General features: G+C 68.1%; 106 protein-coding genes and 1 riboswitch (1 of these 107 running past the window's edge). Of the genes, 51 read left to right on the forward strand and 55 right to left on the reverse strand.

Features of this window, described 5'->3' with window-relative positions:
- Both EV649_RS12385 and EV649_RS12390 read left to right on the forward strand, forming a co-directional pair.
- A protein-coding gene (locus EV649_RS12385; RefSeq protein WP_130383347.1) for an ATP-binding protein crosses the window boundary here: on the forward strand, positions 1-921 show its 3' portion. Its footprint begins 336 nt before the window's first position; 921 of the gene's 1,257 nt are visible here — the last part of the coding sequence; the start codon falls outside the window, past its left edge; its stop codon occupies positions 919-921.
- The gene (locus EV649_RS12390) at positions 914-1,591 is read left to right on the forward strand and encodes a response regulator (protein WP_130383348.1); all 678 of its coding nucleotides are present in this window, start codon (positions 914-916) and stop codon (positions 1,589-1,591) included. Before EV649_RS12385 ends, EV649_RS12390 begins: the two co-directional genes overlap by 8 nt.
- On the opposite strand, the gene EV649_RS12395 is transcribed toward EV649_RS12390, so the two are convergent.
- Entirely contained in the window at positions 1,588-2,082 is a 495-nt protein-coding gene (locus EV649_RS12395) for an FABP family protein (protein WP_130383349.1), read from the reverse strand. The two genes, EV649_RS12390 and EV649_RS12395, sit on opposite strands and share 4 nt — an antisense overlap.
- Before the next feature lie 165 nt (positions 2,083-2,247).
- On the opposite strand from EV649_RS12395, the gene EV649_RS12400 reads away from it, so the two are divergent.
- Positions 2,248-2,610: a DsrE family protein gene (locus EV649_RS12400; protein ID WP_130383350.1), complete on the forward strand. Its 363-nt coding sequence runs from the start codon at positions 2,248-2,250 to the stop codon at positions 2,608-2,610.
- 83 nt (positions 2,611-2,693) lie between these two features.
- Here EV649_RS12400 and EV649_RS12405 read toward each other — a convergent pair whose 3' ends face one another.
- Together EV649_RS12405 and EV649_RS12410 are read right to left on the reverse strand one after the other, a co-directional pair.
- Positions 2,694-4,511, reverse strand: coding sequence for a hypothetical protein (locus EV649_RS12405; protein ID WP_130383351.1), 1,818 nt, complete (start codon positions 4,509-4,511; stop codon positions 2,694-2,696).
- Complete coding sequence (locus EV649_RS12410) at positions 4,511-5,068, reverse strand: hypothetical protein (protein WP_241998018.1); 558 nt, start codon at positions 5,066-5,068, stop codon at positions 4,511-4,513. Before EV649_RS12410 ends, EV649_RS12405 begins: the two co-directional genes overlap by 1 nt.
- A gap of 164 nt (positions 5,069-5,232) precedes the next feature.
- On the opposite strand from EV649_RS12410, the gene EV649_RS12415 reads away from it, so the two are divergent.
- Positions 5,233-6,384, forward strand: a complete 1,152-nt coding sequence (locus EV649_RS12415) for a molybdopterin-dependent oxidoreductase (protein ID WP_130383352.1) — start codon at positions 5,233-5,235, stop codon at positions 6,382-6,384.
- Entirely contained in the window at positions 6,381-6,821 is a 441-nt protein-coding gene (locus tag EV649_RS12420) for a hypothetical protein (protein WP_130383353.1), read from the forward strand. The genes EV649_RS12415 and EV649_RS12420 overlap by 4 nt, the downstream gene beginning before the upstream one ends.
- Here EV649_RS12420 and EV649_RS12425 read toward each other — a convergent pair.
- Positions 6,764-7,588 (reverse strand): 3-keto-5-aminohexanoate cleavage protein, encoded by an 825-nt coding sequence (locus tag EV649_RS12425; RefSeq protein WP_130383354.1) that lies wholly within the window; start codon positions 7,586-7,588, stop codon positions 6,764-6,766. The genes EV649_RS12420 and EV649_RS12425 overlap by 58 nt on opposite strands.
- Before the next feature lie 93 nt (positions 7,589-7,681).
- Here EV649_RS12425 and dtd point away from each other — a divergent pair, with 93 nt between their 5' ends.
- Positions 7,682-8,107, forward strand: coding sequence for a D-aminoacyl-tRNA deacylase (gene dtd / locus EV649_RS12430; protein ID WP_130383355.1), 426 nt, complete (start codon positions 7,682-7,684; stop codon positions 8,105-8,107).
- A 165-nt stretch (positions 8,108-8,272) separates the two neighbouring features.
- On the opposite strand, the gene EV649_RS12435 is transcribed toward dtd, so the two are convergent.
- The 7 genes from EV649_RS12435 to EV649_RS12465 all read right to left on the reverse strand — a co-directional run bounded on the left by EV649_RS12435 (position 8,273) and on the right by EV649_RS12465 (position 13,501).
- Complete coding sequence (locus EV649_RS12435; RefSeq protein WP_130383356.1) at positions 8,273-9,499, reverse strand: choice-of-anchor P family protein; 1,227 nt, start codon at positions 9,497-9,499, stop codon at positions 8,273-8,275.
- A gap of 314 nt (positions 9,500-9,813) precedes the next feature.
- On the reverse strand, positions 9,814-10,110 hold the full coding sequence (locus tag EV649_RS12440) for a DUF1416 domain-containing protein (protein ID WP_130383357.1): 297 nt from the start codon (positions 10,108-10,110) through the stop codon (positions 9,814-9,816).
- Positions 10,111-10,113: 3 nt separating this feature from the next.
- Positions 10,114-10,962 (reverse strand): sulfurtransferase, encoded by an 849-nt coding sequence (locus tag EV649_RS12445; protein ID WP_130383358.1) that lies wholly within the window; start codon positions 10,960-10,962, stop codon positions 10,114-10,116.
- Positions 10,963-10,974: 12 nt separating this feature from the next.
- The gene (locus EV649_RS12450; protein WP_130383359.1) at positions 10,975-11,421 is read right to left on the reverse strand and encodes a DUF4395 domain-containing protein; all 447 of its coding nucleotides are present in this window, start codon (positions 11,419-11,421) and stop codon (positions 10,975-10,977) included.
- 280 nt (positions 11,422-11,701) lie between these two features.
- Complete coding sequence (locus EV649_RS12455; protein ID WP_198682414.1) at positions 11,702-12,550, reverse strand: RDD family protein; 849 nt, start codon at positions 12,548-12,550, stop codon at positions 11,702-11,704.
- A 60-nt stretch (positions 12,551-12,610) separates the two neighbouring features.
- A complete protein-coding gene (locus tag EV649_RS12460) occupies positions 12,611-13,042 on the reverse strand; it encodes a thioredoxin family protein (RefSeq protein WP_130383361.1) in 432 nt (143 codons plus the stop codon).
- A gap of 45 nt (positions 13,043-13,087) precedes the next feature.
- Positions 13,088-13,501: an HIT family protein gene (locus tag EV649_RS12465; protein ID WP_130383362.1), complete on the reverse strand. Its 414-nt coding sequence runs from the start codon at positions 13,499-13,501 to the stop codon at positions 13,088-13,090.
- Positions 13,502-13,504: 3 nt separating this feature from the next.
- Here EV649_RS12465 and arfB point away from each other — a divergent pair, with 3 nt between their 5' ends.
- From arfB to EV649_RS12485, 4 genes are all read left to right on the forward strand, one after another.
- A complete protein-coding gene (gene arfB, locus EV649_RS12470; RefSeq protein ID WP_347233126.1) occupies positions 13,505-13,957 on the forward strand; it encodes an alternative ribosome rescue aminoacyl-tRNA hydrolase ArfB in 453 nt (150 codons plus the stop codon).
- Between the two features lie 31 nt (positions 13,958-13,988).
- Positions 13,989-14,615, forward strand: coding sequence for a hypothetical protein (locus EV649_RS12475; RefSeq protein WP_130383364.1), 627 nt, complete (start codon positions 13,989-13,991; stop codon positions 14,613-14,615).
- Between the two features lie 97 nt (positions 14,616-14,712).
- On the forward strand, positions 14,713-15,279 hold the full coding sequence (locus EV649_RS12480; RefSeq protein ID WP_130383365.1) for a hypothetical protein: 567 nt from the start codon (positions 14,713-14,715) through the stop codon (positions 15,277-15,279).
- Positions 15,276-15,884 carry a hypothetical protein gene (locus tag EV649_RS12485; RefSeq protein ID WP_130383366.1) on the forward strand — a complete coding sequence of 203 codons (609 nt, stop codon included), beginning with the start codon at positions 15,276-15,278 and terminating at the stop codon, positions 15,882-15,884. The genes EV649_RS12480 and EV649_RS12485 overlap by 4 nt, the downstream gene beginning before the upstream one ends.
- On the opposite strand, the gene EV649_RS12490 is transcribed toward EV649_RS12485, so the two are convergent.
- The gene (locus EV649_RS12490; RefSeq protein WP_241998119.1) at positions 15,847-17,211 is read right to left on the reverse strand and encodes a hypothetical protein; all 1,365 of its coding nucleotides are present in this window, start codon (positions 17,209-17,211) and stop codon (positions 15,847-15,849) included. The two genes, EV649_RS12485 and EV649_RS12490, sit on opposite strands and share 38 nt — an antisense overlap.
- Positions 17,212-17,248: 37 nt before the next feature.
- A complete protein-coding gene (locus tag EV649_RS12495) occupies positions 17,249-17,488 on the reverse strand; it encodes a MoaD/ThiS family protein (RefSeq protein ID WP_130383367.1) in 240 nt (79 codons plus the stop codon).
- A 160-nt stretch (positions 17,489-17,648) separates the two neighbouring features.
- Between EV649_RS12495 and EV649_RS12500 the strand changes: the two genes are divergently transcribed.
- Positions 17,649-18,362 carry a response regulator transcription factor gene (locus tag EV649_RS12500; protein ID WP_130383368.1) on the forward strand — a complete coding sequence of 238 codons (714 nt, stop codon included), beginning with the start codon at positions 17,649-17,651 and terminating at the stop codon, positions 18,360-18,362.
- A 5-nt stretch (positions 18,363-18,367) separates the two neighbouring features.
- On the opposite strand, the gene EV649_RS12505 is transcribed toward EV649_RS12500, so the two are convergent.
- Positions 18,368-18,598 carry a hypothetical protein gene (locus tag EV649_RS12505; protein ID WP_241998019.1) on the reverse strand — a complete coding sequence of 77 codons (231 nt, stop codon included), beginning with the start codon at positions 18,596-18,598 and terminating at the stop codon, positions 18,368-18,370.
- 195 nt (positions 18,599-18,793) lie between these two features.
- Entirely contained in the window at positions 18,794-20,602 is a 1,809-nt protein-coding gene (locus EV649_RS12510; RefSeq protein WP_130383370.1) for a bifunctional metallophosphatase/5'-nucleotidase, read from the reverse strand.
- 133 nt (positions 20,603-20,735) lie between these two features.
- Here EV649_RS12510 and mshD point away from each other — a divergent pair, with 133 nt between their 5' ends.
- From mshD to EV649_RS41595, 4 genes are all read left to right on the forward strand, one after another.
- Positions 20,736-21,644 (forward strand): mycothiol synthase, encoded by a 909-nt coding sequence (mshD, locus tag EV649_RS12515; protein ID WP_198682415.1) that lies wholly within the window; start codon positions 20,736-20,738, stop codon positions 21,642-21,644.
- Between the two features lie 336 nt (positions 21,645-21,980).
- The gene (locus EV649_RS12520; RefSeq protein ID WP_130383372.1) at positions 21,981-22,499 is read left to right on the forward strand and encodes a DUF6318 family protein; all 519 of its coding nucleotides are present in this window, start codon (positions 21,981-21,983) and stop codon (positions 22,497-22,499) included.
- 491 nt (positions 22,500-22,990) lie between these two features.
- Entirely contained in the window at positions 22,991-23,422 is a 432-nt protein-coding gene (locus EV649_RS12525; RefSeq protein WP_130383373.1) for a PKD domain-containing protein, read from the forward strand.
- Between the two features lie 118 nt (positions 23,423-23,540).
- A complete protein-coding gene (locus EV649_RS41595) occupies positions 23,541-24,146 on the forward strand; it encodes a DUF6318 family protein (RefSeq protein ID WP_241998021.1) in 606 nt (201 codons plus the stop codon).
- A gap of 354 nt (positions 24,147-24,500) precedes the next feature.
- On the opposite strand, the gene EV649_RS12535 is transcribed toward EV649_RS41595, so the two are convergent.
- A complete protein-coding gene (locus tag EV649_RS12535) occupies positions 24,501-25,559 on the reverse strand; it encodes an alpha/beta hydrolase (protein WP_241998023.1) in 1,059 nt (352 codons plus the stop codon).
- Positions 25,560-25,676: 117 nt separating this feature from the next.
- Here EV649_RS12535 and EV649_RS12540 point away from each other — a divergent pair, with 117 nt between their 5' ends.
- The 9 genes from EV649_RS12540 (at position 25,677) to EV649_RS12580 (ending at position 35,392) form a co-directional block, all read left to right on the forward strand.
- Positions 25,677-27,836 carry an RNA degradosome polyphosphate kinase gene (locus EV649_RS12540; RefSeq protein ID WP_130383375.1) on the forward strand — a complete coding sequence of 720 codons (2,160 nt, stop codon included), beginning with the start codon at positions 25,677-25,679 and terminating at the stop codon, positions 27,834-27,836.
- A gap of 20 nt (positions 27,837-27,856) precedes the next feature.
- Entirely contained in the window at positions 27,857-28,735 is an 879-nt protein-coding gene (locus EV649_RS12545; protein ID WP_130383376.1) for an NUDIX domain-containing protein, read from the forward strand.
- Between the two features lie 147 nt (positions 28,736-28,882).
- Positions 28,883-29,347: a bifunctional nuclease family protein gene (locus EV649_RS12550; RefSeq protein ID WP_198682416.1), complete on the forward strand. Its 465-nt coding sequence runs from the start codon at positions 28,883-28,885 to the stop codon at positions 29,345-29,347.
- Between the two features lie 276 nt (positions 29,348-29,623).
- Positions 29,624-30,736: a phosphate ABC transporter substrate-binding protein PstS gene (gene pstS, locus EV649_RS12555; protein ID WP_130383378.1), complete on the forward strand. Its 1,113-nt coding sequence runs from the start codon at positions 29,624-29,626 to the stop codon at positions 30,734-30,736.
- Between the two features lie 290 nt (positions 30,737-31,026).
- Complete coding sequence (pstC, locus tag EV649_RS12560) at positions 31,027-32,076, forward strand: phosphate ABC transporter permease subunit PstC (protein WP_130383678.1); 1,050 nt, start codon at positions 31,027-31,029, stop codon at positions 32,074-32,076.
- The gene (gene pstA / locus EV649_RS12565; protein ID WP_130383379.1) at positions 32,073-32,993 is read left to right on the forward strand and encodes a phosphate ABC transporter permease PstA; all 921 of its coding nucleotides are present in this window, start codon (positions 32,073-32,075) and stop codon (positions 32,991-32,993) included. The genes pstC and pstA overlap by 4 nt, the downstream gene beginning before the upstream one ends.
- Before the next feature lie 20 nt (positions 32,994-33,013).
- Entirely contained in the window at positions 33,014-33,790 is a 777-nt protein-coding gene (gene pstB / locus EV649_RS12570; RefSeq protein ID WP_130383380.1) for a phosphate ABC transporter ATP-binding protein PstB, read from the forward strand.
- Positions 33,791-33,973: 183 nt separating this feature from the next.
- Positions 33,974-34,879, forward strand: coding sequence for an RDD family protein (locus EV649_RS12575; protein WP_130383381.1), 906 nt, complete (start codon positions 33,974-33,976; stop codon positions 34,877-34,879).
- Between the two features lie 333 nt (positions 34,880-35,212).
- Complete coding sequence (locus EV649_RS12580) at positions 35,213-35,392, forward strand: hypothetical protein (protein ID WP_130383382.1); 180 nt, start codon at positions 35,213-35,215, stop codon at positions 35,390-35,392.
- Between the two features lie 6 nt (positions 35,393-35,398).
- Here EV649_RS12580 and EV649_RS12585 read toward each other — a convergent pair whose 3' ends face one another.
- The gene (locus EV649_RS12585) at positions 35,399-35,788 is read right to left on the reverse strand and encodes a DUF2752 domain-containing protein (protein WP_241998025.1); all 390 of its coding nucleotides are present in this window, start codon (positions 35,786-35,788) and stop codon (positions 35,399-35,401) included.
- 91 nt (positions 35,789-35,879) lie between these two features.
- Between EV649_RS12585 and EV649_RS12590 the strand changes: the two genes are divergently transcribed.
- Complete coding sequence (locus EV649_RS12590) at positions 35,880-36,545, forward strand: RDD family protein (RefSeq protein WP_157996231.1); 666 nt, start codon at positions 35,880-35,882, stop codon at positions 36,543-36,545.
- A gap of 2 nt (positions 36,546-36,547) precedes the next feature.
- Here EV649_RS12590 and EV649_RS12595 read toward each other — a convergent pair whose 3' ends face one another.
- From EV649_RS12595 to thiC, 3 genes are all read right to left on the reverse strand, one after another.
- Positions 36,548-37,105, reverse strand: a complete 558-nt coding sequence (locus tag EV649_RS12595) for a hypothetical protein (protein WP_130383385.1) — start codon at positions 37,103-37,105, stop codon at positions 36,548-36,550.
- Positions 37,102-37,701, reverse strand: coding sequence for a transposase (locus tag EV649_RS12600; RefSeq protein ID WP_130383386.1), 600 nt, complete (start codon positions 37,699-37,701; stop codon positions 37,102-37,104). The genes EV649_RS12595 and EV649_RS12600 overlap by 4 nt, the downstream gene beginning before the upstream one ends.
- Positions 37,702-37,841: 140 nt before the next feature.
- Positions 37,842-39,464 carry a phosphomethylpyrimidine synthase ThiC gene (gene thiC / locus EV649_RS12605; protein WP_130383387.1) on the reverse strand — a complete coding sequence of 541 codons (1,623 nt, stop codon included), beginning with the start codon at positions 39,462-39,464 and terminating at the stop codon, positions 37,842-37,844.
- A riboswitch (TPP riboswitch) is annotated at positions 39,456-39,577 on the reverse strand. It overlaps the preceding gene by 9 nt.
- A gap of 39 nt (positions 39,578-39,616) precedes the next feature.
- On the opposite strand from thiC, the gene EV649_RS12610 reads away from it, so the two are divergent.
- Positions 39,617-40,363 carry a lysophospholipid acyltransferase family protein gene (locus EV649_RS12610; protein WP_130383388.1) on the forward strand — a complete coding sequence of 249 codons (747 nt, stop codon included), beginning with the start codon at positions 39,617-39,619 and terminating at the stop codon, positions 40,361-40,363.
- 124 nt (positions 40,364-40,487) lie between these two features.
- Positions 40,488-41,018 carry a hypothetical protein gene (locus EV649_RS12615; RefSeq protein ID WP_241998044.1) on the forward strand — a complete coding sequence of 177 codons (531 nt, stop codon included), beginning with the start codon at positions 40,488-40,490 and terminating at the stop codon, positions 41,016-41,018.
- Positions 41,019-41,063: 45 nt separating this feature from the next.
- Here the strand turns inward: EV649_RS12615 and EV649_RS12620 are convergent, their stop codons facing one another.
- The 9 genes from EV649_RS12620 to EV649_RS12660 form a co-directional block, all read right to left on the reverse strand.
- Entirely contained in the window at positions 41,064-41,297 is a 234-nt protein-coding gene (locus EV649_RS12620) for a hypothetical protein (protein ID WP_130383390.1), read from the reverse strand.
- Positions 41,298-41,310: 13 nt separating this feature from the next.
- The gene (locus EV649_RS12625) at positions 41,311-42,450 is read right to left on the reverse strand and encodes an inorganic phosphate transporter (RefSeq protein WP_130383391.1); all 1,140 of its coding nucleotides are present in this window, start codon (positions 42,448-42,450) and stop codon (positions 41,311-41,313) included.
- A gap of 86 nt (positions 42,451-42,536) precedes the next feature.
- A complete protein-coding gene (locus EV649_RS12630) occupies positions 42,537-43,535 on the reverse strand; it encodes an inorganic phosphate transporter (RefSeq protein ID WP_130383392.1) in 999 nt (332 codons plus the stop codon).
- A gap of 2 nt (positions 43,536-43,537) precedes the next feature.
- Positions 43,538-44,170, reverse strand: coding sequence for a DUF47 family protein (locus EV649_RS12635; RefSeq protein WP_130383393.1), 633 nt, complete (start codon positions 44,168-44,170; stop codon positions 43,538-43,540).
- Between the two features lie 139 nt (positions 44,171-44,309).
- On the reverse strand, positions 44,310-44,618 hold the full coding sequence (locus EV649_RS12640) for a DUF202 domain-containing protein (protein WP_130383394.1): 309 nt from the start codon (positions 44,616-44,618) through the stop codon (positions 44,310-44,312).
- Positions 44,619-44,626: 8 nt separating this feature from the next.
- The gene (locus EV649_RS12645; protein WP_130383395.1) at positions 44,627-44,959 is read right to left on the reverse strand and encodes a DUF202 domain-containing protein; all 333 of its coding nucleotides are present in this window, start codon (positions 44,957-44,959) and stop codon (positions 44,627-44,629) included.
- Positions 44,956-46,209 (reverse strand): glycoside hydrolase family 3 N-terminal domain-containing protein, encoded by a 1,254-nt coding sequence (locus tag EV649_RS12650; RefSeq protein WP_130383396.1) that lies wholly within the window; start codon positions 46,207-46,209, stop codon positions 44,956-44,958. The genes EV649_RS12645 and EV649_RS12650 overlap by 4 nt, the downstream gene beginning before the upstream one ends.
- Before the next feature lies 1 nt (position 46,210).
- The gene (locus EV649_RS41110) at positions 46,211-46,624 is read right to left on the reverse strand and encodes a MarR family transcriptional regulator (protein WP_241998047.1); all 414 of its coding nucleotides are present in this window, start codon (positions 46,622-46,624) and stop codon (positions 46,211-46,213) included.
- A complete protein-coding gene (locus tag EV649_RS12660; RefSeq protein ID WP_198682417.1) occupies positions 46,512-47,576 on the reverse strand; it encodes a DMT family transporter in 1,065 nt (354 codons plus the stop codon). Before EV649_RS12660 ends, EV649_RS41110 begins: the two co-directional genes overlap by 113 nt.
- Positions 47,577-47,613: 37 nt before the next feature.
- Between EV649_RS12660 and EV649_RS12665 the strand changes: the two genes are divergently transcribed.
- Entirely contained in the window at positions 47,614-48,234 is a 621-nt protein-coding gene (locus EV649_RS12665) for a TetR/AcrR family transcriptional regulator (protein WP_130383399.1), read from the forward strand.
- Here the strand turns inward: EV649_RS12665 and EV649_RS12670 are convergent.
- Both EV649_RS12670 and EV649_RS12675 read right to left on the reverse strand, forming a co-directional pair.
- Positions 48,231-48,893 carry a potassium channel family protein gene (locus tag EV649_RS12670; RefSeq protein WP_130383400.1) on the reverse strand — a complete coding sequence of 221 codons (663 nt, stop codon included), beginning with the start codon at positions 48,891-48,893 and terminating at the stop codon, positions 48,231-48,233. The two genes, EV649_RS12665 and EV649_RS12670, sit on opposite strands and share 4 nt — an antisense overlap.
- A complete protein-coding gene (locus tag EV649_RS12675; RefSeq protein ID WP_130383401.1) occupies positions 48,890-49,399 on the reverse strand; it encodes an acyl-CoA thioesterase in 510 nt (169 codons plus the stop codon). Before EV649_RS12675 ends, EV649_RS12670 begins: the two co-directional genes overlap by 4 nt.
- Before the next feature lie 127 nt (positions 49,400-49,526).
- Here EV649_RS12675 and EV649_RS12680 point away from each other — a divergent pair, with 127 nt between their 5' ends.
- Positions 49,527-50,477 carry a hypothetical protein gene (locus tag EV649_RS12680; protein ID WP_130383402.1) on the forward strand — a complete coding sequence of 317 codons (951 nt, stop codon included), beginning with the start codon at positions 49,527-49,529 and terminating at the stop codon, positions 50,475-50,477.
- A gap of 42 nt (positions 50,478-50,519) precedes the next feature.
- On the opposite strand, the gene EV649_RS12685 is transcribed toward EV649_RS12680, so the two are convergent.
- Entirely contained in the window at positions 50,520-51,143 is a 624-nt protein-coding gene (locus EV649_RS12685) for a flavin reductase family protein (RefSeq protein WP_130383403.1), read from the reverse strand.
- A gap of 87 nt (positions 51,144-51,230) precedes the next feature.
- Here EV649_RS12685 and EV649_RS12690 point away from each other — a divergent pair, with 87 nt between their 5' ends.
- Positions 51,231-52,127 carry an aminoglycoside phosphotransferase family protein gene (locus tag EV649_RS12690; protein WP_157996232.1) on the forward strand — a complete coding sequence of 299 codons (897 nt, stop codon included), beginning with the start codon at positions 51,231-51,233 and terminating at the stop codon, positions 52,125-52,127.
- A gap of 41 nt (positions 52,128-52,168) precedes the next feature.
- Here the strand turns inward: EV649_RS12690 and EV649_RS12695 are convergent, their stop codons facing one another.
- Positions 52,169-52,966, reverse strand: a complete 798-nt coding sequence (locus EV649_RS12695; RefSeq protein WP_241998049.1) for a VOC family protein — start codon at positions 52,964-52,966, stop codon at positions 52,169-52,171.
- Between the two features lie 18 nt (positions 52,967-52,984).
- Between EV649_RS12695 and mgrA the strand changes: the two genes are divergently transcribed.
- Positions 52,985-54,019, forward strand: a complete 1,035-nt coding sequence (gene mgrA, locus EV649_RS12700) for an L-glyceraldehyde 3-phosphate reductase (protein WP_130383404.1) — start codon at positions 52,985-52,987, stop codon at positions 54,017-54,019.
- On the opposite strand, the gene EV649_RS12705 is transcribed toward mgrA, so the two are convergent.
- Positions 53,988-56,093, reverse strand: coding sequence for a hypothetical protein (locus EV649_RS12705; protein ID WP_198682418.1), 2,106 nt, complete (start codon positions 56,091-56,093; stop codon positions 53,988-53,990). The genes mgrA and EV649_RS12705 overlap by 32 nt on opposite strands.
- 156 nt (positions 56,094-56,249) lie before the next feature.
- On the opposite strand from EV649_RS12705, the gene EV649_RS12710 reads away from it, so the two are divergent.
- Positions 56,250-56,903, forward strand: a complete 654-nt coding sequence (locus EV649_RS12710; protein ID WP_130383405.1) for a hypothetical protein — start codon at positions 56,250-56,252, stop codon at positions 56,901-56,903.
- Between the two features lie 222 nt (positions 56,904-57,125).
- Here the strand turns inward: EV649_RS12710 and EV649_RS12715 are convergent, their stop codons facing one another.
- Positions 57,126-58,094 (reverse strand): TAXI family TRAP transporter solute-binding subunit, encoded by a 969-nt coding sequence (locus EV649_RS12715; RefSeq protein WP_130383406.1) that lies wholly within the window; start codon positions 58,092-58,094, stop codon positions 57,126-57,128.
- Positions 58,091-60,112, reverse strand: a complete 2,022-nt coding sequence (locus EV649_RS12720; protein ID WP_130383407.1) for a TRAP transporter fused permease subunit — start codon at positions 60,110-60,112, stop codon at positions 58,091-58,093. Before EV649_RS12720 ends, EV649_RS12715 begins: the two co-directional genes overlap by 4 nt.
- Before the next feature lie 118 nt (positions 60,113-60,230).
- Between EV649_RS12720 and EV649_RS12725 the strand changes: the two genes are divergently transcribed.
- Together EV649_RS12725 and EV649_RS12730 are read left to right on the forward strand one after the other, a co-directional pair.
- On the forward strand, positions 60,231-60,896 hold the full coding sequence (locus EV649_RS12725; protein WP_012918592.1) for a response regulator transcription factor: 666 nt from the start codon (positions 60,231-60,233) through the stop codon (positions 60,894-60,896).
- A 3-nt stretch (positions 60,897-60,899) separates the two neighbouring features.
- Complete coding sequence (locus EV649_RS12730) at positions 60,900-62,273, forward strand: HAMP domain-containing sensor histidine kinase (RefSeq protein WP_241998051.1); 1,374 nt, start codon at positions 60,900-60,902, stop codon at positions 62,271-62,273.
- An 18-nt stretch (positions 62,274-62,291) separates the two neighbouring features.
- Here the strand turns inward: EV649_RS12730 and EV649_RS12735 are convergent, their stop codons facing one another.
- Entirely contained in the window at positions 62,292-63,389 is a 1,098-nt protein-coding gene (locus EV649_RS12735) for a TAXI family TRAP transporter solute-binding subunit (protein WP_241998052.1), read from the reverse strand.
- 190 nt (positions 63,390-63,579) lie between these two features.
- Here EV649_RS12735 and EV649_RS12740 point away from each other — a divergent pair, with 190 nt between their 5' ends.
- Entirely contained in the window at positions 63,580-66,594 is a 3,015-nt protein-coding gene (locus EV649_RS12740; RefSeq protein WP_130383408.1) for a glycoside hydrolase family 38 C-terminal domain-containing protein, read from the forward strand.
- Between the two features lie 276 nt (positions 66,595-66,870).
- Complete coding sequence (locus tag EV649_RS12745; RefSeq protein ID WP_130383409.1) at positions 66,871-68,196, forward strand: cytochrome P450; 1,326 nt, start codon at positions 66,871-66,873, stop codon at positions 68,194-68,196.
- A gap of 1 nt (position 68,197) precedes the next feature.
- Here EV649_RS12745 and EV649_RS12750 read toward each other — a convergent pair whose 3' ends face one another.
- On the reverse strand, positions 68,198-68,698 hold the full coding sequence (locus EV649_RS12750) for a DUF5709 domain-containing protein (RefSeq protein ID WP_130383410.1): 501 nt from the start codon (positions 68,696-68,698) through the stop codon (positions 68,198-68,200).
- Between the two features lie 58 nt (positions 68,699-68,756).
- Between EV649_RS12750 and EV649_RS12755 the strand changes: the two genes are divergently transcribed.
- Positions 68,757-69,920, forward strand: a complete 1,164-nt coding sequence (locus tag EV649_RS12755; protein WP_130383411.1) for an FUSC family protein — start codon at positions 68,757-68,759, stop codon at positions 69,918-69,920.
- Between the two features lie 70 nt (positions 69,921-69,990).
- Complete coding sequence (locus tag EV649_RS42005; RefSeq protein WP_277875649.1) at positions 69,991-70,113, forward strand: hypothetical protein; 123 nt, start codon at positions 69,991-69,993, stop codon at positions 70,111-70,113.
- Between the two features lie 218 nt (positions 70,114-70,331).
- On the opposite strand, the gene EV649_RS12760 is transcribed toward EV649_RS42005, so the two are convergent.
- Together EV649_RS12760 and EV649_RS12765 are read right to left on the reverse strand one after the other, a co-directional pair.
- Positions 70,332-70,781, reverse strand: a complete 450-nt coding sequence (locus tag EV649_RS12760; protein WP_130383412.1) for an OsmC family protein — start codon at positions 70,779-70,781, stop codon at positions 70,332-70,334.
- A gap of 7 nt (positions 70,782-70,788) precedes the next feature.
- A complete protein-coding gene (locus EV649_RS12765; protein WP_130383413.1) occupies positions 70,789-71,949 on the reverse strand; it encodes a phosphatidylinositol-specific phospholipase C1-like protein in 1,161 nt (386 codons plus the stop codon).
- Between the two features lie 87 nt (positions 71,950-72,036).
- Between EV649_RS12765 and EV649_RS12770 the strand changes: the two genes are divergently transcribed.
- Positions 72,037-72,654 carry a TetR/AcrR family transcriptional regulator gene (locus EV649_RS12770; protein ID WP_130383414.1) on the forward strand — a complete coding sequence of 206 codons (618 nt, stop codon included), beginning with the start codon at positions 72,037-72,039 and terminating at the stop codon, positions 72,652-72,654.
- Between the two features lie 30 nt (positions 72,655-72,684).
- On the opposite strand, the gene EV649_RS12775 is transcribed toward EV649_RS12770, so the two are convergent.
- Positions 72,685-73,077 carry a DUF3592 domain-containing protein gene (locus EV649_RS12775; RefSeq protein WP_238151433.1) on the reverse strand — a complete coding sequence of 131 codons (393 nt, stop codon included), beginning with the start codon at positions 73,075-73,077 and terminating at the stop codon, positions 72,685-72,687.
- Between the two features lie 195 nt (positions 73,078-73,272).
- Positions 73,273-75,129 (reverse strand): DUF5107 domain-containing protein, encoded by a 1,857-nt coding sequence (locus tag EV649_RS12780; protein ID WP_130383415.1) that lies wholly within the window; start codon positions 75,127-75,129, stop codon positions 73,273-73,275.
- 36 nt (positions 75,130-75,165) lie between these two features.
- Between EV649_RS12780 and EV649_RS12785 the strand changes: the two genes are divergently transcribed.
- Together EV649_RS12785 and EV649_RS12790 are read left to right on the forward strand one after the other, a co-directional pair.
- Positions 75,166-76,821, forward strand: a complete 1,656-nt coding sequence (locus EV649_RS12785; RefSeq protein ID WP_198682419.1) for an FAD-binding dehydrogenase — start codon at positions 75,166-75,168, stop codon at positions 76,819-76,821.
- A gap of 89 nt (positions 76,822-76,910) precedes the next feature.
- Positions 76,911-78,077, forward strand: coding sequence for a prolyl oligopeptidase family serine peptidase (locus EV649_RS12790; protein WP_130383417.1), 1,167 nt, complete (start codon positions 76,911-76,913; stop codon positions 78,075-78,077).
- On the opposite strand, the gene EV649_RS12795 is transcribed toward EV649_RS12790, so the two are convergent.
- Both EV649_RS12795 and EV649_RS12800 read right to left on the reverse strand, forming a co-directional pair.
- The gene (locus EV649_RS12795; protein WP_241998054.1) at positions 78,061-78,993 is read right to left on the reverse strand and encodes an RIO1 family regulatory kinase/ATPase; all 933 of its coding nucleotides are present in this window, start codon (positions 78,991-78,993) and stop codon (positions 78,061-78,063) included. The genes EV649_RS12790 and EV649_RS12795 overlap by 17 nt on opposite strands.
- Before the next feature lie 148 nt (positions 78,994-79,141).
- On the reverse strand, positions 79,142-79,855 hold the full coding sequence (locus EV649_RS12800) for an NIPSNAP family protein (RefSeq protein ID WP_130383419.1): 714 nt from the start codon (positions 79,853-79,855) through the stop codon (positions 79,142-79,144).
- Between the two features lie 167 nt (positions 79,856-80,022).
- Between EV649_RS12800 and EV649_RS12805 the strand changes: the two genes are divergently transcribed.
- The 3 genes from EV649_RS12805 to EV649_RS12815 are packed head-to-tail and all read left to right on the forward strand — an operon-like array spanning position 80,023 to position 82,598.
- On the forward strand, positions 80,023-80,817 hold the full coding sequence (locus tag EV649_RS12805; protein WP_241998055.1) for a sigma-70 family RNA polymerase sigma factor: 795 nt from the start codon (positions 80,023-80,025) through the stop codon (positions 80,815-80,817).
- Between the two features lie 19 nt (positions 80,818-80,836).
- The gene (locus EV649_RS12810; RefSeq protein WP_130383420.1) at positions 80,837-81,700 is read left to right on the forward strand and encodes a hypothetical protein; all 864 of its coding nucleotides are present in this window, start codon (positions 80,837-80,839) and stop codon (positions 81,698-81,700) included.
- Between the two features lie 37 nt (positions 81,701-81,737).
- The gene (locus EV649_RS12815) at positions 81,738-82,598 is read left to right on the forward strand and encodes a Ku protein (protein WP_130383421.1); all 861 of its coding nucleotides are present in this window, start codon (positions 81,738-81,740) and stop codon (positions 82,596-82,598) included.
- Here the strand turns inward: EV649_RS12815 and EV649_RS12820 are convergent.
- On the reverse strand, positions 82,595-83,245 hold the full coding sequence (locus EV649_RS12820) for a hypothetical protein (RefSeq protein WP_130383422.1): 651 nt from the start codon (positions 83,243-83,245) through the stop codon (positions 82,595-82,597). The two genes, EV649_RS12815 and EV649_RS12820, sit on opposite strands and share 4 nt — an antisense overlap.
- Before the next feature lie 154 nt (positions 83,246-83,399).
- On the opposite strand from EV649_RS12820, the gene EV649_RS12825 reads away from it, so the two are divergent.
- Positions 83,400-85,490 (forward strand): thiamine pyrophosphate-dependent enzyme, encoded by a 2,091-nt coding sequence (locus tag EV649_RS12825; RefSeq protein ID WP_241998057.1) that lies wholly within the window; start codon positions 83,400-83,402, stop codon positions 85,488-85,490.
- Here EV649_RS12825 and EV649_RS12830 read toward each other — a convergent pair.
- The gene (locus EV649_RS12830; RefSeq protein ID WP_241998058.1) at positions 85,483-85,935 is read right to left on the reverse strand and encodes a DUF1992 domain-containing protein; all 453 of its coding nucleotides are present in this window, start codon (positions 85,933-85,935) and stop codon (positions 85,483-85,485) included. The two genes, EV649_RS12825 and EV649_RS12830, sit on opposite strands and share 8 nt — an antisense overlap.
- A 109-nt stretch (positions 85,936-86,044) precedes the next feature.
- On the opposite strand from EV649_RS12830, the gene EV649_RS12835 reads away from it, so the two are divergent.
- Both EV649_RS12835 and EV649_RS12840 read left to right on the forward strand, forming a co-directional pair.
- Positions 86,045-86,626 carry a hypothetical protein gene (locus tag EV649_RS12835; protein ID WP_198682420.1) on the forward strand — a complete coding sequence of 194 codons (582 nt, stop codon included), beginning with the start codon at positions 86,045-86,047 and terminating at the stop codon, positions 86,624-86,626.
- Between the two features lie 20 nt (positions 86,627-86,646).
- A complete protein-coding gene (locus EV649_RS12840; protein ID WP_130383425.1) occupies positions 86,647-86,958 on the forward strand; it encodes a protease inhibitor I42 family protein in 312 nt (103 codons plus the stop codon).
- A 60-nt stretch (positions 86,959-87,018) separates the two neighbouring features.
- Here EV649_RS12840 and EV649_RS12845 read toward each other — a convergent pair whose 3' ends face one another.
- Both EV649_RS12845 and EV649_RS12850 read right to left on the reverse strand, forming a co-directional pair.
- On the reverse strand, positions 87,019-87,435 hold the full coding sequence (locus EV649_RS12845; protein WP_130383426.1) for a hypothetical protein: 417 nt from the start codon (positions 87,433-87,435) through the stop codon (positions 87,019-87,021).
- Between the two features lie 10 nt (positions 87,436-87,445).
- A complete protein-coding gene (locus EV649_RS12850) occupies positions 87,446-88,552 on the reverse strand; it encodes a C1 family peptidase (protein WP_130383427.1) in 1,107 nt (368 codons plus the stop codon).
- Between the two features lie 403 nt (positions 88,553-88,955).
- On the opposite strand from EV649_RS12850, the gene EV649_RS12855 reads away from it, so the two are divergent.
- The 3 genes from EV649_RS12855 to EV649_RS12865 are packed head-to-tail and all read left to right on the forward strand — an operon-like array spanning position 88,956 to position 92,577.
- Positions 88,956-90,500: an aldehyde dehydrogenase family protein gene (locus EV649_RS12855; RefSeq protein WP_130383428.1), complete on the forward strand. Its 1,545-nt coding sequence runs from the start codon at positions 88,956-88,958 to the stop codon at positions 90,498-90,500.
- On the forward strand, positions 90,500-91,651 hold the full coding sequence (locus EV649_RS12860; RefSeq protein WP_198682422.1) for an FAD-binding oxidoreductase: 1,152 nt from the start codon (positions 90,500-90,502) through the stop codon (positions 91,649-91,651). Before EV649_RS12855 ends, EV649_RS12860 begins: the two co-directional genes overlap by 1 nt.
- Positions 91,651-92,577: an NAD(P)-binding domain-containing protein gene (locus EV649_RS12865; RefSeq protein WP_130383429.1), complete on the forward strand. Its 927-nt coding sequence runs from the start codon at positions 91,651-91,653 to the stop codon at positions 92,575-92,577. Before EV649_RS12860 ends, EV649_RS12865 begins: the two co-directional genes overlap by 1 nt.
- Here the strand turns inward: EV649_RS12865 and EV649_RS12870 are convergent.
- Genes EV649_RS12870 through EV649_RS12885 form a run of 4 tightly spaced genes read right to left on the reverse strand, consistent with a single transcriptional unit; the run spans position 92,574 to position 94,820 of the window.
- Positions 92,574-93,317, reverse strand: coding sequence for an SDR family oxidoreductase (locus EV649_RS12870; RefSeq protein ID WP_130383430.1), 744 nt, complete (start codon positions 93,315-93,317; stop codon positions 92,574-92,576). The genes EV649_RS12865 and EV649_RS12870 overlap by 4 nt on opposite strands.
- Positions 93,317-93,793: an SRPBCC domain-containing protein gene (locus EV649_RS12875; RefSeq protein WP_157996233.1), complete on the reverse strand. Its 477-nt coding sequence runs from the start codon at positions 93,791-93,793 to the stop codon at positions 93,317-93,319. Before EV649_RS12875 ends, EV649_RS12870 begins: the two co-directional genes overlap by 1 nt.
- A complete protein-coding gene (locus EV649_RS12880; protein ID WP_130383432.1) occupies positions 93,790-94,137 on the reverse strand; it encodes a metalloregulator ArsR/SmtB family transcription factor in 348 nt (115 codons plus the stop codon). Before EV649_RS12880 ends, EV649_RS12875 begins: the two co-directional genes overlap by 4 nt.
- A 44-nt stretch (positions 94,138-94,181) precedes the next feature.
- On the reverse strand, positions 94,182-94,820 hold the full coding sequence (locus tag EV649_RS12885) for a hypothetical protein (RefSeq protein ID WP_130383433.1): 639 nt from the start codon (positions 94,818-94,820) through the stop codon (positions 94,182-94,184).
- Between the two features lie 520 nt (positions 94,821-95,340).
- Between EV649_RS12885 and EV649_RS41115 the strand changes: the two genes are divergently transcribed.
- Positions 95,341-95,670, forward strand: coding sequence for a hypothetical protein (locus tag EV649_RS41115; protein ID WP_198682423.1), 330 nt, complete (start codon positions 95,341-95,343; stop codon positions 95,668-95,670).
- Between the two features lie 379 nt (positions 95,671-96,049).
- Here EV649_RS41115 and EV649_RS12895 read toward each other — a convergent pair whose 3' ends face one another.
- Genes EV649_RS12895 through EV649_RS41600 form a run of 3 tightly spaced genes read right to left on the reverse strand, consistent with a single transcriptional unit; the run spans position 96,050 to position 98,399 of the window.
- Complete coding sequence (locus tag EV649_RS12895) at positions 96,050-97,387, reverse strand: aromatic amino acid lyase (RefSeq protein ID WP_130383434.1); 1,338 nt, start codon at positions 97,385-97,387, stop codon at positions 96,050-96,052.
- Positions 97,387-98,172: an ornithine cyclodeaminase family protein gene (locus EV649_RS12900; RefSeq protein WP_241998060.1), complete on the reverse strand. Its 786-nt coding sequence runs from the start codon at positions 98,170-98,172 to the stop codon at positions 97,387-97,389. The genes EV649_RS12895 and EV649_RS12900 overlap by 1 nt, the downstream gene beginning before the upstream one ends.
- Positions 98,169-98,399, reverse strand: a complete 231-nt coding sequence (locus tag EV649_RS41600) for a hypothetical protein (RefSeq protein ID WP_241998062.1) — start codon at positions 98,397-98,399, stop codon at positions 98,169-98,171. The genes EV649_RS12900 and EV649_RS41600 overlap by 4 nt, the downstream gene beginning before the upstream one ends.
- Positions 98,400-98,555 lie beyond the last annotated feature (156 nt).

Genomic DNA, 98,555 nt, shown 5'->3' on the forward strand with positions numbered 1-98,555 from the left:
CGCGAAGGGCTGATCCTGCTGGATCTCGACGGCCGGGTGCAGCTCGCGAACGACGAGGCGCTGGCCCTGCTCGGGTTGCACTCCGTTGTTCCCGGGACGCCGCTGGAGGAGCTCAGCCTCGGCGCTCCCCTGGCCGAGTTGCTCGCGACCGGGCGGACAGCGTACGACGAGCTGCACCTCGGAGCGCGCGGCGTCGTGGTCGTGAACCAGCAGCCGTCCGGGCGCGGGCGGATCGTCACGCTGCGGGACCACACGCAGTTGCAACGGTTACTCGGCGAGCTGGACGCCGTACGGAGTTTGGCGGAATCGCTGCAGGCACAGAATCATGAGGCGTCGAATCGGCTGCACACCGTGGTCAGTCTGATCGAGATCGGGAAACCGGAACGGGCGCGGGAGTTCGCGGTGTCGGAGCTGCAGTTCGCACAGGCGATGACGGATCGGGTCGTCGGCACGGTCGGCGATCCGGTGCTGGCGTCGCTGTTGCTGGCGAAGTTGTCGCAGGCGCAGGAGCGTGGCGTCGTACTGACCCTCGATCTCGGGCACGAGGCGCTGAACACGCGGCTGCCGGCGCAGGACGTGGTGACCGTGGTCGGGAACCTGCTGGACAACGCGATCGAGGCCGCGCGTGGTGGTCCGGCGCCGAGGAAGGTCGAGTTCCGGGCTGCAACGACTGCGGACGCAGTGGATCTGATCGTGACGAACACGGGTGCCGAGTTGGGGTCGGTGGAGTTGGCGCACATGTTCGAGCGCGGGTGGACGACGAAGGCGGAGCCGGGGCACGGGCTGGGGCTCGTGCTGGTGCGGAGCACGGTCGAGCGGTGGCAAGGTTCTCTGATGGTCGATCCGGATTCCGAGCTGGAGGAAGTACCCGCGCTGACCGTGCGGGTGCGGTTGCCGCGGGCGGTGGGCGCGAGTGCCTGACCTACGCGTACTCGTCGTCGAGGACGATCCCGTCGCCGCAGAAGCACATCGCACGTACGTCGAACGGCTGCCCGGCTTCACGTGCGCCGGAATCGCCGGTACGGCGGGGCGCGCGCTGCAGGTGCTTGCGCGGGGCAACGTCGACGTCGTACTGCTCGACATGCACCTGCCGGACGGGCACGGGCTGGACGTCGTACGGCGGATGCGGGCCCTTGGCAATCAAACGGATGTGGTCGCGGTAACGTCGGCGCGTGAGGTCGCGGCGGTGCAGGCGGCCGCGCGGATCGGGGTCGTTCAGTACGTGCTGAAGCCGTTCGCGTTCGAGACGTTGCGCGACCGGCTGTCGGCGTACGCACGTCAGCGTCGCGCCGCCGAAGCCGGCCAGGTCGTCGCGGATCAGGACGAGGTGGACCGTCTATTGCATCCGGCAACGGTTTCGTCAGTGCCGAAGGGTCTCGCCGGGGGTGTGCTCGACCGCGTCGTACAGCTCCTCGCCGACCGCGAGGGCTGGACCGCGGAGGAGGTGGCGACGTCGCTCGGCACATCGCGAATCACTGCCCGCCGCTACCTGGAACATCTCGCCGACCAGGGACAGGCCCTCCGAACACAACGCTACGACGGCCGCAGCGGACGACCAAAAGTCGAGTACTCCTGGGTGTCCGAGAGTTAGGACCGGACGAGGGTCGCCCAGAGGTGCGGCTGCAGGGCCTGGCCTTCGGCGGCCATGTCGTACGCCCAGAGGAGCTCGCCGTTGACGAGACCGTAGAGGCGGTGGCCGGCGGTGACTTCCTTGGCCGAGACGGTGCGGGCCACCACATCGGTCTGCAGCTCGATCTTCGCGCCGTCGATGTCGCCGTACCAGATCTCGGCGAAGCCGGTCGGGTGCGCGAGGATCACCTCGACCTTGTTGTCCGGCTGCGGGCGCCAGAACCCGGTCTCGACGGCGAGCGGACGCTCCTTGGTGCCGTCCTCGCCGACCACGAACGTCTGGCTGACGTAGTGCAGGTACGGCTTGCCGTTGTGGGTGAAGTCGATCTGCTGCCCGAACTCGAACTTCTCGATCGTCGGGTAGTCACCGTGCCCGCGGCCCTCCCAGCGACCTAGCAGCCACGCGAGCGGGATCAGGTCCGGGTGCAGGTCCTGCGGGATCTCGAACGCCATGGGGTCACTCAGTTCGCACTACGGCCGCGATACAGCCGGTAGACGACGAACGCCGAGAACCAGCCCATGAACACACAGACCAGGATCAGCAGGGTGGTGAAGACGACGTGCAGCACGTTGGTCAGTCTAGAGGATGGGTACGGCGGTTTCGGCTACGGTGGCGTGATGTCCCGCACGCTGGTGATCAAACTGACCGCAGGCGCCGAGGAACCCGAGCGCGCCAACCAGGCCTTCACCGTCGCCGCCACCGCGGTCGCGGCCGGCGCCACGGTCTCCCTGTGGCTGACCGGTGAGGCCGTCTGGTTCGCCGTACCCGGGCGCGCCGAAGCCTTCGAACTCCCGCACGCGGCACCCCTCGCCGACCTGCTCACCGCGGTCCTCGAAGGCGGTCAACTCACCGTCTGCACCCAGTGCGCCAAGCGCCGCGACCTGGCCGAGTCCGACCTTCGCCCCGGCACCCGCATAGCCGGCGCCCCCGCCTTCACCGAAGAAATCCTCACCGAAGACACCCAAGCAATCGTCTACTGAACAGCCACCCGCTCTGGCCCCGTGCCCGGGCGGTGAACGCGAACCGGCGCCCGCGAGTAGCGGACGCCGGTCGGTGGTGGTGGTTAGCGTTCGCGGCCGCCGTCGCCGCCGCCTCGGCCGTCGTTGCCGCGGCCGCCGCGGTCGAGGTTCTGCTGCAGCTGCGCAGCCTTCGTGCCAGGGCGCTCGTCGACTGCCACATTTCCGCCGTCGACCTTGGAGAGGGGCTCCTGGTCTCCCCGAATGTGGTCGAACTGCGCCTTCTCGTGGGACGGGAGTTGCTGGGCGGGTCCGCTCTGCTGCTTGTTCCCCTGGGCATTTCGTGCCTCGGCGATCGCCGGATCCTCGACCGCTTGCTCCGGCGGACGCCACTGCGTGCCCTGCGCTTGGCTGGTCGAAGGGCCCTCAGTTTGGCCGCCCGGGCTCTGGCCGTCCTCACCAAGTCCCGCGGTCTCGTCGACGGCCGTCTGCGAGGCGTTGGCGATCTGCTGCGTGTTCGGCCCCTTGGCCTGCGGGGGCTGCGCGCCGTCCTGGCCCGCCTCCATCCCCTGCCCAGTCGACTGCACCTGCTGCGTTTCAGCCTGCGGCGCCTCAACTTGCTGGCCGTTCACCTGCTGCGCGTCGACCTGCTGGCCGTTCACTTGCTGCCCGTCGACCTGTTGAGTGTTGACCTGCGGTGAATCCACCTGCTGGGGATCGACCTGTTGGCCGTCATGCTGCAGGTCGTTGTCGACTCCGGTCTCCTCGGCGACGTACGGGTTGACGCCCTCCTGCTGCGCGCTGACGTCGGTGTTCTGCCCGTCGTTCGCGTCGAGCCGCGACTCGTCCAGCTCGTCCCCGTCGAGCGCGGAGTCCTGACCATCCTGCGCGAGGTCGGTCTGCTGGGAGCGCTCGTCGTTGTCGAGGGCACCTTCCTCCGCGACGTACGGGTCGACGCCCTCCTGCTCCGCGGCAGGCTCCGTCTGGCGCACGTTGTCCGCCTCGGCCGAGGGGTCATCTACCGCGCTGTCCGCATCGACCGAGGGGTCTTCCAGAGCGTTTTGCGCGTCGACCTTCGGCTCAGCGTCGGCGTCGAGCGTGGGGTCCGTCTGCTGACCGTCGTTCTCGTTGAGCCGGTCGTTCGGGTCGACGCCCTCCTGCTCCGCGGCGGGCTCGGTCTGGCGCACGTTGTCCGCCTCGGCCGACGGGTCGTTCACCGCGCTGTCCGCGTCGACCGTCGATTCCTTGTCCGCCTCGAGGTCCTGCTGCTCCTGCCGGTCGTCGGCGTTCTGCTCGTCCTGCTCGTCCTGCTCGTCAGCGAACTCCGAGGCGCCGGCCACCGCGCCGGCAGTCGCTCCGGCGGTCGCCGGGTCGATGCCGTCCTCGCGGTTCTTCTGGCTCTCCTGCTCTTCCCGCTTACGCCGCTCGTCGTCCGCCCGTTCGCGCTCCTGGTCACGTTGCCGGGCCGCGTCGTCGCGGGCGGCGGCCTCGTTCTGCGCGTCCGTCTGCAGATCAGCGTTCCGGTTGTCGTCGATGCCGTCGCCGTCACCGTCGACTCGGCGCTCGTAGTCGTCCGGGAGGAGGTCCCGGTCGCGGTTGTTGCTCAGCTCCGCGTCCGCGTCCCGGTTCTGCTGCAGCCGGTCGACGTCGCCGCGCAGGCGCTCGTTCTGCGATTCGAGATCCCGGGCCTGCTCCTCGGCCTGCGCGGCCTGGCGCTCCAACCGGGCGGTGCGATCGCGGACATCTTCGTTCGACGGACGGTCGGGGCCCCAGCGGTCCCGGATGACTCCCGTCTCGATCCCCACCCGGCGTCGCTGCCGCGAAGTCAGGCGGTTCCAGACGTTTTGCCCGAAGTCCTTGTAGCGCTTGATCTCCCTGACCAGGATGCGCAGGAGGTCTTCCGCTTCCAGTTGATCCTCAGCCATCAGGCCACCTCGCTGGCATAGACGGAATATCCGAACCCGGCCGCAGTGTCCTCCGGCCCCGGCTGGGACGCATACAGGTGGAACTCGGCTCCCGGCCGGAGCCAGACCGCCAAATGCCGGCGGCGGCCGCGCCACTCCGGCGGAATGCGCAGGTCGTCGCCAGGCCCGACGTACACCGGCGGACCCCAGTAGCGGCGGGCGATCTCGAGCTGGCCGGGCCAGTGCGCGTCGAGGCCTTCCTCGGCCTGCGGGAGCTCCGACGCACCGATCTCGTACGCCGACCAGCCGCTCCGCGGCGACTCCGGCAGTACGGCGTCCGGCAGCACGAGCATCACCGTCTCGCGCTGGGTGACCAGGCCCCAGGTATACCGATCGGGATCGATGTTCCCCGGCGCCCAGGGAAGCCAGCCGGTGGCGTCGGTGACGCGGTTGACCAGGGCACGGATCGCGTCCATGCCGGTGGCCGGCGGCCCCCAGATCCGTCCCCAGTCCACGACCTCGGCCAGATCGGCCATCGCCCGCTCGTCATCGTCGAACGGCCGCTCCTGCGTCTTCACCCCGCCACACTCCTTCCATCAAGTTTGCCCAGAGTATGCCCCGACCGGTGCCACCAACTCGGGTACAGACGCAGACCTGTGGATAACTGGTTCCGGGTACGCCGTTCGCGAGCAGTAACCGAAGTACGCCGTACACATGTCTCCGGCTGAGTTGTAGTAGAAACATGAAGCTCCCGGCACCTCCGACGGAGAAGTCGTTCCCGTCGCCGCTGCACCACCCGCGGGTGGCGACGGTCATCGGCCGCTGGCTCGCGGTCGCCGTGACGATCTGCTTCCTGACCGGCCTCTACAGCCACTTCACCCAGGACACCCCGAGCTGGCTGCCCATCCCCAGCCGGCCGGCCTCGCTGTACCGCGTCACTCAGGGGCTGCACGTGCTGAGCGGGACCGTGGCAGTCCCGCTGCTGCTGGCGAAGTTGTGGACGGTCTACCCGAAGCTGTTCGCGAAGCCGCCTTGGCCGCCGAGCCGGCAGGCGCTCGCGACGATGCTGGAGCGGGCGTCGATCCTGGTGCTGGTTTCGGCGATGGCACTCGAGCTGCTCATCGGGTTCCTCAACACCCTGCAGTGGTACCCCTGGCCGTTCCCGTTCCGGCAGACCCACTACGCACTGGCGTGGATCATCGTCGGCGCACTGCTTGTCCACCTCGCCGTCAAGCTCCCGTTGATCCGCGCGAACTGGCGGCGTACGGACGAGAAGGTGCCGGACTCTTTGCCACCGGCAATCACCGGGCTCACCCGTCGCGGGCTGTTCCGGACCGTGGCCGGTGCCGCGACGCTCGTCGGCATCACGTCGGTCGGCCAGTCGGCCCCTGCGTTCGGTCCCGTCGCCGTACTGGCGCCGCGGAAGCCGAACATCGGCCCACAAGGCCTGCCGGTGAACCGTACGGCGGAAGCCGCCGGCGTCACCGGAATCGACGAGAACTGGCGCTTCATGATCATGGGACCGCAGCAGCTCTTCTACACGCTGGACGAACTACGGGCGCTGCCGCAGAGCCGCTCCGAGCTGCCGATCGCCTGTGTCGAGGGCTGGAGTCAAGGTGCGCGGTGGGAGGGCATCCGGATCCGGGATCTGCTCGAACTGTCCGGAGCCCCGGTGCATTCACGGGTTCGCGTCGTCTCGATGGAGAAGGGCGGGTTCTACGCGACGAGTGAGCTGCCACCGGATTTCGCCGCTGATCCGCTGACGCTGCTGGCGCTCCGGTTGAACGGCGGCGAACTCGCCCTGGACCACGGCTTCCCCGCCCGCATCATCGCGCCCAACCGTCCCGGGGTCCTGCAGACCAAGTGGGTCCACCGTCTGGAGGTCATCGCATGAAAACCCGGATCGTGTTGGCCGTAGCCGGTGTCGGCGTCGGGCTGTGGGGACTCTGGCTGCTGCTCGGCGCCCTCGAGCTACCAGCGCTGATCCGGCTGCCGATCTGGCTGGGTGGGGCCGTGGTGGCCGACGACTTCATCCTGGTGCCGCTGACCGTCGGCGTCGGCTGGCTCGTCACTCGCTGGTCGGCCGGGCCCGATCGGCACCGGACTGTCGGCGCGGTGCGGACGACCTTGCTGTACGTCGGAATTACCAGCCTGATCGCGGTGCCGCTACTACTGCGGCAGGGCAAGGGCGTGAACCCGACCGTGCTGCCCCGCGACTACCTCCGCGACTGGCTATTGCTGGAGGCAATGATCATCTTGGGCGGGGCCGCCGGCTACTTCTTCACATTGAGAAGGTCGCGGGCCTCGTCAGGGGACATCGGCGGGCGCTGAGCGAGGGTCGCCAGTGCGGCGGCGCGTTCGACGAGCTCGGCGTTGTGCGTGACCGGGTGTCCCTTCGCCAGTGTCAGCGTGTCCTCCATGCCGACGCGGAGGTTGCCACCCTTCGACAGCGCGGCCAGCGCGACCGTCAACGACGTACGGCCGATGCCCGTGGCGGACCAGGACGTGACGGCGTCGGGAAGCGCGTTGACGGCCGCGACGAGTGCGTCCGCCGTACCGGGCATGCCGCCGGGCACGCCCATCACCAGGTCGCAGTGCACCCGTCCGCCGTACGGCAGGCCGTACTTGTCGAGGAGCCGGCGCAGCGCGGCGACGTGACCGAGGTCGAACAGCTCGAACTCCGGAACGACCTCGCGCTCCTGGGTGAGCTGGAAGAGCTGCGTGACGAACGGCCACGGGTTCATGAACACGTCGTCGCCGAAGTTCACGGTACCCATGGTCAGCGAGCAGGAGTCGGGTACGGCGTCCAGCACGCGGAGACGGTCCTCGTACGGATCAGTGACGGCACCGCCCGTCGAGAGCTGCACGATCAGCGCAGTGTTCTCCCGGACCGCCGCGACGGTCTCGGTCAGCCGGCCGAGGTCCAGCGTGGGCTTGTGCTCACCGTCGCGGATGTGGATGTGGATCATCGCCGCTCCCGCGGCCTCGCAGCGCTTCGCCGTCTCGACCAGCTCGTCGAGCGTGGTCGGCAACGCCGGATAGTCCGCCTTCGCGGTCTCGGCACCGGTGGGAGCAACAGTGATCAGTGTCGACGCCATGGACGAATCCTGCCAGATCGCGTCTCGAAACGGATATTTGCCGGTCGGAGGGTCCGATGACCGGACGATCTCCCGCAGGAGAGGATGTTCGTTATGAGAGCCGTAGTACAGCGAGTCAGTCGGGCGTCGGTCACCGTGGACGGCGAGGTGGTCGGGGCGATCGAAGGGCCCGGGCTGCTGGTCCTGCTCGGCGTCACCCACGACGACACCCCCGAGAAGGCCGCCGCGCTGGCCTCGAAGATCTGGACCCTCCGCATCCTCCACGACGAACGCTCCGCCGCCGACGAACAGGCCCCGATCCTCGCCATCAGCCAGTTCACCCTGTACGCCGACACCCGCAAGGGCCGCCGCCCCTCCTGGAACGCCGCCGCCCCCGGCCCCATCTCCGAACCCCTCTACGACTCCTTCTGCACCGCCCTGGAATCCCTCGGCGCCAAAGTAGAACGAGGCACCTTCGGAGCCCACATGGACGTCACCCTCACCAACGACGGCCCCGTCACCCTGATCCTCGACACCTGAGATCAACTTTGAGAAGCCACCGACCAAAAATCCGCTCCGGAAATGGTCGGTGGCTTCTCAAAGTTGGGGGTGCGGACACAAACAACCGGCCCCCGGATCCGTGCGGGATCCGGGGGCCGGGGGTTCTGGGTCGGTGAGGTTCGACTCAGAGAGTGTCTGCTGAGATCAGCTGACGACGCCGGCGGCCGAGTGAGCGACGACGACCTTGGTGTTCAGGCCGGGAACCTCGACGACCAGAGCGTTCACCGAGATGTACCGCTTCTGCCGCATGACCTGGTTGAAGGTCAGGCGAGCGACGCCCGGGATTTCCAGGGTCTTGTTCTCGCCGGTCGGGACGGCGTAGGACTTGCCGCCGACCCTGATGGAAGCGATCGTCGAGGACGAGCTGACGCCGCCCTTGCCGTCCTTGGTCTTCCACGCGGAGGCCGAGGACTCGATGGCGCCGATGGACAGCGAGCCGACCTTCACACCCGCGACGTGCGAGGTGAAGTTGATGTAGGACTTGCCCTCGCCGATGGCGCCGTTCTTGGTGGTGTAGACACCGCCGACGTAGGCGACCTTCGGGATGTTCAGCTCGCCGACCGCGACCCGGACCGTCTTGCCCTCAGTGCCCTGGCAGGTGGTCTGAAGCGACGTGGCGTCGGAGACGACCAGCTTGTCGGCCGTGGCCTTGGTGCCGTAGGCGTCACCGATGACCAAAGCGGTCGCCGGCTTCGAGATCTCCGCGCGGGTTTTCAGCACCGCGACGTCGACGCCCTGCGGGATGTACTGGTTCTTCACGTTCGCGTGCAGCACGACGGCCTGCGCGTACGAGTAGATGCCGGAAGCGGTCTTCACACCACCGACGCGGTTCAGCACGGCGTATCCGAGACCCGGGATCGCGATCTTCGTGTTCGGCTTCGGGTTCAGCAGCGACGGCACCGTGACCGCGCCGATCCGCACGCCCGCGAAGGTGGTGCTGCCGGTGTAGGACAGCTGGCCCTTCGAGTACTTCGACGTGGTGGTGGTCTTCACGCCGGTCAGCGTGAGCAGGTTGCCGACGCGGACGTCGGCGGCCACCGCGGTGCTGGTGACGCCGGTGCCGCTGGCGTTGTTGAAGCCGTGCGTGTCGGTCTTCACCGAGCGCGCGATCGCCTGCCCATTCACGTTCGCCGTGGCGATGTCGTTCTTGTCAGCCTTGTTGGCGTCCGTGGTGCAACCGAACTTGCTGATCACCTGCGGGCCACTGTTCGCCAGCCCGGATTGAACGTCGGTCCCGTACGCGTAGCCGCTGTAGCCGAAAACCGGCGAGGCGGACGCGGAACCCGACGTCAGCGCAATCGTAGAAGCCACGCCGACAACCGCCGCAACACCGACGGCGGCGAGCTTCTTGTATCCGATGCGGGGTCGCATTGACCCCTCCTCCCTGAGTGATGACGTGACCCGAAGTGCGGGTCAGGACACAGACACAACTCAGCCGATTGCGGTAGGTGACGAGCCGACCGCGCTCCGAGACCGAACCGTTACCTTGCCGCTCGTTCCACGAGATTTCCCGGTCCCACCCGTAACCCGGCTGCGATGACCCGGAAAACCTGCCCGGTAAGCGATCCCGCGACAGATGCAGGCATGCCGAAGGGCCCGGACGCGCAAGGTCCGGGCCCCTCGGTGCTTACTTCAGGGTGGGCCACCGTCGGGTGGGGGTGGCACCATCAGTAACGAACGACTGCTCAGACGGTGACGGCCACTTCCGCAACCTCGCCGTACTGCGCGACCACCTGACGGTCGACCGGGTCGGCCTTCGGGGCCAGCGTGCGCAGCGTCCAGCTGCCCGGCGCCGCGAAGAACCGGAAGTGCCCGGTCGCCGAGGTCGGCACCTCGGCCGTGAACTCACCAGTGGAGTCCAGCAGCCGCACGTACGCGCCGCCGACCGGCTCCTCGCCGCGCAGCACCTGGCCCTGGATCACGGCCTCCTTGTCGACGTCGACACCCTTGAGGTCGAGGCCGCCCTTCTTCGCTCCGCACATGTGTCAGGCCTTTCCGGGCTCGTCGCCGAGGGCAACGGGTACGCCGACCAGCGAGCCCCACTCGGTCCAGGATCCGTCGTAGTTCTTCACGTTCGCCTGGCCGAGGATCTCGTGCAGCACGAACCAGGTGTGCGCCGAGCGCTCGCCGATCCGGCAGTACGCGATGGTGTCCTTGCCGAAGTCGACACCGGCGTCGGCGTACAGGGTCTTCAGCTCGTCGTCGGCGCGGAAGGTGCCGTCGTCGTTGGCCGCCTTGCTCCACGGGATGCTGGCCGCGGTCGGGATGTGACCCGCCCGCTGCGCCTGCTCCTGCGGCAGGTGGGCCGGGGCGAGCAGCCGGCCGGCGTACTCGTCGGGGCTGCGCACGTCGACCAGGTTCTTCACGCCGATGGCGTCCTTGACCTCGTCGCGGAAGGCGCGGATCTCCAGGTTCTGCGGCTGCGCGGAGTACTCGGTGGCCTCGCGCTTGACGACCTCGTCGGTCAGCTCGCGGCTGTCCAGCTCCCAGCGCTTGCGGCCGCCGTCGAGCAGGCGGACGTCACCGTGGCCGTAGAGCTTGAAGTACCAGTACGCGTACGCCGCGAACCAGTTGTTGTTGCCGCCGTACAGCACGACCGTGTCGTCGTTCTTCACGCCGCGGTCGGACAGCAGCGCCTCGAACTGCTCCTGGCTGACGAAGTCGCGACGGACCGGGTCCTGCAGGTCGTCCTGCCAGTCGATCTTGATCGCGCCGGCGATGTGGCCGGCGTCGTACGCCGAGACGTCTTCGTCGACCTCGATCAGGACGACACCGGCGTCGTTCTTGTGCTCCTCGACCCAGTCGGCCGAGACGAGCGCGGATTCCCTGCTCATGTGTGCTGCCTCTCAGTTGGTAGCGGTGGTTGGCGTACGAATGCGGTGGATCAGCAGATAGGCCTCGCAGCCGAGGCAGAGCCCGACGGCCGCGTTCACGAACGCGGCGACCAGGGCGAATCCGGTGGCGACCACTCCCAGGACGGTCACGCCGGTCAGGTACCCGACCAGACCGACGACCGCGAAGACGAGGCCGACCAGCTGGGCGAACCGCGGCGGGGCCGCGTCCTCCAGTTCCTTCGGCGGGCCCAGCCGGGGCCGGACCAGCCGCTTGAACAGCAACCCGTACGGCGACGCGCTGACGCCGAACGCGACCGAGATCGTGAACACCACGGCTTGCACCGCGAGCGGCCAGGGGTTGTTCAGTACGAGCGTCAGCGCCAGGACGACCGTGGTCACGCCGGCGGCGAACCGGAGACCGCGCGGATCGACCTGTTGTGCCGTCTGTTGTTCGGACATGACGACTCCCGGTGAAGGAGGATGTCGAGCCGGAACCCGCCCGGGTCTGCGGGAGGCGACGTACGCGGAACCGTGCTCAGCGACCGGTTCCGCAGCGCTCTGGACGCCGCCTGGTCAGCGGCGACGACACAGCGAAGAGCGGACGCGGCAGTTGTCCACTGCCCGTCGCTTCGTCAGCCATGTCGTGTAAACCACGCAATGAGACTACGGAACCTGGGCGGGCGCGCCACCCGTGGTCCCATCACGTGAGACAACTGATCAAACTATGGACAACGGTGGTTCAGACGCGGACCACATTGGTCGCGGCGACCTTGTCGTGCAGCGCCTGCTTCTTGTCGTCCCAGAGCGGCCAGAGGTAGTTGAGCAGCAGAGCCAGGGAGGCGAAGAGACCGACGACCGGGATCGAGCCGGCCACGTTCAGGGCCAGGATCAGACCACCGCGCTTCGCCGCGGCACCGCGCGGCGGCTTGCCCGGCACGTCCCGCAGCCGGACCGCGATCCCGGTCGCCATCTTGCCGGGAGTGCGGCCCTTCGCGACCAGGAACAGGTACTCGTAGACGAACACGACCAGAGCCCCCAGCAGGGACGCCGGGATGGCGTACTTGAACACCTCAGGCGGCATCGAGACCGGAGTCGAGCTACCGGCCCGGGCGGCGTCCAGGACGTCCTCCACCCACGAGTTCATCACTTTGCTGGACTGGTAGTAGAAGTACCCGGTCAGCGGCAAGGCGATGAACCAGGCGATGATCGAGTCGATGATGCGCGCGAAAACACGGCGCCACCAACCCGACAGCATCTGACCGTCCGGGGTGGTGCCGGAATTCTGCCCCTGGTAGGCGAAACCCTGTCCGCTCTGCGGGTACGCCGGGTAGCCGCCCTGCTGCGGGGCCTGCTGGCCGAACTGCGTCGGTGACTGAGCCCCCGGACCGCCGCCGCCGTACACCTGGCCGTGCTCCGCGGTCTGCCCGTACTTCGGGAAGTCTTGCGTCTTCGACTGGCCGAACTGCCCCTGGAACGGGGGTGGGCCCTCCTGCGGCCGACGCTGATCCGTCCAGGCGTTGCCGTCCCAGTACCGCTGCTGGGTCGGGTCCTCAGGGTCGTCGTACCAACCTGCTACTTGGGAGCTCACCGGGAGAGTCTTGCGTAAGTCCCGGTTCATTGGCCATCCGGTGACGCGTACCGGACGCTGTCAGCTCGGCTGGCGGTCGATCGCGACAGCCAGCGCGGCAATCACGTCGGGCTTCCGCGGCGCTCCGCTGGCGCGCTTCACGACCGCTCCGGTGCTGTCGAGCACCAGCGTGGTCGGCGTACGCAGGATGTCGAGCCGGCGTACCAGCTCCAGGTGGGACTCGGCGTCCAGCTCCACGTGGCGCACTCCGTCGACCATGCCCTCGACGTCGGCCAGCGTCCGCCGCGTGACCCGGCACGGCGCACAGAACGCCGACGAGAACTGCAGCAGCGTCGCCCGCTCGCCCAGCTCCCCGCCCAACTCCGCGGCCGTCACTCGCTCCACGTCGTCCTCGCTCTTCCCGCGAAACCGCCCGTCGACCCACGCCTTGAGCACACTGAGCCCCACGCCGGCTACTACCGCCGCGACGAGTACCCACAGCCCCAGGCTCACAGCTACCCACGGTACGTCGCCCCGTTCACAGTTCAACCGCCCGTTTCACGTGCTGAGAAGCACCTGCGGATCCACAGCGAGGCGGTGGCCCGAACGCCCGGTCGGCCAGGGCAGGCAGTCGTCGCCGTCACCCGGGTACCGAGGGACCACGTGCAAGTGGAGGTGGTCGACAGTGCGGCCGGAGCCGGGCCCGCTGGCGTTCAGCAGGCAGACACCGGTTGCCCCGAGCCTCGCCACCATCTTCTGCGCGATGCGCTGAGCCAGGTCCATCACCAGGGTCAGGTCACCCGGCCGCGCGTCCAGGAGACCTGTGGTGGTGTGACGCCGTGGCACCACCAGCGTGTGCCCCGGAGCGATCTCCTCACCGGGCAGCGGGAGGAACGCGACCGCCGCGTCCTCTTTGGCGATCCAGCGGGCCGAGTCGGCGGAGATCAGGCCGCAGAAGACGCAGGCATCCATCTGGTGATTGTGCTCCGGTCTAATGGACCTGTGGAGAGTGGAGTGACTGTGCGGTCGGGGGTGGTGATTCCCGAGGCAGAGCTGATGTGGCGGTTCTCACGGTCGGGCGGACCGGGCGGGCAGTCCGTGAACACCACGGACAGCCGGGTCGAGCTGAGCTTCGACGTGGCCGGTACGTCGGCGTTGAGCGACGTACTGAAGACGCGGGCGCTGGAGCGGCTCCAGTCGCGGCTGGTCGACGGGGTGGTGACGATCGCCGCGTCGGAGTACAAGTCGCAGTGGCGCAACCGGGAGGCCGCGCGGGAACGGCTCGCTGTACTGATCCGGGAGGCGATCGCTCCGCCGCCCCGGAAGCGGCGGCCGACCAAGCCGAGCAAGGGGTCCGTACGGCGCCGGCTGGACGACAAGAAGCGCCGCGGCCAGACCAAGCGGCTCCGCGGACGGCCGGACGACTGACGCGGCCCTTTGGCTGGATACGCTTGCCCGCGTGCAGGAAACGGGGAGCGGGGGGCAGGAGCCGGAGGAGCTCCCGGAGTTTCAGGATCTCAAGGTGCGGGGCCGCTCGGTGCGGACTTGGGCGATCAGCGCCGGCGCCGTACTGCTGGTGGTCTCGGCGGCCTTCGGCGGGCTCAAGAAGGCCGGCGACGAGACTCCGCAGGTGGACGCCGGTACCGCGATCGACGCCGGCCAGTTCGAGGTCACCGTCCAGCGGGTCGTCACCGTCAAGGACCTGAAGCCGCTGTTCACCCCGGACGACGGCGGGGTGCTGATCGCGGTCGTGACCAAGCTGAAGGTCACCGACGACACCGGCACGACACCGCCGTCGGACCTGATCCGGCTGATCGGCGTGCCCGGGGTGAAGGACACCGACCCGCCGCTCGGCAGCACGAACCTCCGCGACGCGACGATGAACCCGGTGCTCACCCCGGACGCGGCCGAGGACGTCGCGTACGTGTGGAAGCTGCCGAAGGCGAGCCAGTTCCCGACCGAGGTCAAGCTGACCGTGCAGGGCTACGAGCACGAGGACGAGTCGATCCTCGACCACCACGAGAAGTGGCTGCCGGACAAGATCGCCGCAGACAGCACGGTCGCGGTGAAGGACAACACCAAGTGACGGCTCTGATGCCGCGACTCCGTCGCGGCGGGTCATGGGGCTGTGACTCCCGGTCTTCCCTCGTCGCTCCGCTCCTCAGTCCAGACCGGGAGGCCCCATGACCGGGCGGAAACTGCTGAACGTCGGCCTCACGCTCGCCGTACTGGTCGCGATCGTCGCGCTGTACAGGTTCACGCCGACGCAGCAGGACATCCAGCAGCCGACCTCGGTGAACGGCATCGTCGGGCGCGCGGTGCAGACGCCGCGCTTCGACCTGACCGTCGACGACGTCCGGGTCGGCAAGAAGCTCCGGATCCCGCGGTCCACGCCGGACCGCGACTCGCTGACCACCTTCGTGGTCGTTGACGCCAGCGTCACCGCCAAACGGGAGCCGATGCACATCTTCGACATCCGGATCCGGTCGGCCGACGGCGTCACCTACCTCGGCGCGAACCGCAGCGGTCTCGACCGGTTCGACCTGACCGGGATCGAATTCGCGCCGGACATTCCGGCCCGTGGCTCGTTCGTGGTCGAGATGCCGGCCGACAAGGTGCCCGGGGCAACTTTGCTGGTGATGGAGAAGTCGATCCTGAACGACCTCGAGCCACAGGTCACCGTGCCACTCGGCTCCGACACGCCAAAGCTCGAAGACGTCGTCGACCTGGCCGCTGCGAGCGACACATGAGCGGCGCGCGCCGGGCCCGTCGTGGCTGGTTCGGGAAGAACACGGCCGCGCTCGCGACGCTGGTGATGGCGATCCCGCTCGCCGGCTGGTGGACCACGCGCAGCGACTACAAGTCCTGGTACAACAACGAGCCCCGCGATCCCGTCACGGTGTCGTCGGGCGGTACGTCGTACAACGGGGCTACTTGGTACGCCGCCAACGTCGAGGAGAACCCGCAGCCGTCCGAGAAGGGTGTTGATCAGGACGCGCTGCCCGAAGGGACCACGCGCATCCGGGTGCACGTCCGGCTGCAGGTGGACAAGCTGTCCGCGCTCGAAGGGCTCGGCGGCTGCCAGGTCCATCTGCGGGCGCCCGACGGCCGGATCTGGGACGAGGACACGCTCGCGGACGACTACCAGGACCGCCCGAACGGGTGCAGCGGCGGCTCCGACGACAAGCCGTCGAGCTGGCGTGGCACCGCGGCGCCGTACTACCTGAAGCCCGTGGCCGGGAAGCCGTTCGAGACGGTCGCGGTGTTCGTCGTACCGTCGTCCGTCGCCGGCAGCGTGCAGACGACGATCACGTGGGCTACGAAACTGCCTCAGTACCTGGCATTCCCGAGGTAGCGGCGCTGAGGTCGGTGACACCGTGGTCGCCGGCCGACTGCTCGTGGACCGCGCGGGTACGCGGGGTCAGGTAGCCGGCCAGGCCGCCGATCATCCGGTCGTACGCGGCGGCGAGCAGACTGACCTGCAGCATGATCTTCAGGCCGTCGGTGATCAGGTTCAGCGGCTCGTCGATGACCATCCAGAACTGCAGCGTGTGCGGTCCGAGGACCCACACCTTCAGGGCGATCCACACGGCGCTCGCGGCGAACGTGACGACCGCCCAGGCCAGGAAGTACCCGAGCATCGGCCGCAGGCCGGAGCGGACCACCAGCCGGAACGCCTCCAGGACAGGGGTCCAGCGGTCCTTCCAGTCGGCGACGACCGAGTTCCCGGCGACGCGGACGATCCGCGGCGTCTGCTGCCAGCGGTGCGTAATGCGGTCGAACCGCCAGCGCGGTTTGTCGAGCTTCTGCACGACGCGGCCGTAGATGATCGCGGTCATGGTGATCCACATCAGCGGGAGCACCGCGGCGTCCCAGAGGTCCGCAATGCCGGCGGTGACGAACCCGGTGACCGCGTCCCACACCTCGCGGACCTGGTTGACGCCCAGCACGTGGTCGAGCACCCAGGTGTACCCGTCGTGCAGCCACTGCCAGACCTGGCGCTCCTTCAGCCAGGTCATCGGCGGTGGGATGACCGACGTGGCCTGGTACGCGACGACGAAGATCCACAGCGCCTCGAGGTACGTGACGAACAGCTTGCGGACCGGGCCTTCCTTGTCCTTCCGCCACTTCTTGAACGCGAAGCGGAGCAGGTACGCCGTGACGCCCAGGCCGAGGAACAACCAGGTAGAGAGCGACTGCAGACCCTCTGACGGCTGCGGAACCGTACCGCCGCCCAGGACGGTGGCCACTGTCTCGTTGACCTTGTGGACGGCCAGTTGGTACTCGTAGTCGAGCGCCTCGTTCTGCAGGAACTTGTAGGCGGCGTAGAAGGCCAGGAACGGGAGGAGCGCCGCAGCGAGCGCGTCGAGCGCCCGGTGTTCACGGCCGGGCTCCACACCGTCGGGGGCGAGCATGCCCTCGGCAACTGCCCTGCGGTGGAACGGGAGCTCGCCGCGGAGGACCAGGAACATGGTCACGTACATCGCCAGCGAGACCACTACGAGCAACGCCAGTACGGCGATGCCGGCCGCCTCAGCTCTGGCGCCTGCCTGGACCGCTACCCATTGCAGGCCGCGGTGCGCCAGCTGGGCCACCAGAAACACCGCCAGAAGGCGCGGCCACGCCTTCCCGAACAGGACCCCCGCGCGACCCACCGTAGTGAGCAGCGTCCCCGACTCCATCGCCACGGCGACGAATGTACCTGGCGAAGAGTCCTAGTCAGCCGCCTGCGAAGGGCGGGAGAGCATCGACCAGGGCGCCCTGGGTGAGCGGCGTACTGGGCTCGGCGCGCTCGCCGTCCAGGAGGAACGTGCAGATCGACAGCACCCGCGCCAGCTCCGGCCGATCGGTCGAAACCGTCGTGACCAGGTCACGGATCGAGCCCGCCTCGGCGGTCGCCGACGACTCCCCGGCGGCCGAGCGTGCGGCAGCGAAGTACCTGATGGTCACTTCCGGCATCTGGTCCGCGCCTCACTAATCGGTTAAGTCTCGGCTATTATGTCAGCTTGCTGTTAGACCCAGTGTGTCCCAGGCCCCCGGCAACGACGCCGTCGGGGCCTGACGCGCACGAGGCCCGGATCGCGGCCATCGGATCCGATGATCAGCACAAGGAGACGGCGTGAGCACGTTGCTTCTGCTGACGAACGCCCTGCAGGCCTCCACCGAGGTCCTGCCGTCGCTCGCCCTGCTCCCCCACCAGATCCGCATCCTGCCGACCGAGGTCTCCGCGCTGGTCGACGCGCCGGACGCCGACGCCGTGCTGCTCGACGCCCGCCGCGACCTGGTCGCCGTCCGGAGCGCCTCCCGGCTCATCCGCACGACCGGTATCGACGTACCGCTGATCCTGGTCGTCACCGAGGGCGGCCTGACCGCGGTCAACGCCGACTGGGGCGCGGACGACGTACTGCTCGACACCGCCGGCCCGGCCGAGATCGAGGCCCGGCTGCGGCTCGTCATCGGCCGTCTCGCCGCGACCCGCAACGACGAGCCCGAGTCCACGCTGATCCGCAGCGGCGACGTCGTGATCGACGAGGCGTCGTACACCGCGAAGCTCAATGGGCGGGCGCTCGACCTGACGTACAAGGAGTTCGAGCTCTTCAAGTTCCTCGCGCAGCACCCGGGTCGGGTGTTCACGCGGGAACAGTTGCTCCAGGAGGTCTGGGGCTACGACTACTTCGGCGGTACGCGGACGGTCGACGTGCACGTACGGCGCCTGCGCGCCAAGCTCGGCCCCGAGCACGAGGCCCTGATCGGCACCGTCCGGAACGTCGGCTACCGCTTCGTGGTGCCGCCGACGCCCTCCGCGCGCGAGACCGCCGAAGTGACGTCCTGAGGTCTTTAGAGGAAGAACTTCAGCAGGGTGAAGGCCAGCGCGGCTGCCGTGACGAGGGCCGCCTTCCAGGACCCGACGCCCTGCCGGAACGCCGCCACGAACACCCCGACGGTGACCGGCACCAGCATCACCAGCAGGGTGACCCCGGCCGCGTGAACACCGACGTGCGACTGCGCCGTCAGGATCAGCCCCACCACGAATGCCACCGTCAACCCGAGCCAGCTGCTGAGCTGCACCGGCCCATCCGCGCTGCGATGCCCGCGATGCGAAGCCCTGGGAGCCCGCCGGTGCGAGGTCGGAGCAACGTGCGCCATCGCTCACCTTCCGTAAGTGCCTGAGTACGCAAGGTACCAGGATCACTGACCAGAAGAAAAAGCCGGTACGCCGCCTGTGAGGCGACGTACCGGCTCTCGTTCAGTCAGCCGTTGCGGTCAGGAACCGACGGAGATGCGGTCGGTCGCGACCGGCGTGTACGGGTCGTGCGCGGTCAGGTAGTTGGCGAACGCATCGATGTCCAAGCCACCGAAGAACTTGTTCGTCGCGGTGGTGAAGGCCGGGAAGCCGTCACCGCCGTCCGAGAGGAAGTTGTTCGTGACGATGCGGTACGTCGTACCGTCGACGAGCGGCTGCCCGCCGATCTTGATCGAACCGGCCACCACCTTCGAGCCCGCCGCGGCGGCCGGGTTCCAGGTGTAGGTGATGCCCGCGACCTGGAGCACCTTGAACTTCGGCGCGTCCGGGCCGTTCAGCCCGGAGAACTGCTGCTCCAGCAGGGCCTTGATCTGCGTCCCGGTCATGTCCATCGAGACCAGGAAGTTGTTGAACGGCTGCACGCTGAAGGCCTCCCCGAAGGTGACCTCACCGCTGTTGGACGCCAGGTCGGCGCGGATTCCGCCCGGGTTCATGAAGGCCACGACCGGTGTCTTCCCACCGGTCACGACACTCGAGTCGGCCAACTGCGCGTCGGCGATCAGGTTGCCCAGCGGGGACTCGAGCGAATCGTCGTTCGTCCGCACCACCGACGGCGTGGTGAGGTGACCGATCACCTTGTTCTCGATCGGGGCGACGAGCTGCTTGTACTTGGCGATCAGGGTCGCCGTCTTCGGGTCCTGCACGACGTCCTGAGTGATGATCTGGTTGTTCGCCAGCGTGTTCACCCGGTCGACGTCACCGGTCGCGTTGTCGATGCTCAACCGGACGTCGGTCACGAGCCGGCCGAACGACGAGGCGCTGGTGACGAGCCGCGGGTTCTTGTCCTTGTCCGGCAGGGAGCAGTTGTACCCCTGGTGGGTGTGGCCGGAGATGATCGCGTCGATCTCCGGATCCAGGTTGGCGTTGATGTCCACGATCGGGCCGGAGATACCCGGGCAGCTGTTGTACGCCTTCGGGTCGACCGGGAAACCGCCCTCGTGCAGCAGCACGACGATCGACTCCACACCCTTCTTCTTCAGCACCGGGACCAGCGCGTTCGCGGTGTCGACCTCGTCCTTGAAGGTCAGGCCCTCGACGCCGGCCTTGGTCACGATGTTCGGCGTGTTCTCCAGCGTCATCCCGATGAAGCCGACCTTCTTGCCGTCCTTGAAGGTCTTGATCGTGTACGGCGCGAACAGGGTCTTCCGGGTGTTCTCGAAGTACACGTTCGCGGAGAGGTACTTGAACTTCGCGCCCTCGAACGGGTGCGCCGCGTCCGGGCAGGAGTTCTGGTTGTTCGCCCCGTCGCCGTCCGGCAGGCAGCCGCCGGTCTGCATCCGGAGCAGCTCATGCCAGCCCTCGTCGAACTCGTGGTTGCCCACCGACGCAGCCTCGAGTCCCATCCCGTTCAGCGCTTCGACCGTCGGCTCGTCGTGGAACGCGGCCGACAGCAGCGGCGAGGCGCCGATCAGGTCACCCGCGGCGACCGTCACCGAGTCCTGCCCCTTCGCCTCCGCGGCCGCCCGCAGCTGCTTCAGATGCGTGGCAAGGTACGCCGCGCCGCCCGCCGGGATGCCGTTGATGTTGCCGCCGGACCCCGACGCGGGCTCAAGGTTGCCGTGGAAGTCGTTGATCGCGAGCAGCTGGATCTGGCTGTGCGTCGGCTTCGGCTTGGTCGCGGCGTCCTCCGTCGCGTCCTGGGTCGCGGCTCCTGCCTGGCTCACGGATCCCCCCGCGGCCAACGCGAGCGCCACGGCCGTCCCGGTGACGAGCAGTCCGACCGCCCGCCATCCCCCCAACCGTGCCCTGCCTCGTGCTGTGATGGCCATCTCTTCTCCGTCGTCTCGGTCACCGCTGTTGCGGTGCCGCGAAATCCTCCGCGGTTCCGCGAAAGTTACCCGTGACGACGCGCCCTCGCCAGGACCTGAGCGTGAACTCAGCCGGACCTTTTACGGTATTCAGGTGACCCTCGAAGCCGTTCCCTCACCGTTGCCCTCGGCCACTGCCGCCGCCGTCACGGAACTCGCCCGCGTCGCAGCACACAGCGACGGCGTCAACCCGCTCTCCGAACGCACCCTCCTGCACCTCGACGGCGAACACCCCGGTGACGTCCACGTCCTCGCCTACGAAGGCGATCCGGGCACCATCGAGGTCAGCGGCCTGCAGAGCGCCCGCAACCTGGTCGGGTACGGCGCCCTGTCCCCCGACGGCTCCGCCGAACTCTTCGTAGCCCCGTCCGCCCGCCGCCAAGGCTTCGGTACGGCGCTCGTCCGCATCCTCCTCGACCACGGCGGCGCCCGTACCCGCGTCTGGGCCCACGGCCGCCTGCCCGGCTCCGACGAACTGGCCCACCGCCTCAACCTCGAGGTCACCCGGGAGCTCTACTTCCTCCGCCGTACCAGGGCCGACCTCCCAGAACCCGTCTGGCCCGACGGCATCGACGTACGCACGTTCGTCCCCGGCCAGGACGACGCCGCCTGGCTGAAGGTCAACGCGGCCGCCTTCGCCGACCATCCGGAGCAGGGCAGCTGGACCGCCGCGGACCTGGCCGAACGCCTCCAGCAACCATGGTTCGACCCCGACGGCTTCTTCCTCGCCGTCGACTCCACCACCGGGGCGATCGCCGGCTTCCACTGGACCAAGGTCGAGGACGGCGTAGGCGAGGTCTATGTAGTAGGCGTCTCCCCCACCCACCAGGGCATGGGCCTGGGCAAGGCTCTAACCCTCCAAGGCCTCTACCACCTGCAAACCACGCGCAACCTGGACGAGATAGTCCTCTACGTAGACGGCACCAACACCGCAGCCAGAGCCCTCTACAACTCCCTGAACTTCACCACCGCCGCCCTGGACGTCCAGTACGCCCCCGCCTGACGTCCTGTGAACGACATCACAGCGAAGCCACCCGCTCACTTCACGTCATAAACCCCACCCCGCCTCGTCCCACCACCAACCAGGAGCCGTCCGAGCCTCTAACCCCCCAGCCGGACGGCTCCTGGCCCCCAACCCCGTTATCCACAACTGCATCTTTTGACATCGAACCCCGCCCCACCCCGCAGTTACGATCGTGTCAACTACGGAGGGCTGACACACGTGACACACCGCAACAGGCCAACCCACGCGCTCCTGGCCTGCCTATCCACCACCGCGCTACTCACTTCCTGCGGCCAGGGAAGCCCGGAGGCAGGCCAACCCAACACCTCACCGCCGATGTCGACGGGCACGTCAACGGCCCCCACGAACGAGACGTCGGCGAGCCCTGGAGCGAGCAACACGGTCGGCACGCCTCCCCCAACTCTGCCCACCGCCCCGCCCGGGCGTCCGAAAGCCGCGGCCGGGGCAACCCTTGCTGCCGGCGAAGCCTTCATCGGGTATTACGTCGATCTGCTCAACTATTCGTACGGAACAGGCGACTCCGGCCCACTCCTTGCGGCGAGCGACAAAGGTTGTCTCGGTTGCAAGGCTATCGCGGACTACGTCCTGAAGATCAATCTTAAGAACGGCACCCTTGAAGGCGACTACAAGGATCGCCTCATAGATGTCAAAGAAATCTTCCGAGGCAGTTCCGGACGGCTCGGCGGCTCGGCGACCCTCAAATCGGGGACATTCACCGAGAGGGATTCACCCAGCGCGTCCCCCGTTCCCCAGGGAGGCGACACGGGGACGATGGAGTTCACCCTTTCACCAAGTGGCGGGAACTGGGTGATGTACGAGATGGAAATCAAATAATGAAGGCGGATCTTGTCCGCTGTGCGTGCGCGTCGCTCGCGACGCTGACCCTTACGGCCGGCGTTTCCGCGACGGCGGTACTCGCCGGTGACCTGAGCGCAGCAAACGCGTCTCCAACCGGTCCGATGGCCGAAGCATCCTCGACGCCAGTCCCGAAAGTAACGGGCAAACCCCGACGCTGGGGCGGTACGGTCGAGTCGTCGACCTCCAAACGCGGTCGCGAGGAGCGGAAAGGCTCACAGAGCACACGGACACCGACCACCAAGTCGATCACCAAACCCGCGAAGCCAACGCGGTTCCACAAGCCGCAGAGCGTTGACGCTCGGCGAGACATCCGGATGAACATCGGCATCTGTGGTCGGGTGCAGACCGATGGGACTGTGCCCGGTCCGAATCGGTGTCAGCCTGGGGGCGCTGGGCGGAAGATCACGGAACGCACGACGCCGCCGGAGGTGATACGCCCGCGGCCTGAGGACGTCACCTGGGAGCAGGTGCGGTCGGAAACCAAGAACGTCATGTTCCCGGGTCTCTCGGTCAAGGTGCAGCCGAACGGGCGGACGCTGGTGAATCTGGACACGATCGTCTACACCGACGACAGCAAGGTGTCGACCACCACCGTCACGTTGCTCGGATTCCCGGTCGTCGTTGAGGCCACGCCGATCAGCTACACCTGGCGCTTCGGTGACGGCAGCCCGGCGCTCACCACGAGCACGCCCGGCAAGCCGTACCCGTCGAAGGACATCACCCACAAGTACATGAAGCGCGGCGCCGTCAGCCTCACATTGACGACCAACTACGCAGCCCGCTTCAACGTCGCCGACACCGGTTGGCAGTACATCGAAGGCACCGTCCCCATCACCGGCCCCGCCACTCAACTCCAGGTCCGCGAAGCAGTCCCCGTCCTCGTCGACCCCGGCCGCTGATCTCGTCTCGCCAGGGATCCACCTGCAGGAACGTCGAATCGGTCCACGCCGCCGTACCGGATCCGTACCCCTGCCCAACCGGCGCGGTTCAATCGCGTCACTACGGAGGTCGGCACACTTGCCACACCCCAACAGGCCGACCATCACATTTCTAGCCTGCCTAAGCGCCACCGCACTACTAGCCGCCTGCAGCCAGGGCAGCCCCGAAGCCGCCCAGCCCAACGCGTCCCCACCGCCAGCGTCGACGAGCGCACCCCGTACGCCTTCATCGCCGGCAACCTCGGCACCTACGACGAATGCACCCCTACGACCGCGCGCGGCCGTAGGCCTCAGTTTGGCTGCGGGAGAGGCCTTCGTGAGGTACTACGTCAGTCTCATGAACTACGCCTCGACAACGGGCGACGTCGCGCCGATGCTGTCCCCCACCGCGACAATTTGTAAACAATGCAAGGGTTATGCGAACTACGTGGCCGAGGTCAACGCCGCGAACGGGGGCCTCACCGGAGACTACTTCGAACGAGTCAACGACGTACCGGACCTTTTCCGTGGAGATGGCGGACGCGTAGGCGGCTACGCACTGGTGACAATCGGCGCGTACACATCGAAGGACTCTCCGTCGGCAAAACCTGTGACAAGCCCAGTACAGAGGTACAAGCGCGAGTTCACCCTGCTCAAACAACACGGGTCATGGACCATGGCCGCGATGAGTCTCGTCGCCCAATGAGATTCGAGTGAGGTCTATGTGGCGCCGGTCCGCGGATCGAGACCACTCATGGTGCCAACGGGCCGGTCCATCGGTCGACTGCTGCCTGACGCAGTGGGTGCGCGATCCGCGTACATGCATGCCACCTAGGTTTGTGCCGGGCCTCGACGAGCGCGCCCGCCCCTTCTTCGTCGGTCCCTTCAGCCAAAAGCCGCTGCATGGATCGCACGGGCAGGCTGTAATCCCCCGGAACCCCCGCGACCGCCCAGTTGAGGGGGTTGGGGAGGTTTTTTGCCCGATTTGGGCAGGTAATTCTCCCCAACTCGGCTCGGGAGGTTCGGCGGCTCGGGTGGAGGGGCTGCTGTCCACAGCTCGCTAGTGGAGGGTGGTTCTTAGGTGGTTGGTTAGGTGGGTTTGGGCTTCCCGGGTGGTGCCGGGGACTGTTAGTAGGTTGGCGTGGCCGTGGGGGAGGGATTTGTGGTGGGTGTGGGTCAGGTCGTTGCCGGCTGCCGTTAGGGCGGTGGCGTAGTCGAGGCCTTCGTCTCGGAGGGGGTCGAAGCCGGCGGTGGTGAGGTAGGTGGGTGGGAGGCCGGTGAGGTCTTCGGCTCGGAGGGGGGAGACGATCGGGTCGGGGCGGAGTGTGGGGTCGGGGGTGTAGAGGTCGCGGTACCAGATGATGTCCTCTTCGGTGAGGATGAAGCCCTCGGAGAAGAGGTCTCGGCTGGGGCGCCGGGCGACCAGGTCGACGGCTGGGTAGAGGAGGACCTGGAGGGCCGGCTGTGGGAGGCCGCGGCGGACTGTTTGCTGGGCGACTACGGCGGCCAGGTTGCCGCCTGCGCTGTCGCCGCCGACGGCTACCAGGGTGGGGTCCGCGCCCAGGTCCTCGGCGTGGTCGACGGCCCAGGTGAAGGCGGCGATGGCGTCCTCGGCAGCGGTCGGGGCGGGGGCTTCGGGGGCGAGGCGGTAGTCGACGGAGAGGACCCGTACGCCGGAGTCGGCGGCGACTGCGCGGCAGAACGCGTCGTGGGTACCGAGGTCGCCGACCACCCAGCCGCCCCCGTGGAAGTACACCAACAGACCACGGCCCACGTCCCCACGAGGGATGTAGAGGCGGGCGCCCAGTTGCCCCGCGGCGCCGCGGACAGTGAGGTCGGTTACCCGGAGTAGGTCGGCGGGGGTCCCGGTGATCAGTTTGCAGAGGTTGCGGAAGCGCGTCCGGGCGGTCGCGGCGTCGGTCTTGGTTGTGCGTGGCAACAAGTTGTCGATCCGCAGGAGTAGCTGTACGTCGGGATCCAGGGTGTTGCCGTCGATCTGGATCGGGGCGCCGGCCAGCCGTCGGCGGACAGCGGCGGGTAGCGCGTACAGCGGGACGAGGGCGTTCGCTTGTACGGCGGTCGCCGTGTCACGCAGTACCGAGTCCAGTCGTAGGTTCACAAGGGGTGACGCTAGCAACCAGGCGCCAACATCGGCTCCCGGAACTGGTCGACAGGCAGCGAAAAGGTCACATCCGGCAACGCGCGGACGGCTACCCGTTGTTCACCAAAGGATGGGATGCTGAGCGGTGTGGCTGGAGACTTGCTGGCATCGCACAACAGGGAGTACGACGTTGAACCGCCGTACGACATCAGTGCGGCCGGTGACCTCCCCGCAGACCGGTTCTCCGACCGGGAGCTGAGCTGGCTCGCGTTCAACCAGCGGGTCCTGGAGCTCGCCGAGAACGACCGGATCCCGCTGCTCGAGCGGGCCAAGTTCCTCGCCATCTTCGCCAGCAACCTGGACGAGTTCTACATGGTCCGGGTCGCGGGTCTGAAGCGCCGGATCGCGGCCGGGGTCGCGGTGAAGGCGGCCAGCGGCCTGCTCCCCCGCGAGGTTCTCGACCGCAGCCTGGCGAGGAGCCGGGAGCTGATGGACCGGCAGGCGGAGACGTGGCGGAAGTCGGTGCAGCCGGCGCTGACCGAGCAGGGCATCGACATCCTGCGCTGGGACGAGCTGGAGCACAGCGAGCGCGAGGACATGACCCGGTTCTTCCGGGACCGCATCTTCCCGGTGCTGACGCCGCTGGCGGTCGACCCCTCGCACCCGTTCCCGTACATCTCCGGTCTGAGCCTGAATCTCGCGGTCGTGGTCCGCAACCCGGACACCGGCGGTGAGCACTTCGCCCGCGTGAAGGTGCCGCCGCTGCTGCCGCGGTTCGTGAAGGTCGCCGAGGGCCGGTTCGTGCCGCTCGAGGACGTGATCGCTACCCACCTCGGCCAGCTGTTCCCAGGCATGGAGGTCACCCAGCACCACACGTTCCGGGTGACCCGCAACGAGGACCTCGAGGTCGAGGAGGACGACGCCGAGAACCTGCTGGCCGCGCTCGAGAAGGAGCTGCTGCGCCGCCGGTTCGGTCCGCCCGTCCGGCTCGAGGTGGAGGAGTCGATCGACCCGCAGGTCAAGGCGCTGCTGCTGTCCGAGCTGGGCGTCACCGAGGCGGAGGTGTTCGAGCTCCCGGGCCCGCTGGATCTACGTGGCCTGTTCACCATCGCCGGCCTGGACCGGGCCGAGCTGAAGTACCCCGCGTTCGTGCCGTCGACGCATCCGCATCTGGCCGAGGTGGAGACCTCCAACCCGGCCGACATGTTTCACGCGCTCAAGCAGCGCGACGTACTCGTCCACCACCCGTACGACTCGTTCTCCACCAGCATCCAGCGCTTCATCGAGCAGGCGGCCGCGGACCCGCACGTCCTGGCGATCAAGCAGACGCTCTACCGGACCAGTGGTGACTCCCCGATCGTCGACGCGCTCATCGACGCCGCCGAGGCCGGCAAGCAGGTGCTGGTCCTGGTGGAGATCCAGGCGCGCTTCGACGAGCAGGCGAACATCAAGTGGGCCCGTCAGCTCGAGCATGCCGGCTGCCACGTCGTGTACGGCGTGATCGGCCTCAAGACGCACTGCAAGCTGTCGCTCGTCGTCCGTGACGAGCCGGACGGCCTGCGCCGTTACGCGCACATCGGGACCGGCAACTACCACCCGAAGACTGCCCGGCTCTACGAGGACCTGGGCCTGCTGACCAGCGACAAGGTCGTCACCGAGGACGTCGCACTGCTCTTCAACCACCTGTCCGGCTTCGGTCGCAGCGCCGGCTACCGGCGGATCCTGGTGGCCCCCCAGTCGGTACGGCGGGGGCTCGTCGAGCGGATCGACCGCGAGGTGCAGCACCACCACGCCGGCCGCCCGGCGCGGATCCGGATCAAGGTGAACAGCCTGGTGGACGAGGCCCTGTGCGACGCGCTCTACCGGGCGTCACAGGCCGGCGTACCCGTTGACCTGTGGATCCGTGGCATCTGCACGATCCGGCCCGGAATACCCGGGCTGTCGGAGAACATCCAGGTCCGCAGCATCCTGGGCCGGTTCCTCGAGCACAGCCGGGTGTTCCTGTTCGAGAACGGCGGTGAGCCGGAGGTGTGGATCGGCTCGGCCGACCTGATGCACCGCAACCTGGACCGCCGGGTGGAGGTGCTGGTGCAGCTGAAGCAGCAGGACCACGTCAACGAGCTCGGTGAGATGTTCGACCTGGCGCTGGACGACGGCACCGGTTCCTGGTGGCTGCAGGCGGACGACACGTGGCAGGCCCGGCTCAGCGGACCGGACGGTGAGCCGCTGCGGGACATGCAGGAACGGCTGATCGCAACCCGCGGCCGCCGCCGGGCCTCCGAACCGATCGGTTAGTCACGTCCTAGGGTGATTCCATGAGCAACCCGGCGACGGTTATCGCCGCGGGTGGTGTCGTGTGGCGAGAGCGCCGCGGCACCCGGCAGGTGCTGCTGGTGCACCGTCCCCGGTACGACGACTGGTCCCTCCCGAAGGGCAAGCTCAACGCGCACGAGCACGTGCTGCTCGGTGCGCGTCGGGAGATCGAGGAGGAGACCGGACTGCAGGTCGTCCTCGGTCCCCCGTTGGGCGTGCAGCGGTACCCGATCCGCAAGAACGGCGGGACCACCCAGAAGCTGGTGCACTACTGGTCCGCCGTACCGGTCAACGGCAGCGAGTTCGAGCCGAACGACGAGGTGGACCAGGTCAGCTGGCTCCCGGTCGACAAGGCCCGCGGCAAGCTCAGCTACCCGCGTGACGTGGACATCCTGGACGCACTGGGCCAGGCGGTGCCGGTCGTCGCCACCGTGGTCGTGCTGAGGCATGCGGAGGCTCTGAAGCGGAAGGACTGGGACGGCAAGGACACACTCCGTCCACTCACCAGCGACGGTACGGCGGTCGCACAGCGAATGACCGGCGTACTGGCCGCACTGGGCGCCAACCGGATCATCAGCAGCGATGCGGAGCGGTGTGCCGCGACAGTCGCGCCGTACGCCGCCTCTCTCGGCCGACACATCCACCTGTGGCCGGAGATCTCCGAACGCGGGTACGACGCTGCCCCGGACGGACTGCGCGGTCTGGCCGAGCGGGTGTGGAAGCCCGGCAAGGTGACAGTCGTCTGCTCGCACCGGCCGGTCCTGCCGGCGCTGGCGCGGGAGCTGGGCCTGAAGGTCGGCAAGTTCTCCACAGGTGCGTTTCTGGTCGCACATCGACTGGCCGACGGCCGCGTGGTGCACGAGCGTTTCGGCGCACCGTAGCCGCCGCGACACGGCTCGGTGACGATCCAGGCACAGCCGACGGGGTGCTCGGGTGACACTGGAGCTGACGGGTATGTTCCTACCCGAGGAACCGGCGCCCCACCGGGTGCCGGTCTGAGGAGAGGTTCGGGGCGCACCATGACGATGATGCGAGAACTGACACTGATCGGGATCCGGATGGAATCGCCCAACCGGGCCCCGGTGATGATGCTGCGCGAGACCGAGGGCTACCGCTACCTGCCGATCTCGATCGGCTCGGTCGAGGCGACCGCGATCGCCTACGAGGAACAGGGCCTGCGTCCGTCGCGGCCGCTCACCCATGACCTGATGCGCGACCTGATCGAGGCGTTCGGCGTCCATATCGAAGCGGTCGAGATCGTCGAGCTGCGCGACGCCGTGTTCTATGCCGAACTCGTGCTGGCCAACGGCGTCCGAGTCTCCGCCCGCCCGAGCGACTCGGTCGCGCTCGCGGTCCGTCTCGGTACGCCGATCCGCTGCACGGAAGACGTACTGCGAGAAGCCGGCGTCGCGACCCCCGAGGAGGAACAGGCCGAGCTGGAACGCTTCCGGCAGTTCCTCGACGGCGTCGCCCCGGAGGACTTCTCCAGCTGACGTCCGCGTCCCCGGATGGCACGACGAGGTACTACCGTTCACGTTGTTGGTGCGCTTTGCGTTACTGAAACGTGAGCAAACAGCCGTTTACTTCGACGGAGAGTGACGGCTCTTAACTCAGTTCACCTAATGGCTGCCTGTCGGCACGCCAGGCGTCGCGCACGCTACCGGAACCGTTCACCGCTCGTTCACCAGTGACGGACCGGTCGGTCACCTGGTCTCCCTACCGTCTGTGGAAGTTCAGAAGTCTGATTCCCGCAGAAGGGCAACACTCTCGTGTCCGTCAATCGCCTGTTCCGCGTCGGCTCCGTCGCCGTGGCCTCCCTCGGCGTCCTCGCCCTGAGCGCCTGTGGCAGTGACCCCGAGCCGGCCGGTTCGTCGAGCCCCGACTCGTCGACGTCGTCTGCCGGCGCCGAGTGCCCGAAGGGCACGCTGAACGCCGAGGGTTCCTCGGCGCAGAAGAACGCCATCGAGGAAGTCATCAGCAAGTACAACGAGAAGTGCGCCGACGTCACGGTGAACTACAACCCGACCGGTTCCGGCGCGGGTATCAAGCAGTTCAACGCGAGCCAGGTCGACTTCGCCGGCTCCGACTCGGCCCTGAAGCCGGACGAGATGACCGCGGCCACGAAGCGCTGCGCGGGTAACGCGGCCGTCGACCTGCCGATGGTCATCGGCCCGGTCGCGATCGCCTACAACCTCGACGGCGTGACCAAGCTGGTCCTCGACGGCCCGACCGCCGCGAAGATCTTCCAGGGCACGATCAAGACCTGGAACGACCCGGCGATCGCCAAGCTGAACGCGGGAGTCACGTTGCCGTCGGCACCGATCTCGGTGTTCTTCCGCTCCGACGAGTCCGGCACCACCGAGAACTTCACCAAGTACCTGAAGGCGGCCGGTGGCGGCGGCTGGACCGGTGAGCCGGCCAAGAAGTGGACCGGCACGGGCGCCGGCAAGGAGAAGTCGGCCGGTGTCGCCGAGGGCGTGAAGAGCAGCAAGAACTCGATCACGTACGTCGAGTGGTCGTACGCCGTCGACAACAAGCTCGGCGTCGCCCAGATCGAGACCGGTTCGGGCACCCCGGTCGAGCTGTCCGCCGAATCCGCCGGCAAGGCGCTGGCCGCCGCGAAGCCGGCCGGCACCGGGTCCGACCTGGCCCTGAAGCTGGACTACGCGACCAAGGCCCCGGGTGCGTACCCGATCATCCTGGTCACCTACGAGATCGCCTGCACCAAGGGCCTTCCGGCCGAGAAGACCGCGCTGGTGAAGAGCTTCCTGAGCTACTTCGTCAGCAAGGACGGCCAGGCGTCGCTGACCGACCTGAACTACGCGCCGCTCCCGGCCGAGATCCAGACCAAGGTCGAGGCCGCCATCCAGGCGATCAGCTGATCGAGACGCAGTACTGATGCGAGCCCCGGCCGGTCCGAGTCATCGGAGGACGCCGGGGCTCGCCTCGTCAGACCCAGACGTGACATCACGACTCAGGCGCTTGGAGCAGCATCGAAATGAGTAGTCCAGACGGCACGGCACCGCCCGACCGGCCGGACGGCACAGCCGCCGAAGAAGCAGAACCGAAGATCGAGGATCTGGTTCACGAGGACGCCGGCCCGACCCCGCAGTTCGGTGGCCTGGCCGCGGAACACGCCGACCACGACGCGGCACAGCAGCCCGCCGAGGTGATGACCGAGTCCGGTGTCGAGGCCGCGGGTACGACGACCGCGACCGAGACCGGCGGCAAGCTCGAGCTCGGCCCGGTCGGGCACCTCGGCGACCGGCTGTTCGGCGGCCTCGCCCGCGGCTCCGGCGGCCTGGTGGTCCTGATCGTCGCGTTCGTCGGCATCTTCCTGCTGGCGCTGGCGATTCCCGCGCTGATCGATGACAAGAGCAACTTCTTGTTCTCCCGGATCTGGGAGCCGGGCGGCGACCAGCCGCGGTTCGGCATCGCGGCGCTCTTCTACACCACCGTGATCAGCTCGATCATCGCGATGCTCATCGCGGTCCCGATCGCGATCGGCGTCGCGCTGTTCGTCACGTACTACGCCCCGAAACGGCTGGCCGCACCGGTCGCGCACGCGGTCGACCTCCTGGCCGCCGTACCGTCGATCATCTACGGCCTGTGGGGCATCCTGTTCTTCGCCCCGATCCTGCGCCCCGTGATCAACGGCCTGTCCACGGCGCTCGGCTGGATCCCGCTGTTCGAGAAGCCGCCGGGCGACAACGTCGGCGTGGTCTTCACCGCGTCGGTGGTGCTCGCGATCATGATCCTTCCGGTGGTCACCGCGATCAGCCGGGAGATCTTCGCGCAGACGCCGATCACGCACCGCGAAGGCGCGCTGGCGCTCGGCGCGACCCGCTGGGAGATGATCCGGCTGTCGGTGCTGCCGTACGGGCGCTCCGGTGTGGTCAGCGCCTCGATGCTCGGTCTCGGCCGGGCGCTCGGTGAAACCGTCGCCGTACTGATCATCCTGTCGGTGCCGAACGGCAACGACCCGTGGAACTCGTCGATCTTCGCCGGTGGCGAGACGTTCGCGTCGAAGATCGCCAACAACGCCGCCGAGTTCGACTCGCCGGAGAAGACCGGCGCCTACATCGCGGCCGGCCTGGTGCTGTTCGTCGTCACGTTCCTGGTCAACTCCGCGGCCCGGATCATCGTCGACCGCAGCACACCCGGCACCAAGCGCCCCCGCCGCAACCGCCGCGCGGGAGCAGCAGAAGGAGCATCCGCATGACGGCCATCGCTGAGAACAAGCCGGCGTACGACGGGAAGGTCCTGGACCTGACCGGGAAGTCGGGCGCCCGGGCCTTCAAGAACACGCTGGCCACCGTGCTGATCGTGCTGGCCTTCGCGGTCGCGATGATCCCGCTGGTGTGGATCCTGTTCACCGTGGTCAGCAAGGGTTATCACCTGTTGCTGAGTGCGGACTGGTGGAGCCAGTCGCAGCGTGGCATCACCGTACGGCGGGCGGGCGGCGGCGCCTACCACGCGATCATGGGCACGCTGATCATGGCCTTGATCACCGCCGTGATCGCGGTCCCGATCGCGATTCTCGGCGCGATCTACCTGGTCGAGTACGGCAAGGGAACGCGAGCCGCCAAGGTCGTCAGCTTCATGATCGACATCCTCACCGGTGTCCCGTCGATCGTCGCCGCACTGTTCGTCTACGCGGTCTGGATCACTGTTTTCGGCTTCAACCGCGTGGGTTTCGCGGTGTCGCTGTCACTGGTGCTGCTGATGCTTCCCGTCGTACTGCGGTCCACCGAGGAGATGCTGAAACTCGTGCCGGACGAGTTGCGCGAGGCGTCGTACGCGCTCGGCGTACCGAAGTGGAAGACGATCCTGAAGGTCGTCGTACCGACGGCGTTCGGCGGCATCATCACCGGCGTGATGCTCGGTCTGGCCCGCGTCATGGGTGAGACCGCGCCGCTGCTGATCCTGGTCGGCTACTCGAAGAACATCAACCTGAACCCGTTCAGCGGCTTCCAGGGCGCGCTGCCGACGATGATCAACCAGGACCGTACCGAGCTGGCGTTGCCGAATGCCGCGGACCGGGTCTGGGCCGCGGCGCTCACCCTGATCCTGCTGGTTCTTGCCCTCAACCTGCTGGCCCGGCTGATCGCCCGGTTCAGCGCCATCAAGTCGAAATAGTCGAGAGGTTCTGAGTCGATATGGCTAAGCGCATCGAGGTCAGCGGCCTCAACGTCTACTACGGCGACTTCAAGGCCGTCGAGGACGTGTCGATGACGGTCGAGCCCCGCTCGGTCACCGCGTTCATCGGCCCGTCCGGCTGCGGCAAGTCCACGTTCCTGCGCACCTTGAACCGGATGCACGAGGTGATCCCCGGCGCCCGCGTCGAGGGCAAGGTGATGCTGGACCAGCAGGACCTGTACGCCACCGGGATCGACCCGGTCGCGGTACGCCGGGTTGTCGGCATGGTGTTCCAGCGGCCGAACCCGTTCCCGACGATGTCGATCTTCGACAACGTCGCGTCCGGCCTGAAGCTCAACGGCGTCAAGGATCGCAAGAAGCTCACCGAGGTGGTCGAGTCGTCGCTCAAGGGCGCGAACCTCTGGAACGAGGTGAAGGACCGGCTCGACAAGCCGGGCGCGGGTCTGTCCGGTGGCCAGCAGCAACGGCTCTGCATCGCCCGGGCGATCGCGGTCGAGCCCGAGGTGATCCTGATGGACGAGCCCTGCTCGGCCCTGGACCCGATCTCCACGCTGGCGATCGAGGACCTGATCGAGAAGCTCAAGGACCGTTTCACTGTTGTGATTGTCACGCACAACATGCAGCAGGCGGCCCGCGTTTCGGACCAGACGGCCTTCTTCAACCTGGCCGCGACCGGCAAGCCCGGGCGGCTGATCGAGATGGCCCCGACCAAGCAGATCTTCTCCAACCCGGCCGAAAAAGCCACCGAGGACTACATCACCGGCCGCTTCGGCTGATCCGTCGTACGAGTTATCCACAGCTGCGGGCCGGCGATTCGCCGGTCCGCAGCTGTATTTGGTGTCAATTGGTGCAACTGTCCACAGATCGGGCGTTTCGCGTCTGCCGTGCCCACCGCTGTGGCCCTCCGACCGCTAGCCTTTGCCCAGTAAACGCGGGTGAACTGTGACGAAAGGACCATCGTGAGCGACCAGAACGTACCCCCGGGCACCGGACCGGAGGACGGCCGGAACCAGGGACCGGGCGCCCAGGGCCCCGGACAGAACCCCTACGGCGGTCCCGGTGCCACCCCGCCAGGCCAGCCGGGTCAGCCGGGTCAGCCGGGCTACGGCGCTCCGGGTCAGTACGGCCAGCAGCCGGGCCAGGGTGGTCAGCCCGGCCAGCCGGGTTACGGCCAGCAGCCCGGTCAGGGTGGCCAGCCGGGTCAGCCTGGCTACGGCCAGCCGCAGTACGGCCAGCAGCCGGGTCAGCCCGGTTACGGCCAGCCCCAGTACGGCCAGCAGCCGGGCCAGCCCGGCTACGGCCAGCCCGGCGGCTACCCGCAGGGTCCTGACTACGGCCAGGTGGCGCAGGCGCAGAGCGGTCTCGTGCAGATCCCGGGCATCGGTACGGTGAAGGTGGCAACCATCGGGTCGCGTGCACTCGCACGCATCATCGACTCAGTGGTCCTTGGCATCATTGTCAGCCTTCTGTCGCTCCTGATGTTCGGTGGTATTACTGCCTCCAGCAGTGGCATCAACGACGACGGAACGGCCTCCGACGGTGCGATCGCCGGGATGTTCGCTTCGTTGTTCGGCTTCTTCGCGATCACAGCCGTGGTCATGGTCGGCTACGAACTGGCGATGATCGCGGTCAAGGGTCAGACGGTCGGCAAGATGATCATGGGCATCAAGGTCGTCCGTTCCAGCGACGGTCAGGTGCCCGGCTGGGGTCCGTCGTTCATGCGCTGGTTGCTGCCGCTGATCGGCTACGCCCTCTGCTACGTCGGCGAGATCCTGGTCTACCTGTCGCCGCTCTTCGACAACTCGGGGCGCGCACAGGGCTGGCACGACAAGGCTGCGAACACGCTGGTGATCGGCACTCGCTAGTCGTCTGAGGGTTGGGAGGGGTTTGTGCTGAGTCCGTTTGAGCAGGACTGGTGGGATGCGTGGAACCTTTGGAGCGCATTGGGCCAAGGAGTTCAGCTACAACCCCTCCCGCCACCAGCGTCGTTGGCACCCGGCGAGTTCGCATATGCCGTCGAACCTTGCGAGGTCCAACGGTACGACGGCATTCGGCTGGCGTTCGGGAACACTGATCGCCATGCGGCGGCAGCTCACTGGCGCACTATTGACAACGGCACGGCGGTTCTGACGCCGCATCGCGTGCATCTGCTCACTAGGCCGACGCCGCAGGACTTCGGTCTCGCCATGGTGACCCGTATGTGGACCGAGCATGACGGGACAGTCCTCGCCTACGGGGACACTCAGTACAAGCTGCGGGTGCCGCGGCCGGTGTGGTTCGACGTCATGTTGAACCACGTCGCTTTCAACCGGCGGATCGATCTCGTGGTCCCGCCGTTCGTGCAGGCCGCGTGGCAGCGCGTCGGCCTGATCAGGTGACCGGCGTCAGAAGTTCCGAAGTACGCCGAAGATCAGCAAGGCGCCCAGAGCAACCTTTGTGAGGATTGCTACCGCCCGTGGGCTGAGGCGCTGCCGGGGCAGGTTGAGCCAGCCGGCGCGGGACAGCGCCCAGGCGAGGACCTCGTAGCCGATGGCAACGCCAATGAGCGGGCCGAGGATCAGGACCGCGGCGTTGAAGTGCCAGGCGGCGTTCAGGTCGCCTTCGAGGAGTGCCGCGGCCATTCTGGTCGCGCCGCAGAACGGGCAGTCGAGACCCGTCAGCGTGTGCAGCGGGCAGGGGATGCCGAGGCCGGACAGCCGGTAGACCCCGGCCAGCGCGAAGCCGCCGATGCCCACTCCGGCCAGTCCCCAGACGCGGCGATCGACAGGCTTCACCGGTCCTTGTGGACGGGGCATCACCGCGAAGGTCACACTCCAACGGTACCCGCGATACTGGTGGTATCGATCGACTGGGAGACGGATTCCGATGAGCACACCGACGCCGCCCGACGACAACCGGCCGCAGGACCAGCCGTACGGAAACGCCCAGCCGGGGTACGGGCAGCAGCAACCGGGCTACGGATACGGGCAGCAGCCACAGCAGCATCCTCAACAGGCGCCGTACGGGCCGGGCTACGGGCAGCCGTACGGCTCGGGCTACGGCCAGCAGCCCTACGGCGCCTACGGCTACGGCTACGGCTCTCCGATGCCGCCCCTGGCCGATTGGGGCCCTCGGGTCGCTGCGTCGCTCATCGACAGCCTGATCTCACTGGCGCCGCTATTGATCGGATTCGGCGCTCTGATCGCGAACACCGCAGCACGCGACGGCAACCCGCCCCCGGACGACGTTCCGCAGTGGTGGTCGATCATCCTCTTCTTCGTCGGCACCATCGCCAGCATTGCGCTCAGCCTGTGGAACCGGGTCTTCCGGCAGGGAGGGTCCGGCCAGAGTGTGGGCAAGAGCGCGCTGCACATCAAGCTGATCGACGCCGTGACCGGAGAACCGATCGGCGCCGGCCGGTCTTTCCTCCGCGACTTCCTCAGTGGCGTCTTCAACAACGCCTGCTTCCTGAACGTCCTGTGGCCCCTGTGGGACGAGCAGAAGCAGACGTGGCACGACAAGGTCATGAACACCTACGTGGTGCGCACCTGACGTCAGTGCGAGCGTAGGAGACCGGCGCAGGCCACTGCCCACAGCACACTGCTGAAGGTGCCGATGATGAAGCGTTCGGCAACGGCTTGCGGGGTGACCGAGGCAGGCTGGTCGGGGCTGCGGAGCTCGGGGTACCTGGCCAGTCCCTTGATCGCCAGCACCACAGCGATGCCTTCCGGCCAGCCGGCGACCAGTGAAGCGTAGATGGCCATTCGCTCGAGTGCACCGATCAGAGCGCCGCCACGCAGTACCTCACCGGCCTTCTGCGTCGACTGGGCCCGTGTGCTCCTCCGGTCGGCCAGGGCCATCACAGAGGTCGTCAGCGGCCCGCCACCTGTCACTGCCAACGCTCCGGCCAGCAGGAGCAGTACGTTCCACCAGCGCTCGGCCCAGCCGGACACACCGTGGCCGGCGAGCAGCAGCACGCCGACAGCGGCCAGACAGGCCAGCATGACTGCACTGATGACGATCTCGAGGGTGGAGCCGGACGACCTGGGTACCCATGCGAGTACGGCGAGGACCAGTGCGGCACCGGTCAGCGACAGGATCAGCGCCGTCACGCAGCAGCCCCGGCGCCGAGGAGATCCGCGGCCAGCACCCGTCCGCGCTGTTCCTCGGCGAAGCCCGCGGCCTGGGCGCGTTGCGTCACCGCCGACTGGCTGATGCCGAGTTTCACGCCGATCTCCCGCCTCGTGAGTCCTTCGCCCAACAGGTCCGCCACTGCCCAGCCACGGTCACTGCGACGCCGCAGCACGGACGCCATCAGCCACAGCACCGTCTCCACCTGCTCTGCTCTGCGCGAGTCCGCTCCGACCACGTTCACGTGGTGCTGACTGGACTTCGCCCGTGTCACCGCCTCCCGCGCGAACACGTACGCGTCGCCGCTTCCGGCCCGGGTGCTGCGTGGCAGCGGCTCGGTGACCTCACCGACGCCGAGTCCGACGTACCAGTTGTCCGACCGGAGCAGTTCGACGATCACGTCGACGGTCGGACGGGCCTCGGACAGCACGCCCTGCACCTCGTCGCCGGCGGTCCGCTCGAACTTCCGCAGCAGTCCGGTCCGCCGCGGCCGGCGGTTCAGGGAGTTGAGTAGCTCAGGTACGAGATCGCTCGTGCTTCGGCTGCCGCGCTGATCTACCGTGAGAACGAAGACCATGCCCTGCACCTCCTTCTGAACGGCTTAAGGCTACAGTCTTATTCACGTAGAGTGAAGGCCAAAACCTGAATCGGTTCAGCCAGTTACTCCCCGTATCCGGCCCGGCGCCAGGTTCACGCCGGGCCGGACGGGTGCCGTACTCAGTCCGTGATCGGCAGGTAGAGCTTCTGGTCGCCTGCCTTGAAGGTTTCCGACATCTCGGCGAAGCCGGCCTCGATGGCGTCCGCCGACGTCATGCCGTGTTCCTCGGCGTACGCGCGGATGTCGGCGGTGATCCGCATCGAGCAGAACTTCGGGCCGCACATCGAGCAGAAGTGCGCGGTCTTCGCGGGCTCGGCGGGCAATGTCTCGTCGTGGAACGACCGGGCGGTGTCCGGATCCAGCGAGAGGTTGAACTGGTCCTCCCAGCGGAACTCGAACCTTGCCTTGGACAACGTGTCGTCCCAGTCCTGCGCGCCCGGATGCCCCTTGGCCAGATCGGCCGCGTGGGCGGCGATCTTGTAGGTGATCACGCCGGTCTTCACGTCGTCACGATCGGGCAGGCCGAGGTGCTCCTTGGGCGTGACGTAGCAGAGCATCGCCGTACCCAGCCAGCCGATCTGGGCAGCGCCGATCGCCGACGTGATGTGGTCGTACGCCGGTGCCACATCGGTTGCCAACGGCCCCAAGGTGTAGAACGGCGCCTCCCCGCAGAGCTCCTCCTCGAGCCGGACGTTCTCCGCGATCTTGTGCATCGGCACGTGTCCGGGGCCTTCGATCATCACCTGTACGTCGTGCTCCCAGGCGATCCGCGTCAGCTCCCCCAGCGTCCGCAGCTCGGCGAACTGCGCATCGTCGTTGGCGTCGGCGATACATCCCGGCCGTAGCCCGTCCCCGAGCGAGAACGTCACGTCGTACTCGCGGAGAATCTCGCACAGCTCCGCGAAATGCGTGTAGAGGAAGGACTCCTGGTGGTGCGCCAGGCACCACGCGGCCATGATCGATCCGCCGCGCGACACGATCCCGGTGATCCGCCGCGCGGTCAGCGGCACGTACCGCAGCAGTACGCCGGCATGAACGGTCATGTAGTCCACGCCCTGCTCGCACTGCTCGATCACGGTGTCGCGGTACACCTCCCACGACAACGCCGCCGGATCGCCCTTCACCTTCTCCAGCGCCTGGTACAACGGCACCGTGCCGATCGGCACCGGCGAGTTCCGCAGGATCCACTCCCGCGTCTCGTGGATGTTCTTCCCGGTGGACAGGTCCATCACGGTGTCCGCGCCCCACCGGGTCGCCCAGACGAGTTTCTCCACCTCTTCCTCGACCGAGCTGCTGACCGCGGAGTTGCCGATGTTCGCGTTCACCTTCACCAGGAACTTCTTCCCGATGATCATCGGCTCGCTCTCCGGATGCCGCCGGTTCGCCGGGATCACCGCGCGTCCGCGCGCAACCTCCGCCCGGACCAACTCCGGATCGAGCCCTTCCCGCAACGCGACGTACCGCATCTCGTCGGTGATCACCCCAGCCCGCGCGTGCCCGAGCTGGGTCCGCGGCTCGCGCCCGGCGATCCACTCGCGCCGTAACGCGGGCAGACCGGCCTGGACGTCGATCTGCGCCGACGCGTCGGTGTACGGACCGGACGTGTCGTAGAGGTCGAAGTGCTCGCCGTTGGTCAGATTCACGCGGCGCGCGGGTACCCCGAGCTCTCCGCGATAGATCTTCTCCGAGCCCGAGATCGGGCCCGTGGTGACGGCCGGACGGATCGTGCTGACATTCACCATGCTGCTGCTCCCTACGCCGGAATTACCCGGACAGGTTCGGCGGTCGGCGGCGCCGGCATTCATGCCAACCGCCCTCTCAGCCCACTACGGTGCGAGCTCCCGCGATTTCCAGTTGTGACGGCCACCCTAGACGATGCCTGTAAGTTCTAGAGATGCGAGACCTCGTCTATCCGCCTGTCGTCGCCTTCGCGAAGACCGCGTTCAAGGTGCTGGATCTGAAGATCCGGCGGACCGGGACCGAGCACGTGCCGCGCACCGGCGGGGCCCTGATCGCGCTCAACCACATCAGCTACGTCGACTTCATCCTCGGCGGGTACGGCGCACTCCCGGCCAAGCGGCTCGTCCGGTTCATGGCGAAGGAGGTGCTGTTCCGCAACCGGTACTCCGGTCCGTTGATGCGCGGGATGCACCACATCCCGGTGGACCGGGACGCGGGCGCCGCGTCGTACCAGCAGGCCCTGGAGCACCTGGCGGCCGGTGAGCTGGTCGGCGTGTTCCCGGAGGCGACGATCAGCCGGTCGTTCGAGCTCAAGGAGTTCAAGTCCGGCGCGGTGCGGATGGCGGCGGAGGCCGGCGTACCGGTGCTGCCGATGATCCTGTGGGGCACGCAGCGGATGTTCACCAAGGACCACCCGCGGGACTTCACCCGGCACCGGCCGATCTCGATCAGCATCGGCGCGCCGATCACGGTGACGCGCGACGACGACCCGACCGAGGCGACCGCGCACCTTCGGTCCACGATGGCCGGGATGCTGGACGAGACGATCCGCGCCTACCCCGAGCAACCGGCCGGTGCCTGGTGGTTACCGGCCGCGTACGGCGGCAGCGCGCCGACTCCCGAGGAGGCCCAACGGCTGGACGCCGAGGAACTCGCCAGGCGGGCAGCCAAGCGTCAGTAACCGGACCAGACCTTGACCCTCGGCCCGGTACGAGGGTACGAAGTCTCTCGTTGACAGAGCAGGAACCTGGGGGGTCCCTGTGCTGCGGGCGGCTGCGGTGGCTCGCGTACCAGAGCGGGCGGGGATGGTTTTGTTCGATTCATCGGAAGAACTGCATTTGTTCGACCCGGGGGCGCTGACACCCGCCCCGCACGTGTCCGAGCACATCCCGGACGCCGGGGCGTTCTTCGTCGACTGGGCGACCCGGGGGCTGTCCGCGGAGCGCGCCCGGGAGATCGAGTCCGCGGTGAACGGCCGGCGCAACCAGAACGGCTGGTTCCCGCTCGAGTCGCTGGACACCATCGGCCGCAAGGGCTTCTGGCGTGGCCCGCTGACCTACCTGGCCCGGATGACGGCCGACGACGCGCGGATCGTGCAGGAGTGGGCCACGGACGGCCTCGGCGGCGCCCAGTCGAACCGCATCGAGGCGACCGTCGACCACCTGCTCCACCAGCAGGGCCACGCCGCCGCGGCCACCTGGGCGGTCGCCGTCCGCCCACGCACGTACCTGGACGCAGAGGTCCTCGGCGACCGCCTCCTGGCGGCCTGGGAATACAACCTCGGCTCCATCCGCGCCAAAGACGTAGCCAAGTCCGTACGACGCTGGAACCGCTGAAGACTGCTGTACGGCGGGCAGCCGCCAGACCGCCCGTCGTACAGCTCAGTGGAACTGCGGGATGATCAAGTACAGCCCGTAGAGCACTGCTGCCAGACAGGCCGCGAAACAGAGTGCAGCCACACCTGTGTCCACGAAGGACGGCTGCCGCTTCTCGTCGATCGCTACGGCCCGCCGCGACATAGCGGTCACACCGAACGCGAACAGCATCGCCAGCCCGACACCGAAGAGCAGGCTGACCAGTGCGACCTCACCGAGGGCACTCCAGTTGATGTGCATCGCCGTACTCCTCTCAGGCCGCAGCAGCGGTGGTGGTGGACGGGGTGGTAGCGCTCGGGTACTCGTTGACGTTCTCCGACGTCACCGGGCGGCGCCGGGACGCGGCGTAGATGCCGCCACCGGCCGCGACCGCCAGGACCGCGATGACGACCACACCGAGGTTGCCGGAGTCCGCGACGCGGCCAGACAGGGCGCCGACGATCGCAGCGGCCGGCAGCGTGAGCAGCCAGGCCACGGCCATCCGGCCGGCGACGGTCCAGCGCACCTCGGCCAGCCGCTTGCCGAGGCCGGCGCCGAGGATGCTGCCGGAGCAGACCTGGGTGGTGGACAGCGGGAAGCCCAGGTGCGAGGAGGCCAGCAGCACGGCGGTCGAGCTCGTCTCCGCGGAGAAGCCCTGCGGCGACTCGATCTCGGCCAGGCCCTTGCCCATCGTCCGGATGATCCGCCAGCCGCCCAGGTAGGTGCCGGCCGCGATCGCCAGGCCGGCCGCCAGGATCACCCACAGCGGCGGGCGGGACCCGGAGGCGAGGCTGCCCGAGGTGATCAGCACCAGCGTGATGACGCCCATCGTCTTCTGCGCGTCACCGGTGCCGTGCGCGAGCGAGACCAGCGACGCGGACGCCATCTGCCCGGCCCGGAACCCGTCGTCGACCGACTTCTTCCGCGCCCGCGCGGTGATCCTGTACGCCAGGAAAGTCCCGAGCAGCGCGACCACACCGGCCACCAGCGGGGCCGCGATCGCCGGGACGATGATCTTCTGGACGACGGTGCCGAAATGTACGGCGCTGCTCCCGGACGCGATCCAGGTGGCGCCGATCAGGCCGCCGAACAGCGCGTGCGACGAGGAGCTCGGCAGACCGAGGTACCAGGTCAGCAGATTCCAGAGGATCGCTCCGACGAGCCCGCCGAAGATCACCGGCACGGTCACCTTGGCATCGTCCACGATGCCGCTGGAGATCGTCTTGGCCACCTCGGTCGAGATGAACGCGCCGACCAGGTTCAGGACGGCGGACAGTGCGACCGCGATCTTCGGTTTCAGGGCCCCGGTGGCGATCGAGGTCGCCATCGCGTTGGCGGTGTCGTGGAACCCGTTGGTGAAGTCGAACACCAGCGCGGTGACGATCACCACGACGACGAGGAACGAAAGGTCCATAGCGACCACTTCCCTAGGCGGACGATCAGCAGCGTCGATCGACCGTAGGCCGGGTGAGTGAACTCGAAATGAACCGGTTCGGGACCCTACTCGAGGATCAGGTGAGCCAGGCCGTAGACGCCGGCCGCGACGATGCCGGCGGCGGGGATGGTCAGGATCCATGCGGTGACGATGCCCTTGGCGACGCCCCAGCGGACGGCGGACAGGCGCTTGGTGGCGCCGGCGCCCATCACCGCGGAGGTGATCGTGTGCGTGGTGGAGACCGGGGCGTGCAGGCCGATCGCCATCACGTACAGCACGGTGGCGGCGACCGCCTCGGAGGCGAACCCGCGGGCCGGGTCGAGGTGGATGATCCGGCGGCCGAGGGTCCGCATGATCCGCCAGCCGCCGGAGTACGTGCCGAGCGAGATCGCGGTCGCGGCGGCCAGCTTCACCCAGATCGGGATGCCGTCGCCCTTGTCCACGTGACCGGTGGTGAGCAGTGCCAGGAAGATCACGCCCATCGTCTTCTGCGCGTCCTGGAGGCCGTGCCCGAGCGCCATCGCGGCCGCCGACAGCGACTGCGCCATCCGGAACCCGCGGGTGGTCTTGCCGGGGTTGCGGTTCCGGAAGATCCACAGGATCGCGGTCATCAGCAGGAACGCGCCGACGAACCCGACCGCGGGCGACAGCACCATCGGGATGACGACCTTGTCGACGATGCCCGACCACAGCACCACGCTGCTCGAGGCCAGACCGGCTCCGACCAGGCCGCCGATCAGCGCGTGCGACGAGGAGCTGGGCAGACCGAAGTACCAGGTGATCAGGTTCCAGGTGATGGCACCAGTCAGGGCAGCAATCACGATCACCAGGCCGTGTTTGCCGGCCGGCGCGCTGATGATGCCCTTGCCGACGGTGTCGGCCACCTCGGTGCCGAGGAAGGCGCCGAGGAAGTTCATCACCGCGGCCATCACCAGCGCCACCCGCGGCGTCAGCGCGCGGGTGGACACCGAGGTCGCGATCGCGTTGGCGGCGTCGTGGAAGCCGTTGGTGTAGTCGAAGGCCAGCGCGATGACGACGACGGCGATGACGAGCGCGAACTCCACGCTCAGCTCTCCTTGACGGCGATCTGTTCGACCGTGTTGGCGACGTGCTCGAAGGCGTCGACCGCCTCCTCCAGCAGGTCGACCACGGTCTTGAGCTTCATCACCGTCAGCGCCTCGTACTCACCGCTGAACAGCTTCGCGATCAGCCGCCGGTGCACAGCGTCACCGGTGTTCTCCAGGCGGTTGATCTCGATCCAGTACTCGGCCAGGTCCTTCATGGTCCGCAGCCGGGGCATCGTCTCGGCGGTCAACTGGGCGGCCCGCTGCAGCACCTCGATCTGCTCGGCCACCTCTTCCGGCAGCTTCTCCAGGTTGAAGAGGTGGATCGTGTCGACCGCCTCCTCCATGAAGTCCATGACGTCGTCCAGATCGGAGGCCAGCCGGTAGATGTCCTCGCGGTCGAACGGGGTGACGAAGGTCGAGTTCACCCGGCGAATGATCGAGTGGGTGGTCTCGTCGGCCGCGTGTTCCGCGTCCTTCATCTGGGCAGCGATCTGGTGGCTCGCGGAGAGCCCGGTCCCCGCCGTACTGCCGAGCAATTCCGCCAGGATCCGCGATCCCTCCACGAGGTGGTTCGCGGACTCGGTGAAAAGGTCGTAGAACGTCGGGTCGTTCGGACGCAGACGTAACGGCACTTCAAGCTCCGGATGAACGAGGGACAAACCGTGAACATGCTAGGGGGAACCACCGGTTGACGCGGCATCCGCCCCGATCAACGTAGCGCGTCGCGGTGAACCGCGTTTTCCGGCGCGCACGGCTGGTAACTGATCGGTTTCAGCGTGTTAGCACGGCGTAGAGGTCGAAGAGCCCGACCACGAGCACCAGACCGGCCGCGATCCGGAGCACGTTCTCGTGGCCGAGGGCATGGACCGCACCTCCTTTGGTACGGCGGTAGACGGCGCTCACCGCCGCCCAGCAGCCCATCGACAGCACGAGAACGACGATCCCGAGACCGGTCCGGACGTCCGACGAGCCGTGGCCGGAGGCAATCAGCAGGACGCCGTTGGCAATCAGTCCGAGCGCCGTACGCCGCCACGCCAGCAGGGTCCGCTCCGGCTGGCGGCCTGGATCCGGTGTGCTCATCGACACATTCACCGCCAGAGCGAGAACAGCAGGCCGATCAGGCCGACCACGGCGATTGTTGCTCCGAGCATCAGCGGGAGTCTGGTCACCGGGAGCGCGCCGCCGCGGCGGATCGCGGTCAGGTTGAGCTGCCAGCGCCGGAACGCTCCTGCGGTCGTGACGATTCCGGCGATCACCAGGACGATGCCGATGACCCGGGCCGGCCAGCGGTCCGGTCCGAGATCGAGGAACTGGACCGCGGACAGCCCGCCGGCGTAACAGGCGAGGGACGTCCGTAGGTAGGCCAGGTAGGTGCGTTCGTTCGCCAGGGTGAAGCGGTAGTCGGGCTCTTCCTCCGTCATTCGCAGCTCACCAGGCCGTGGTCCTGTTTCAGTGTCAGCACACGGCGCACGCTACTCGTCAACTGCGTGGCGAAGGACTTGTCCTGCTGGGCCTTGGCGACCAGCGCCGCCACCATCTCGGCGGTCAGCCCGGCCTTCGCGTTGATGACGATGTCGCCACCGGCCGCCACGAACCGCGTGGCGCGATCGCCGGCCGGGACCGCAGCAACCTCCGCCGCGGCGCCGACGTCGTCGGTGATCACGACGCCACGCCAGCCGAGATCACCGCGCACCATGCCCTGGATGACGGTCGGCGAGAACACGGCGCGGTTCTTCGGATCGATCTTCGTGTACGTCACGGTCGAGATCATCACCATCGACGTACCGGCCTTGATCCCGTCCGCGAACGGCTGCAGGTCGGCGTCACCGCGGACAGTGACGTTGTCGACAACCCCGGAGGAGAAGTCGGTGTTGCCGCGCACGCGTCCGAGTCCCGGGAAGTGCTTGACCGACGTCGCGATCCCGGCGTTGCGCATGCCCTGGACGAACGCTTTTACTCCCTGACCGGCTGCCTCGGGCGTGTCGCCGTACTCGCGGTCCAACTGGCCGATCGGTGCGTTCTGCGACTTGAGCGAGCTGGGTACGACGTCGGCGACCGGCGCGAGGTCGACGTTGACGCCGGCCTCCTCGAGCTGGCTGCCCCACTGCTCGGCCTGTGCGGTGAGTTTGGAGCTCGACCAGGTGCCCTGCACCGTGGCCGCCGGGATGCGGTCGAACCCGGAGCCCTTGAGGCGCTGGATCTGGCCGCCCTCCTGGTCCGCGGCGATCAACGGACGGACGCCCTTCACCGTCGCGGCCGCGTTCACCGCGGCCATCGCCGTACGGGTGTGCGAGAGGCTGCCGCTGTTGCCGATCAGGAACACGCTGCCGGACTTCTCCTGCTGTACGACGGCACGCTGGGCGGACGTCATACCGGTGGAGGCGATCCCGGTCATGATCAGCTGTGCGGCCTTCTCCCGCAGCGTGAGAGCCTGCAGCTTCTGGTCGACGCAGCCCGCCGCGCTGGTCGGCGGTTTCGAGGTCGGCGGCTCGGACGGAGTCGCTGTGTCGCTGGGTGTGTCGGTTGGTGTGGTCGCCGGGGAGCTCGGGTCGCCGGTGACCGGGATCGAGGACGACGGCACTGTGCTCGGCCCTGCGGTCGGGGAACCACTGTCACCACAGCCGGTCACGGCGAGGGCAGTCAGCGCGATGAGCGTGACCGGGCGCCTCATCTCAGTTTCGCTCCCACGCCGCGCGATCGATGGTGTCACCGGAATGCCGGGCCAGTGTCGAGCAGACGTCGTACAGGTGCTCGACCTGCTCGGGGCTGAGCGCGTCGAAGATCGCCTTGCGGACCTCCTCGACATGACCGGGTGCCGTGTCGACCAGCTTCTGCCGGCCGAGCTCGGTGAGGATCGCGACCTGGCCGCGGCGGTCGGACTCGATGCCCTCGCGCTTCACCCAGCCGTTCTGCTCGAGCCGGTTGACCGCGTGCGAGAGCCGACTGCGGGAGCCCTGCGTGGCGACCGCGAGTTCACTCATCCGCAGCCGGTTGGCAGGCGCCTCGGACAGCCGGACGAGAATCTCGTAGTACGTGTGCGGAATTCCGGCGTCGCGCTGCAGTTGCTGCTCGATCCGGCTGCTCACTACGCGCTGCGCCGCGATGTACGCGCGCCAGGCCTGCGCCTCTGTCTGGTCCAGCCACCGGGGTTCCGCCATCCCCGCAGCGTACTTGTTCACCGAGCCGGATCAGCAGTACGGCGGCCGCACACACCAGCATGCCGACGACGGCGAGCGCGCCGATCGTCTCGTGGAACAGCAGGAACGCGAACACCATCGTGGTCGGCGGCACCAGGTAGAGCAGCGAACTGATGCGTGTCGCGCCGGAGAGCTTGAGGTTGACCAGGTACAGCCCCCAGCCGCCGCCGGTTGCCAGCAGCACCAGCCAGAGCACCGCGCCGTAGAAGCCCGGGTCCTCAGGCACGGTCAGTCGATGGGTCGACGCGGCCAACGCGGTGAACAGAACTGCCGACACGAGGCTCTGGACTGCCAGCGCGTCCAGCGAGTTCGTCGCCGGCTTTCGATGGCGATCCAGGCAGGTCCCCGCGACCAGGCCGAGGAGACCGCCGATCGGGATCAGGAAGAGGAGCGGTGAACCGTGGCCGGCGCCGAGGTCGTCCGCCACGACCAGACCGACGCCGAGCAGACCGAGGAGCAGTCCCAGCCATTGGCGCCCACTGACCCGTTCGCCGAGCAGCGGCCCGGCGACGGTCGCGATCAGGATCGGCTGGAGCGATCCGATGAGTGCGGTGACGCCGGCCGTGATGCCGTTGTCGATACCGGTGAAGATCAGGCCCAGGTAAACGAACTGGGTGAGGACCGCCATCCACACCTGGCCCACGAGGTCGCGGCGGGAGATCCGCGGCCGCCGGATCGCCAGCACCACGGCGGCGATCGCGCCCGCGACGAGGAACCGCCAGGCGAGCAGGTCGAACGCGTTCGTGTACTCCGTCCCCCAGCGCGCACCGATGAAGCCACAGCTCCAGAACACGACGAACCCGGTCCCGGCAGCCAGCGTGAGCGCCCTGTGCGTGATCATGGGAGACAGTAACCATACCGGTCGGTATACTGTCAGTATGCTCGACCAACAGGTGAGACTGATCGTGAACCGCGAGGTCCGTGCGGCACCGCGGCTGACCCCGGCCGGCGAGCGCATCCTGGCGGCCGCGTCGACGCTTTTCTACGAGCAGGGGATCCGGACCGTCGGCGTCGATGCGATCGCCGCGGCGGCGGACGTGACGAAGAAGACGCTGTACGACCGGTTCGGGTCGAAGGATCGGCTGATCGCGGCGTACCTGGAGCAGCGGGATCGGACCTGGCATCTGTTCCTGGACGAACAGCTGGCCGCGCGGAATCCGGCCACGCCCGAAGAGGTGATCCTGGTGCTGTTCGCCGCGCTGACGGACTGGCTAGCCGGATCGCGCAACGGGTGCGGATTCATCAACGCGAGCGTGGAACTGGCGGCGCCGGACCATCCGGCGATGCCCGTGATCGTCGGCCAGAAGCGGTGGATGCGGTCCGAGTTCGAGGCGCAGGCGAAGGCGGCGGGACTCGGGGACGCGGGTGAGCTGGCCGATCGGCTGCTGTTGCTCCACGAGGGCGCACTGGTCAGTTACCGGGTCGCGGCGATGACCTCGGCGCCGGAGGTCGCGGCGCGGGCGGCCGCCGATCTGCTGGCCGGGTGGCCCCGGGTCTAGGTGTTGCTCCGCTTGGTGATGGTTAGACCAACGAGGCGGGACACGACCATGGCGACGTACCCGAGGCCGGCGAGCTGTTCGAGCATCACCACCGAGCGTCCCCAGGACGTGATCGGGACGATGTCGCTCAGGCCGGTGCTGGACAGCGTGGTGAAACTGAGGAACAGCAGTTCCATCCAGGTGCGATCGTTGGCTGGGTCAACGGCTGCGGTGAAGCTGCCGGGGACGAGGACCTGCACGAACACGTACAGGTAGGCGAAACCCCAAGCCACCAAGGTGAAAGTGGCACCGGTCGCGAAGAGTTCGTCGACGCTGACCTCGTGGTCGGAAAGCATGTAGCGGAGCAGGCAGTACGCCGCGTAGAAGTAGAAGGCCGCGTGCAGCGCGCCGGAGATCGCGATAACCGGTTCGGTCGGGTTGAACGCGTCGAGCAACGACAGCGCCACCGCCGGGATGCCCAGGCAGATGCTGATCCAGGTGAGGCCTGGGGTCGCGCGGACGGAGAAGACCGCGAGCACGAGTACGACGATGCCGAGGATCTCGAACGCGACACGGCCGGAGCGTGATCCTTCCATCACCGGATAGACGAGTACGCCGAGCAACTGCACCACGAGCAGCACCGCGGACGGGTTCCGCCGAGCGTGGCCCAGCACACTCATGACGCCTGCTCGCGGGAGGCGATGATCGCGGCGCGGCGGGCAAGCCGGTGACTCCGGCGGATCTCGGCCTCGCGCAACCGCCGGCGGTCCTCGTCCGTCTCCGGAACCGCCTGCGGCACCTGCCGCGGCTTCCCGTCCTCGTCGACGGCCACGAACACCAGGTACGCCGACGCGACGTGCACCTGCGGACCGACCGCGTCCCAGCGATCGGCGGTGATCCGTACTCCGACCTCCATCGAGCTCCGCCCGGTCCAGTTCACCTGCGCGCTGAAGTGCACGACATCACCGACCCGCACCGGGACCAGAAACACCATCTCGTCCATCGAAGCGGTGACCGCGGGCCCGCCGGAGTGCCGCGCCGCGACCACGCCGGCCACCGAGTCGACCAACGTCATAATCACGCCGCCGTGCACGGTGCCGAGCAGGTTCGTCTCGTTCTGCGCGGTGATGTGCGACAGCGACAGCCGCGTCTCCGAGGTCGGCCGCGACGACGGGCTGCTGGTCATACAACTCCTTGGGTCACTCCGGCTGGGTCTGCGGCAGCGTATCCGCCCACTTGTCCACAGGCCCGGATTGGCGTGCTCGGAGACGGCCCGATCCTCGTACTTTCTCTGCCGACAAGGAGGACCGACGATGCCCATCGACACCACCGAACATGCCCATGGCAACAACTCCCCTCATTCCAGCTCTCCCGACCTGGTGCTGCCACCGCTGTCCAGGCGGCAGGCCGATCGGCTCGTGCACCTCGCGCTGCGCACAGCCGCCGACCTCGGTCTCGCCGTTAGCTACCAGGGCGGCGCCGCACTCGTGCCCACCGACAGCTCCGCCGGCAACCCGGTTCTCGGACTCAGCAATCTCGCGCGCATCCTCGCCCACTTCGACGAGGACCGCTGGCCGCTGCTGATCGAGGAACACTTCCGCCAACTCCTGGAGCAGCTCCGCCAAGGACCACCGAAACCACCGGACGATCCCGAGCGCGAGCTGATCCAGCGGCTCGTCCCTCGCGACGCGCTGCCGCCCGACTGGACCGCGGACCGCCCCGATTTCCTCCCCGGCCTGATCTCCGTCCCGTCCGCGGAGGCCGACGGCATCGTCACCATGTACCTGGAGCCGGCCGACCTGGGCCTCATCTGGTCGGACGCCGAACGCTTCGGCCTCGCCAACCTCCGCCGCCTCGAGGACCAGGTCGAGTACGTCGATCACGACGACCTCCGCATCGCCTTCGTGTCCGGGACCGCCTTCGCGGCGTCCCGCGCGCTCGTCCTCGACACCGTTCTGCGCGAGTCCCTGCACGTCGAGCACGCGCCCCACGGTGTGCTCGCCGCGGTCCCGGCCCGGGACACGTTGCTGCTCCACGTGATCGAGGGCCTGACCGTCATCCCGGCGCTCGGCGTCCTGCTGAACGTCGCCGCCCGCTGCCACGCCCGTGATCCCGGCCCGCTGTCCCCGGACGTCTACCTGGTGACTCCCGATTTCACCTGGCACTCCGCCACGACGGCACTACCCGACCACACCCCACTGCGGCTGTCCCCCGAGCTCGAGACCCTCACCAAGCTCCTCGCGACGCGGGAGGCAACCAGCTGAGTCCCGCCGATGACAGCTGCCCGGAGCAACTACCAGGAACGACTATTCACCAGGAGGTGTGAAGTGCCCAGGCCAGTCGGAGTAGCGGATGCGGGTGATCGAGCGGACCTCGCCGATCGTGGACCACTCGTCCTTGCCGAGCCGGGCGAGCGGGCGCAGGCGATTGACGTCGGGGTGGTCGCCGTCCAGTACGGCGGCGTCGATCGCGAGGTGCCGGACCTGACCGATGACGAGGGTGCAGTCACCGAGTTCGAGGGTGGTGTGCAGCGTGCACTCGATCGCGACCGGCGACTCCGCGACCCGCGGTACGGCGATCGTCCGGGACGGTTCGGTCGTCACCCCGATCGCCTCGAACTCGGAGACCTCCGCCGGGAAGTTCGTCCCGGACGCGTTCACCTGTTCGTAGAGCTGCTCGGCGGCGAAGTTCACCACGAACTCGCCGGTCGCCTCGACATTGTTCAGGCTGTCCTTGCGCCCCACCGAGGTGAACTGCACCATCGGCGGCTGCACGGACGAGACCGTGAAGAACGAGCGCGGCGCCAGGTTCAGCACGCCGTCGGCCGATCGGCTCGACACCCACGCGATCGGTCGCGGCACGACCACGGAATTCAGCAGCGCATAGAACTCCCGTCGCCCGACGGTCTCCGGATTCACATCGACACGCACGCCCGCAGTACATCAAACTCGGTGGATGCCGCCGTACCCCGCCTCGCGGATCCGGGCGGCGGTTCGCGCGGACGAGGGAGATGTGGATTGGCTGCGGAGCTCGACTTCCTGGACGAGGTCGCTGCTGTGGCGCGGCGTCATGGCGTCGACCCCGGTGAGCTGAAGGAGGTCGCCGGCGGGGTGGCCAACCGGGGCTTCGTGCTCGGGGACGAACTGTTCCTGCGGGTGTGCCGGCCCGGGTACGAGGCCGATCTGCTGAAGGAGACCCACGTCGTGCCGGCCGCCCGGTCCGTCGGGGTGCGGACACCGGCGATCGTGGAGTACGACGACAGCGGCCGCCTGATTGCTGCGCCGTATGCGGTGATGGAGCGGGTCCACGGCACCGAGCCCACCGAGCTCCCCACCGGACTCGCCGAGCAACTCGCCCGCCTCCACCAAATCGAGCGGACGCCGGACGTCTCCGAGCTCGAGCTGTCTGAGCTGTCCGAGGACGGGTGGGGCGATCCGTGGCGGACGATCGACGAGCTCGCCGATCGCGGGTACGTCGATCCGGGGACGGCGAGTTGGCTGACCGGGTGGTTCACGCGGCTGGCGGAGCGCATCGACGGGAGCGGGCCGAAGGTGCTGATCCACGGAGACGTTGCCGCACACAACCTTCTCGCGGGGCCGGACGGGGACCTCCGGGCGCTCATCGACTGGGGTGACGCGGCCTGGGCGCCACGGGCCATGGACTTCGCCAAGCTTCCCCTGACCCAGGTCGCTGAACTGCTTCCGGACTACCTCCAGCACTCCCAGTCATCGGAGTCCGAGGAGGAACTCGCGGCGGCTGTCCTCTGGTTCCACCTGTTCTGGGGTCTCGCCAAACTCCCCGCCTCCCCTTGGCCCGGCCAACGCCACTGGACCGCTCCCACCACCAGCCGCGTGCTCAACGTCCTGCACTTCTTCACCACCGCTCCACCGGCGCCCTGGTCCGACCTCACCTAGGGTCAACGAGTGGGTGTGACCGGCAGGGTTGGAAGAGAGTTTCAGCCGTCTCGTCCCTGCCAGGTAGTCACGCAGACTTCGTTCCCCTCCAGGTCGGCAAGCACCCAGAACGCGGGGGCGCGCGTCGCGGACACAAGCCGGCCCCCAGCCGCCAGTGCGGTCTCGATGCGCCGTGATGCCTCGTCATGCGGAACACAGATGTCGAAGTGGATGCGATTGCGCTGCGGGCGCGCCCGGTCCATCTGCTGGAACCAGATCGCCGGGTCCTGCCCGAACGGGTCGACGAGCGGATCCTCCGGTCCCGTGGCACCCGCCTCGTCGGTATAGCCCAGCACCGCCTTCCAGAACGGCCGAATCCCGGCAATGTCCAGGGCATCGATCGCGATCTCCAGCATCTGGACGGATCGCGGTGCCCCCGTTCCGATTTCGGGCTCCGTCAGAAACCCGGACCTGTCAGCGGTGGCCGAGATCAGAAGCGCGAGTTCGACATCCCGGGTGGTCACCGCTGCGTGCTCCAACGACTGCAGCGTGAAGACGACCCGATCGGGGCGGGCATCGACCCGAAGGTGCCGGTCGGCGTCGTCGCCGCACGCCGCGACAGCGTCCGCCGCCAAGCCGATCGCCCGAGCCGACGACCCGACCGGGACCGACGTTCGCAAAGTGCCCAGCAAGAAGCGCCACCCAGCGTCCTGGACCGCCTCCGACGCTTCCTGCCGACTCAAGATCTGTTCCATATCCCCATCCTCGCAGCAGTCCCTGGCGATCAAGAAGGCGAGGTTCTTGATGTCAGTGATGCGGTTTCTGCTTGAAAACAAGGGGGTTTGCACTTGTTGTGACATGAGGCAGACTGGGGTTCCGTGACTGACTACGAGGCGGCTGCGAGCCGGTACGACGATCAGATGACCTACCGGCGAACGGGCCGGAGTGGACTGCAACTCCCGGCGATCTCGCTCGGGCTGTGGCACAACTTCGGCGACGACAAGCCGTTCACGACGCAGCGGGACATCCTGCGGCGGGCGTTCGACCTCGGCGTCACGCACTTCGACCTGGCGAACAACTACGGCCCGCCGTACGGGTCGGCCGAGACCAACTTCGGGACGCACTTCGCGCGGGACTTCAAGCGGTACCGCGACGAGCTGATCATCTCGACCAAGGCCGGGTACGACATGTGGCCGGGGCCGTACGGTCAGGGCGGCGGCTCCCGGAAGTACCTGCTCGCCTCGCTCGACCAGTCGCTGAGCCGGATGGGCCTGGACTACGTCGACATCTTCTACTCGCACCGGTTCGACCCGGACACGCCGCTCGAGGAGACGATGGGCGCGCTCGACGCGGCGGTCCGCTCGGGCAAGGCGCTGTACGCCGGCATCTCGTCGTACTCGGCGGACCGGACCCGGGAGGCGGCGCGGATCCTGCAGGAGCTCGGTACGCCGCTGCTCATCCACCAGCCGTCGTACTCGATGCTGAACCGGTGGATCGAGGAGGACCTGCTGGACGCGGTGGGTGACCTCGGGGTCGGCGTGATCGCGTTCTCGCCGCTGGCGCAGGGCGTGCTCACCGACCGGTACCTGGGCGGCATCCCGTCCGACTCGCGCGCGGCGCAGGGCAAGTCACTCAACCCGGACTCGCTGACCGAGGAAACGCTCAAGCACGTCCGCGCGCTGAACGACATCGCGAAGGAGCGCGGTCAGTCCGTCGCCCAGCTCGCGCTCGCCTGGACCCTTCGCGACGACCGCGTCACCAGCGCGCTGATCGGCGCCTCCAGCGTCGCGCAGCTCGAGGACAACCTCGCCACCGTGCGCAACCTCAAGTTCACTCCCGAGGAACTCGAGGCGATCGACGCCGACGCCGTAGAAGCCGGCATCAACCTCTGGAAGAAGAGTTCCGACGCCTGAGACGGCGCCGGAAACCAACCAGACCGAGTACGACGACCACGGCAGCCACCGCGACAAGACCGGCAGATCGGTACGACCAACCTCCGGTGGCCGCCGTGGGTGCCACAGCCGTGGTGTCCCCGGTGGGCCGGTTCGGGGCGACGGCGGGTGCCTTTGCCCGGATCGGCTTCAGGGTGACGTCGTTCCCGGTGCCGCCTCGGTAGGTGATGGCGTACTTGGTGGTGCCGAGGGTCAGCTCTGTCCCCTCACGGAGGCCGGTGAAGGTACCGACAACGGGACCTCGGCCGGCATTGTTCAGCAGGGTGATCTCTCCGGTGTGGCGTGGGCTGCCCGCCAATTGGAGCGACCCGGCGAGTGACACGGAGCCGGTGACCCGCGGCGCGGTCCTGTCCGTCCGGGTGATGAGGCGGGCGGCGGGCGTTTGGATGTAGCTACCGGCGACTGTGAAGGAGCCGTTCAGAGCGCCGGCGTTGACCAGGGTGCCGCCTGACACGGCGCCGGCGAGGGTGGACCTGCCGCTCAAGCTCACGACAGCGCGAGGGCCCGAGGTGAGCCTCGTCCCAGCAGCCATCGTGAGGTTCTGCAGGGTTTGGTTGCCGGTCAGTTCCAGGCGGGCACCGGCGCGGGTGAGGGCGACAGCACTGCTGGTGCGCAAGCTCCCGGCGGTGAGGGAGAGCGTGCCTTGGGAGATTGTGGTTCTGCCCGTGTAGGTGAGGCTTCCGGCGAGGCGGGTGGTGGCCGGGCCCGCCTGGGTGAAGGAGCCGCTGCCGCTGATCTTGGACAGCGAGATGGTGCTCCGCACGTTCTGCACCACGAGTGAGCCGCCGTTGATCACCCGGAACAGCGAAGCCTTCGTCAGCAGACTGCCGTCGCCGCCCGGTCGCCCGCTGCCGAGACGCAGGACGGCGCCACGCGAGATCGTCGTCGAACCGTCGTAGTACTGGTCGGCCGCAAACGTCACGTCGTTGCCGCGCACCCCCTTGATCACGACATCCCCGGCGCCCGGCGACTTGAGCGTGTCGTGGAAAACGCCGCCGCCGATCGGCGCACCCAGTGTCACCGGGCCGTTGTAGGCGAAGGTGAGCTTCGATCGGGACCGCGCCGCCAGCAGGTTGATGTAGACCGTGTCCGCGGTGCCGGGCATGAAGATCTCATCGGACGTACCGTCGCCCCACTGCACGTCGGCGCCCTTGATGTTCGTCCCGCGCTTGTTGCGGTCATGCGGGATCTTCCGCCAGTTCAGGCCCGGATCGCTGAGCGAAGGATCGGTGTCGCCACCTCGGTCGGAGTAGCTGTACTGCCCGGTGAGCACGACCTTGCCGCCCGGCCGCGACTGAACGTTGATGTCGCTGCCGTACTCGCGCTGGTAGAAGTTCTGCCGCAGTACGACGGTCTGATCCAGCGGAGTGTCGATCGTCCAGGTCCCCTGGTTCAGCACGGCACGCGCGTTGGGCAGTGCGACCGCGGTCTCGGGCTTGCCTGCCGCCGTACCGGTGCCGTTGTCGATCACGCCGGAGAAAGGCTGCGTGCCGGCGAGGTCGAGCGTTCCCCAGAGGAAGCGTGGCTGCGTGACCAGTCCGGAACCGCTGATCGTGCCGAGGTTGAAGGCGCGGGTCAGGGACAGCCGCAGAGTGCCGTTGACCTCGATGTTGTCCTGGTTGAGCTGGAAGCCGGGCGTGTTGTACGGGAACCGCCCGATCAGCCCGGTGCCCCCGCCGTTCCCGTACTGCAGCGTGGCGCCGCGGTCGACGATCACCGCCGGCGGGTCCGGGTTGCCGACGACGACGTACGGGTGATTGCCGCCAAGGATCCGCACGCTCTGCCGCTGCTTCGTACGAGGCACCGTGAAGTCGCTGTCGCGCGTCATGACCAGGGTGCCGCTTCCGCCGACCCGGAGCGTGCCTTCGCCGCCGATCACTCCGCCGTACGTCGTCGTACCCGCAGGCACCGTGACGACAGCATCACCACTGAGCGTCACGTTCCGTCCGGCGAGGATGTCGGCCGTGATGTCACCGGAAGCAGCCGCCGACCCGGGAAACATCACCGTGGCCAGCAGGAGGGAGGTCGCGAGCACCGCCCAACATTATGGAACGCAGGCCCCGGCGCCGAGCGATTCTGAGGATTCTTCACCTGGATCTGCGCAGCGGTTCGATCACGGAGCGCGGCGGGGCGATTGCGGTCCTGCGCGGTTGGGCACACGCTGGAAGGAGACCTTCTGGAGGTGGTTGCCATGACCGCTTCGACGCTCGAAATGGCCCTGACCTACGAACACGCACGGATTCGGGAGCTGGCCGAGCCGGCTCACCATCCGGACGCTGCGCACCCTGAGCACCGGCATCAGACGGACTGGTTCTACGCGATCGCGGCCCAGCATCTGGCCGCGGCCGAGGACGTGCTCCTCCCGCACGTCAGCCGGCTCCCCGACGGGAGTGACCTGGTCACCAGGTACGTCGGCAACGCGAAGGAACTCGAACGCTCGCTGCGCTTCCTCAAAGGACGGCAGTACGGCGACAGCCGGTTCCTGCATCTCCACCACGACGAGCTGTGGCAGCAGATCGACCGGCTGCTGAGCGAGCACGAGATGATCGAGACGACGTACAGCCGGCAGATCTCCGAGCAGCTCGACGACCCGCATGTGAACACGCTGACCGAGGACCTGCTGGAGGCAGAGGAGGCAGCGCCGACCAGAGCGCACCCGTCCTCCCCGCACACCGGCATGGCCGGGCGGCTGGCGCATCGCATGTGGCGGATGGCCGACACCGCCTGGGACAGCGCCGAGGGACGCGTCGTGCCGACCAAGTACCACGCGCACCCGAAGCGCGACTCAGCGCTCTCCCACTACCTGTACGGCACACCGATGCCACAGGAGGACGAACCCCACTAGACGGAAAAGAGGCCCGGCCCCGGCGGATGCCTCCGCCGAGACCGGGCCCGGTCTGCCGGCTCTCACTGCGCCTGGTTGTGGGAGCCGGCGTGCGGGTCCCGTCGCCGCTGCGCCTGGTGTGCGGTTCCGGGGCCCTGCGTCCTCCCCCGCTGCGCCTGGTGTGCGGGGGAGGACGGTCTGTGAGCTGGGTCGCCGCAACAGCTACCGGTACCCAGCACGTAGTCATTTGAGGCCGTCGATCGCCTTCTTCGCGCCGGGGTGCAGCGGCACCGGGTCGGTCTTGTCGGCGTTCTCCAGCTTGATGCCCTTGGCGGCCGCGTTCACCGCGACCAGTGCATCCATGTTGTCGTAGACAACCTTCGTCAGCTGCTCCGCGAGCTCGTCCTTCATGTCCTTGCGGACCAGCAGCACGTTCGGCACGATGATCGTCGCCACGTCGGCCGGCTGCTTGTACGTCGCCGCCGGGATCGGTGCCTGCGAGTAGACCGAGCCGTACTTCTCCTGCATCTTCGGCAGCAGATCCGCGATCGGCAAGAGCTTGACGCCCTTACCCATGCTGGTGAACAGGTCGGTGATGCCGCCGGTCGGCAGTCCACCGGACCAGACCAGAGCGTCGATCGACCCGGACTTCATCGCGTCCACCGACTCCGGCAGCCCGAGCCGCTGGGCGGTGACGTCCTTGGCCGGGTCGAGCCCGGCCGCCTCGATCAGCCGGCGTGCGATCACCTCGGTGCCGGAGTTCGGCGAACCGGTGGAGACCCGCTTGCCCTTCAGGTCCGCGATCGAGTTGATGTTCGCGGACGTCCGTACGGCGACCTGCGTGTAGTTGTTGTACAGCCGGGTGAGCGCGACCACGTCCTGCTTGGTCTTGAAGCTGTTCACGCCGTTCACCGCGTCCGCCGCCGAGTCACCGAGCGAGAACGCGATGTCGTAGTTCCCGCCGACCAGGCCCTGGATGTTCTGCACCGAGGCGCCGGTCTCGCTCGCCGTCGCCCGGTAGCCGGACATCTTCTGCGAGATCACCGAGGCCAGCGCACCACCGAGCTGGTAGTACACCCCCGTCGTGTTGCCGGTGGCAATCGTCAGCCGGCCGCCGGATTGCGTTCCGGAGCCGGACGGTTCCCGCTGGCCGCCACAGGCAGCAAGCGAAACCACGGCGACCAGTGCCACTGCAACGGTTCGGAGTCTCATGAGGCAAGGGTTCCTTCCTCGGCAGAGGTCTGGCGTTGCCGCCGGACCAGGTTGATGACGACGGCAACAAGTAGCAAACAGATTCCGGCGGTGATGGTTACGGGCGCGAGGTAGAGCAGCAGTGCGGCGGCCGGTACGCAGACCGCCCGCTCGAGCCAGGTCGCCCGGACGAACACCCAGCCGCCGGTGACCACGGCGAGCGCGGCCACGGCCAGCATCGACACCACCGTGGTCCACACCATGCCGACGAACGATCCCTGACCGAGCAGGTGCGCGCCGTTGTCGGTGAGCACGAACGCGAACGGCACCAGGAACGCCGGCAGCGTGTACTTCCACGCCTGCCACATCGTCGGCATCACCCGGCCACCGGTGATCGCGGAGGTCGCCACCGCGGCCAGCGCGGTCGGCGGCGACACCTCGGACAGTACGGCGTAGTAGAAGATGAACATGTACGCCTCGGGCTGTGTGACCCCGAGATTCACGAGCGCCGGCGCGATGATCACCGCCGCGATGATGAACGACGCGGTCACCGGCACCGCGAGTCCGAGGATCAGGACGGCGAACCCGGACAGCACCACGGTCAGGATCAGCACCACTGTGTGGTTGTCGGTCAGCCCCCGAGCCGCGTCGACGATGATCTCCGCCAGGTTCAGCCCGAGGCCGGTCTGCGTGGTGACCGCGACGATCACGCCCGCGGTCGCGCAGGTCGCCGCCACCGGCAGCACCGAACGGGTGCCCTGGGCAAGCGCCTTGAACAACGGCTTCCCGGTCAGCCGGTGCTCCCGGTCGAGGAACGACAACCCGAACTGGATGATCACCGCGTAGACCACGGCCTTGAACGGCGGTACGTCGACCGCCATGAATCCGATGATCACGAACAACGACAGGAAGTGGTACCCGAACCGCAGCAGCAATCGCAGCGCGGAGTCCTGAGAGGTCTCCGCGCTGGTCGTGCCGTGCTTGCGGGCGTCGATCTCGATCGCGAGCAGGATGCCCAGGTAGTACAGCAGCGTCGGGATCACGGCGAACCCGAGAACCTTGAGGTACGAGACCTGCAGGAACTCCGCGATGATGAACGCGGCCGCGCCGAGGGTGGGCGGGGACAGGATCGCGCCGATACCTGACGCGGCGAGCATTCCGCCTGCCGGTTCGGGCGGGTACCCGGCCCGGCGCAGGATCGGCCACGACACGGTGCCGAGCGACACCGCCGTCGCCGTACCCGAACCCGAGACGCTGCCGAGCAGGAAGCCCGCCAACGTGACCGTGCGACCGGGCGCCGTCCGGCTGCGCTTGAAGGCGGCGAACGACAGGTCGATGAAGAACTTGCCCGCGCCCGAGTAGTCGAGCACCGCGCCGTAGATGGTGAACAGCACGATGTACGACGCCGCGACCGTCAACGGCGTCCCGTAGAACCCCGCCGTACCCATCGTGAACTGCGCGATGATCGCGTCGAAGTTGAAGCCCTGGTGTGAGAGCGACCAGGTGTAGGGCAGGTAGCCGCCGTAGTACGCGTAGGCGATGAAAACCAGGCTGAACACCGGAAGCACCCAGCCAGTCGTACGACGGCACGCCTCGAGCAACAGGATCAGCAACACAGCCCCTGCCGCCACGTCCAGCGCAGAAGGAGCCTGCCGGCGCTCCAGGTACCCGTCGAAGTCGAAGAGCGGGTAGACGCACACCGCCAGCGCGACGAGGGCCAGGACCCAGTCCGCCACGCCCGGGTCGTCGTGCGACCGCGCCTTGAACGGATTGATGACCGCAGGCACGCGAAAACCGCGGTAACACAGCAACGTCAGCGGCAGAACCGCTGCGAGAAAGATCACCAAGTAGAACTGCGTGCCTTGTGGTAGAGGGACGAACACCTGCGCTAGTACGCCGACGCTGATGATTGCGCACCAGACCGAAACCACCCGATCCAGGGCAGGACGAAGCCGCCGAGCGGGCCGTTCCTGCTCGTACTCGGCCAGTTCTTCCTCAGAGGGCACGGTTACGCCGCCCCCGCCAGCACCGACAGTCATCGAGCGGTTCCCTCCTGTGTGCGGAAGGCTAATGTTGCCGAACACTGCGTGGAGTCGTGTGATTACGTCTTTACCAAGATCTGACACATCAGGCCGTGACCTGGCCTACGATCACCGCATGAGTGGCGCGGTGCGGATTCTGCTGGTCGAGGACGATCTCGATATCGCCAATGCCCTGATACCCGCTTTGCGGCGTTACGGCCTGATGGTGACCCATGTCCGCACGGCCGCGGATGCCTTGGCGGCGGATCCCGGCGACCTGGTTCTGCTGGACCTCGGGCTGCCGGACGGGGACGGTATCAACGTGTGCCGGCAGATCCGGACGGTGTCCGACGTACCGGTGATCGCGGTGACGGCGCGCGGCGAGGCGGCCGACCGGGTGCGCGGCCTGCGCAGCGGCGCCGACGACTACGTGGTGAAACCGTTCGCGATTTCCGAGCTGCTGGCCCGCATCGATGCTGTACTTCGTCGTACCGGCCTCTTGCAGCCCCGCCCCCGGGTGACCGTCGGCGACCTGACCGTGGACATCGAGGCCCGGACGGTTCAGGTGGCGGACAAGCCCATCAGTCTGACCCGCAAGGAGTTCGACGTGCTCGCAGTGCTGGCCGCTCACCACGGCCGGGTGGTTCCCCGTGAACAGGTCGCGCTGTACGCCTGGCAGTCGGTCTTCGAGGCGTCGTCGCGCACCATGGACGTCCACGTCGCCAGCCTGCGCGCCAAGCTCGGCCGGCCCGAACTGGTGCAGACCATCCGCGGCGTCGGCTACCGCCTGGGTTCGGACTGACCGTTGCGCCGTCGACTGCTGCAGTCCCTCGTCCCGATGGTCGTCGCGCTGGCGATCGTCGCTGTGATCCCGCTGGCGAACTTCATCGCCACGAGTAACTCACGCACGCTCTTCCTGTCCCGCAGCAACGACGCGGACTGGTTCGCCGCGATGGCCGAATCCCCGTTGCAGACCGGCGACATCGCGAACCTGCGTGAGCTCACGGTCCGGTACCAGGAGCTCTACGACACCCCTGTCTTCGTCGTCGACGTCGACTCCCGCGTCATCGCCACCTCGGTTTCCGGTGTAGACGTGAAGGAAGAAGACATCTCGACCGCCCTGCACAGCACGCTGGCCGGGCGTCTCCCACCCGAGCCGCCGGCGCTGTGGCCGTGGGCCGCCGGCGAGATGATCGTGTCCCGCCCCGTCGTCAACAACGGCAGCGTCCTCGGCGCCGCCGTACTGCGGGTGCCGACGGACAAGGCCCGTGACCAGGTGCAGCGCGGTCTGCTGCTGCTTCTCGGCGGCCTGCTGATCAGCATCGGCGCGATCATCATCGGTATCGTCCGGCCGATCACCCGCTGGGTACTGCGGCCGCTGCAGGACCTCGACAACGCCACCCACCAGATCACCCGCGGCGCGCTCGACACCAGGGTCTCGACCGACGGCCGTGCACCGGAGCTCCGCCGGCTGGGCGACAGCTTCAACTCGATGGCGCTGAGCCTGCACCAGGCCCGGCAGCGTGAGCGCGAGTTCGTCGCCGACGCGTCGCACCAGCTGCGGACGCCGCTGACGTCGGCCCGGATCCACATCGAGGGCCTGTCCCGGCTGTCGCCGACCGCGCGGTTCGCGCTCAGTGACATCGACCGGCTCGGCCGGATCGTCCAGCGGCTGTCCCGGCTGGCCGGCTCCGACCGCCCGTCCGCCGATGCCGAGGGCAACGAAGAGCCGCTGGACCTGGCCCAGGCGGTGAAGGAGCGGCTGGTCGGCTGGAAGGCCGTGTACTCCGCCGACGACCTGGAGCTGATCATCGGCGAGATGGTCCCGGGCGGAGTCGCGCCGGAGCTCGAGGTCGACGACATCCTCGACGTACTGCTCGACAACGCGTCCAAGTACGGTGCGCCGCCGGTGGAGGTCTCGGTCACCCGGGACGGCACCGAGGTGGTGATGTCGGTGCGCGACCACGGTCTGGGGCTCGGATCGCGGGACCTGAAGAAGGTCGGCGAGCGGTTCTGGCGCAGCGCGCATCACCGGGAGATGCCGGGGACCGGTCTCGGCCTGGCGATCGTGCGCTCCGAGGCGGCCCGAGTCGGCGGCCGTGTGGTCGCCCGGCCGCCGATCGGCGGTGGCCTCGTGATCGAGGTCCGCGTCCCGCTGATCGACGACTACGACGTCTGAGCCTTTGGGCGATACCGCTCAGATGTGATTCTGGCGGTACCAGCGTTCCGCCGCCGGATGCAGCGGGACGGGCATGGTGGCGATCGCCGAGCGGGGGTCCAGGGCGCCGGCTTCGGGGTGCTTCGGGATCAGGTCGTTCTGCCGGCGGAACAGGGTGTTCACCGTCCACCACGCCCAGGAGTCCGACAGGTTCGGCTTCGCGATCAGGAGGTTCGGGACCGCCAGCGTCGGCACCGAGCTCGCCAGCCCGTACTGCGACGGCGGGATCGCGGACACCATGAACCCGCCGAACTCCTTCAGCGCGATCGCCTCCGCGACGGTGTCGATGTTCAGCAGCCGGAACCCGATGCTCTTCTGCAGGTCGGCGATCGGCGAGGTCGGGACACCGCCGCTCCAGATGAACGCGTCGATCGTGCCTCGCTTGGCATTGTCCTTGGGCTGCAGCGCGGCCACCATCTGCTCCAGCGTCAGGTTCTTCCGGACCACGTCGATCTTGGCCGGGTCCAGCGTCGGGTATTTCTTGATCAGGTCGGCCTTGGCCTTGCTCAGGATCAGGTTCGCGACGATCTCGGTCCCGGACTCCTTCGGGCCGACGCCGACGACCATCTTCCGGTTCGGGTCGTCCGTGCTCGGGAACAGGTCGTCGAGCTTCGATGCCTTCGACGCCATCGGTACGACGACGTGCACGTAGTTGTCGTAGACGCGGGCGAGCGCAAAGAACCGCAGCGGGCGGCCGGTACTGAACTCCCCGGTGCCGTCGTAGGCCGCGAGCGCGGAGTCCGACGTACAGAATCCGAGGTCGGCCTTGCGGCCGGCGACCTTGAACAGGTTGTCCACCGACCCGTCGCTGACCATCGGCTTCAGCTCCATGCCGGTGACCTCGCTGACCAGCGAGCTGAGCGCCGTGCCGAACGTGTTGTAGACACCGTTCAGGTTCCCGGTGGAGAACACCCCGGCCTCCGACGGCGCCGGTTCGTCCGCGCGGCCGCGCGAGCACCCGGGCAGCAGCAGTCCCGACGCGGCGGCGGCACCGAGGCCGAGCACGCTGCGCCGCGTCATTCCGGTCCGTGTCATCCCAGTCGGCCGAGCAGGGGGCAGCAGGCGGGGGCGATCCATGCAGACAACCTAGACAACAATGAGGGCTTGGGGGTAGCCGTGTCGGCTGCCCGCAATCCAACCGCTACTCACAGAGATTCACACAGCAAGAGTCAAACTGCGTCTGGACGCATCCGGGGTCGGTGTGACAGCGTTGTCATCGGTGCGGTCCTATCGGCCGCGTGAGGATCCTTTCCCGGAGGCTGATTTCGTGCACGACGACCGTCAACTCATCGAGGAGCGGCTGAAGCGCGCCCTGCGGGAGCGACTCCGCCCCGCGATCTACGGCGCGGCGGTCCCGCTCGACATCGAGGTGTGGCACGCACCCGGTGAGCCGGTGTCCCCCGCCGAGGCGCTGGCGCAGACCTACGAGAAGGCCGAGATCGGCCTGCCGTGGGGTCCCGCCTGGGGCACCGCGTGGTTCAGGTTCAGCGGTCAGGTGCCGGCCGAGTGGGCCGGCCGCGAGATCGAGGCGGTCATCGACCTCGGCTTCAGCGGCGGCCCCGGCTTCTCCGCGGAGGGCCTGGTGCACACCACCTCCGGCCGGCCGCTGAAGGGCCTGCACCCGCGGCAGACCTACGCCCCGCTGTCGATCCTCGGCCCGGACGGTACGGCGGCATCGCCGGGCGACCGGATCGAGTTCTACGTCGAGGGTGCCGCGAACCCGGAGATCCCGCTCGACAACGCCTACGCGAAGGTCGACATCGGCGCCAAGCTCGGTGAGACCCCGATCTACCAGCTCACCCGCGCCGACCTGGCCGTGTTCAACGCCGAGGTGTGGGACCTGATCCTGGACCTCGAGTCGCTCGACGGCCTGCAGCGCGAGCTGTCGCTGCAGGACCCGCGCCGCAAGGAGATCCTGCGGGCGCTCAGCCGTTCGCTGGACGCGCTCGACTACGAGAACGTGGCCGGCACCGCCGCGGACGCCCGCGCCCAGCTCACCGACGTACTGAGCCGGCCGGCGCACGCGAGCGCGCATCAGCTGTCCGCGGTCGGTCACGCGCACATCGACTCCGCCTGGCTCTGGCCGCTCCGGGAGACCCGCCGCAAGGTGGCCCGGACCGTGTCCAACGTCGCCACTCTGGCCGAGGAGTACCCCGAGCTGGTCTTCGCGTTCTCGCAGGCCCAGCAGCACGCCTGGGTGAAGGACAACTACCCGGAGGTCTGGGAGCGGCTGAAGAAGGCCGTTGCCGAGGGCACCATCGTTCCGGTCGGCGGCATGTGGGTCGAGTCCGACACCAACCTGCCCGGCAGCGAGGCGCTGGCCCGGCAGTTCGTGCACGGCAAGCGGTTCTTCCTGGACGAGTACGGCATCGACACCCAGGAGGTCTGGCTGCCGGACTCGTTCGGCTACACCGCGGCACTGCCGCAGCTGGTGAAGCTGTCCGGCTCGAAGTGGTTCCTGACCCAGAAGATCTCCTGGAACAAGGAGAACAAGTTCCCCCACCACACCTTCTGGTGGGAGGGCCTCGACGGGACCCGGGTGTTCACCCACTTCCCGCCGATCGACACCTACAACTCGGACCTGTCCGGTCGCGAGCTGGCGCACGCGCAGCGGAACTTCCAGGAGAACGGCGCCGCGACCCGGTCGCTGGTTCCGTTCGGGTACGGCGACGGCGGTGGCGGCCCCACCCGTGAGTTCGTCGCGACCGCGCGCCGGGTGGCGAACCTGGAGTCCTCGCCGAAGGTGACCATCGAGTCCCCGACCGAGTTCTTCGCCGCCGCCGAGGACGAGTACAGCGAGCACGCGCCGGTCTGGTCCGGTGAGCTCTACCTGGAGATCCACCGGGCGACGTACACCTCGCAGGCGAAGACCAAGCAGGGCAACCGGCGCAGCGAGCACCTGCTCCGCGAGGCCGAGCTGTGGAGCGCGGCGGCCGTCGTCGCGGGCAAGCTCGACACGTACCCGTACGACGACCTCGACCGGCTGTGGAAGGTCGCGCTGCTGCACCAGTTCCACGACATCCTGCCGGGCTCCTCGATCTCGTGGGTGCACCGCGAGGCGGAGGCGACGTACGCGCGGGTCGCCGAGGAGCTGAACGCGATCATCTTGCACGCGCAGCAGGCGCTGGCCGGTGAGGGCTCCGCGCAGATCGTCTTCAACGCCGCGCCGCACACGCGCAACGGCGTTGCCGGACTCGGTGCGGGGATCGCAGCCGGCGAAGGTCAGGCCGTCTCGATCGAGAACGGCGTACTGGACAACGGAGTCATCCGGGTCACGATCGACGAGCGCGGCCTGATCACCTCGCTGTACGACGTCGAGGCGCAGCGCGAGGTCATCGCACCGGGTGCCGTGGGCAACCTTCTGCAGCTGCACGTGGACACCCCGAACCACTGGGACGCGTGGGACGTCGACTCGTTCTACAAGAACAACGTCCGGGACGTGACCGAGGTCGACAGCGTCGACTTCAGCACCGCGGACGGGGTCGCGACCGTGGTCGTGAAGCGGTCCTTCAACCGGTCCACGGTGACCCAGACGCTGCGGGTCCGCCCGGGCGCGAAGCGGGTCGACATCGAGACCGAGATGGACTGGCACGAGGCGGAGAAGTTCCTCAAGGCGGCGTACCCGGTCGACGTGCACGCGGACCGGTCGGCGTCCGAGACGCAGTTCGGGCACATCTTCCGGCCGACCCACCAGAACACCTCGTGGGACGCGGCGAAGTTCGAGATCGCGGCGCACCGCTGGGTGCACGTCGGCGAGCCGGGGTACGGCGTTGCCGTGGTCAACGACTCGACGTACGGCCACGACATCAACCGGACCGCGCGGGAGGACGGCGGTACGACGACCACGATCCGCACCTCGCTGATCCGGGCGCCGCGGTTCCCCGACCCGTTGACCGACCAGGGCGTGCACACCGTGAACCACGCGCTCGTGGTCGGCGCCGGGATCCCGGAGGCGATCGAGGAGGGCTACCGGATCAACCTTCCGGAGCGGGTCGTCAGCGGCGCCGCTGGCGTCGAGCCCATCGTTGCCGTTGACAACGACAACGTGATCGTCGAGGCGCTGAAGCTGGCCGACGACGAGTCCGGTGACGTGGTCGTCCGGCTGTACGAGTCCAGCGGCGGCCGCTCCCGCGCCACCGTCACACCGTCGTTCGCGGCGGCGTCGGTGACCGAGGTCGACCTGCTCGAGCGGCGCCTGGCGGACCGGGACCTGAAGGACAACGGAGTCACCTTCGAGCTCCGCCCCTTCCAGATCCTGACGCTGCGCTTCAAGCGTTCCTGATCCACCCCACCGCGAAGGCCCGCCCAACCCTCCTTGGGCGGGCCTTCCCCATTTCCCTGGCCGACCCAGCAATTTGGCTGGTCTGCCAGGCAAATCGGGGGTTCCTGACCCTGAGAATGGGTCCGGAACCCCCGATTTGATGGGTGGGCCAGGGAAATGGGGCCTCAGTGGGCCGCGGTGGCGACGAGCTGACGAAGGCGGCCATGCCCGCGGATCGTCGCAGCACTTGTCGCTTTCGATGCCGGGCGTTCACCCGGCTGACGTAGCGTGAAAGGTATGGCTCCGACACCTTTGCTCGGTTCCCGGACGCTCGACCGCCAGACGGCCCGCACACTGCCGCCCGGACCGAAGCTGCCGACCCTCGCGCAGACCGTGCTGTTCGCGAGTCATCGCAGGACGTTCTTCCCGCGGATGCGGGAGAAGTACGGCGACGTGTTCACGATCCGCCTGGTGCCGTCGAGCCGCGTGTGCGTCGTCCTGAGCCGCCCCGATCACATCCGCGAGGTGTTCGGCAGCCCGCCGGCGGTGATGCACGCCGGCGAGGGGAACACGGTGCTGGAGCCGATCATGGGTTCGCACTCGTTGCTGCTGCTCGACGACGAGGACCACGTGCGAATGCGGAAGCAGCTGATGCCCGCCTTCTCGGGTCCGGCCCTGCGCGGGTACGCCGCGATGGTGTTCGAGCTCGCCCAGGCCGAGGTGGCGAAGTGGCCGGTCGGGAAGCCGTTCAAGGTGCATCACCGGATGCGGAACCTGACGCTGGAGATCATCCTGCAGGTGATCTTCGGCGTCACCGACGTCGACCGGCTGAATACCCTGCGCCCGTTGATGGACAAGATCGTGTCGGTGCCGCCGGTGATCATGCTCGGCGGCTTCTACCCGCCGCTGCTCCGGGTGCGGCCGTGGAAGACGTACCTGGACACGCAGAAGCAGGTCGACGAGATCCTGTACGACGAGATCGCCGCGCGACGCGAGACGTTCGCCGGGCGCAACGACGTACTCTCGCGGTTGCTTGCCGCGGGCAACTGGTCGGACGTGGAGCTGCGGGATCAGCTGGTGACGCTACTGCTGGCCGGGCACGAGACGACGGCGACCGCGCTGGCGTGGGCGTTCCACGAACTGGCGCGCCGGCCGGCGGATCTGGAGTTCGGTCAACGCGCCGCCGACGCCGGCTCCGACGACGAACTCGAAGCGATCGTCAAGGAAGCGCTGCGGCTGCATCCGGTCGTTTACCAGGTCGGCCGGCGCCTCACCGAGACCACCGACGTCGCCGGCTACCGGCTTCCCCGCGGTACGACGATCATGGCCGCGATCGGTCTGGTCCACCGGGACGCGGAACATTTCCCGCAGCCGCAGGAGTTCCGGCCGCAACGCTTCCTGGCCGACGATCCGCCCGCGCCCGGCACCTGGATGCCGTTCGGCGGCGGAGCCCGGCGGTGCATCGGCGCCGGATTCTCCCTGATGGAAGCCACCGAGATCCTCCGCGCCGCCCTCACCGCCTACGACTTCCAGGCCCCGCACCCCAAACCCGAACCGGCCCAGGCCAAGAACGTCACCCTGGTCCCCCGCCACGGCGCCGAAATCCTCGTCACGCGCAGATAGGTCAGTCCTCCAGGTCGCCGACATCTCCCAGGTCGACGTCGCGGTAGTTCTCGAGGTCCGTCTCGTCGTCGTCCTCGAGTTCGAACTCGTCGCCGTCGACGACGTGTACGGCGGCTTCCTCAGCGCCGGCGGCGGCGCCGTCGATGCCGACGTCCTCGGCGTACAGCTCGCTGTCCTCGTCGTTGTGTGCACCCTCGTCGGAGGCGACCAGGCGGCCGGAGCGTTCGGTGCCGACCTCCGGGCCGCCGACGTCCTCCCCGCCTTCGGCGTACGGGTCGGAGTCCGGGACCTCCTGCGCGATCCGCTGGTCCAGCGTCTCGCCCTGGAGCGCCTCGTCGGCCGTCGTGCCGAAGCCTTCGCCCGCGGACCACTTCTCCGGCGGCGAGTACCCCTCGTCGAGCAGGTCGTCCACGCCACGGTCGTTGAGGGTGTCCTCCGCCTGCAGCTGATCCTCGTCGTCCACGGAGTAGCTGCCGTAGTCCTCACGGTTGTTCTCGGTCATGAGGCAACAGTGAACCGCAGAGCGCCGATGAATCAAGCTGGCGCACCCATCCCGCAGAATGGGGCGCGTGGATCCGGTCAGGCTGACGTTGGACCAGTTGCGGGAACTGCGCGACGACATCGCGCCGCAGGCCGCGCGGCGGTCCCGTGCCTCGATCCGCCGGCGGATCGAACGCTGGCGCAGCCGGGTCTTCTTCATCGCCCAGTGCGCGCTCGCCGCCGGCGCCGCCTGGGCCATCGCGCGGTACGCCGTCGGCCACAAACAGCCGTTCTTCGCACCGGTCGCCGCGATGATCTGCCTCGGCTTCAGCTTCGGCCAGCGTCTCCGCCGGGTCGCCGAGGTGATGGTCGGGGTGGCGGTCGGGGTCGGCGTCGGCGACCTGTTCGTCAAGGTCTTCGGGACCGGCCTGGCGCAACTCGTCTTGGTGATCGCGCTCGCGATGAGCATCGCCGTACTGCTCGGCGCCGGGAACCTGATGACGACCCAGGCCGGCGTCCAGGCCGCGATCGTCACCACGCTGCTGCCCAACCCCGGCGCCGGCTTCAGCCGCTGGCAGGACGCGGCGCTCGGCGGGCTGGTCGCGCTGGCGGCCGCCACGATCGCCCCGGCCGCGGCCATCAGGCGTCCTCGGCAACAGGCGTCCGGCGTCCTGAACGAGCTGGCCGAGATCCTGGTCGAGACCGCCGACGGCCTGCGCGAACGCGACGAGGAGGCCGTCACCGACGCGCTCCGCCGCGCCCGCGCGAGCGAGTCCCGGCTCGACGACCTGCGCAGCGCCGCCGAGGAAGGGGTCGCGGTCGTCAGGCTGTCACCGTTCCGCCGCCGGCACCGCGGGCGGGTCCAGGAGATCGCCGATCTCGTCGTACCGCTGGACCGGGCGATCCGGAACACGCGGGTCCTGGTACGCCGGTGCGCGGTGTCCGTGTGGCGCGACGAGCGGATGCCCGACGAGTACCCGATGCTGCTCGAACGCCTCGCCGACGGTACCCGCCTGATCGGCGAGTCACTGTTCGAACCGGCCGCCGACGTCGCAGCGCACCGCGTGCTGGGCGAGCTGGGCCGCCGTACGGCGGAGATGCCGCTGCCGATCGGCCTGTCCGCGGTCGTCGTCCTCGGTCAGCTCCGCTCCACGATCATCGACCTGCTCGAACTGACCGGCACGTCGTACGACGACGCCCGGAAGCTCGTCCCCCTCCGCCTGGACGGGCTCGACGAGAAGTAGCCGGCCCCAGGTGACTCAGGTCACATCGCGGATTCCCGTCATACCTTCGGGCCTCCGGCGTCTCACTGGCATGACGATCCACCGACTGATGACCACGATGGCCACCGAGCAGGTCCGCCAACTCGAGGACCTGTTGGCCGTCGACAGCACCCCGACCACAGACGACCGGACCGACGCCGCCGCCGAGCAGTAAGGCGCCAGCCGGACGAACGGACCCGGGCGGCGCACCCGGACGGTCTGGCCCACCGAGCCAGACCGCACGGAAGTCGCACATCAAACGCAGAGGCGCCCTCGTGCGAGGCGCCGCCGGATCCGTTACCGGTGCACCGCCACAGAGGTGCACCAGACCACCCGCCGACCGTCCTGACACCGTTTGCGCGAGGTTCAGGCCGGTCGGCGGGTGGTTTTTTTCTAGTTGCTCGGAGCAACCGTGATCTCGGTGGTCACGGAGTTCGCGATGAAGCACTCCTGGTGCGCGAGGTGGTGGATCCGCTCGAGCGTCTCGGCGTCCGGCTCGGCGCCGTTCCAGACGATCTTCGGGTTCAGCGTCACCTCGGTAATCGCCAGCCGGCCGTCCGCGTTCTTCGCCATCACACCGACCGCGTGGTCGTCGTACGCGTCGACCACCAGCCGCTTCCGAGCCGCGATCGCCAGGAACGTGAGCATGTGGCAGGACGACAGCGCCGCCACGAACGCCTCCTCCGGGTCGACCGGGCCCGGGTTGCCCAGGTACTTCGGGTTCGCCGAGCCAGGCACCGTGATCCCGCCGTCGAAGCGCCACTCGTGGTCGCGGTCGTAGGTGTCATAGGTGAACTCGTGCTCACCACGGCTCCAGCTCACGTCAACCACGTGCTCCGACATACTCACATCACCTTCCGACGACATCTCCACGGCACCAGTTTGGTGCTGTCACAGGGTTGCATCGTACGGCGGTGTGCCCGGGCAGCTTCGCGACGAAGTCGCTGTCGTACCGCGCGGCCATGCCCGCGACCGGCCAGTCCGTCGTCACCACCTGCGCACCGCTGGCCAGGGCGATCCCGAGCCGGCTGTAGTCCTTGTCCCGGATCGTCGCCATCGGCTCGTCCGACCGGGTCCGGATCAGGTAGCCCTTCGACACCAGCCGCTGGATCTCGGCCTGGTTCGCGCCCCGCGGGTCGTTCACCTGGGTGACCGCCGCGTCCGGCTCGCCCTCGGGACCGCGGGTGAAGACCGCCCGGCCCTCGAGGTTCTGGTGACCGGTCCGGTAGAGGTCGCGAATCGCGCCCGGGCCGCCGTTGTCGAAGTAGAACAGCACCTGGCCGCGGGCCTCGTCGAGCTTCGGCCAGCCCTTGGTCAGGACCGACTGCTCCAGCGTCAGGCCGGGCTTGCGGACGTCGTCCGGCGTCAGCAACTCCTTCTCGGAGAACACCGACCGGATCTCCTGGTCGACACCCTCCAGATTGGTCGCGTCCCACGGCGGCGACTGGACGCCGCCGGCCGCGACCACCTTCGGGTCGGACTGCTTGAGCTCGAGATTGATCGTGATCGGCACGTGGTTCGGGTGCTGGTCGGACCACGTCTTCACCTGCTGCAGGCACAGGACGAAGGTGTCGCAGGTGGTGTTGTAGTCGAAGTCCGGGATGTGCATGACCTTGATCCCGGGACGAGCCATCGCCGGGTCGGTGAGCGGTCCCTGCCCGGTCAGCTTCCGGATCAGCGGGTACGTGTACAGGCCGCCGGCCGGGTCCGGCAGCAGGTCGAGTTCGAGCGTGCGGACGTTCTGGTCCTCGAGCTGCTGCGTGATCGGCGCGTGCGAGTACCAGAGGTCGACCGAACCGGGGTTCTGGGCCTGCTGGACCTTCTGCTCGGCCGGGCTGAGCTCGCGGTGGTACGAGTTGTGCGACCCGATCATCTGGACCTGGTTGAACCGCAGGCCCGACCCGTTCTCCGCGGACGCGGAGTTCTCCCGGGTGAGCGCCGTACCGGCGACCCCGGAGGCGGCCAGCGCGACGGATGCGAGGCCGACGACGGCGGACTTGTTGATGCGCATACGAAGTTCCCCTCCTCATGAGCAACTGTCGGCAATCTGTCACAAAGAGGTGGCAACGTTGTCCCCCGGAGCGTGGACAATGAGTGAATGGTGACTTCGGGGGCTTATCCGCTGCGCCGGACGCCGACCCAGGACCGGGCGAGCCGGCAGGTCGAGCGGATCCTGGACGCGGCCTGTGCCGAGGTGGTCGAGCGCGGGTACGACGCGGCGTCGACGAGCGGGATCGCGAAGCGGGCCGAGATCGCGGTCGGCAGCGTGTACCGGTACTTCCCGGACAAGCGCAGCCTGATCCAGGCGATCGAGCGGCGGAACCAGGCGCGCTACACCGACGCGGTCCGCGAGCGGCTGGCCGATGTGACGAGCTGGCGCGCGGCGGTCGACGTCACGCTGGACACGTTCCGGGAGATGCATCGGAACGACCCGGGCTTCAAGGCGGTCGTGCTGAGCGGGCTCGGCGATCCGGAGCTGGAGGCGAAGCCGGGCGAGTTCGACGACCAGCACGCCGACGAGTTCGCGGAGCTGCTGGCGGGGCGCTTCGGCGCGCGGGACTCGCGGGACTTCCGCCTGGCCGTGACGCTCAGCATCACGATGGGCGAGGCGCTCGCGCACCTCGCGGACCGGCTGTCCGCGGACGAGGCGGAGTACGTTCTGGATCAGGGCCGGCCGGTGCTCTACAACCTGCTCGCCCCTCATCTTCCTGCTTGAGCCGGAGAGGAGGCTCAAGCAGGTGAACCGTCAGGCCGCGGAGGGCAGGCCCAGGGCCGGCCAGTGGCTGACCCGGCCGGCCAGGCGGGCCCGGCGGGGCGTCCGGACGTCGTACGCGACGATCACCCGGTCACCCTTGGCGTAAGTAATACGGCTCCCGACCGGGAACTTGCGAGCGACCTCGTACGGTCCCTCACCCCGGCGGGTGTAGTACTCGACGATGACCTCGGTGTAGATCGCCGGGGCACCGCTCTGCAGTTGGCCGCGGACCGGGCCACGCACCCGGATCACTCGTCCCGCGGTCTTCTCTTCCGTGCCGGTGGGGATCTGGGACGGCCGAAGACCGGCCAGAACTTCGGTCACGATGAAGGCCGCGACCACCAGCACCAGGCCGAACCCACCGAGTACAACGATCGTCAACATGGCACTCACCCCCGACGCGCCGCCCGCGAGCGACGCGGTCGTTTGTCGAAACTGCCCTTGCGCGGCTTTTGCCGCTCACCCGGTGGGACGCCACCGGACTCCACTTGGTTCCAGGTAAGTACAAAAACTTTTCTACAGGACCATAGTAGAGTCCGGTGGAGCGGTGTTTCTAGAGGTAGAGTTGACCTGAAGTTGTCAGTTTCCGCCCATTCCGAACTGGTACTGCGGTGGAACTGGCCGCTGTGTGCCAAGTGCCTCCTCGGCGGCCAGCCAGTAGTCGGTGAGCGGGTTCGCACCCTCCCGGACCGTGGCCAGCTGGATCCCCGCAGCGAGCAGTTCGTGCGCTGTGGCCGGGTCGCCGGTCTCCAGCGCGTGCCGGACACGCAGCAGCTGGATCCGCGGGTCGTCAGGCGCGTGCTTGAGCATCCCCTCCGCCCGCGGCACGTCGGTGTCGAGTGCGGCCGCGACGGCCTCCACGACGAGCGGCACCAGGTCGGGCACGAGCTCGACGGCGCGCTCGTAGTACTCCAGCTCTCCCGTGACAACACCGAGATTGCGTAGCGCCCAGGCGTTGTCCCCGGACTGCTGCCACGCCTCGATCGCACCGTCGACATCACCGTCGTAGTGCCGCGCGACGCCCCGGTGGTACCAGACGAGCCAGTTGTCCTCGGCCGCTTCCAGTAGGTCCCGCCACGCCACCAGAGTCCCGTCCGGTACGGCGTCAACCGCAGGCAACTGTCCGTCGAGCAACGGCAGCCACGCCTCCTCGCGGGACGTCATCGTGTCCTCGCTGAACGGCGTACCGTCCGACACGCTCCAGCCGGTGCGCTTGAGCTCCAGCGCACCCCACCCCGATCCGACTGCGAGTCGCTCCGCCGGGGCCTCATTCACAACGCCCAACCACTCAGCCTCACGCCCTGCCAACCCATCAAGCAGCACCCCCAACGCCGCGGCCCCCGCTTCCCGAGCGGTCTTCCAGTTCTGGGCGTGAGCAGCGCCGGCGTCCATCGCGACTCGTCCGTAGGCCTCCAACCAGTGCCACGATGTCGCAGCAGGAAGCTTCAAATGCTCCATCTGAGTCCGAGCGAGCCCCGCCTGAATCTCGGCGTACCCATCGCCCTCCAGCCCAGGGGACAACCACTCCTGCCACCGGTGTCCGCCGTCGCCCTGACCCCAGACGAAGAGCTTCCGCCCTTGCAGCCGCGAGGTCGACGCCTGCACCAATCCGTTGCCGTCCCCGTCGACGGACGCGATCCACGAGTGCTCCTCCGCCAGCGGTTCGAAGAAGTAGTCGACAGCTCGCGGGTGCCGCATCGGATAGGTCAGATCCGTCTCCACGTCGACCAGGTCGAGGCGGCTGCCGTACCCGAACCGCCAGGCCTGGTCCGCCGGCACGAGCACACGTCGATCCGGTGACTGCGGTACTGCGATGTTCGACCACCAGTACGCCGGAACCTCGACGTCGGACGGGTTCTGCAGCCGTACGCCGACGTACAGGAACTCCGAGTCCTCCGGGAGCCAGAAGTCGAGTTGGGTGACGAGGTTGCGGGTGCGTTCGAGCTCCCAGAGCCGCAGGACGGGCGTACCGTCCGGCCCTTCGACGCGGGCGGCGTGCATCGGCGCGCAGGTGCCGGTCCAGTGGCCGGTGCTGCCGACGTTCCACTCGACGCCGCCGGCGAACCAGGCGTTGCGGAGCGCGAGGTTCGCGGGCTGAAATACTGGGTTGCGGTAGAGCAACTCGGTCCCCTTGTGGACGAGCGAGTACAACCGGCCACCGAGGCTTGGCAGAACGGTCGCTCGGACGTGGTCGTTCTCCAGCACCAGAGCCGGCAGCGCTGTCTCGACCAGGGTGCGGTCGTACCCGTCCTGGTTCAGGCACGGCAGCGGGCTGTGCAGGCGCCCGTACTCGACGTTCTCCCGCAGGTCGGCGGGGAGCTCGGCGATGTTCTCGACGTGGTGCGGCTCGCGCTGGGTGCGGAGCGGCGCGAGCGGGTTCTCCGGACCGATCGAAGCTGCAGGAAGTACGACGTTTTGAACAGAAAGGATCGTCACAACCACATCCTCCCAAGTGCGCTATACATGGTCGCTATGGACGCTGATGTGATCGTCGTCGGGGCGGGGCTGGCCGGACTGGCCGCGACCGCCGAACTGGCCGACGCGGGCCGGAAGGTACTGCTGCTCGACCAGGAACCCGAGGCGTCGCTCGGCGGCCAGGCGTTCTGGTCGTTCGGCGGCCTGTTCTTCGTCGACTCGCCCGAACAACGCCGGATGGGCATCAAGGACTCCCACGGGCTGGCGATGCAGGACTGGCTCGGCTCGGCCGGGTTCGACCGGCTCGACGACGAGGACAAGTGGGCGCGGCAGTGGGCGGAGGCGTACGTCGACTGGGCGGCCGGCGAGAAACGTCCGTGGCTGCACGCGCAAGGCGTGCGGTTCTTCCCGGTCGTCGGCTGGGCCGAGCGCGGCGGGTACAACGCGGACGGCCACGGGAACTCGGTGCCGCGCTTCCACATCACATGGGGCACCGGGCCGGGCCTGGTCGCGCCGTTCGAGCGCCGCGTGCGGGAGGCCGTCGGGAAGGGGCTCGTCGAGTTCCGGTTCCGGCACCGGGTGGACGAGCTGACGGTGACGGGCGGTGTGGTCGACGGCGTCGCGGGCAAGGTGCTCGAGCCCAGCGACGTACTGCGTGGTGTGTCCAGCTCACGATCCGAGGTCAGCGACTTCCAGATGACCGCACAGGCGGTGATCGTCACGTCCGGCGGGATCGGCGGCAACCACGACCTCGTCCGCTCGCAGTGGCCGAAGCGGATGGGCGAGCCGCCGAAGCGGATGATCAGCGGTGTACCCGCGCATGTGGACGGCCGGATGCTCGCGATCACCGAGCAGGCCGGCGGCCGGTACGTGAACCGGGACCGGATGTGGCACTACACCGAAGGCATCCAGAACTGGGACCCGATCTGGCCGCAGCACGGCATCCGGATCCTGCCCGGACCGTCGTCGCTGTGGTTCGACGCGACCGGGAAGCGGCTGCCGGTGCCGTTGTTCCCCGGGTTCGACACGCTGGGGACGCTCGAGCACATCATGACGACCGGCTACGACTACACCTGGTTCGTCCTGACCCAGAAGATCATCGAGAAGGAGTTCGCGCTCTCCGGCCAGGAGCAGAACCCGGACCTGACCAACAAGGACGTCAGGGGCGTACTTGGCCGGGCCCGCGGAGGAGCAACGGCACCCGTACAGGCGTTCATGGACAAGGGCGCCGACTTCGTTGTCCGCGGCAACCTTCCGGACCTGGTCCGGGGGATGAACGACCTGACCGGCGACAACCTGATCAAGCTCGACGACCTCGAGCGGCAGATCGTCGCGCGGGACCGGGAGATGACCAACACGTTCACCAAGGACCTGCAGATCACCGCGCTGCGCGGCGCCCGCAACTACCGCGGCGACAAGCTGATCCGGGTCGCGTCCCCGCATCGGATCCTCGACCCGAAGGCCGGCCCGCTGATCGCCGTACGGCTGAACATCCTCACCCGCAAATCCCTGGGCGGCCTGCAGACCGATCTGGAGTCGCGCGTACTGCGGACCGACGGAACCCCGCTCCCCGGTGTCTACGCGGCCGGTGAGGTCGCCGGTTTCGGTGGCGGCGGCATCCACGGCTACCGATCGCTCGAAGGCACCTTCGTCGGCGGTTGCCTGTTCACCGGCCGTACGGCGGGACGCGCGGCCGCGAAGGCGGTGTCCTGAAGGCGGTGTCCTGAGGGACCACCGCCGGACCCGTTGTTGTGTGGTCCGATCCGATGTCCGAGCAGAAGGGCGGCTCCTAGCGTGACCGCATGCGCCGTCTCCTCAGCTTGCTCACCGCCACTGTCCTGCTCGCAGGTGTAACCGTGCCGGCCGAAGCTCACCGTGCCGTTCGCGTCCCGGGCGCCGAGTACCAACAGGTCGCACACCTGGACGACCTGACCACGGCCGGCACGGTCGCGTCGGGTCACACCAACCCCGCCGACTACGCCGGCCTCACGCACTCGGGTCTGCCGCAGCAGTCCGGCGTACCAGGGGTGCAGATCGACGGGTACTTCCCGGACAACTCGCAGACCAACACCAACCACGGGTGGAACCACGACTCGCAGTTCGTGATCCGGCTGCCGCGGACGTGGAACGGCGGACTCGTCGTGTCCGGATCACCCGGCGTGCGAGCGCAGTACGCGAACGACAAGGCGATCTCGGACTACGTGCTCTCACTGGGATACGCGTACGCCGCGACCGACAAGGGCAACACCGGCGCCGCGTTCTACACCGACGGCCTGCGTCCCGGCGACGCGATCGTCGAGTGGAACGTCCGTACGACGCAACTCGCGCGAGCCGCCCGCGCCACGGTGTCGCAGTACTACGGACACCCGGCGCGCGAGGTGGTCGCCGCGGGGATCTCGAACGGCGGCTACCTGGTCCGTTGGCAACTCGAGAACCACCCGGAGCTCTTCACCCGCGGCGTGGACCTGGAAGGCACGCTGTGGAAGGCCGATGGGCCGAACCTCTTCACGTACTTGCCTCAGGCAATCAAAGGCTACGAGCAGCACAACCCGGCTGCGATCGTCGCGGCGGGCTTCGACCCGCACTCGCAGTTCCTCTGGGATTACCACTACACGGTCTACTGGAAGCTGACCCAGCGCATCTACGCCGCCGAGCTCGACCCGACGTACAGCGGGAGCGAGGCGGACTACGACTACGCCCAGCGGCCCGAGGCGCACCGGGCGATCCAGCGGATCGCGCTCACCGGCAAGATCAAGAAGCCGCTGATCACCATCCAGGGCACGTACGACAGCCTGCTCCCGATCACCCAGGATTCCGACGTGTACGCCGAGATGGCCCGAAGCACCGGCCTGCACACGTACCAGCGGGTCGAGGCAGGCAACCACGTCGACGGCCTCGTCGACACCTACCCCGACCAACTGGTCCCGCTTGTCCCCCTGTTGCAGCGGGCGATCAGAACACCATCGTGAGCAGATCGGCGAACAGCTCCTGTTCGTCGATCTCCAGCCCGCGGTTCGTGAACCACGCGGCCATGTTGTGGCAGTCGCGGAGCAGGAAGTCCATGCCCTTGGGGTTGCCGACGATGTCCACGACCTGCGGCAGGTCGATCATCACGATCCGCTCCCCCTGGGCGAGGACGTTGTACGGCGAGAGGTCGCCGTGCGCCAGCCCGGCCCGGGCCAGTTCACGCATCCCGCCGCGGAGTTGCTCGAAGTACTGACCGAGCAGCTCCTTCGACGGCCGGACCTGGGCGAGCCGTGGCGCGGCACCGCCCTCACCGTCGTCGATGAACTCCATCAGCAGTTCGGTGCCGTCCACCTGGACGGGGTACGGCACCGGGACGCCGGCTTTCCACAACCGGTTGAGGGCGTCCCACTCGGCGTACGCCCACTGCCCGGCCGCGACGCTGCGGCCGTGCGCGGTCTTCTTGTGCATCGCCCGGCTGTCACGGCTGTTGCGCGTACGACGTCCTTCGACGTACGACGTACTGCGATGGAAGGACCGGTGCTCCTCGGTGCGGTACCGCTTCGCGGCCAGCAGGGAGGATTTCGCCGGGTTGTCGCCGATGGCTTCGACGGCCCGTTCGACCAGGAAGACGTCGGCTTCCTTACCGGTTTTGAGGACGCCGAGCTCGGTGTCGATCGCGGCCTGTTCCGTCACCACCCACGAGGGGCGGGGATCAGGCCCGCGAGAACCGCGCTCGACGTCCAGCCAGGTGGACCACCGCTGATCCGGTCCCAGTTCCTCGTCCACGGAGTGGAACTTGAAGACGAAGGCGTCGGAAGGATCCGGTTGGGACTCGTCACGGGCCAGATCTGCCCAGCGCGAGTCGAGGTCGGAGAAGTTACCTGAGTAATTAGCTGTGAGTTCGTACTCTGCAGACAACTGGTGTGCTCCTGAACGAAGAAGTGGAACTGACGCGGACATGCCGCAGCACAGTGATGGCCATCCGTCAGCCCTCCTTAGTCCAGGCAGCGTTCGCCGCCGCTCGGTCAACCCAGGATGCCCGCCCGATCGGGACCCCGCAACGTATTTACCGGAACTGCGATCGTGCGGTCGGGCGCAGCCGCAACTCCTGTGCCGGTTTCGCCGATCGGCAGACCAGTTCAGGGAGCACCCGCTGCTGCCAGACCCGCGACGCGGCGAGCTGCCGGCGATGCTCGTCGTACGCCGTGTCGTCGGCGAACCGCGCGAACCAGGTGAGCACCACCTCGTCCCGTAACGGCAGCGGCGGGAAGTTGTTCTCGGCAACCAAACTCTCGAGGACCGCGACCGGCTCTGCACCGGTCGCGGAGAGCACGGGCACGACCTGGTCGGTGAAGAACTCGACGAACCCGTCGTCCTCGGCAGCGCGGTGGTAGACCGCGCCACCGATCACTGAAGTCGCAGGACTGTCCGGCCTGGGAGCATCGAGGGTCGGATAGCCGGCCCCGAGCTGCACGGGCTTCAGCAGCAGGGCGTTGTCCGAGTCGATCATCGTCACGTTCGCCGCCGCGGCGTGCGCGCGCCAGACCGGGCCGTAGTAGAACGCGTTCAGCGCGTCCGCCCGCGCGGGCAGGTCGCGGAACCCGCGGATCCAGACGAACCGATCCGGGTCGTCCAGATCGCGGAACTGACCGACGATGTGCATACCGGTCTGTTCCTGCCCCTCCACGAGGTACGTGTCGAAGACTTCGATCAGGTCGTCCCGTTGCCCGGGGTGCAACGTGTACTGGCGCAGGTCGACGACGGCGCAACACTCGTTCATGAATGTGAGCAAACCACTGAAACCTGACAGTTACTGTCAGGCGACAAGCGTTTCAAGCACCCGTAACAGTCGGGTACTTGAAAGCTCGGGCCGAGTTTGATCTGGTGGAGCTAGTGGTTCAGCCCCCTGCCACCAAGCATGTACGACGACACGACGAGGTATCTCCCGTGACGATCGCAACTGCAGAACGCGCCAAGCAGAACATCGCCGACGCCACGCACGAGCTGCTGCTCGAGGCGGACAGCGTCCCCGATCCCCGGCACCAGGCGTGCCTCGACGAGGTCGTCCTCCTGAACGCGCCGGTGGCGAGGTCGATCGCCTCGCGGTACCGCAGCAAGGGTGTGGACGCCGACGATCTCGAGCAGGTCGCGTACCTCGGACTGGTGAAGGCCGCCAATGGCTACAAGCTGGAGGCGTCGACGGCGTTCCTGTCGTACGCCGTACCGACGATCCGCGGTGAGCTGAAACGGTACTTCCGGGACTGCGCCTGGACGATCCGGCCGCCGCGCCGGGTGCAGGAGATGCAGGGCAACATCGCCGCCGCGGAGCCCGAGCTGATCCAGCGGCTCGGTCACGTGCCGACCGACGAGGAGACCGCGGAAGCGCTCGGCACCGATCCGTCCGAGGTCGCCGAAGCCACCTCGGTCCGCGGCTGCTTCAGCACGCTCTCGCTGGACGCGCCCGGTACGTCGGACGGCGGGACGAGCCTGCTGGAGACGGTCGCCGACGCCGAGGACGGCTACGACCTGGTCGAGAACGTCCACACCCTGACGCCGGCGGTCGCGAACCTCGGCGAGCGGGACAAGCGCATCCTCCAGCTCCGGTTCTGCAACGGCTTCACGCAGGAGGAGATCGGCCAGGAGCTCGGCGTCAGCCAGATGCAGGTCTCCCGCCTGCTCCGCGGCATCCTCGAAACCCTCCGCGCCGAACTGGCCGTGCAACGGGGCCCCAGCGGCTGCTGATTCGGGTACCGTCGCCTTCGTGGACTTCGAGGAGGCGGCCGATACGGTCTATGCGGCGCCGGCAGCCGACTTCATTGCTACTCGCAACGAGCTGGCCAAGCAGCTGAAGGCCGGCGGCGACGCGATCGGGTCGACCCGGCTGAAGGCGCTGCGCAAGCCGACGGTCGCGGCCTGGATCGCGAACCTGGTCGCCCGCACGCTGCCCGACGAGCTCGACGACCTGCTCGCGCTCGGCGACGAGTTCCGGGAGGCGACCGCCGATCTCGACGGCGAGCGGCTGCGGGACCTGACACCGAAGCGTCACCGGCTCCTGGACAAGCTGTCCAAGGAAGCCGTCCGGCTGGCCGCCGACGAAGGCCAGAAGGTCAGCGCGGACGTCGCCCAGAAGCTCCGCGAGACGCTCGACGCCGCGCTGGTGGACCCCGCCGCGGGCGACGCCGTACGCGAGGGCCGGTTGAGCAGCGCGCTGCGGCACGTCGGCTTCGGTGTCGTCGACGAGAACGGCGAACCGTCCAACGTCACCCCGCTCACCGACGAGCGCCGTCAGGCCGCCCGCGACCGCCGGAAGGCGCAGCATGCCGAGGAGTCGGCGACGGTCCGGACGAAGCAGGAGGCGGAGGAGCGGGAACGCGAGGCCGAGGAGCGGGAGGCCGCCGCCAAGGCCGAGGCCAAGAAGGCCTTCGAGGAGGCGGTCGCCACCGCGCAGACGGCCGAGGCCAGGGTCGAGGATCTCGACTCCCAGCTCGACAACGCCCGCGAAGCACTCGCCGAGGCCCAGGCCCTCGTGCACCGCCTCGGCGGCGAGCTCGACGAGGCACGTCGGGAGGCCCGCGACGCCCAGAAACAGAGCCGCGAGGCCCGGAAGCGCTACAACCGGCTCTGAACTGGGTACCGGCCGGGGCGGCGGAAAGGAGCCGGCGATGGCACGGGCGATCTGGAGCGGGTACATCAACTTCGGACTGGTCTCGGTACCGGTCGGTCTGTACAGCGCGACCCGGGAACACGAGATCGACTTCCACCAGTTCCAGAAGGGGACGTCGGACCGGATCCGGTACAAGCGGGTGAACGAACGCACCGGCCGCGAGGTCCCGTACGAAAAGATCGTGAAGGGGCACGACGTCGGCGGCGGCGAGTACGTGATCGTCGAGCCCGACGAGCTGGACGACATCGCACCCGGCAAGTCCCGGTCGCTGGAGATCGACACGTTCGTCGATCTGGACGAGATCGACCCGATGCACTTCCAGAAGAGCTACTACCTCGGCCCGTCGGATCCCGAGAACGCCTCGTCGTACGCGCTGCTCCGGGACGCGCTGGCCAAGACGAACCGCGCGGGGATCGCGAAGTTCGTGATGCGCGGCAAGGAGTACCTGGCGACGATCCGGGCCGACGAGAAGGTGCTTGTGCTCGAGACCATGTTCTTCGCCGACGAGATCCGCGATCCGGACGAGGAGCTCGGCGATCTGCCGCGCAAGGCCGGCGCCGGCAAGCAGTTGTCGATGGCGGTCGACCTGATCGAGGCGATGAGCGGCGAGTGGAAGCCGGCGTCGTACCAGGACACCTACACCGAGCGGGTCAAGGAACTGGTCAAGACCAAGCATCAGGGCAAGGAGATCGTCTACTCCGAGGAGGAGCCGCAGGCGACGAACCCGACCGACCTGGTCGCCGCCCTCCGCGCCAGCGTCGAGGAGGCCCGCAAGGCCCGCGGAGCGAAGAAGAAGACCACGACAAAGAAGACGGCGGCCAAGAAGAAGACCAGTCGGACCAAGAAGAAGGCTGCCTAGTTGTTGCTGTTGCCCAGGAGGTAGTGGCCGGGGTTGGACGGAGCGCCGGCGTCCAGCCAGCGGTTGAAGCCGTCCGGGTTACGGCGTTCGAACTCGTCGAGGCAGATCCGGCGGACCTCGGCGACGGCCTGCCGGTCGCGGGGATCGGCGCCCTGGCCGAGCTGCGTGGCGGTCTCAGACCAGACCCCGCAGAGCTCCTCGATGGAGAGAGGGCACTGCAGCGACGCGATCAGCTTCTCGTCCTCCACGACCTGAATCTCGGTCAGGCGCACCAGTTTGCGTTGCTCACGCGACGGACGCAGGCGCGGAACCCGATCGGGTACGGCGAGGTCGACCAGCACGAACAGTGCGGCCAGAATCAGCGCCGTCGCCACCCCGAGTGCACCCCAGGCGAGCAACCGCACCAGCCCCGGCAGACACAACACCGCGGCAGCCGCCGTACCCGCGACCAGGGCCGCCGAGCCGTACGGCGCATCGTCCGTCACATGCCGGACCACCGCGGCCAGCGGCCAGACCAGCGCGAACACCACGACCAGCAGGATCGACGCCGCGAGCGGACCGAGCAACAGGACGCCCGCGAGCGCGCCGGCTGTCCCGACTCCGAGACCGGCCGCGATCCCCACCCGCCGTACCCAGGAAAGCTGCATCACCAAGGCTCACTCACCGTCACCACACCCCACAGAGTCCCCCTCCCACAGAGAACGAACAACCCCCAAGCGCGGTTCCCCGAACCGACGGGGTGACCTGTTCAACTCGTGGGCGGAGCTGTGTTCGGCGCGGCGATCCCGGATCATGGATGAAATGAGGACCTTCGCCGAACGCGTCCGCGGCCTCGCCCCGGCCCCGTGGGAGCACGATACAGAGCTGCTCCGCGGCCTGTACGACGCTCAGCTCGGCAGCCGGCACGCGGACCTCGCGGCCCGCTGGATGCAGTCCCAGGGCACCGGCTTCTACACGATCGGCTCGGCCGGTCACGAGGGCAACGCGGCCGTCGCCGCCGCCCTGCAGCCGACCGATCCGGCCCTCCTGCACTACCGGTCCGGCGCCTTCTACCTGACTCGCGCGGCCCAGTGCGGCTCGAAGGAGGGCCTGCGCGACATCCTGCTCGGTGTCGCGGCGGCGACCACCGAGCCGATCGCGGGCGGCCGGCACAAGGTGTTCGGCCGCCACGAGCTCTCGGTCATCCCGCAGACGTCGACGATCGCCTCCCACCTGCCGCGGGCGATGGGCGTCGCGTTCTCGATGAACCGGTCGGCGAAGCTCGGCGTACCGTCCCCGTGGCCCTCCGACGCGATCGTGGTGACCAGCTTCGGCGACGCGTCCGCGAACCACTCGACCGCGACCGGCGCGATCAACGCTGCCCTGCACGCGTCGTACCAGGGTCTGCCGATGCCGTTGCTGCTGATCTGCGAGGACAACGGGATCGGCATCAGCGTGCGCACCCCTGACGGCTGGATCCGGCAGGCATACGGCTCGCGCCCCGGCCTGCGGTACTTCGATGCGGACGGCACCGACCTGGACGCGGCCCTGTCGATGGCGACCGAGGCGGCCACGTTCGTACGGCGGAACCGGCGCCCGGCGTTCCTGCGGTTGCGCACGGTCCGCCTGCTCGGCCACGCGGGCTCCGACGTCGAGGCGGCGTACCGGTCCCCCGCGGAGCTGGCCGCGGACGAGGAGCTCGACCCGCTGCTCGGTACCGCGCGCTACCTGCTCGGAGCCGGCTACTCCGCCGACGAGATCATCGAGCTGTACGACGAGAAGCACGCCGAGGCGCTCCGGATCGCGGCCGAGGTCGCGGGCCTCCCCCAGCTCACCTCGCCCGAAGTCGTCGCCGCGCCCCTGCGTTTCCCCGAGCCGGAAGCGGTTGCCGACGCGTTGCCGCAGCGGACGCCCGCCGCGGAACCGTTGACGCTCAGCCAGTCGATCAACCGCGCGCTGAGCGACGTACTGGCGTCCTACCCGGAGGCGATGGTCTTCGGTGAGGACGTCGGTCGCAAGGGCGGCGTGTACGGCGTGACGCGCGGGCTGCAGAAGGCGTTCGGGCCGCCCCGCGTCTTCGACACGTTGCTGGACGAGCAGTCGATCCTGGGGCTCGCGCTCGGCGCCGGCGTCTCGGGCCTGCTGCCGATCCCCGAGATCCAGTACCTCGCCTATCTGCACAACGCCGAGGACCAGCTCCGCGGCGAGGCGGCGTCGCTGAAGTTCTTCTCGCAGGAGCAGTACTCGAACCCGATGGTGCTGCGGATCGCCGGCTACGGCTACCAGAAGGGGTTCGGCGGCCACTTCCACAACGACGACGCGATCGGCGTCCTGCGGGACATCCCGGGGATCGTGATCGCGTCACCGTCCCGTCCGGACGACGCGGCCGCGATGCTGCACGCGTGTACGGCGGCAGCCCGGTCGTCCGGCACCGTCAGCGTGTTCCTCGAGCCGATCGCGCTCTACCACCGGCGGGACCTGTACGAGGACGGCGACGAGCAGTGGCTGGCGTCGTACCCCGACGAGCCGGTGCCGATCGGGCGCGGCCGGACGTACGGCGACGGCACCGAGCTGACGATCGTCACGTTCGGGAACGGCGTACCGATGAGTCTGCGGGTGGCAGCCCGGGTCCCGGGGGTCCGGGTCCTCGACCTGCGCTGGCTGGCGCCGTTGCCGGTCGAGGACTTGTTGCGCGAGGCAAACATCACCGGACGGGTGCTGGTCGCCGACGAGACCCGCCGGTCCGGCGGGGTGTCCGAGGGCGTCCTGGCCACGCTGATCGACCACGGGTACGCCGGGCGGCTGGCCCGGGTGACGAGCTACGACTCGTACGTCCCGCTCGGCGCGGCCGCGCACGACGTACTGCTGAGCGAACAGACCATCGAGAAGGCGGCCCGCGAACTGCTCAGCTGAAGAGCCGCTGCCAGAAGGACTTCTTCCTCGGGCGGTGCTCCTCGGCGGGCAGTGGACGCGGTTCGCGCGCGGGGCGTTCCATCCGCCACTGGGCGATGACCACGTCCTCGTCCACCAGTCCTGTCGGCACGACCGGTCCGGTGGTGTCGCGGATGCTGAGCCGGATCCGCTTGTTGAGGTCGGCCAGGTACTCGCGGACCTCGGACTCGCGCCGCATCCCGCGGACCTTCTCGTGGACCTGCTGCTTCTCCTTGCGGAGCAGGACGGCCGGTGGCAGCAACGCCTCGGTCTCGACGTCCTCGCGGCGGATGAAGTCCTTCACCCACCAGTCGGGATCGTGCTGGTCCGCCAGCTTCAGTGGTTTGCCGGCACCGGGCAGGTCGTCGAACTCGCCCTGGTTCTGCGCGAGCTTGATCTGCGACTCGACCCACTCCTGGTTACTCATGCCCGGTGGTCTGCGCTTGGTCATGGCCACACCGCCTGTCATCATCGACAGCTTCTTCGTACGAGCAGAATACCGGCTTGTGAATGCGATCACAAGGCATACTCATGAGGTGGAGCTGACCGACGAAGAGATCGCGGCGATGACACCGCAGGAGCGGCGGGAGCTGATCCTCCGGCTCGCGCCGCGTCCTCCCGGGCTGCCGTCCCGGCGGACGATCGACCGGATCCGCAAGTGGCGGACGGTCCTGATGCTGGTCTGCGCGGCCGCCCTGATCCCGTGGACCGTGTACCTGGCGATCACTCTGCCCAGTCACTACGTCGCGCGGAACTGGGTCGCGACCTGGGTCGGGTTCGACATCCTGCTGCTCACGATGCTGGTGCTGACCGCGCTGGCCGGCTGGAAGCGCAAGCAGTTCGTGTTCCCGACGGCGTTCGCGTCCGGCGTCCTGCTGATCTGCGACGCCTGGTTCGACGTGATGACCAGCCAGCGCGGCGGCGACCTGACCCAGGCGCTGCTCAGCGCGTTCCTGGTCGAGTTGCCGCTGGCCGTCGTACTGATCGCCGGCCCGCTCCGCCTGCTCCGGTACGTCGCGATCCGGCACGGCATGATCCACCCCGATTCCCGCCTGTGGCGGATGCCGATCCCGATCCCTGACCTCTACCCCGACCACAAAGTGCCGCCTCGCACCTAAGGTGGGTTCAAGGGGGCGTTATGACTGACGTAGAGGTGAGCGTAGGGGCTGCGGACGTGTCGGTGGCGGTCCACGACACGGTGACGGTGAGGCTGCCGGAGAACGGCACCACCGGCTATGTCTGGTCCATCGCGAAGCGCGGGGAGGGACTCTCCCTCGCGGACGACCGCGGTGTCGCGGCGGCCGCGGGCGGGGCAGTTGGTGCAGGTGGGGAGCACATCTTCCAGCTGCGGGCCGAGCAAGCGGGTGAGTGGCAGGTCGAGTTCCGGCTGGCCCGGGAGTGGGAGTCCGGCGTGCTCGAGGAACGGCGGCTCACGGTGCGAGTGAGCTGAGACAGACCAATGGCCCGGACACCGGCTGGCGCGCCGGGCCCGAGCCATCGTGTCAGTGGATCACCAGAGGTAGATCTCGTAGATCATCCCGTCGGCCTCTTCACGCAGGCTGGCGGGCCGGTTGGTCTGTCGCGCCTGGCTTGCCAGTGTCACCAGGGCCTGGAACGAGCCGTCGCGGCCGTTGAAGATCTTCTTCCAGCCGACGCCGACGATGTGCACGAACGCGTTGCGCGTCTGGTCGATGGACCACAGCGCGTCGATCTGTACGTTCGTGTGCCAGCTGACGGTGACGCCGTCGGCGGTCACCGCACCTGCGGTACTCGGCGGGGTCAGGGTCGGTCCGGCCGCCGATTCCACGACGATCGCGGCGATCTGCTCATCGGTGATGGTCGGCACCGCGAGCCCGCCTGCTTCAGAGGTGGACAGCTCGCCCGGCGGCGTCAAGGTCGGTCCGGCGTGGGTATTGGTAGTGGTCATGATCGGCTCCTCACCATGCGTAGATCTGTGTGACGCTGCCGTTGTTCTCGTACAGCCCGACTTGGCGGCCGAGAGCCTTCGCAGCTGCGAGCTCGGAGGCCATCGCGTGGGACGTGACCGGCGATCCGCTGTCCAGGTGCAGCCAGCCACGCTGGGCGCCGTGCACCCACAGGTTCGCGTCGGACTCGTTGCTCCACAGGGCGGTGACCAGTTGGTTGGGCAGCCAAGCCGTCAGCGCGACGCCGCGCACTGCGCAGGTCTGGTAGGACTCGATGCCGCACTCGCCGTACCCGATGCGGAAGTAGCCCGAGTCGCCCCAGCCGGCACCCCAGCTGTTCCGGGCGATCCAGCACTGCTGCGCGTCGTCGTACCCGATCAGAACGACGCAGTGGCCGCCGGCGAGGTTGCCGGCGACGTGCTTGTAGACGCCGGTCCGGTAGCTGAAGAAGTCCTGGAAGACGTTGAAGCAGGCAGTCACCGCGCCGTACGTGGAGATGTCTTGCTTCATCTGCAGCGCGTTGCCGGAGATGGTGGCCCAGTCCGTCACCTTGACCAGCTGGTTCGGCCAGTCGGCGTTGATCTTGGTGTTCCCGTCCTGGTCGCCGGCGGTGTACGGGTAGTAGTTCTCGAAGGTCACGCCGGTCGCCTTGGCGTGGGTGAGAGCGCGCTCGGGCCACCAGCCGTTGCCGCAGTTCCGCCCTTCGGACCGCGCGTAGATGTAGAACAGCTGGGCCTCGGACAGGTCCACCGGCATGGTCGTACGCCGCGTGTACCTGAACACGACCTCCGTGGCGCCGGCGGTGCCGAACGCGACACAGGAGCCACAGCCGCCCTGATCCTTCACCGGCGAGTCGTAACTGACGCCGCCGACCTTGCGGACGTCGAACGCGGCCGGAGCGCCGATGTTCTCTGCCTTCGCCGCGATCGCCGCGGCGGCATCGGCCGCAGCCGTCTCCTGCAGTTCCGGACGCGGCGGGACACCCAGCCGGATCACGCGCTCGCTCTCCTCGAGGGCCGTGATCGAGGTGTACGCCATTTCCCACGGTTGGCCTGCGGCTTCCAGTGCCGCCGTCAGTGTTTTCAGCTCGAGCGGACGCGGGCCCGAATTGTCAGCCATTGGACAAATACCCCCTGATTGATTTCGGCGCGCCACGAAACACCACCGCAGACAGGCCGGAGCGCATGGCCGACAGGCAAGCAAGAATTGATGTTTCCCCCACCGGACCAGCGGAAATCCCAACCGGATCTCCAGCTCCGAACGTATGCCTGTTCGAGTCGCACGGCAACACCTGCCTCCGGTATCGCAGCCGTGAATTAATGACCGGGTGCGATACGGACCGCGAGAATTTCACCGTGTCCAATATCATCACTCGTGCGATTGATTATCTGAGCGAGCGATATTTGTGTCGCATTCAACGACAATTATCGGATCCTTGGCCGCGCGGACCGGGGTTGGCAACGGCGGGGTGGATGACGGAGGGTGGGCTGCACCGGTAGTCCCTGAGCGAGAGGACCCATCTGTGTCGTCCGTGATCTTGTCCGTCGTCGCCGGAGAGCGGGTCCAGAAGCCCGGCCGGACCACTCGATCGACCAACCCCGCACAGTTGAGCGACGTCGTCGGGACGATCGGCAGCGCAGGGCCGGAAGTGTTCGTGCAGGCCGCCGAAGCCGCCCGGTCCGCGCAGGCCGCGTGGGCCGCGACGCCGGCGCCGCAACGCGGTCAGGTGATCTCGAACGTTGGCCGGCTGATGACCGCCAACAAGGAGCGGCTGGCCGCGCTCGTCACGCGGGAGATCGGGAAGCCTCTCGGTGAGGCGCTGGGCGAGGTGCAGGAGATCATCGATACCTGCGATTTCTTCCTCGGCGAGGGCCGGCGGTTGTACGGGCAGACGGTGCCGTCGGAGATGCCGGACAAGCAGCTGTTCACGTTCCGCCGCCCGGTCGGCACCGTCGCGGTGATCACGGCCGGCAACTTCCCGGTCGCGGTCCCGTCCTGGTACATCGTCCCGGCGTTGCTCTGCGGCAACACGGTCGTCTGGAAGCCGGCGGAGTACTCCGCTGTCGTCTCGGACGCGTTCTACGAGATCTTCGCGCACTCCGGCGTGCCGGCCGGGGTGTTCAACGTGGTGTACGCCGACGGGCCGGACACGTTCAGCGGTCTCGAGCAGGCGTTGGAGGGCGGGCTGATCAACAAGGTCGGGTTCACCGGATCGAGCGCGGTCGGCACCCGGATCGGCGAGTTGTGCGGCCGGCATCTGCAGACGCCGTGCCTGGAGCTCGGCGGCAAGAACCCGATGGTGATCACCGAGGACGCGGAGCTGGAGCTGGCCGTCGAGGGCGCGTTGTTCTCCGGCTTCGGTACGGCGGGCCAGCGGTGCACGTCCTTGGGTACGGCGATCGTGCATCGGTCCGTGTACGACGAGTTCCTGGACCGCTTCGGGCAGGCGACCGCGGACGCGGCGATGGGCGACCCGACCCAGGACGTGCTGTTCGGGCCGTTGCTGGACGAGAAGTTCGCGGCCGGGTTCGAGAAGTCGCTGGGGTGGATCGCGGCGCACCACCGGGTGATCGGCCGGACCGGCCGGGTCACGGCGGACAACCCGCGAGCCGGGTTCGTCGGCGATCCGGCGGCCGGGTTGTTCTACCACCCGACGATCGTGGCCGGGGTGCAGGCGGACGACGAGCTGTTCCTGAACGAGACGTTCGGTCCGGTCGTCGGCGTCACGCCGTACTCGACGCTCGACGAGGCGATTGCGCTGGGCAACAAGTCCGGGTACGGGCTGTCCAGCTCGATCTACACGACGGACCCGAACAAGGCGTTCCGGTTCGCGCAGGGGATCTCGGCCGGGATGGTGAGCGTCAACAACTCGACGTCCGGCGCGGAGGCACACCTGCCCTTCGGCGGAAACGGGAAGTCCGGCAACGGCTCCCGGCAGAGCGGGATGTGGGTCCTGGACCAGTTCACCCGCTGGCAATCCATGAACTGGGACTACTCAGGCAAACTCCAAAAAGCCCAAATGGACACCAAAACCGTCGACGCCGACCTGTCGTACCAGCTCCCCTGATGGAATCCGCCGACGTGGTGATTGTCGGTGGTGGGGTGATGGGGGCGAGCATCGCCTTTCACCTGGCCGAGGCCGGCGTGCGGGATGTGGTGTTGCTGGAGATGAATGAGCTCGGGTCGGGGTCGACCTGTAAGGCAGCAGGTGGAGTACGGGCGAACTTCTCGGACGAGGTGAACATCGCGCTGGGTGCGCGCAGTCTCGAGGCCTTTGCGCGGTTCGGTGAGCGGCCCGGGCAGGAGATCGATCTGCACCGAGTCGGGTATCTGTTCTTGCTGGACAGTGCCGAGCAGGTCGAGCATTTCCGCGAGAGCACCGCGCTGCAGACCAGGCTGCAGCAGAGCTCGAGCCTTCCGACGCGGATGATCTCCGTCGACGAGGCGGTCGCGCTGGCGCCGATCGTTGCGGCGGACGGGCTGGTCGGTGCGTGCTTCTCGCCGAGCGCGGGGCATTGCACGCCGGAGTCCGTCGTACTGGGATATGCATCGGCTGCTCGGCGACTCGGGGCGCGCCTGATCACCGGGTGCGAGGTGTTGGGGATCGAGGCTGCCGGCAACCATTTGACGGCGGTGCGAACGAACCGCGGCGAGATTCGGACCGGGACGGTGATCTGTGCGGCAGGTGCTTGGTCCGCGCAGGTCGGTGAGATGGCGGGGGTCGAGCTTCCAGTGGTTCCGTTGCGGCGGCAGATCGTTGTCACCGAGGCAGTCCCGGGACTTCCGGCCGATCTGCCGATGACGATCGACTTCGGTACGACGTTCTACTTCCACCGCGAGGGTCCCGGGCTTCTCGTCGGCATGTCCGATCCCGACGAGGAGCCCGGATTCCACTTGAACCGGACGGATACGTGGATCCCCCGGCTGACCGAGGCGATGGCACGACGGGCGCCTTCGCTCCTCGACGTCGGGCTGACCGGCGGCTGGGCCGGCCTGTACGAGGTGACGCCCGACCACAACGCCCTGATCGGCGAGGCGGACGGCATCTCGCGATTCCTTTATGCGACAGGGTTCTCGGGGCATGGCTTCCTGCAGGGACCTGCCGTCGGCGAGGTGATCCGCGACCTCTACCTGGGCCGGGAACCGTTCGTCGACATCGCTCCGCTGAGCGCAGACCGCTTCCAGTCCGCCGTCCGCCCCGAGCGGAACATCGTCTGATGACAGCTCTCCTGACCCGGTCGGACGTTCTGCTGGCGCTCGACGTACCTGCTGTGCTCGAGGCATTGCGTGCCGGGTTCCTCCAGTCGAGCGAGATCGAGCCGCTGCGGATCCGCACCGATCTGCCTGGTCCCGGTACGGCGACCGCGCTGCTGCCGGGCGTGATTCCGGGCATCCCGGCGTACACCGTGAAGGTCAACGCCAAGTTCCCCGGCGCCACGCCGGCACTCCGCGGCGTCGTCTGTCTCCACGACCTGACCGACGGCACCCTCCTAGCCCTTCTCGACAGCTCGACCATCACCGCCTGGCGCACCGGCCTGGCAGCCGCCCTCGCCACAGACGCCCTGGCGCCAGCAGGAACCGTCGGTGTCATCGGAACCGGAGCGCAGGCAGCGATGACACTTGCCGGGTTGGTCGCCCTCCGCCGAGTCGACCGCCTCGTCGTGCATGACGTCGCACCAGAGCGGGCCTCGGAATTCCTTGCCCAGCAAGGGATTCCGGGTGTGGTGGTGAGCAGCCCGCGGGAGGTTGCTGCGGCGGCCGAGGTTGTCGTACTGGCCACCTGGTCACGGGATCCGCTGCTCACCGCGGCTGATGTCCGGCAGGGTTCGCATCTCACGACGTTGGGAGCTGACGAGCCCGGGAAGGTGGAGCTGTCCGCCGACTTGCTGACGGCGGCCCGCGTGATTGTCGACGACCGCGACCTCGCCGCTCAAATGGGTGCCTTGGGCAACGTTGGACTGTCGGCCGATGCGGCCCACGCGACGCTGACCGAGGTACTGACCGGAGCCGCCGCCGGCCGCCGATCGGAGGACGAAGTCACCGTCTATGCGCCCGTTGGATTGCCTTGGCAGGATCTCGCGGTTGCCTGGCCGGTCTACCAGGCCTCGAAGGGCGGCTCCCGGACGATCGACTTCCTGAGTTAGTTGACGACGGCCCCGGCTGTGAGGTTGATGGCGGTGCCGGTGATGGAGGCCGCCTTGTCGGACGCTGCGAAGGTGGCTACTGCTGCTACGTCGGCCAGGGTGGCGGCGCGGTTGAGCATGGTTTGGGCGGCGGTGTGTTCGGCTACCTCGCGGCGGAAGTCCTCGGGGTAGGTGTCCGGGTTCGACTCCGGGATGCCGTTGGTCTGCAACGTGATCACCCGGATGCCGTGCGGGCCGAGCTCGCGCGCCAGGCTGCGCCGCAACGCCTCGACAGCACCGAACCCCGCCTGGAAGGCGCCGAGGTTCGCGGCCGGGTCGCCGTACCCGCCGAAGGTCAGGATCACGCCGGATCCCTGCTCGACCATGCGCCGGGCGGCCGCACGGGACGTGAGGTAGAAGGTGCGCAGCATGTTGCGCACCGGCTCCTCGACGTCGGCGAGGGACATGTCGATCAGCGGCGTACCGAAGTACTGCGTGTGGCCGATCAGGTTGAACGAGATGTCGATCCGGCCGACCGCGGCGGCGTGGTCGTCGACCGAGCGTTCGTCGAGTGCGTCGACGACCGCGACCTCGGTCTTGCCGCCCGCGGCGCGGATCTCGTCCGCGACCCGTTCGAGGCGTTCCGCCGTACGGCCGGCGAGATGGACGGTCGCGCCCTCGGCGGCGAACGCCTTGGCGACCGCGCCGCCGATCGGTCCGGCCGCGCCGTACACGATCGCCTGTTTGTCGTTGAGCATCATCAGTGGGCCTCCTCGGCCAGTTCGGTGACGAGGTCGTCGAGTTGCTGCATGGAGGCGCGGATGCCGCGCTCCATGCCGCCGTCGACGTACAGGTCGCGGTCCTCGACCGCGAAGAACACGGTGTTCTGCGTCAGGGTGGTGACCCCGTCGGCCTCGTCGAAGGTGATCAGATTCAGGTAGACGGTTCCCGGTGCCTGGTCGAACTCGTAGGTCTGCACAATCCGCTCCGGCGTCGGCTCCCCGTGGTACAGCCCGTGGAACACATAGCCCCTGCCGTCGCTGTCGTACTGCGTCCACCGCCAGCGACCGCCGTGCTGCGGGTCGAGCTGGTTCACGACCAGCTCGAGCTCGGCCGGACCCAGCCAGCGCTTCACCAGGTCGGGCTCGGTGTACGCGCGGAACAGCAGCTCCCGCGGCGCCCGGAACTCCCGGATGATGACGACCTGCGGCACGCCCGGCTCCGCGATGACCTTCACGACTCCTCCTTCAGGTCGTAGAGCAGATCGTCGAGACGGTCGAAGCTCTCCGCCCAGTAGGCGCGGTAGTCCATCAACCAGCCGACCGCCGTCCGGAGCGGCTCGGCCTCGAGGTGACTGAGCCGGGCCGTCGCCCGTTGCGAGCGGCTGATCAGCCCGGCGTGCTCGAGCACCTTCAGATGCTTGGAGACGGCCGGCTGCGACATGCTGAACGGCGCCGCGAGCTCGGCGACCGTCGCGTCCCCGTGCTTGAGCTGGGTCAGGATCGCCCGGCGGGTCGGGTCGGCCAGCGCCGCGAAGACGCCGGTCAACCCATCTTCATAACCAAATGGTTTCAGAACCATGTGGTTAAGAATGCGTGCGGGCGGCCCCGGTTGTCAACAGGGCGTCAGGGCGTTTGCTCCCAGTTGGCCGGGTCGCACCAGGCCGGGTCGATGCCGCGGTCGATGCAGTACTGCCGGAGGAGCTCTTCCCGCGTCGACGGGCTACTGGTCGGACGCGACGGCTTTGCAGTCGCCGTACTGGTGGTCGCACGGGTCGGCGTTGGCGTCGGCGTGGTCCGCTCGGTGGTCTTGGTCGCGGTCGTCTTCCGGGTCGGGCGCTGAGTCGGCCGGGGCGTCGGGCTCTTGCTCGGCACGAGGGTCGTCCGCGGCACGAGCGGCGGCGTGGACGTTGTCCGCGGTACGGCGGGACTCGTCGAGCTGACCGGACCCGCGGACGGCGATTCCTCGGCGAACGTCACGACCGCCGAATCATCTGGATCACCGAGATGGCCGATCACGAGCACCGCCCAGAGGTTGACCCCGACGAACACGATCATCGCCGCGGCCGCGGCGTACGCGGCTCGGCGGGACGGAGCGGCGTACCGGCCGATCGGGCCCAGGACCGGCTCACCCTTGCCGTCGACCCAGAACTTCCACCCCTCCGGAGCCGGCGGCCAGGACGGATCCGGGCGCCAGGTCTTCGGCGGGATCCAGTTGCGCCGGGGCGGGGACGGCCAGCTCGGCGGCACCACGAACCGCTTCAAAGAGAACTCCTCCACTCACCGACGCCGATCCCCCGCACCAGGCCAACGACACAGACCCGGTGCGGGCTACTTGCGGCTTCGCCACGGCCCGCGTGTCGGCTCGCTTTTTCGATCAACCCCCTCGCGAGAGAGCTTCTGAATAAGGTTAGGCTTACCTGCATTCGACGCCTTTCGGAGGAACCGCCCGCCATGGCCGTGTCCCGTATCCGGTCCGTCGCTGCCGTCGCGATCGCCGTCCTCGCCCTGAGCACCGGCCTCGCCGCGTGCAGCCAGGACGACACCAAGGACTCCGCTGCGAGCACCGGTGACACCGCCGGATTTCCGGTGACGGTCGACCACCTGTACGGCTCGACCACGATCAAGGCCAGGCCGCAGCGGGTCGTGACGCTCGGCGGTGGCGACATGGAGGCTGCCATCGCGCTCGGCGTGGTCCCGGTGGCGGGCGCCGACTGGTTCGGCAACACACAACTGCGCGGCTGGGTGAAGTCCGCACTCGGCGACAAGCCCGCAGATCGACGCGATGGAGAACGGCGACTTCTACGTGAAGATCTCGCCCGAGCTGACTCCGAAGCTGAACGCCGACGTGATCTTCATGGCCGCGCTGGACGGCGCCGGCAAGCTCGATCCCGCGGTCGTCAACGACAAGGTCTGGAACGCACTGCCGGCGATGAAGGCCGGCCACGTCGCGTACTGGGGTGGCGCGCCGGTCATCAACACCGCGACGCCGAGCGGCGAGTTCTCCAGCGCGATGTCGATCGGCGGCCCGCTCGGGATCAAGTACGCGCTGCCGAAGCTGGTCCCGATGCTGAAGAACGCGCTGGCGGGAAGGGGTAACGGCTCTTCTTACTGATGTCTGGATGGGTTCCGGGGCCGGTGCCGGGCTTGGAGCGATGTACAAGCTCGACAGGATGTGTCGGGTCGCCGGGTAGTGCACCTGAGCGTGAACGCGTCCGCGCGTACACCGTCTCGCCGGTGCACTACCTGTCGACCTTGCACCTCACACCACGGCGAACAGCCGAGCTACCACCAACCCGACCATCCAGGCGACCACCCGGTGCGGCAGGCCCCGGCCAGCCCATCGGCAGATCACCACTGGCGGGTTATGTCACCGCTGACCTCCTACATCCCGCCATCGGACACATAACCCGCCAGCCGGCACACACAGCACCCGCACCTCCAGCAAGAGAGTGGTGCGGTGCGTGCGGTGGGACTGGCTGGCCGGGGGTCGGTTAAAGAACATCGGTGAGGAGTCTGGTCAGGTCCTCGCCGAACGGGCGGTCCGCGTCGATCGGAGGTACGACGTCGTCGACCGCCTGCATGATGTCTTGAAGCCCTGGTGGGATCTCGCGGGCCGAGAGTGCGAAGGCCTGCCGTACGGCGAGCAGCTCGCAGACGGTCGTCTCGCGGGTCAGGCGGATCGCTTCACCGAGGTTGCCGACCGCTTCCCAGGAGAACGTCTGCACGTCCTCCTGACCGTTGGACGTCTCCGCCGTACTGATTGCTGTAGGCAACGTCAGGCGACGGAGCTGGTGGGTGGTCGCGACCGCGCGCTTGTGGACGGCGACCAGACCGGCCTGCGGACCTGGTTCGCGGGCGAGTTGCGCGGTGAGGCCGGTGACGTTGGGGTCCAGCAGGCGGTGCAATCGTGCTGTCGAGACCTCGGCGGCGTGCGCCAGTGCGGCTGTCAGGTGATCGCAGTACGACGCGAGATCGATGCCGTGAAAGCCGGCGGTGCCGACGAACTCGCCGTCGAGGTACGCCGGGGAGTCCGTAACGCCCGTGAACGCGCGGTCAACCGCGTCATCCAAGTGCTGCAAGGTCCGTCGAAGGTGAGCGTTCACGTGCCCCGCGACCCGGAACGAGACCGGGGCCTGCAAGCTCCGCGGCTCCGGCTCGGGGCCTGCCAGCTCTCGCAGTCTTGCGAACTCAGCCCCCAGCACGTCGTCTCCGCGCGCCGCGAGCGGCTGATACGGATCCCGGTTGGCGCCGACGACTGCGATAGCGCCGGCTGCCACGGTGCTGAGCTGATCCGCGAGCCGGTGCGCTCTGGTTGCGTGGAGCGCGGCTCGGCCGGTCGCGCCGGGGATGCCGGCCAGCAAGGCGATGCCCTCCTTGGGCCCGGGATCCAGGGACGCGAAGGCGTGCGCGAGCGGGATGATCTCGCCTGCGGAGCCGGCGCCTTCGGCGGGGATGTTCGGCGGCGGGCCGGTGTTGATGAGGGCAACCAGCTGGTGGATCAGTTCGATCGAGACGGCTGCGTCGCCGGTGAGGAAGGTTTTCAGGCGGCCGATGAGGACGGCGCGGGATTCGTCCGGTGGGAGCCAAGGTGGGCCGCCGACCGCTCTACCTCGTAGGAGATTGCGTTGGTGGACCCGCTGCTCGTCTTCCGTCAGGCGGACCTTGCTCAGGTTGCCCATGCCGGTGTTGACGCCGTACACGGGCCGGCCGGAGCGGAGGGTGTCGAGGGCGGCAGCGCGGATCGCGGCCAGGCGGTCGAGGAGAGCGGGCGCCAGCTCTATGGGCTCCTGGCTGGCCGGGTCCAGGTCAGTGGGGCCGTTGACGATCATCAGTGGAACCGGAGCATCGTGCCGGCGTCGGCGGCTTCGGCTCGGCGGAGGATCAGGTGGGCGATGGCGACGTCCAGCAGGGACAGGCCACGGTGCCAGAAGAGGTTGCGTTCGGCATCGTTCTCGCGGCCGGGTTTGCGGCCCGCGACGATCTCCCCGATCTCGGCGTACAGCGTCTCCGGCGACAGCCGCCCGCTGTCCACGTGCCGGCGCAGCGACCCGAACCGCCCGGACTGCGCCTCTCGCCAGTCGTCCACGACCACCTTGTCCATCACGTCGAGCAGATCGAGCTCGACCGCCGAGACCGTCCCGTACGGTACGACGAACGCGCCCGGCCGCACCGCCGCCGTCCGCAGCAGCGGCTCAGGCTCGGTGAGACGGGTCGCCTCGACGAGTACGTCGGCGCCGTCGAAGGCCTCCTCCGCAGTCGCGCACACCCGGACCGGCGTGGTCAGTTCCGCGGAGAGCTCCGCGACGAACTTCTCCCGGGACTCCGGCCGCCGCGACGTCACCCGGATCTCGTCGAGGTCGAGAAGGTCGTCGAGCATCGTCACGTTCCACCACGCCGTACCGCGGGCGCCGGCGTGCGCCAGGATCTTGCTGTCCCGGCGGGCCAGGTGCCGTGCGCCGACGGTCGTCATCGCGCCGGTGCGGGCCGCGGTGATCATCGTCGCGTCCAGGACCGCGAGCGGTACGCCGGTGGTCGGGTCGAAGAGGGTCGCCATCGCGAGCTCGCTCGGCAGACCCTTCTGGTAGTTCGGGACGAAGTCGCCGACCACCTTCACGCCGCTGATCCCGTGCTCGCCGAGGCCGTCGAGGTGTCCACGGAGGACGTTGAAGTGCCGATCCCGCCGTTGTTCGGCATCAGGTGCATGCGCGGCTCGAAGCTCGTCCGGCCCTCGCCGTGCTCGCGTACCGCGTCCTCCACGGCGTCCACGATCTCCAGCCGGGTGAGCCCCAACGCGTCGATGTCGGGGCCGCTGAGGAAGCGCAGCCAGATCCCGTCCGTCACGTGGCTCCTTCGGTTGCCGTCGGTCGATACTTTAGTTTCAGACCGTCACGCTACGTTCGGGTCAGTGTCAGGGTGATGCTGCCGCTCACGCGGTGGTTGGATCCTGAGCACCCGCTGTCTGGCTCTTACGTTCGGTGTCGCCTTCGGGCTGACGGG

The sequence above is a fragment of the Kribbella sp. VKM Ac-2569 genome, from assembly GCF_004216905.1.
Taxonomy (GTDB): Bacteria; Actinomycetota; Actinomycetes; order Propionibacteriales; family Kribbellaceae; genus Kribbella.

Bases quoted from the DNA above. Each gene is read 5' to 3' on its own strand.
- EV649_RS12820 (WP_130383422.1), bottom strand. From the start codon at position 83,245: ATGCAGCTTTCCTGGGTACGGCGGGTGGGGATCGCGGCCGGTCTCGGA.
- EV649_RS12840 (WP_130383425.1), top strand. From the start codon at position 86,647: ATGACTGACGTAGAGGTGAGCGTAGGGGCTGCGGACGTGTCGGTGGCG.
- thiC (WP_130383387.1), bottom strand. From the start codon at position 39,464: ATGGTGAATGTCAGCACGATCCGTCCGGCCGTCACCACGGGCCCGATC.
- EV649_RS12485 (WP_130383366.1), top strand. From the start codon at position 15,276: ATGAGCGGCGCGCGCCGGGCCCGTCGTGGCTGGTTCGGGAAGAACACG.
- EV649_RS12645 (WP_130383395.1), bottom strand. From the start codon at position 44,959: ATGACGGAGGAAGAGCCCGACTACCGCTTCACCCTGGCGAACGAACGC.
- EV649_RS12540 (WP_130383375.1), top strand. From the start codon at position 25,677: ATGCTGAGCGGTGTGGCTGGAGACTTGCTGGCATCGCACAACAGGGAG.
- EV649_RS12895 (WP_130383434.1), bottom strand. From the start codon at position 97,387: ATGATCGTCAACGGCCCCACTGACCTGGACCCGGCCAGCCAGGAGCCC.
- EV649_RS12610 (WP_130383388.1), top strand. From the start codon at position 39,617: ATGCGAGACCTCGTCTATCCGCCTGTCGTCGCCTTCGCGAAGACCGCG.
- EV649_RS12830 (WP_241998058.1), bottom strand. From the start codon at position 85,935: ATGAGTAACCAGGAGTGGGTCGAGTCGCAGATCAAGCTCGCGCAGAAC.
- EV649_RS12665 (WP_130383399.1), top strand. From the start codon at position 47,614: ATGCTCGACCAACAGGTGAGACTGATCGTGAACCGCGAGGTCCGTGCG.
- EV649_RS12800 (WP_130383419.1), bottom strand. From the start codon at position 79,855: ATGAACGAGTGTTGCGCCGTCGTCGACCTGCGCCAGTACACGTTGCAC.
- EV649_RS12880 (WP_130383432.1), bottom strand. From the start codon at position 94,137: ATGGTTCTGAAACCATTTGGTTATGAAGATGGGTTGACCGGCGTCTTC.
- EV649_RS12445 (WP_130383358.1), bottom strand. From the start codon at position 10,962: ATGAGCAGGGAATCCGCGCTCGTCTCGGCCGACTGGGTCGAGGAGCAC.
- EV649_RS12670 (WP_130383400.1), bottom strand. From the start codon at position 48,893: ATGAGTGTGCTGGGCCACGCTCGGCGGAACCCGTCCGCGGTGCTGCTC.
- EV649_RS12870 (WP_130383430.1), bottom strand. From the start codon at position 93,317: ATGATGCTCAACGACAAACAGGCGATCGTGTACGGCGCGGCCGGACCG.
- EV649_RS12425 (WP_130383354.1), bottom strand. From the start codon at position 7,588: ATGGCGTCGACACTGATCACTGTTGCTCCCACCGGTGCCGAGACCGCG.
- EV649_RS12720 (WP_130383407.1), bottom strand. From the start codon at position 60,112: ATGACTGTCGGTGCTGGCGGGGGCGGCGTAACCGTGCCCTCTGAGGAA.
- EV649_RS12580 (WP_130383382.1), top strand. From the start codon at position 35,213: ATGTGGACCGAGCATGACGGGACAGTCCTCGCCTACGGGGACACTCAG.
- EV649_RS12495 (WP_130383367.1), bottom strand. From the start codon at position 17,488: ATGCCGGAAGTGACCATCAGGTACTTCGCTGCCGCACGCTCGGCCGCC.
- EV649_RS12395 (WP_130383349.1), bottom strand. From the start codon at position 2,082: ATGGCGTTCGAGATCCCGCAGGACCTGCACCCGGACCTGATCCCGCTC.
- EV649_RS12405 (WP_130383351.1), bottom strand. From the start codon at position 4,511: ATGGCTGAGGATCAACTGGAAGCGGAAGACCTCCTGCGCATCCTGGTC.
- EV649_RS12725 (WP_012918592.1), top strand. From the start codon at position 60,231: ATGAGTGGCGCGGTGCGGATTCTGCTGGTCGAGGACGATCTCGATATC.
- EV649_RS12850 (WP_130383427.1), bottom strand. From the start codon at position 88,552: ATGGCTGACAATTCGGGCCCGCGTCCGCTCGAGCTGAAAACACTGACG.
- EV649_RS12450 (WP_130383359.1), bottom strand. From the start codon at position 11,421: ATGTCCGAACAACAGACGGCACAACAGGTCGATCCGCGCGGTCTCCGG.
- EV649_RS12545 (WP_130383376.1), top strand. From the start codon at position 27,857: ATGAGCAACCCGGCGACGGTTATCGCCGCGGGTGGTGTCGTGTGGCGA.
- EV649_RS42005 (WP_277875649.1), top strand. From the start codon at position 69,991: ATGACGATCCACCGACTGATGACCACGATGGCCACCGAGCAGGTCCGC.
- EV649_RS12790 (WP_130383417.1), top strand. From the start codon at position 76,911: ATGCGCCGTCTCCTCAGCTTGCTCACCGCCACTGTCCTGCTCGCAGGT.
- EV649_RS12865 (WP_130383429.1), top strand. From the start codon at position 91,651: ATGACAGCTCTCCTGACCCGGTCGGACGTTCTGCTGGCGCTCGACGTA.
- EV649_RS12415 (WP_130383352.1), top strand. From the start codon at position 5,233: ATGAAGCTCCCGGCACCTCCGACGGAGAAGTCGTTCCCGTCGCCGCTG.
- EV649_RS41115 (WP_198682423.1), top strand. From the start codon at position 95,341: ATGGAGAACGGCGACTTCTACGTGAAGATCTCGCCCGAGCTGACTCCG.
- EV649_RS12510 (WP_130383370.1), bottom strand. From the start codon at position 20,602: ATGGCCATCACAGCACGAGGCAGGGCACGGTTGGGGGGATGGCGGGCG.
- EV649_RS12615 (WP_241998044.1), top strand. From the start codon at position 40,488: ATGGTTTTGTTCGATTCATCGGAAGAACTGCATTTGTTCGACCCGGGG.
- EV649_RS12860 (WP_198682422.1), top strand. From the start codon at position 90,500: ATGGAATCCGCCGACGTGGTGATTGTCGGTGGTGGGGTGATGGGGGCG.
- pstA (WP_130383379.1), top strand. From the start codon at position 32,073: ATGACGGCCATCGCTGAGAACAAGCCGGCGTACGACGGGAAGGTCCTG.
- EV649_RS12755 (WP_130383411.1), top strand. From the start codon at position 68,757: ATGGGGCGCGTGGATCCGGTCAGGCTGACGTTGGACCAGTTGCGGGAA.
- dtd (WP_130383355.1), top strand. From the start codon at position 7,682: ATGAGAGCCGTAGTACAGCGAGTCAGTCGGGCGTCGGTCACCGTGGAC.
- EV649_RS12715 (WP_130383406.1), bottom strand. From the start codon at position 58,094: ATGAGACTCCGAACCGTTGCAGTGGCACTGGTCGCCGTGGTTTCGCTT.
- EV649_RS12420 (WP_130383353.1), top strand. From the start codon at position 6,381: ATGAAAACCCGGATCGTGTTGGCCGTAGCCGGTGTCGGCGTCGGGCTG.
- EV649_RS12845 (WP_130383426.1), bottom strand. From the start codon at position 87,435: ATGACCACTACCAATACCCACGCCGGACCGACCTTGACGCCGCCGGGC.
- EV649_RS12710 (WP_130383405.1), top strand. From the start codon at position 56,250: ATGACCGCTTCGACGCTCGAAATGGCCCTGACCTACGAACACGCACGG.
- EV649_RS12625 (WP_130383391.1), bottom strand. From the start codon at position 42,450: ATGGACCTTTCGTTCCTCGTCGTCGTGGTGATCGTCACCGCGCTGGTG.
- pstC (WP_130383678.1), top strand. From the start codon at position 31,027: ATGACCGAGTCCGGTGTCGAGGCCGCGGGTACGACGACCGCGACCGAG.
- EV649_RS12590 (WP_157996231.1), top strand. From the start codon at position 35,880: ATGAGCACACCGACGCCGCCCGACGACAACCGGCCGCAGGACCAGCCG.
- EV649_RS12520 (WP_130383372.1), top strand. From the start codon at position 21,981: ATGTCGACGGGCACGTCAACGGCCCCCACGAACGAGACGTCGGCGAGC.
- EV649_RS12440 (WP_130383357.1), bottom strand. From the start codon at position 10,110: ATGTGCGGAGCGAAGAAGGGCGGCCTCGACCTCAAGGGTGTCGACGTC.
- EV649_RS12765 (WP_130383413.1), bottom strand. From the start codon at position 71,949: ATGCGCATCAACAAGTCCGCCGTCGTCGGCCTCGCATCCGTCGCGCTG.
- EV649_RS12775 (WP_238151433.1), bottom strand. From the start codon at position 73,077: ATGTTGACGATCGTTGTACTCGGTGGGTTCGGCCTGGTGCTGGTGGTC.
- EV649_RS12435 (WP_130383356.1), bottom strand. From the start codon at position 9,499: ATGCGACCCCGCATCGGATACAAGAAGCTCGCCGCCGTCGGTGTTGCG.
- EV649_RS12815 (WP_130383421.1), top strand. From the start codon at position 81,738: ATGGCACGGGCGATCTGGAGCGGGTACATCAACTTCGGACTGGTCTCG.
- EV649_RS12750 (WP_130383410.1), bottom strand. From the start codon at position 68,698: ATGACCGAGAACAACCGTGAGGACTACGGCAGCTACTCCGTGGACGAC.
- EV649_RS12480 (WP_130383365.1), top strand. From the start codon at position 14,713: ATGACCGGGCGGAAACTGCTGAACGTCGGCCTCACGCTCGCCGTACTG.
- EV649_RS12745 (WP_130383409.1), top strand. From the start codon at position 66,871: ATGGCTCCGACACCTTTGCTCGGTTCCCGGACGCTCGACCGCCAGACG.
- EV649_RS12640 (WP_130383394.1), bottom strand. From the start codon at position 44,618: ATGAGCACACCGGATCCAGGCCGCCAGCCGGAGCGGACCCTGCTGGCG.
- EV649_RS12620 (WP_130383390.1), bottom strand. From the start codon at position 41,297: ATGCACATCAACTGGAGTGCCCTCGGTGAGGTCGCACTGGTCAGCCTG.
- EV649_RS12825 (WP_241998057.1), top strand. From the start codon at position 83,400: ATGAGGACCTTCGCCGAACGCGTCCGCGGCCTCGCCCCGGCCCCGTGG.
- EV649_RS12695 (WP_241998049.1), bottom strand. From the start codon at position 52,966: ATGTCACAACAAGTGCAAACCCCCTTGTTTTCAAGCAGAAACCGCATC.
- EV649_RS12735 (WP_241998052.1), bottom strand. From the start codon at position 63,389: ATGGATCGCCCCCGCCTGCTGCCCCCTGCTCGGCCGACTGGGATGACA.
- EV649_RS12600 (WP_130383386.1), bottom strand. From the start codon at position 37,701: ATGGTCTTCGTTCTCACGGTAGATCAGCGCGGCAGCCGAAGCACGAGC.
- EV649_RS12760 (WP_130383412.1), bottom strand. From the start codon at position 70,781: ATGTCGGAGCACGTGGTTGACGTGAGCTGGAGCCGTGGTGAGCACGAG.
- EV649_RS12550 (WP_198682416.1), top strand. From the start codon at position 28,883: ATGCGAGAACTGACACTGATCGGGATCCGGATGGAATCGCCCAACCGG.
- EV649_RS12675 (WP_130383401.1), bottom strand. From the start codon at position 49,399: ATGACCAGCAGCCCGTCGTCGCGGCCGACCTCGGAGACGCGGCTGTCG.
- EV649_RS12785 (WP_198682419.1), top strand. From the start codon at position 75,166: ATGGACGCTGATGTGATCGTCGTCGGGGCGGGGCTGGCCGGACTGGCC.
- EV649_RS12680 (WP_130383402.1), top strand. From the start codon at position 49,527: ATGCCCATCGACACCACCGAACATGCCCATGGCAACAACTCCCCTCAT.
- EV649_RS12400 (WP_130383350.1), top strand. From the start codon at position 2,248: ATGTCCCGCACGCTGGTGATCAAACTGACCGCAGGCGCCGAGGAACCC.
- EV649_RS12770 (WP_130383414.1), top strand. From the start codon at position 72,037: ATGGTGACTTCGGGGGCTTATCCGCTGCGCCGGACGCCGACCCAGGAC.
- EV649_RS12465 (WP_130383362.1), bottom strand. From the start codon at position 13,501: ATGGATGCCTGCGTCTTCTGCGGCCTGATCTCCGCCGACTCGGCCCGC.
- EV649_RS12660 (WP_198682417.1), bottom strand. From the start codon at position 47,576: ATGATCACGCACAGGGCGCTCACGCTGGCTGCCGGGACCGGGTTCGTC.
- pstB (WP_130383380.1), top strand. From the start codon at position 33,014: ATGGCTAAGCGCATCGAGGTCAGCGGCCTCAACGTCTACTACGGCGAC.
- EV649_RS12650 (WP_130383396.1), bottom strand. From the start codon at position 46,209: ATGAGGCGCCCGGTCACGCTCATCGCGCTGACTGCCCTCGCCGTGACC.
- EV649_RS12490 (WP_241998119.1), bottom strand. From the start codon at position 17,211: ATGGAGTCGGGGACGCTGCTCACTACGGTGGGTCGCGCGGGGGTCCTG.